Source organism: Planctomycetia bacterium (assembly GCA_021413845.1).
Taxonomy (GTDB): Bacteria; Planctomycetota; Planctomycetia; order Pirellulales; family PNKZ01; genus PNKZ01.
Genome location: JAIOPP010000074.1, coordinates 1 through 86,806, shown reverse-complemented (window position 1 = coordinate 86,806; position 86,806 = coordinate 1). Strand labels below are relative to the sequence as shown.

Annotated in this window: 61 protein-coding genes; 36 read left to right on the top strand and 25 right to left on the bottom strand. The window is 62.3% G+C overall.

Annotation, left to right across the window (positions count from 1 at the left end; translation table 11 throughout):
* Window positions 1–270: 270 nt before the first annotated feature.
* From thyX to K8U03_13350, 4 genes are all read left to right on the top strand, one after another.
* On the top strand, window positions 271–1,170 hold the full coding sequence (gene thyX / locus K8U03_13365) for an FAD-dependent thymidylate synthase (GenBank protein MCE9605879.1): 900 nt from the start codon (window positions 271–273) through the stop codon (window positions 1,168–1,170).
* 69 nt (window positions 1,171–1,239) lie between these two features.
* Window positions 1,240–1,641, top strand: coding sequence for a DUF4440 domain-containing protein (locus tag K8U03_13360; protein MCE9605878.1), 402 nt, complete (start codon window positions 1,240–1,242; stop codon window positions 1,639–1,641).
* 271 nt (window positions 1,642–1,912) lie between these two features.
* Window positions 1,913–5,374 (top strand): PSD1 and planctomycete cytochrome C domain-containing protein, encoded by a 3,462-nt coding sequence (locus K8U03_13355; GenBank protein ID MCE9605877.1) that lies wholly within the window; start codon window positions 1,913–1,915, stop codon window positions 5,372–5,374.
* A 54-nt stretch (window positions 5,375–5,428) separates the two neighbouring features.
* Window positions 5,429–6,880 (top strand): DUF1501 domain-containing protein, encoded by a 1,452-nt coding sequence (locus K8U03_13350; protein MCE9605876.1) that lies wholly within the window; start codon window positions 5,429–5,431, stop codon window positions 6,878–6,880.
* Between the two features lie 80 nt (window positions 6,881–6,960).
* On the opposite strand, the gene K8U03_13345 is transcribed toward K8U03_13350, so the two are convergent.
* On the bottom strand, window positions 6,961–7,683 hold the full coding sequence (locus K8U03_13345; protein ID MCE9605875.1) for an SDR family oxidoreductase: 723 nt from the start codon (window positions 7,681–7,683) through the stop codon (window positions 6,961–6,963).
* 324 nt (window positions 7,684–8,007) lie between these two features.
* Here K8U03_13345 and K8U03_13340 point away from each other — a divergent pair, with 324 nt between their 5' ends.
* From K8U03_13340 to K8U03_13300, 9 genes are all read left to right on the top strand, one after another.
* A complete protein-coding gene (locus tag K8U03_13340) occupies window positions 8,008–9,144 on the top strand; it encodes a Sua5/YciO/YrdC/YwlC family protein (protein ID MCE9605874.1) in 1,137 nt (378 codons plus the stop codon).
* Between the two features lie 238 nt (window positions 9,145–9,382).
* Complete coding sequence (gene rpiB, locus K8U03_13335; protein ID MCE9605873.1) at window positions 9,383–9,835, top strand: ribose 5-phosphate isomerase B; 453 nt, start codon at window positions 9,383–9,385, stop codon at window positions 9,833–9,835.
* Between the two features lie 429 nt (window positions 9,836–10,264).
* Window positions 10,265–10,834: a hypothetical protein gene (locus tag K8U03_13330; protein MCE9605872.1), complete on the top strand. Its 570-nt coding sequence runs from the start codon at window positions 10,265–10,267 to the stop codon at window positions 10,832–10,834.
* Window positions 10,835–11,019: 185 nt separating this feature from the next.
* Window positions 11,020–12,213 carry a sigma-54 dependent transcriptional regulator gene (locus tag K8U03_13325; GenBank protein ID MCE9605871.1) on the top strand — a complete coding sequence of 398 codons (1,194 nt, stop codon included), beginning with the start codon at window positions 11,020–11,022 and terminating at the stop codon, window positions 12,211–12,213.
* Window positions 12,214–12,228: 15 nt separating this feature from the next.
* Window positions 12,229–12,462 carry a hypothetical protein gene (locus K8U03_13320; protein MCE9605870.1) on the top strand — a complete coding sequence of 78 codons (234 nt, stop codon included), beginning with the start codon at window positions 12,229–12,231 and terminating at the stop codon, window positions 12,460–12,462.
* Window positions 12,463–12,913: 451 nt separating this feature from the next.
* Window positions 12,914–13,252 (top strand): P-II family nitrogen regulator, encoded by a 339-nt coding sequence (locus K8U03_13315; GenBank protein ID MCE9605869.1) that lies wholly within the window; start codon window positions 12,914–12,916, stop codon window positions 13,250–13,252.
* A gap of 272 nt (window positions 13,253–13,524) precedes the next feature.
* Window positions 13,525–16,362: a DUF1553 domain-containing protein gene (locus K8U03_13310; protein MCE9605868.1), complete on the top strand. Its 2,838-nt coding sequence runs from the start codon at window positions 13,525–13,527 to the stop codon at window positions 16,360–16,362.
* A 19-nt stretch (window positions 16,363–16,381) separates the two neighbouring features.
* Window positions 16,382–17,851, top strand: coding sequence for a DUF1501 domain-containing protein (locus tag K8U03_13305; protein MCE9605867.1), 1,470 nt, complete (start codon window positions 16,382–16,384; stop codon window positions 17,849–17,851).
* 223 nt (window positions 17,852–18,074) lie between these two features.
* On the top strand, window positions 18,075–19,193 hold the full coding sequence (locus tag K8U03_13300; GenBank protein ID MCE9605866.1) for a flippase-like domain-containing protein: 1,119 nt from the start codon (window positions 18,075–18,077) through the stop codon (window positions 19,191–19,193).
* A gap of 262 nt (window positions 19,194–19,455) precedes the next feature.
* On the opposite strand, the gene K8U03_13295 is transcribed toward K8U03_13300, so the two are convergent.
* Window positions 19,456–20,019 (bottom strand): ferritin-like domain-containing protein, encoded by a 564-nt coding sequence (locus tag K8U03_13295; GenBank protein MCE9605865.1) that lies wholly within the window; start codon window positions 20,017–20,019, stop codon window positions 19,456–19,458.
* Between the two features lie 408 nt (window positions 20,020–20,427).
* On the opposite strand from K8U03_13295, the gene K8U03_13290 reads away from it, so the two are divergent.
* From K8U03_13290 to K8U03_13280, 3 genes are all read left to right on the top strand, one after another.
* Window positions 20,428–23,586 (top strand): DUF2309 domain-containing protein, encoded by a 3,159-nt coding sequence (locus tag K8U03_13290; protein ID MCE9605864.1) that lies wholly within the window; start codon window positions 20,428–20,430, stop codon window positions 23,584–23,586.
* 75 nt (window positions 23,587–23,661) lie between these two features.
* Complete coding sequence (locus K8U03_13285; GenBank protein MCE9605863.1) at window positions 23,662–25,104, top strand: oxidoreductase; 1,443 nt, start codon at window positions 23,662–23,664, stop codon at window positions 25,102–25,104.
* On the top strand, window positions 25,101–26,645 hold the full coding sequence (locus K8U03_13280) for an oxidoreductase (GenBank protein ID MCE9605862.1): 1,545 nt from the start codon (window positions 25,101–25,103) through the stop codon (window positions 26,643–26,645). The genes K8U03_13285 and K8U03_13280 overlap by 4 nt, the downstream gene beginning before the upstream one ends.
* Window positions 26,646–26,676: 31 nt before the next feature.
* Here K8U03_13280 and K8U03_13275 read toward each other — a convergent pair whose 3' ends face one another.
* Window positions 26,677–27,516 carry a DUF3445 domain-containing protein gene (locus K8U03_13275; protein MCE9605861.1) on the bottom strand — a complete coding sequence of 280 codons (840 nt, stop codon included), beginning with the start codon at window positions 27,514–27,516 and terminating at the stop codon, window positions 26,677–26,679.
* A gap of 44 nt (window positions 27,517–27,560) precedes the next feature.
* On the bottom strand, window positions 27,561–28,460 hold the full coding sequence (locus K8U03_13270; GenBank protein MCE9605860.1) for a YihY/virulence factor BrkB family protein: 900 nt from the start codon (window positions 28,458–28,460) through the stop codon (window positions 27,561–27,563).
* Between the two features lie 618 nt (window positions 28,461–29,078).
* Between K8U03_13270 and K8U03_13265 the strand changes: the two genes are divergently transcribed.
* Together K8U03_13265 and K8U03_13260 are read left to right on the top strand one after the other, a co-directional pair.
* Window positions 29,079–30,902: a UbiD family decarboxylase gene (locus K8U03_13265; GenBank protein MCE9605859.1), complete on the top strand. Its 1,824-nt coding sequence runs from the start codon at window positions 29,079–29,081 to the stop codon at window positions 30,900–30,902.
* A gap of 79 nt (window positions 30,903–30,981) precedes the next feature.
* A complete protein-coding gene (locus tag K8U03_13260; protein MCE9605858.1) occupies window positions 30,982–31,329 on the top strand; it encodes a divalent-cation tolerance protein CutA in 348 nt (115 codons plus the stop codon).
* 23 nt (window positions 31,330–31,352) lie between these two features.
* Here the strand turns inward: K8U03_13260 and K8U03_13255 are convergent, their stop codons facing one another.
* Entirely contained in the window at window positions 31,353–32,279 is a 927-nt protein-coding gene (locus K8U03_13255) for a lysophospholipid acyltransferase family protein (protein ID MCE9605857.1), read from the bottom strand.
* A 166-nt stretch (window positions 32,280–32,445) separates the two neighbouring features.
* Here K8U03_13255 and K8U03_13250 point away from each other — a divergent pair, with 166 nt between their 5' ends.
* Window positions 32,446–33,348: a sugar kinase gene (locus K8U03_13250; GenBank protein ID MCE9605856.1), complete on the top strand. Its 903-nt coding sequence runs from the start codon at window positions 32,446–32,448 to the stop codon at window positions 33,346–33,348.
* A 37-nt stretch (window positions 33,349–33,385) separates the two neighbouring features.
* Here K8U03_13250 and K8U03_13245 read toward each other — a convergent pair whose 3' ends face one another.
* Complete coding sequence (locus tag K8U03_13245) at window positions 33,386–34,762, bottom strand: TIGR01777 family oxidoreductase (GenBank protein MCE9605855.1); 1,377 nt, start codon at window positions 34,760–34,762, stop codon at window positions 33,386–33,388.
* A 221-nt stretch (window positions 34,763–34,983) separates the two neighbouring features.
* On the opposite strand from K8U03_13245, the gene serC reads away from it, so the two are divergent.
* The 4 genes from serC to K8U03_13225 all read left to right on the top strand — a co-directional run bounded on the left by serC (window position 34,984) and on the right by K8U03_13225 (window position 41,585).
* Window positions 34,984–36,084: a 3-phosphoserine/phosphohydroxythreonine transaminase gene (serC, locus tag K8U03_13240; protein MCE9605854.1), complete on the top strand. Its 1,101-nt coding sequence runs from the start codon at window positions 34,984–34,986 to the stop codon at window positions 36,082–36,084.
* A 124-nt stretch (window positions 36,085–36,208) separates the two neighbouring features.
* On the top strand, window positions 36,209–37,105 hold the full coding sequence (locus K8U03_13235) for a DUF58 domain-containing protein (GenBank protein ID MCE9605853.1): 897 nt from the start codon (window positions 36,209–36,211) through the stop codon (window positions 37,103–37,105).
* A gap of 7 nt (window positions 37,106–37,112) precedes the next feature.
* Window positions 37,113–39,260 carry a BatA domain-containing protein gene (locus K8U03_13230; GenBank protein MCE9605852.1) on the top strand — a complete coding sequence of 716 codons (2,148 nt, stop codon included), beginning with the start codon at window positions 37,113–37,115 and terminating at the stop codon, window positions 39,258–39,260.
* A gap of 18 nt (window positions 39,261–39,278) precedes the next feature.
* On the top strand, window positions 39,279–41,585 hold the full coding sequence (locus K8U03_13225) for a hypothetical protein (GenBank protein MCE9605851.1): 2,307 nt from the start codon (window positions 39,279–39,281) through the stop codon (window positions 41,583–41,585).
* A 90-nt stretch (window positions 41,586–41,675) separates the two neighbouring features.
* Here the strand turns inward: K8U03_13225 and K8U03_13220 are convergent, their stop codons facing one another.
* The 7 genes from K8U03_13220 to K8U03_13190 all read right to left on the bottom strand — a co-directional run bounded on the left by K8U03_13220 (window position 41,676) and on the right by K8U03_13190 (window position 52,407).
* Window positions 41,676–43,382, bottom strand: coding sequence for a hypothetical protein (locus tag K8U03_13220; GenBank protein MCE9605850.1), 1,707 nt, complete (start codon window positions 43,380–43,382; stop codon window positions 41,676–41,678).
* A 475-nt stretch (window positions 43,383–43,857) separates the two neighbouring features.
* On the bottom strand, window positions 43,858–44,079 hold the full coding sequence (gene infA, locus K8U03_13215) for a translation initiation factor IF-1 (protein ID MCE9605849.1): 222 nt from the start codon (window positions 44,077–44,079) through the stop codon (window positions 43,858–43,860).
* A gap of 1,182 nt (window positions 44,080–45,261) precedes the next feature.
* Window positions 45,262–45,501 (bottom strand): hypothetical protein, encoded by a 240-nt coding sequence (locus K8U03_13210; protein MCE9605848.1) that lies wholly within the window; start codon window positions 45,499–45,501, stop codon window positions 45,262–45,264.
* A 135-nt stretch (window positions 45,502–45,636) separates the two neighbouring features.
* On the bottom strand, window positions 45,637–47,055 hold the full coding sequence (locus K8U03_13205; GenBank protein ID MCE9605847.1) for a neutral/alkaline non-lysosomal ceramidase N-terminal domain-containing protein: 1,419 nt from the start codon (window positions 47,053–47,055) through the stop codon (window positions 45,637–45,639).
* Window positions 47,056–47,152: 97 nt separating this feature from the next.
* Window positions 47,153–50,239, bottom strand: coding sequence for a c-type cytochrome (locus K8U03_13200; protein MCE9605846.1), 3,087 nt, complete (start codon window positions 50,237–50,239; stop codon window positions 47,153–47,155).
* Window positions 50,240–50,409: 170 nt separating this feature from the next.
* Window positions 50,410–50,748 (bottom strand): P-II family nitrogen regulator, encoded by a 339-nt coding sequence (locus tag K8U03_13195; GenBank protein ID MCE9605845.1) that lies wholly within the window; start codon window positions 50,746–50,748, stop codon window positions 50,410–50,412.
* A 201-nt stretch (window positions 50,749–50,949) separates the two neighbouring features.
* Complete coding sequence (locus tag K8U03_13190) at window positions 50,950–52,407, bottom strand: ammonium transporter (GenBank protein ID MCE9605844.1); 1,458 nt, start codon at window positions 52,405–52,407, stop codon at window positions 50,950–50,952.
* A 437-nt stretch (window positions 52,408–52,844) separates the two neighbouring features.
* Between K8U03_13190 and K8U03_13185 the strand changes: the two genes are divergently transcribed.
* The 7 genes from K8U03_13185 (at window position 52,845) to K8U03_13155 (ending at window position 62,926) form a co-directional block, all read left to right on the top strand.
* Complete coding sequence (locus K8U03_13185) at window positions 52,845–54,725, top strand: site-specific DNA-methyltransferase (protein MCE9605843.1); 1,881 nt, start codon at window positions 52,845–52,847, stop codon at window positions 54,723–54,725.
* A 240-nt stretch (window positions 54,726–54,965) separates the two neighbouring features.
* Window positions 54,966–56,417 carry a hypothetical protein gene (locus K8U03_13180; GenBank protein MCE9605842.1) on the top strand — a complete coding sequence of 484 codons (1,452 nt, stop codon included), beginning with the start codon at window positions 54,966–54,968 and terminating at the stop codon, window positions 56,415–56,417.
* A 51-nt stretch (window positions 56,418–56,468) separates the two neighbouring features.
* Window positions 56,469–57,848, top strand: coding sequence for a sigma-54 dependent transcriptional regulator (locus K8U03_13175; protein ID MCE9605841.1), 1,380 nt, complete (start codon window positions 56,469–56,471; stop codon window positions 57,846–57,848).
* 297 nt (window positions 57,849–58,145) lie between these two features.
* On the top strand, window positions 58,146–58,655 hold the full coding sequence (msrA, locus tag K8U03_13170; GenBank protein ID MCE9605840.1) for a peptide-methionine (S)-S-oxide reductase MsrA: 510 nt from the start codon (window positions 58,146–58,148) through the stop codon (window positions 58,653–58,655).
* 125 nt (window positions 58,656–58,780) lie between these two features.
* Window positions 58,781–59,128: a hypothetical protein gene (locus K8U03_13165; GenBank protein ID MCE9605839.1), complete on the top strand. Its 348-nt coding sequence runs from the start codon at window positions 58,781–58,783 to the stop codon at window positions 59,126–59,128.
* A 96-nt stretch (window positions 59,129–59,224) separates the two neighbouring features.
* Window positions 59,225–61,309, top strand: coding sequence for a hypothetical protein (locus K8U03_13160; protein MCE9605838.1), 2,085 nt, complete (start codon window positions 59,225–59,227; stop codon window positions 61,307–61,309).
* A 48-nt stretch (window positions 61,310–61,357) separates the two neighbouring features.
* A complete protein-coding gene (locus K8U03_13155; protein MCE9605837.1) occupies window positions 61,358–62,926 on the top strand; it encodes a D-aminoacylase in 1,569 nt (522 codons plus the stop codon).
* Here K8U03_13155 and K8U03_13150 read toward each other — a convergent pair.
* The 7 genes from K8U03_13150 to K8U03_13120 all read right to left on the bottom strand — a co-directional run bounded on the left by K8U03_13150 (window position 62,923) and on the right by K8U03_13120 (window position 69,646).
* Entirely contained in the window at window positions 62,923–63,819 is an 897-nt protein-coding gene (locus tag K8U03_13150) for a radical SAM protein (GenBank protein ID MCE9605836.1), read from the bottom strand. The genes K8U03_13155 and K8U03_13150 overlap by 4 nt on opposite strands.
* Window positions 63,820–63,861: 42 nt before the next feature.
* Window positions 63,862–64,170, bottom strand: coding sequence for a hypothetical protein (locus K8U03_13145; GenBank protein MCE9605835.1), 309 nt, complete (start codon window positions 64,168–64,170; stop codon window positions 63,862–63,864).
* A 248-nt stretch (window positions 64,171–64,418) separates the two neighbouring features.
* Window positions 64,419–64,889 carry a hypothetical protein gene (locus K8U03_13140; protein MCE9605834.1) on the bottom strand — a complete coding sequence of 157 codons (471 nt, stop codon included), beginning with the start codon at window positions 64,887–64,889 and terminating at the stop codon, window positions 64,419–64,421.
* Window positions 64,890–65,147: 258 nt separating this feature from the next.
* A complete protein-coding gene (ilvC, locus tag K8U03_13135; protein MCE9605833.1) occupies window positions 65,148–66,152 on the bottom strand; it encodes a ketol-acid reductoisomerase in 1,005 nt (334 codons plus the stop codon).
* Window positions 66,153–66,357: 205 nt separating this feature from the next.
* Window positions 66,358–66,858, bottom strand: coding sequence for an acetolactate synthase small subunit (gene ilvN, locus K8U03_13130; protein ID MCE9605832.1), 501 nt, complete (start codon window positions 66,856–66,858; stop codon window positions 66,358–66,360).
* A 169-nt stretch (window positions 66,859–67,027) separates the two neighbouring features.
* On the bottom strand, window positions 67,028–67,975 hold the full coding sequence (locus K8U03_13125; protein ID MCE9605831.1) for an aminotransferase class IV: 948 nt from the start codon (window positions 67,973–67,975) through the stop codon (window positions 67,028–67,030).
* A 6-nt stretch (window positions 67,976–67,981) separates the two neighbouring features.
* Window positions 67,982–69,646 carry a hypothetical protein gene (locus K8U03_13120; GenBank protein ID MCE9605830.1) on the bottom strand — a complete coding sequence of 555 codons (1,665 nt, stop codon included), beginning with the start codon at window positions 69,644–69,646 and terminating at the stop codon, window positions 67,982–67,984.
* Window positions 69,647–69,974: 328 nt separating this feature from the next.
* Here K8U03_13120 and K8U03_13115 point away from each other — a divergent pair, with 328 nt between their 5' ends.
* On the top strand, window positions 69,975–70,619 hold the full coding sequence (locus K8U03_13115; GenBank protein ID MCE9605829.1) for a hypothetical protein: 645 nt from the start codon (window positions 69,975–69,977) through the stop codon (window positions 70,617–70,619).
* 199 nt (window positions 70,620–70,818) lie between these two features.
* On the opposite strand, the gene K8U03_13110 is transcribed toward K8U03_13115, so the two are convergent.
* Window positions 70,819–74,838, bottom strand: coding sequence for a hypothetical protein (locus K8U03_13110; protein MCE9605828.1), 4,020 nt, complete (start codon window positions 74,836–74,838; stop codon window positions 70,819–70,821).
* Window positions 74,839–75,068: 230 nt separating this feature from the next.
* On the opposite strand from K8U03_13110, the gene K8U03_13105 reads away from it, so the two are divergent.
* From K8U03_13105 to K8U03_13090, 4 genes are all read left to right on the top strand, one after another.
* Window positions 75,069–76,331: a PQQ-binding-like beta-propeller repeat protein gene (locus K8U03_13105; GenBank protein MCE9605827.1), complete on the top strand. Its 1,263-nt coding sequence runs from the start codon at window positions 75,069–75,071 to the stop codon at window positions 76,329–76,331.
* A 164-nt stretch (window positions 76,332–76,495) separates the two neighbouring features.
* On the top strand, window positions 76,496–78,073 hold the full coding sequence (purH, locus tag K8U03_13100) for a bifunctional phosphoribosylaminoimidazolecarboxamide formyltransferase/IMP cyclohydrolase (protein ID MCE9605826.1): 1,578 nt from the start codon (window positions 76,496–76,498) through the stop codon (window positions 78,071–78,073).
* 22 nt (window positions 78,074–78,095) lie between these two features.
* Complete coding sequence (trpC, locus tag K8U03_13095; GenBank protein MCE9605825.1) at window positions 78,096–78,881, top strand: indole-3-glycerol phosphate synthase TrpC; 786 nt, start codon at window positions 78,096–78,098, stop codon at window positions 78,879–78,881.
* Window positions 78,882–78,931: 50 nt separating this feature from the next.
* The gene (locus tag K8U03_13090) at window positions 78,932–79,573 is read left to right on the top strand and encodes a Uma2 family endonuclease (GenBank protein ID MCE9605824.1); all 642 of its coding nucleotides are present in this window, start codon (window positions 78,932–78,934) and stop codon (window positions 79,571–79,573) included.
* Between the two features lie 3 nt (window positions 79,574–79,576).
* Here K8U03_13090 and mutY read toward each other — a convergent pair whose 3' ends face one another.
* Genes mutY through K8U03_13070 form a run of 4 tightly spaced genes read right to left on the bottom strand, consistent with a single transcriptional unit; the run spans window position 79,577 to window position 83,858 of the window.
* Window positions 79,577–80,683: an A/G-specific adenine glycosylase gene (gene mutY / locus K8U03_13085; protein MCE9605823.1), complete on the bottom strand. Its 1,107-nt coding sequence runs from the start codon at window positions 80,681–80,683 to the stop codon at window positions 79,577–79,579.
* An 11-nt stretch (window positions 80,684–80,694) separates the two neighbouring features.
* Window positions 80,695–81,741 carry a peptidylprolyl isomerase gene (locus tag K8U03_13080; protein ID MCE9605822.1) on the bottom strand — a complete coding sequence of 349 codons (1,047 nt, stop codon included), beginning with the start codon at window positions 81,739–81,741 and terminating at the stop codon, window positions 80,695–80,697.
* Window positions 81,742–81,752: 11 nt separating this feature from the next.
* On the bottom strand, window positions 81,753–83,081 hold the full coding sequence (locus K8U03_13075) for a hypothetical protein (GenBank protein ID MCE9605821.1): 1,329 nt from the start codon (window positions 83,079–83,081) through the stop codon (window positions 81,753–81,755).
* 48 nt (window positions 83,082–83,129) lie between these two features.
* On the bottom strand, window positions 83,130–83,858 hold the full coding sequence (locus K8U03_13070) for an RraA family protein (protein ID MCE9605820.1): 729 nt from the start codon (window positions 83,856–83,858) through the stop codon (window positions 83,130–83,132).
* A gap of 376 nt (window positions 83,859–84,234) precedes the next feature.
* Between K8U03_13070 and K8U03_13065 the strand changes: the two genes are divergently transcribed.
* The gene (locus K8U03_13065) at window positions 84,235–86,622 is read left to right on the top strand and encodes a DUF11 domain-containing protein (protein MCE9605819.1); all 2,388 of its coding nucleotides are present in this window, start codon (window positions 84,235–84,237) and stop codon (window positions 86,620–86,622) included.
* Window positions 86,623–86,806 lie beyond the last annotated feature (184 nt).

Here is an 86,806-nt window from a genome sequence, read left to right as displayed (position 1 = left end):
GCCCCCCAGACGTCGCCGAAAGGCACGAACGCCCCGACCCGAACGTAACCCCCGAACAAGCCCCTCTCCGACAAGAAGAGAAAAAAGCGGGCCCGCGCCCGCGGTGTATCTTGACCGAGAGCTTCCTATAGGTGCCACCCGAGTGGTTGCTGGTGGCAATTGCGGCAATCGCTCGATTTCAGGACCGTTTCCACGCCCCTGCCGAGCGCTCTCCGGCTTCGCTACAATAGCCCGGTCGAATTCGCACCCCGCTCTCTTCGTGATCTTGCCATGCCTACGAATGCCGCTCAGGTCGAAGAACTCCGTTGGAAGAAAGTCCCTGTGCTCGACGACGGCTTCGTCTGTCTCGTCGATGTGATGGGAGACGATCAGGCCGTCGTGCAGGCGGCGCGGGTGAGCTACGGCGAGGGGACGAAAAAAGTTTCCGACGATCGGGGCCTGATCCGCTATTTGATGCGCCATCGCCATAGCACGCCGTTCGAGATGGTCGAGGTGAAGTTCCTCTGCCGCGTGCCGATGGATACCTGGCGCCAATGGATTCGCCACCGCACGGCGAACGTCAACGAATACTCGACGCGCTACTCGCTCGCCATCGACGCCGCGCAGCACACGCCCGCCGACCAATGGCGCGGGCAGGCCGCGAACAACCGCCAAGGAAGCGCCGACTTCCTTTCGCCGGAGATCGGCGCCGAGCTCACCGCCTCCGAGGCCGAGCTCTTGGATAAGACCCGCGCGCTGTACGAGCGCCGCATCGAGCTCGGAGTCGCTCGCGAGCAAGCTCGCAAAGACTTGCCGCTGTCGACCTACACCGAGGCGTATTGGAAAGTCGATTTGCACAACTTGCTCCATTTCCTTTCGCTGCGGATGGATAGCCACGCGCAGCTGGAGATTCGCGAGTATGCCGCGGCGATGGGGGAGCAGATCATCAAGCCGCTCTTCCCGCTCGTGTGGGAAGCGTTCGTCGACTTTCGACAGCAAGGGATGTTCCTGACCCGGCTCGATGTGGAAGTGATCGGCCGTCTCACGGCCCGCGCCTCGGCTGCCGGCCGCGCAGCCACCGACGAAGACTTTCTCGCCGTCCAAGATCCCACCTGGGCTCCCATTGCCAAGAGCCGCGAGCGCGACGAATGCCGCAGCAAGCTCGTGCGCCTCGGAATCCTGCCGGGCTAGAGCCGCCGCTGCCCTTCGTCTTCGACACGCACTTATTTACATCGCACCCCTTCGGAACCTGTGAGGCCCATGATGCCGGACGCAACGCAAGAACTTCTCGCCGTGAATCAAAAGCTCTTGGTCGCGATCGTCGGCGGCGATTGGAAGACCTATGCCGATCTCTGCGACCCGACGATCACCTGCTTCGAGCCCGAAGCTCGGGGCAACGTGGTCGAGGGGATGCCGTTTCACAAGTTCTATTTCGATCTGCCGAGCGGCCCGAAGCCGGCCGTAGCGACGAACGTGACGATGGCCTCGCCGCATGTGCGGTTGCTCGGCCCGGATGCGGCGGTGCTGAGCTACATTCGGTTGAATCAAAAGCTGAATGCCGCCGGCGACCCGGTGACGGTCGCGGTCGAAGAGACGCGCGTGTGGCACAAGCAAGCGGGGAGCTGGAAGCACGTTCATTTCCATCGCTCGATGCCCGCGTAGAAGCGCGAGCTTAGCATTGCGCCAAGCGTGAACGGCCGCGAAATCGCAAGCGAGCCGCGCCGCTCGTCCGCTTGCGGTTTCGCGGCCGCCGCCGTGTGAATTCACACCGCGTTGGCTCGTCGAGGCAGCACGGCCAATCGCCCGACTACGCGGTTTCGTTCCTCGGCGGCGCGGCCTATAATGGGCCGGTCGGTATTTCTCTGCGCTCAGGTTGCGCAGCCTTCCCGCGCCGACTCCTTCCCCCGCGCTGTTCTGTAAGAGGTCTTCGACGATGGGTTGCCGCACGTCGTTTTCGCTGGTCGCTGCCGTCGGTCTCGTTTTCGTCGCAGTTGCGTGTCGTTCGGCTTCGGCCGATGAAGCCGGCGTCGAGTTCTACGAGAAGAAGGTCCGGCCGATTCTCGTCGAGCATTGTTACGAATGCCACGGACCCGACAAGCAGGAAGCGACTCTGCAGGTCGACACGGTCGGCGGCATGTTGCGCGGGGGCGATCAAGGCCCTGCGATCGTCCCCGGCGATCCCGATGCGAGCCTGCTGATCAAAGGGCTGCGCTACGACGACGTCGATTTCCAGATGCCGCCGAAGGGGAAGCTCGCCGCCGAGAAAATCGCGGCGCTCGAGCAATGGGTGAAGCTGGGTGCTCCGGCGCCGGCCGTCGAGAAGCGCCCCGTCGCGGCGACCGCGAAGAAGAAGTTCGATCTTGCGGAGCGGGCCAAGCATTGGTGCTTTCAGCCGCTCGCGAAGTCTGTGGTTCCGGTAACGAAAAACGCCGCCTGGCCGCGCACCGAGATCGACCGCTACGTGCTCGCGAAGCTCGAGGCCGCGGGCGTTGCGCCTGCCGTAGCCGCCGACAAACGAACGCTCTTGCGCCGCGCCTACTTCGACTTCGTCGGCCTCCCGCCGACCATCGCCGAGGTCGACGCCTTCGTGGCCGACGACTCGCCCGAAGCGTTCGAGAAAGTCGTCGACTGCCTGTTGGCTTCGCCGCACTTCGGCGAACGCTGGGGCCGTCACTGGCTCGATCTCGTCCGCTATGCCGAGACCCGCGGCCACGAGTTCGACTACTTGATCCCGAACGCCTATCAATACCGCGACTACGTGATTCGCTCGTTGAATGCCGATGTGCCGTACGATCGGTTCGTCGTCGAGCACTTGGCGGGCGACCTGATGCCCGAGCCGCGCATGAACCCGAAGACCGGCGCGAACGAATCGATTCTGGCGACCGGCTTTTGGTTTCTCGGCGAAGAGTGCCATTCGCCCGTCGATATTCGCCAAGACGAGACCGACCGGGTCGACAACAAGATCGATGTGATGTCGAAAACCTTTCTCGGACTCACGCTCGCTTGTGCCCGTTGCCACGATCACAAGTTCGACGCCCTTTCGACGAAAGACTACTACGCTCTGTCGGGCTTCGTGCTCGGCATGAGCTATCACCAAGCCCCGTTCGAGGCGACGGACCACAACCGCCGCATCTACGACGAAGTGAAGAAGCTCGAAGCGGAGTATCGCCCGAAGCTACTCGCGGCCCAAGCGGCCGAGATGCAAGCCGTGGTCGAGAAGGCCGATCGTTATCTGCTCGCAGTCGGTGCCGTGCTGACCGAGCTTCGCAAAGCGGGCAAGAGCGCGAACCGCGCGGTAAGCATTGCCGCGGCAGCGAGCCTCTTCGGTGTGGAAGAAGCTCGGCTTACGCACTGGGTCGACTACTTCGAGACGGCGCCGTTCGAGCCGGGGGAGCCTCTGCGTGCTTGGCGACGGATGATTCTGGAAGGCTCTCAGTCGCTCGCCGGATCGGGCCCGCCGCAGCCTCCGGCCGCCGATTCGCTCGTCTCGAACGAGCCGGTGCTCTACGACCCGGCTTCGCTTCCGCTCCGCGATTGGCTCGTCGACGGAGTTTCGTACGGACATCGTCCCGTGCATCCCGGCGACTTGCGGATCGGCACCGATCCGCGTCGGCCGATCGAGCGACTCTACACGGCGAGCGCCGCGACGCGCGATCCTAAGTGGGACTTCTTCCGCATCACCGGCGACACGGAACGAGAAAACACACGCAACCGCTCGGATCAGTCGGGCCGGGTGCTCAAGACACCGACCTCGGTGCTCACGACCGGCAAGGTCTGGTACTTGGTGCGCGGCTCGGGACGCGTTTATGCGGCCGTCGATTCGCATCGGATCAACAACGGCCCTCTGCACGGCCAACTCATGAAGCAATTCGCCGGCGCCGATCAACCGACCTGGGTGTTGCACGACCTCACGGTCTATGCCGGTCATCGCGTCCATTTCGAGTTCACTCCGCTCGACGCCGGCGAATTGAAAGAGAAGCAATCGCCCGAGTTCGCGGTGCTCAAGATCGTCGAAGGTTTGCGCCCGCCGGCGCTCGACGTCGCGTTCTCGGATCTCGACACGTCGAAGCTCGCCGCCGGGCTCAAGAAGCTCGACGACGAAGCGATCGCGAAGCGGGTCGCCGATGAATACGTCGTCGCGTTTCGCGCGGCGCTGGCGCGCATCGCCGCGGATCAGCTGACCGGCCCCGCGAAATCGCCAGAGAATGGCGGTAGTGCCACGAGCAGCGATAGTTCGATTGGGTTGGCTGCCTGGATGATCGGGCATCCCGAGCTTTGGAGCACTTCGACTCCCGCAATTTCGGAAAGCGTCTCGCAATTTATCGCGAAGCAAACCGAGCTGCTCGCGAAACTGCGGCGCACTTCACACACGGCACCGGTCGCATGGGAAGGGTCGGGCGTAAACGAGCATGTGCTGATCCGCGGCAATCATCGAACCACGGGCGAAGTCGTCGAGCGACGGTTTCTCGAAGCAATCGACGGACCGGATGCGCCCCCATATCGCTCGGCGAGCGGACGGCTGGAGCTGGCCGAGCGGTTGCTCGATCGGCGCGATCCGTTGCCGGCCCGTGTAATGGTCAATCGACTGTGGCAACATTTGTTCGGTCGAGGCTTGGTGAAGACCGTCGACAATTTCGGCATCATGGGAGAAGCGCCGACACATCCCGAGCTGCTCGATTATCTCGCCGAGCGCTACATGAGCGAAGGTTGGTCGACGAAGAAGCTGCTCCGCGCGATGGCCCTTTCGACGACGTATCGAATGGCTTCGAGCCCGCACGATTCGACCGCGGCGAAGCTCGCGACGGTCGATCCCGAGAACAATCTGTGGCATCGGGCACTCGTCAAACGACTCGAAGCCGAAGCGATTCGCGACTCGATCTTAGCGGTCTCCGGCAAGCTCGATGAGAAGCAGTTCGGCCCGAGCGTCGAGCTGTTTCTCACGCCGTTTATGGAAGGTCGCGGCCGGCCGTCGTCGGGCCCGCTCGATGGTGCCGGGCGGCGCAGCGTGTACCTGCGCGTCCGGAGAAACTTCTTGAATCCGATGTTTCAAGCGTTCGACTACCCGACGCCGTTTACGAGCGTCGGCCGGCGGGCCAACTCGAACGTGCCGGCTCAGGCGCTCGCGCTGATGAACGGCGAATTCGTCAGGCAGCAAGCCGTGCATTGGGCCGAGCGCAGCAAAGAGACCGGCACGAAAGACGAGGCGGCGCGTATCGAACAGCTTTATCAAACGGCGTTCGCACGCAAGCCGACGGGAGAAGAATCGCTCGCCGCGTTCGAGTTCCTGATGAACCAACGGGAACTCTACAACGTGAAATCGTCCGACGATGTCCGCGCTTGGGCCGATCTATGTCATGTGCTGTTCAACGTGAAAGAGTTTATTTACATCCGTTAAGAAGTAGTCGTAGGAAGCTTGATAACTGCGATAGCTAAGGAATGTTCGATGACGATGCATCCGCCCGCGAATCACGGCGTCCGCACACTCTCGCGGCGCGAAGTTCTCAGCCGCGCCGCCAACGGTTTCGGCGGCGCAGCGCTCGCGGCTTTGTTGAACGATACGGCTTATGGTGCTGCGCCGGCAGCGAACGGCAAGAGCAACGGCAATAGCGGCGGCGCGCTCCCGGCCGCCGCGAAGCATGAAGCCAAGGCGACGAGCGTCATTTTTCTTTACATGGACGGCGGGCCGTCGCAGGTCGACACGTTCGATCCGAAGCCGCTGTTGGATAAAGAGCACGGCAATCCGATCAAGATGAAGACGCCGCCGACGCAGTTCAACAACGTCGGCAAGGTCTTGAAATCGCCGTGGAAGTTTCGCAACTACGGCGAGAGCGGGCTCCCGGTGAGCGACTTGCTGCCGCACACGGCGACCTGCGCCGACGACCTGTGCGTGATCCGTTCGATGACCTCGAACTTCTCCGAGCATACGTTCGCCAACTACTTCCTGCACTCCGGTTCAGGCATGCAAGGCAGACCGAGCATGGGTGCTTGGACGACTTACGGCCTCGGCACCGAATGCCGCGAATTGCCGGGCTTCATCGTGCTCAACGGCGGCCTGATTCCTCCCGGCGGGCTCGACACGTTCGGCTCGGGCTTCTTGCCGGCTTCGTTTCAAGGCTCCGTCTTCAAAGCCGGCAAGATGCCGGTCGCCGACGTCGCACGCGGCGAAGCTTCCGCGGCGCTACAGCAGAACAAGCTCCGCTTGCTCAAACAGCTCGACGGCGCTTCGATGGCGGCCCGAGGAACCGACGACGCGCTCGAATCGGCCGTCGCCAATTACGAGCTTGCATATCGAATGCAAGCCGCCGTCCCGGACTTGATGGACCTCTCGAAGGAATCGCAAGAGACGAAGAAGCTCTACGGACTCGAATCGGACTACGCGCCGACCCGGACCTTCGGCGAGATGTGCCTGGCCGCGCGCCGGCTCGTCGAGCGGGGCGTTCGATTCATCGAAGTCACCTGCCCCGGCGTCGGAACCGATCGCTGGGATCAGCACGGCGGGCTCAAAGACGGACATGAAAAGAATTGCCGCGCCGTCGATCAGCCGACCGCCGGACTGCTCAAAGATCTCAAGGCTCGCGGGCTCTTGGAAAAAACGCTCGTCATCTGGGGAGGCGAATTCGGCCGAACGCCGATGGCGCAAGGCTCCGACGGTCGCGATCACAACCCGTACGGCTTCTCGATGTGGCTCGCCGGCGGCGGCATAAAAGGGGGCACGACCTACGGCCGCACCGACGATTGGGGCTACTTCGCAGTGGAAAATAAAGTCGAGATCCACGACCTCCACGCCACGATGCTGCACCTATTAGGAGTCGATCACACGAAGCTGACATACCGCTTCGGAGGGCGCGATTTCCGTCTCACCGATGTGTTCGGGAAAGTGCTGCGCGAAGTGATCGCGTAGCCGGGAAGTGGTCGGTGGTCAGGTAAGAGACTGACTCTTGTCTTTTCCGACCCCTGACCTCCGACCCCCGACCCCTGCTCCTAAATGTACATCTGCCCGATCGGCTTGATCGTCAGTTCCGGGATGTGGGCTCGTGGCGGGAGTTTGCAGATCATCAGCACTGCGGCGCCGACGTCTTCCGGTTTCAGGATGCGTGCCCGATGTTCGGCCGTGACCGGCTTCGGGCGTTTCTCCAGGATCGGCGTATCGACTTCGCCCGGATACACGTTCGTCACCCGGATGCCGTGCTCGGCCACTTCTTGGGCCGCGGTGATGCCGAGTCCCGTGACGGCGAACTTCGAGGCGTTGTAGCCGATGCCGCCGAGCAAGCCGGCGCGAATGCCCGAGACGCTGTTGATGTTCACGATCAGACCGTCTTTGCGTTTGATCATCTCCGGTACGGCGGCGCGCAGGCAGTAGAACGAACCGTAGCAATTGATCTTCATCATGGCGTCCCAATCTTCGAGCGAGAGCTCGCCGAGGGTTCGCCGTGCCGTGTTCGTGCCCGCGCTGTTGACGAGAATATCGAGCGGGCCGAACTCCTTGTGTACGCTTGCGAACATCGCTTCGACGCTCGGCCAGTCGCCGACATCGACCGTGCGGTAGCTCGCCCCCTGCATCGTCGCGGCGGCCTGCTTAAGCGTTTCTTCGCGACGCCCGGAGACGATGACACGGCACCCTTCGCCGGCGAGGGCCTGCGCAATACCGAGGCCGATGCCCGTGCCGCCGCCGGTGACGAGAGCTGTTTTTCCGGTGAGTGTCATGCTGTGGTTCGTTCCTGAATGTCTTGGGGAGCGCGGCGCGCGAGGCAGCACCGAGCACGAATGAAATGGGGGAAGACTTGCGGTTTTATCGCATGCCGATCCGTTCGCCAAGCGGCGGCGCGGCGACGAGCGCCGGCCTCAGGCAATCCCTCGCAGGGGCGTGTTTGCCGCTCCTTGACCATCCGGCGTGAGCATCCGTATACTGCTTAAGTGTCTATTCTCTTGAGGGTTATGTTCGGCAAGGCAATCGCAAGAATGCGATCGTAGTCTCGGCCGAGGAGGAAGACGCCTCGAATCTCGAAACCCTGGCCGGGCCGGAAGCCAATGCCACCTCGCGTCATCGACCTGCGAAACACGGAAGATACGCGCGACATCGTGCATATCACGGTGCAGGCTCTGGCCGAAGGGCGCATCGTCGCCTTCCCCACCGAATCGGTCTACGTGCTCGCGGCCGGTGCCCTGCACGAAAAGGCCGTCGGGCAGTTGCGTGCCATGTCGGGCTACGACGATAAAACACCACTCACATTAGCGGTGAAAAGCGTCGACGAAGCGCTCGACTTCGTGCCGCTGATGGATCCGCTCGGCAAGCGCCTGGCGCGGCGCTGCTGGCCCGGGCCGGTAACGCTCGTCGTCGACGATCGGCATCCCGAGGGGTTGCTGCGGCAACTCCCGAAGGGCTCGCAACAGGCGATCGCTCCGGAGGGAAAGCTCGGCCTTCGGGTTCCGGCACATCAGCTCATTCAAGACGTGCTCCGACTGCAAGCGGGACCGATCGCGATGGTCGGCGCCGGCGGCAACGAGACGACGCATGCGACCTGCGCCGCCGATGTCATCGAGCGGCATGGCGACCGGGTGTCGCTCGTGCTCGACGACGGCAAGAGCCGCTTCGGCCAGCCTTCGACGGGCGTGCGCTTGCACGACGGCCGGTTCGAGATCGTGCGCCCGGGAGTCGTCTCGCTGCAAACGTTGAAGCGGCTCGCCAGCACGATGGTCTTGTTTATCTGCACCGGCAACACCTGCCGCAGCCCGATGGCCGAGGCGCTCTTTCGTGATCGGTTGGCGAAGAAGCTCGGCTGCGGAATCGACCGCTTGGAAGAAGAAGGCTTCGTCGTCATGTCGGCCGGCATTGCGGCGATGCCGGGCGGGCGTGCCGCGGCCGAAGCGCACAACGTGATGTCGGAGCGCGGCTTGGATTTGCGAAGTCACGAGAGTCAATCGCTCACCGACATGCTCGTGCGCAACGCCGACCTGCTGATCACGATGACGCGCTCGCATCGCCATGCCATCGTCGCCGAATGGCCCGAGGCGGCGGCGAGGGTGAAGCTGCTTTGTCGCTCCGGGAGCGACGTCGCCGATCCGATCGGCGGGCCGGTCGAGGCCTATCGTCGCTGTGCCGATCAGATCGGTTCGGAGTTGGAGCGCTGGGTCGAAGAACTATTGGCGAAGCCTGCCAACGATTAACCAACGGATTGTAAGGATAACCATTTCGACAGGGTTTCGGGGGAATTTCAACAGCGTGAGAAGTTGCGACTGCATTCGCGATTACGGATTTGTGACCGTTTCCCCTGTCCGTCGCCATGCCGGAAGCGACCGGTTAGAGTAAACTGTCGTTCGTCGGGTGCGATGGAGTGAGTGGTTGGTTCGGTGGTCATCTCAGATCAGTCTTCCGTGTTATTTTTAATTAGAAGCAGAGGCTTGGATGCGAATCGCCGTCGGTAGCGACCATCGTGGATTCGACGTTAAGAAACGGATCCTCGATCTGTTGCGCTCGTTGAACCACGAAGCGATCGACGCGGGCCCGATGACGTGCGAGGCGGTCGACTATCCGGACATCGCCGGTGCGGTGGCGTCGATGGTAGCCGACGGTTCCGTCGAGCGCGGGGTTTTGATTTGCGGCACCGGCATCGGCATGGCGATCGCCGCGAATAAATACGCCGGGGTTCGGGCCGCACCGTGCCACGACGACCTTACGGCCGAGATGAGCCGGCGGCATAACGACTTGAACGTGCTATGCCTTTCCGCCGATCTGCTCGGCGAGAAGCTGATCGACCGCATGGTCGAACTTTGGATGAACACGCCGTTCGACGGCGGACGGCACACGCGCCGGATCGAGAAGATCGCGGAACAAGAGAAGCGGCGCACCGGCGGCTGATCGCACCGCTCGGAAACCCCTCTGCGCCGGCGTTGCCCGCGCGCCAGTTCGTGCGAACCGAGGCAAGATCGGTGCGTAGTGTTCAGAAGACCGACGGCGAACGAGACATTCGCGCAACTCGTCGGCGGTAAGCCGCGGCGAGCGTAACTCGACGTGCGCATAATCGCGATTTCAGCGGTTGTACATGCGAAGATTTGACGGTCGTAACGGTTAAACAAGAGCCGGAAAAAAGATTGGAGAATCGACGCAAGTTGCGACTTGAATCGCCATCTCGGCTTGTTAAAGTCGATTCGTGGGATGTGTGAAACACCCCCGAAAATTGCGATTGCGAAGCGACTTCGAGCGGTCGGCTCCCCCGGTTTTCCGCCGCCTCGAATTCCCGACATGTCCGAGCGAAACACTCCCCCGACACGACGGCGTTGATGCACTATGAAAGACTTCGGACCAGCCCCCTCGCACGATCTGAACGCGCTGATGCGCAACGCCGAACTGCGTAACGCGCTCGAGCCGTTTTTCGACGATGCGATCATGCACATCGACTCCGGCGAACTCCCGACCGAAGTCGAAAACGAATATCTCGAGAGCATGCTCGCGTGGGAAAAAGCGCCGGTGCTGCCGATCGCCGAATGGTTCTCGCCGCCGCTCCGTTTAGCGTTGCCGGAAACGCTCGATGACGAAGCGCTGCACGAAACCCTGTGGGATGTCGTGCAGAAGCTTTACGACAAGCGGATCGTGCTCGACTTCACCGACCACTTAAACGATCGCCAGCTCTATTGCCTGATCTATCGCGACATCCTCCCCTCGCCGGAAAAGAAAATCGACTCGTCGCAATCGTATTTGCATTGGGATTGCGCCGATGCCTCGGGCGAGGCCGAGACATGGCTTCGTTACTACGCGACCGAAGAAGATCGCGAACATTGGGCGGCGGAGACCGAAGACGAATTGCCGCCGTCGGAGCCCGCCCCCTATCCGCGCCGCTTGCCGCGCGATCCGGAATAGCGTTCGTCGCGTCGTCGATGACGATGCAAAACGGCAAGTTTCGCCTGACTATCGAACTGTTTCGCGAGAGAGCCTAGCTACGTCGCGCCGTCGCAGGCTAAATTAGGAACCGCGACGGGGCTCGCGCGGCGGAGCGTATCGGCAGCCCGCCGCACGCGAACCGTTTTCCTCGGCGACTCTGCTTCATGGCTTCGGCCCGACTCTTCATCTTCGACGCCGATCGTGCGCGCGCCGCGGCGTATGAGACGGCGCTGGCGAACTTGGAACCGACCGAGTTGGTCGTCGAGGCCGATCTCAAACGAGCCCGCGCTTTACTGACGACCGAGTCGTTCGACGGCGCGATTCTCGCCGTCGCCACCGAGCAGGGCTCGGAGCTCGAATTGCTTACCGCGGCGCGCAGCCTCGATCCGGCCTTCGCGGCCGTCGTCGTCTGTCGCAAGCCGACCGCCGAAAATGCGGTCGCGGCGTTGAAGCTCGGCGTCGTCGAATATCTGACCGAGCCCGTCGACGGTTCTTCTTTAAGCGATGAACAGTTGGCCGGGGCGGTCGAGCGCATGTTGCGCTCGCGCCGGATCGGCGCCGAAAACGCTTTGCTCCGCCGGCAAGTCGAACGCCCTTATGTGTTCGACGATATGATCGGCACCTGTCCTGCGATGCGGAAGGTGTTCGACGTCATTGCGCAAGTCGCCGACTCGGGAGTCGATTGTCTCATCCACGGCGAGACCGGCACCGGCAAGGAGCTCGTGGCCCGCAGCATTCACACGCGCAGCCGCCGCGCGGAGAAGCCGTTCGTGCCGGTCGATTGCGGCGCGATTCCCGAGAACTTGCTCGAAAGCGAATTCTTCGGGCACGAGCGCGGCGCGTATACCGGTGCCGATCGGCGCGAGATCGGCTTGCTCGAGTTCGCCGACGGCGGAACTTTTTTCCTCGACGAACTCGGCGAGTTGCCGCTGCTGCTGCAAGCCAAACTGCTGCGCACTCTGCAAGAGCGGCGCATTCGTCGGGTCGGCGGTCGGGCCGAGATTCCGGTCGACTTGCGCATCGTCGCCGCGACGGCACGCAAACTCGAAGAGATGGTCGACGAAGGAAAATTTCGTCGCGACTTGTACTACCGCATCAATGTCGTCCGCATCGAGCTGCCGCCGCTCCGTAATCGGGGGGACGATCTCGGGCTGCTCGCCGAGCGCTTCGCCGCGAAGTATAGCCGCGAGATGGGGCGCACGATCCACGGGATCTCGCCCGAAGCCTATCAGGTGATGTCGCAATATGCGTGGCCGGGGAATGTGCGGGAGTTGCAGAACGTCGTCCGCCGCGCGATCGCGCTCTCGACCGATACGCTGCTCGGCCCCGACGACTTGCCCGACGCTCTCGTCGCCTAAGCCGGCCGCAACGGCTTGAACACCGGCTCGGAGCAGGGCTCGCAAGACGCCGCGAGCGACTCCGGCGCGCAAGGCTACTTTCAACTGCGCGACGAGCACCTCGCGAAGTTCGAGCGGCAATACTTGGTTGATCTCCTGACGCGCAACCAAGGAGATGTGAAAGCAGCGGCCCGCGAAGCCCAATTGCCGCGCGGCACGCTCTATCGCTTGCTGAAGAATCATCAACTCGACGGCGGCAAGTTCCGCTAGACATCTCCCCGCCCAGCACCGTCGCGCCGAAACGCACAGCGCACCGCTTGCGATTTCGCGACCGCCGCCGCTCTGCCGCCACAGTGCCACCGCCGCGACGACGAGCGAGTTCTCGTTGTCACAAATTTGTGACTCGCGCATCGCCGGCGTGAAACGAAGAAAACGCCCTGTTTCACGACGTTTTCGAGCGTTTCGCCCTCGCCTCTCTAACGTGGATGCGAAATTCCTCCGAGCGGGCGGCGCTCGTTATTGCGCTCGAAAAATAATTCTCGATTTTCGTAAGTCGTGTATCAAGCGAAGGTTTTGCATGTTCGGCGAGTTCGCTACGCGGGCGAGATTCGCTCTCGGCACGGCGAGTGCATTATCTCTTCTCCGTTACCGCAATCCACCAATCGTCGGCAGCCCTAACAACAAGTTGCCGGCTAAACAGTTAGTTTTTTAGGAGCATGCCATGAAGAAGGTAGAAGCCGTCATTCGCCATTTCAAACTCGAAGCAGTGAAGAACGCCTTGAGCGAGAAGGGGATCAAGGGAATGACCGTGACGGAAGTTCGCGGTTTCGGCCGGCAGAAGGGGCACACCGAAACGTACCGAGGTGCCGAGTACGCCGTCGATTTCATTCCGAAAGTGAAGCTCGAAGTCGTCGTGCATAACGAAGACCTCCAGAAGGTGATCGACACGATCGTCAACACGGCCCGCACCGGCCAAGTCGGCGACGGGAAGATCTTCGTCAGCGAACTGGCGAACATCATCCGCATCCGCACCGGCGAACAAGCCGACTCGGCCATCTAAGCTGGGTCGCAGGAAGCCATCACCACCGCGGTAAGAGCAGAGCATCGCATTGCCAATCGCGGGGTGACAACGAACGAGCCTCGAAGACCGCAAGGTCTTCGGGGCTCGCTTTGTTTTAGAGCCGTTCCGCTTATCGTTCCGCTTGCGGTTTCGCTAATTGGTGGCCGAATCCCCCTCCATCCCGGCTCTCGGCGCTTGCTTGCCGCCGGTCGGCACTTCACAATAGATGCTCGCTCCCGCCGCTCCCCCCTGCCTTTGCGAGATCCGCCCTGATGCGTCGTTCTTGCGTTCCGACTCTGTTTGCCGTTGCGCTGGCCTCGCTCGGCTGTTTCGTGCCGGCGCTCGAAGCCGCCGAGCCGAGCGTGGCTTCGTTGCCTGCGAAGATCGACTTCAATCGCGATATCGCGCCGATCCTGTCGAGCAATTGCTTCTATTGCCACGGTCCCGACCCGAAGCATCGCGAAGGAGACCTGCGACTCGATCTGCGCGCCGCCGCTACGGCCGATCACGACGGGCATCGGGCCATCGTGGCCGGCAAGCCTGCCGAGAGCGAGTTGATCCGGCGCGTGAAGTCGACCGACGCCGACGTCGTGATGCCGCCCCCCGACTCGAACAAAAAGCTCACGCCGCGCGAAGTGAAGTTGCTCGAGCAGTGGATCGCGGAAGGGGCCGAGTATCGTTCGCATTGGGCTTATACACCTCTGACGAAGCCCCGCGCGCCGACCCCGGCGAAATCGGCCGTGAGTGAATCCGATTGGGGCTCGGCAGCGGAATCGTTGTCGTCGCCGATCGATGCCTTCCTCCGTGATCGTTGGGAGCGCGAGAAGCTCAAGCCGGTCGACGAGGCCGATCCGATCACGCTCTGCCGCCGGCTCTACTTCGATCTGACGGGCCTCCCGCCGACGCCGGAGGAAGTGGCGAAGTTCGTCGCCGCGTGCGAAGCTCAAGGGAAAGACGCGGCTGCGACGCGCGAGCGTGCCTATCGAGAGTTGGTCGACAAGTTGCTCGCTTCGCAGCGCTACGGCGAACGGATGGCCGCTTGGTGGCTCGACCTCGTGCGCTATGCCGACACGGTCGGTTATCACGGCGATCAGAACGTCACGATCTGGCCGTTTCGCGATTACGTGATCGAAGCGTTTAACAAGAACATGCCGTTCGATCGGTTCACGCGCGAGCAACTCGCCGGCGATCTGTTGCCCGAGCCGACCCGGGCGCAGCGCGTCGCTTCCGGTTACAATCGGCTCGGCATGATGACGGCCGAAGGGGGCGCGCAAGACAAGGAGTATCTCGCGAAGTACGCCGCCGATCGGGTGCGCAACGTCTCGTCCGTCTGGCTCGGGGCGACGCTCGGCTGCGCGGAGTGCCACGATCATAAATTCGATCCTCTCACGGCCCGCGATTTCTACGGCATGGCCGCGTTCTTCGCCGACCTGAAAGAGCAAGGCTTCTACGGCGGCTCGCACGCCAGCGGGAAATGGGGCCCGAACATTCTGCTGACCACGCCCGAGCAAGAGGCCCGCCTCAAGCAACTCGCCGGCGAGATCACGCAGCTGCAAAAAGAGGTCGACGCCAAGCAGCCCGAGGCGAAAAAGAAGCAAGCCGAGTGGGAGAAGAAACTTACCGCCGAGCTCACGATCAAGAAGAAGAGTGACGAACCGAAAATCGACGATGCCGGGAAGGACAAAGCCGGGAAAGATAAACTCGGCAAAGAGAAGTCCGCCGGTAATGAAAAGCTCAGCCAAGAGAAGCCCGGCAAGGATAAGGAAAAACCGGTCATCGAAGTAGCGAAACCGGTCGCGCAGCCGCAGGTCGCGAAATTGCCCGCCGATATCGTGAAAGCGCTCGGAGAAGAAGCCGGCAAACGAACGCCGCAAACGCAAGAACGGCTCTTCGCCTATTACTTAGAGCAAACCGATCCGAAACTCGGCGAACAACTCAAGCTCTTGAAACAGCGCCAGACCGAGCGGACGACGTTTGAAGCGACGATCCCTTCGACGCTCGTGACCGAAGCGGTGGCCCCGCGCACGATGCGTATCTTGGCCCGCGGCAACTGGATGGATGAGTCGGGCCCGACCGTTGAGCCCTCGGTGCCGAGTTTCCTGCCGCAACCGCAACTTGGCAAAGCACGCCGTGCGACGCGCGCCGATCTCGCCGCTTGGATCACCGCCGGCGACAATCCGCTGCCGGCCCGAGTCTTCGTGAATCGTCTTTGGGCGATGTACTTCGGCATCGGGCTCTCGAAGCGTCTCGACGACTTCGGCGCCCAAGGAGAGCCGCCGGTTCATCCGGAACTGCTCGATTGGCTCGCCACGGAATTCCGCGACGGCTCGAATTCTCCGTCGCAAGCCGGCGGACAAAAGAAATGGGACGTCAAGCATCTCGTCCGGCTGATCGTCGGCTCGAAGGCGTATCGTCGTTCATCGGTTGCCGATCGGACCTTGATCGAGCGCGATCCTTACAACCGACTGTATGCCCGACAAGGTCGCTTCCGCATGCCGGCCGAATCGGTGCGCGACGGCGCGCTCGCGGTCTCGGGCCTCCTCTCGACGACGATCGGCGGCCGGAGCGTGCGGCCTTATCAACCCGCCGGCTATTACGCGCAGCTCAACTTCCCGAAGCGAGAATACGAAGAAGACACCGGCGAGAACCTCTGGCGGCGGAGCGTGTATACGCATTGGCAGCGCACGTTCTTGCACCCTGCGATGACCGCTTTCGACGCGCCGAGCCGCGAGGAATGTACCTGCGAGCGGGTTCGCTCGAATACGCCGCTGCAAGCGCTCGTGATGCTGAACGATCCGGAGTTCGTCGAAGCGGCTCGCGCGCTGGCCGAGCGGGTATTGCGTGAAGCGAGCTCGACGTCCGACGAGCGGGCCGCGTCGCTCTATCGCATCGCATTGCAGCGCGCTCCGCAAGCCGACGAACGTAAGCTGATCGTCGAGCTCGTCGACAAACATCGAGCGGAATACAAGGCCGATGTCGCGGCGGCGAAAGTTCTCGTCGATGTCGGCGCGCGACCCGTGGCCGTAGGGCTTGATCCCGCCGAGCTTGCCGCTTGGACCGGTGCGGCCCGCATCGTTTTGAATCTGCACGAATTCATCAATCGCGACTGATCGCCCAACTCTCAACGCTATGACCATCGACATCCACAATCTCTCGACACGTCGCACGTTTCTCGGTCGGGCCGGACTCGGCTCGATGGCGCTCGCTTCGCTCTTAAGCAACGAGGCCCGGCTGCGCGGCGAAACGAATAGTTCCGACACCGGTAGCTCGGGCGAGATCGTCGAGCCCGATAGCGTTCCAGGGCCGTGGCGCGGAGTGGTTCGCGCGCCGCATCATCCGGCGAAGATCAAACGGGTCATCCAACTCTACATGGCCGGCGGGCCGTCGCACTTGGAAACCTTCGACTACAAGCCGGCGCTCGCGAAGCTCGACGGCCAAGCGACTCCCGAAAGCTACACGAAGGGGAAGCCGATCGCGCAGTTGCAAGGGAAGGCTCTCAAGTGTCTCGGGCCGCAAGCGAAGTTTGCGAAGCACGGCAAGTCGGGCGTCGAGATGTCGGAGTTCTTTCCGCACCTCGCCAAGGTCGCCGATGAAATGTGCGTGATCCGTTCGATGCGCACGGAGCAGATCAACCACGATCCGGCGCACACCTTCATGAACACCGGCACCGCGATCTCGGGCCGGCCGTCGATGGGTTCTTGGCTCACCTACGGACTCGGAACCGAGAGCGAAGACTTGCCCGGCTTCGTCGTGATGATCTCGACCGGCAAAGGGGGCCAGATGCAGCCGATCGCGGCGCGCCAATGGCACAGCGGATTCCTGCCGAGCCGGTTTCAAGGGGTCGCGCTCCGTTCGCAGGGAGATCCGGTTTTGTATCTGCGCAGCCCGGAAGGGGTCACGCCGTCGCGTCAGCGCGACGTGGTCGACGCCGTGACGAAGCTCAATCGGCTGCGCAACAACATGGTCGACGATCCGGAAATCGCGGCCCGAGTGACGCAGTATGAGATGGCGTTTCGGATGCAGACCTCGGCGCCGGAGTTGATGGATATCAAAGACGAGCCGCAAGCGATGCTCGATCTCTACGGCGCGAAGGGGCCGGATGGTTCGTTCAACTACAACTGTCTGCTCGCTCGACGGATGGCCGAGCGCGGTGTGCGGATGATTCAGCTCTATCACCGCGATTGGGATCATCACGGCGCGATTCGCCAGAACATGGAGACGACCGCACCGGAAGTCGATCGCGCGATGATGGCCCTCATCACCGACTTAAAACAGCGCGGCATGCTCGACGAGACGCTCATCGTGTGGAACGGCGAATTCGGCCGCACCCCGATGGCGCAGGGCAACGGCCGCGACCACCACATTCAGGGCTTCAGCTCCTGGCTCTGCGGCGGCGGCATCAAGCGCGGCTACACGCACGGCGCAACCGACGAGCTCGGCTATGCCGCGGTGGAGAACATCGTCGAAGTGCATGATCTGCACGCCACGATCCTGCATTTGCTCGGCGTCGATCACAAACGCCTGAGCGTCCGCTTCCAAGGGCTCGACATGCGGCTCACGAACGTGCATGGTCGGGTCGTGAAGGAGATTTTGGCGTAAGATCGGAAATGCGTCATTTGTGCGCGTCGGGCGTCATTGCGGAGAAATAGCGGTTTTCCGTTGTTTCTTTCGCTCGGCGTCGGGTACTTCGTGCTGGTCGCAGGGGGCCGGTTTTGTTAGCGTTGAAGTCCTTGCTGCGCTTTGGCAGTCGCAAGCGTTCGGCTCGCCGAAAAAGACTCGCAGTCAAAGACTCACCCTAAGAATCGTTCCGAGAACCGCAGGCATGCTCCGCGTCGCCGACTCCGCCTCCGTTGATGAGCCGACTCGTCGGCGCAGCCGGCCTGCGGTGCGCGTCTTCTCGACGCTGGCGACTCTCGCGCTCGGGGCGGGGCTGGTTTGGATGGCCGCGCGGAATCTCGATCTCGAGGAACTGCGAGCCGGCTTGCGATCGGTGCGCATGTTGCCGTTCGTGTTCGCGGCGGTCGTCTTGATGGGTGGGCCGCTGGTGTTGGCCGTCGAATGGCGGATCATTCTTCGCGGCGGCGGCGAGCAGGCGCTCGGCCTCCGCACGCTCGCGCCGATGACCATCGTCACGCTCTTCTGGCAAAACATCGCGCACTTCATGCTCGGCTATGGCTATGCCTTGCATCGGTTCGTGCAGCGCGAAGGGGTGCGGCCGGCGAGCGCGCTTGGCGTCGTCTCGATCGATCAACTCGCCGAAGGGATCGCCAAGGCGGCGTTCTCGGGTGCCTTGGTCTTCTACTTCGCCGCACCGGATCGAGCCGCGACGTTGCTACCCGGCCTGTTCGCCGGCGCCATCGTCGGCTATCTCGCCTTGCGGCCGGTTCTGCGCCGCGCCGTTGCGCGGCTCGCGCTCCGGTCGGAACGAAGCCCGACCGGCCGGAAGCGGTTGGTGTCGGGCCCGATGATCGAGCGCTATAGCCGGATGTGGAACGAACGGGCCGTGTGGCTGTGCGTCGGGCTCGCGATGTTTAAGAAGATGTTCAAGGTCGCGGCTGCGGCTGCCGTGCAGTTCGCGCTCGGGCTCGACTTGCCGCCGATCGCGCCGTTCGTGTTCATCGCCGTCCTCGATTGCGCCACGCTCGTACCGCTCATCCCCGGGCATATGGGGGTTTACGAAGCGACCGCCGCAGCGACTTACGTTCGGTTCGGGGCCGGGCAAGAGTCGGCCTTGCTCGTCGGCGTCCTCTATCACGCGGCGTTTTTAGTCGCGGCGATCGTCCCTGCGAGCATCGTCGTCGTGTATCAAACGGCGCGCAAAGCGGCGGGGCAAATCGATTCGCCGGCAGAAGCCGAACCGGAGTTGATGCCGGAAGCTGCCGTGTTCGATCTGCCGAGCGCAGCCGATGATGAAGTCGCGGCCGAAGAGATGGCGGCTTGATACGCCGGCCGCTTAGCGCAAAAAAATCGGCACCGCGACGTTCCGGATTCATCATCCGGAATGCGCCGCAGTGCCTATTTCGGGCAGTGCCCATATCGAACTTATCGCGTTTCGCACGCGGTTGGAAATGCCGGAGCAACGAATAGTCTGCTCGCTCCGGCGTTGATTTCGATTTAAGGAGTGTCCGGAGCACGGATCGCGTGCAGGAAACGACCGGCTCCGAACACCCCCGTTTTTTTAATAACGACTTTTTTACGGAAGCTTACTTTGAGGCCAGGCTCATCTTGCGGCGCTTCCGCGGAGCCTTCGTCTCGGCTGTTTCTTCCTCGGACTCTTCATCCCCTTCCGCATCGACATTGATCTTTTCCGCGAGTTGCGTCAGGGCCTTGTCGGTCTTCCCTTCTTCATCGAGCGTCGCTTGCAGCAGCTTCGCCGCCGCGGTTTCGCCGAGCAGTTGGGCATAGGTGCGCACGCACCCGTAGCCGGCCATTTCATAATGTTCGACGCGCTGCGCCGCCGCGATCAGGCCCGCATCGAGCACCTCCGGCTCGGCGTCTTCCTCAAGCAGTTCCTTCGATTCTTCGACGAGCCCTTCCATCGCTTTGCATTTCTTTCCCTTCGGGCTCTTGCCGAGGGCCTCGAAAATCGTCTCTAGGCGTTCGACCTGCCCCTTGGTTTCTTCGAGGTGCTTCTCGAAGCCCCGTTTCAACGGTTCCGAGGTCGCGGCTTTCGCCATCTTCGGCAGCGCTTTCAACAACTGGTTTTCTGCGCTGTAAAGATCCTTAAGCTCGTCGATATAGAGTTCGCGTAGCGTGGAGAGTTGCATCGTCGTGATCCCGCTGATTGTTTTTTGATTCGTACCGTGTGTCACCGGCGAATCGGATAAAGCAAAGGTCGGGCCAAAAGTCGGAATCTCCGTAAAAATCATCGATCTCCGCAGAATCACTACAATCCCGACACATCGGCGCGAACTTCCCGGATTCGCTCTTGGCTTACGACGCGGGCGATCTACGATCAACGTGTATTCGACGTGCGCAGGAGGCTATTTGGAGGGGTCAGGAAACTATCGACGACACGCAGCCACGGCGTTTCTGCATGTGGTTTAGTGCGTCTATTTGTCGCCCCTTCGAGTGGTCGATCGCGCAGCTAAACGACTTGTAACCTCTGTTCTCTTGGCATGTTGCGCAATTCAGGCGTAGAACGAATATCGCATCGATTGCCTTAGTCCTGGAGCATGCCGATTTCTACTCCGTCGACCAGCGCCAACGTCTCCGCCAGTTCGCCCATTTCTTCGACCAACGCCTTCGCTAAGCTCGAAGAAGTCATCGCTCGGGCCGGCGAGTTGCTCCCCGCTCAAGGACCGATCACCGCGTTCGTGTTTCTCAACACGTTGCAAGCGCTCGAAGATTTACCGTTCGACGAAGGTCTGCAACACGGCGCGCGGTTGTTCGGTTGCCAGCCTTATCTCGCGGAAGATTTCTATCGCGCGAAGTTGGAGCAAGGCCGCATTCGTCCGCGCGACTTGGCCGAAGTTCTGCATGAAGATTTGGGAGCCGGGGCGACATTGCCCGTGTGCGACCACGCGACTCGCTACGATCTTCGCTACGCGATGCTCGAACATACGCTGCGGATGGGGCCGGCCGAAGAGTTGCGCTGGTTCGTCGCCGAGACGGACGCGCTGACTCGCATTCGGGCCGACGTGCCGCGCGAGAAGCGCGATCGATTGCTCGAAGAAACGCGGCATTGGGTCATGCGCGATCTGCGCCGAGGCAATTCGCCGAACAAGGCGCACAGCTGGACCGACCCTAATAGCGGAGTGCTCGGGGCATCCGTGCCGACGCAAGCCCAGGTGCGCAACGAACGCCGCTCGATGGAAGATCTGCTCGAGCGCTTCGGCGAAGCTTCGATCGAACGCTGGAGCCCGACGACGTGGGAAGCGTTCACGCTGGCGGCGTTGTGGCGCGTCTGCCGCGAAGGAGTTCACGGCCTCGAGGTCGTGACGCCGCCGCGCTTCAGCGCCGTTCGTCACCGTGATTATCTGCTCGAAGCCACGGGCATCGATTCCGACGTCGCGGTGGATGAGCTCTTGATTCGCTTTTGCGCCGCGTTCACCGATCAGGGCTTTGCCGATTGGCCGTTGCCGAGTCGGAATCAAGGCTTTTATAAGTCGTTTTGCGTGGTGTACGGCCAGGCAGGCGGACCTCCGAACAGCCGGCTCGCAGGCCTTTCGCAAGAATTGGCGAGGCTGGAAACCGCCGCGATCGGCCCGCGGGAGTCGATCCTCGAATCGTTGGCTATGCTCGGGGTCGGCGAACGGGAATGGTCCGACTATATCATCGCCTCGCTGCTCGCGCTGCGCGGTTGGGCCGGCTTGATTCGGCAGAACGAAGTCCGCGGCGATCGCGTGGCGCTGCCGGTTCCTCAAGGAACGCTCGTCGAATTTCTTGCCGTGCGCTTGATCCTCGAGCGGCTCTCGCTCGCACATATCGCGGAGCAGGAGCTGCATTATCAGGGTCCATTGCACGAGCTCACGGAGACGTCGTTGGCGTTGATCGCCAAGAAGTCGGCCACCGGCGACGACCAACGCGCGTTTCTCTTGTTCCAGCTCGCGCAAGTCTCCGGTTGGAGTCCTGCGGCGCTCCTGCATCTATCGCGAACGCAGTGGGAGACGTTGGTCGCGGAAGTCGAAGGCTTCTCCGGACTCGAACGGCGTAAGATCTTTCATCAAGCGTTCGAGCGAAAGTTTCGCTCGCAAGTGCTCGACGCCTTTTCGACCTACACGAACCAAGAGAAGCGCCGCGTTCCGAACCCGAGATTTCAAGCGGTGTTTTGCATCGATACGCGCGAGGAGTCGTTTCGCAGGCACATCGAAGAAGTCGCACCCGACGCCGAGACGTTTTCCGCCGCTGGTTTCTACGGCGTCGCGATTTACTATAAAGGGGTTGCGGATGCCCACTATTCGACCTTGTGCCCGATCGTCTTGAAGCCGGCGCATTGGGTCGTGGAAGAGGTCGTCTATTCGTTGGAAGAAACGAACCGCCGTCGCGCAAAAACACGCAAGGCCCTCGGCACGGCATCGCATCAGATGCATGTCGGGAGCCGGAGCATCGCGAAGGGAGCCGTGTTGACGGCCGGTCTCGGCGTGCTGGCCTCGGTGCCGCTCGTGGCTCGCGTGTTGTTTCCGCGACTCACGGCCCGGATCCGTCGTGGTGCAGGAAGCTTCGTGCAAGCGCCGGCGATCACCCGTTTGCGCCTCGAGCGCACGCTCGACCCGCCGGGCCCCGACGGAGACCAGATCGGTTTCAGCGTTACCGAAATGGCGGATCGGAGCGAGCGCATGCTGCGCGACCTCGGCCTTCTCGACGGCTTCGCGCGAATCATCTTCTTTTTCGGACACGGTTCGTTCTGTCTGAATAACCCGCACAAGTCGGCTTACGACTGCGGCGCTTGCTCCGGCGGAGCCGGCGGGCCGAACGCTCGGGCCTTGGCGGCGATGTTGAACGATCGCCGCGTGCGCGACATCCTCAAGACGCGCGGCCTCACGGTGCCCGACGACACCGTCTTCGTCGGCGCGTTGCATAACACCTGCGCCGATTCCTTAACATTCTTCGACTTGGACCTGCTCCCCAAATCGCACCGCAACGACTTCGAGAACGCGCTCAACTCGCTGGAGCGCGTCTGCGAGCGCAACGCCCACGAACGCTGCCGCCGCTTCGACTCGGCGCCGCTGAACATCTCATTCGCCGGCGCGCGCCGTCACGTCGAAGGTCGCTCGGAAGATCTCGCGCAGACGAGGCCCGAGTTCGGCAACGCTTCGAATGCGATCTGCTTCGTCGGTCGGCGAGCCCGCGTACGCGGCTTATATTTGGATCGCCGTTCGTTCTTGAACTCCTACGATCCGCTGCAAGACGACGCAGACGGGACGATCTTGGCGCGCATCTTAGCGGCCGCCGTGCCGGTTTGCTCGGGGATCAACCTGCAATACACCCTTTCCTATATCGATAATCCGGGTTGGGGTTGCGGTACGAAGCTCCCTCACAACGTCACATCGCTCCTCGGCGTGATGGACGGCGCGCAGAGCGATCTGCGGACGGGCCTGCCTTGGCAAGGGGTTGAAATTCACGAACCGGTTCGGCTGTTGTTCGTCATCGAAACGACGCCCGAAAAGATTCTCGGCATCATGAAGCGCAACGAAACGGTCGGCCGGATCCTGCGCAACGGTTGGGCGCAGCTCGCATTGCTCGATCCCCTTTCGTCGAAGATACTCACGTATCGCAACGGTTCGTTCGAGGAGTACCGATCCTCGGGGGATGAGCTTCCGACCGCGCCGACTTCGGCCGATTGGTATCGCGGCTGGCGCGATCATCTCGGTTTCGCAGTCATTCAGCCGTAGAATTCGCTCTCTTTCATTCGGCATCCGCCGACCCGACCGCTTGTTTCGCTTCCGCAGTTCCCTACGCCGACGACTATGCCCGACGATACGCTGCTTCTGAAGATCCTCGGCGAAACGATAGTCGGCATCCCGACGTTGCTCGTGCTGCTGCTCGGCGTCACCTCGTTCATCGGCCGCCCGTTCTCCGAGCGCGTGATCGGCGGCTTGGTGCAAGTGGCCGTCGTTGCCGGCTTCGCCGCCGGGGTCGCGATCCTCGGGCTCATGCTCTCGCTCGGCACCCGACAAGTGCCGGTCGAACTCGGCAACTGGGTTCAGCTCGAGCATGGTCACGTGCATTACCATTTCGCCGTGAAGTTCGTCTTCGATCGGCTTTCCGTGCCGTTCGTGATCCTCACGTTCTTGCTTTGCGGCACGATCGGCAAGTTCGCGATTCGCTACATGCATCGCGAACAAGGCTTCAATCGGTTCTTCGCTTTATATGCGATGTTCATGCTCGGCATGATCGTCACGTCGGTCGCCGGCACGATCGAGACCCTCTTCGCCGGTTGGGAACTCGTCGGACTTTCCTCCGCCTTGTTGGTCGCCTTCTATCACGACCGGCCCGGACCCGTGCGCAACGGGCTCCGCGTCTGGTGCGTGTATCGCATCTCCGATGCCGCGCTGTTGTTCGCCTCCGTGGCGCTGCATCACATGAAAGGGGGCGGCGACTTCGCGAAGTTTCTCGGCTCGGCTCCGTGGCCCGAGGGAGATGCCACGTTGAGCGCGAGCCAAGCGTTTCTGGTCGGCTCGTTGTTAGTGATCGCCGCGGCGGGAAAATCGGCGATGGTGCCGTTCTCGGGCTGGTTGCCCCGCGCGATGGAAGGCCCGACTCCGTCGAGTGCCGTGTTCTACGGGGCCTTATCGGTCCACCTGGGTGCTTTCTTATTGTTGCGCGCGAGCCCGCTCTTGGATCTTTCCGTGAGCTTGAGCGTGGCGGTCGTGTTGCTCGGACTGACGTCGTCGATCTTCTCGGCCTTCGCCGGCCGCGTGCAAACGGATATCAAGAGCGCGCTGTCGTTCGCTTCGCTCACCCAGGTCGGCTTCATCACGGCCGAGATCGGGCTTGCGTCGCTCGTCTCGATTTGGTTCGACCCTGCGGCCGGCGAGTTCATTCGTTACTTGGCGCTGATTCATATTCTCGGGCATGGTTGCTTGCGCACGCTTCAATTCGTGCGCGCTCCCTCGCTGTTGCACGACTACCGCATTCTTGAAAACGCGATCGGCGACCACCTGCCGCATAAGTCGGGCATGTGGGAACGCCTGCTGCCGACGAAAGTTCGCATTTGGTTCTATCGCTTAGCGATCGAACGGGGTTATCTCGACGACGCTTTGGAAGCTTATTTCGTAGCGCCGCTTTTGGGAGTGTTCCGGTTCTGCGATCGTGTGGAACGGCGCTGGATCGATCTGTTGGCGGGCTCGACGAAGAACGAGCCGCGCGACTCGGAAGCGGCTTCGGCCGGCCTGGAGGAGATGCAATGAAAGAGCTGCATTTCCCCTTTATCGAGTGCGCGATTCTCGTTCCGCTGCTCGGCGCGCTGTTCGTCGCGCGGATGAAGAATCCGTTCGAAGCTCGGAAATGGTCGGTCGTGTTTACCGGTATCGCGTTTTGTTGCGCCGTCGGCGCTTGGCAAGATTTCGGGTGGCTGCAAGCGGCTCAAGCGGCCGGCCAGGAAGCGATCGACGCCGAAGATCGTTGGCATGTGATGACGGAAATATTCGGTCGCGAAATCTTCGTGATCGACCAATTGAGCGCCCCGCTCTTGCCGCTAGCGGCCTTGCTGTATTTCCTCACGACGTTCGCCACGCTGCGCACCAAGATTCGGCGGTTCTCCTTCTCTTGGATGCTCGTCGGCGAAGCGATTCTACTTGCTACGTTCAGCTGCAAGATTCCGTGGGGGATCGTCGCGCTGCTCATGCTCGGAACCTTGCCGCCGTATATCGAGATCCGGGCGCGCGGAGGCTCCTCGCGTGTCTTTGCGATCCACATGGGTCTGTTCATCGCGCTCTTGTTGTTCGGTTGGTGGCGAATCGAAGCGGAAGGAACTCAGGGCGTGCCGTCGCTCGTCGCCGTGCTGCCGCTGTTGGCCGCGGTGCTGATTCGCAGCGGCGTCGCTCCGTTTCACACCTGGATGGTCGACCTGTTCGATCGAGCGACGTTCGGCTCCGCACTCCTCTTCGTCACGCCGATGGTCGGGGCCTACGCCGCGGTCCGGCTCGTTCTCCCCGTCGCATCCGACGAGGTGTTGCGTGCCATCGGGTTGATCTCGCTCGTCACCGCCGTCTATGCGGCCGGCATGGCGCTTGTGCAGCGTGAAGCTCGGCGTTTCTTTTGCTACTTATTCCTCAGCCACTCCTCGCTCGTCCTCGTCGGCCTCGAGATCGTCACGCCGATCGGCCTCACCGGCGCGCTCTGCGTTTGGCTCTCGATCGGGGTTTCGCTCGGGGGCTTCGGCCTGACTTTGCGGGCGCTCGAATCGCGCCGCGGTCGGCTCTCGCTCGTCGAATTTCAAGGTCTCTACGACCACACGCCCGAGCTCGCCGGTTGCTTCGTGCTTACCGGGCTTGCCAGCGTCGGGTTCCCGGGCACGGCCGGCTTCATCGGCACCGAGCTTTTGGTCGACGGTGCGGTCGGCGTTTATCCGTCGATCGGCTTGGCGGTCGTCGTCGCGGCGGCGTTGAACGGCATCGCGCTCGTCAAAGCGTATTTCGTGCTGTTCACGGGAACGCGTTACGCCTCCAGCGTTTCGCTTGCCATCGGGCCGCGCGAAAAGCTCGCCGTGTTGTCGCTCGCCGCACTCATCATCGTCGGCGGCTTCATTCCGCAATACAACGTTCGCTCTCGGTATCATGCCGCGGAAGATATTCTCACACATCGCAATGCCTTGCTCACCGAACCGCCGCTACCCGAAGCGTGGTACGACGACGTCGACGATGATGATCACGACGACGACGACAAGCACGACGGCGTGCATCGGGGCGATCGCGCCGGCCCGCACGGCACGATACCGAAACGGGATTAAGCATCGTCGCAGCTTCGCTGCGGCGTTTCGTTCAGCGAGCCGCGGCGTCGCGCAAGAATCCGATCAGCCGCGCTCGCATCGCGAGGAAGTTCTTATAGGCCGCCGCCTCGTCGGACATCGTTTCAAGCGTGCGAGCGAAGCGCGCCGACGCCGTCGCATCGAGAAGCAGATCTCCCAGCGGCACCGATTCGATTCGGATTCCGAACAACACCGCGCCGCTCTGCGGCAGACGCAGCAAGATCTGATGTTCGAGCCGAATCCAGACTTCGTCGGCCGGCGTTTCGGCGTCGAGCCGCGGCCAGTTCGATGTTGCGTGCTGGAGAGATGTGTGTTGGTTCCGCGCAGGGGTGCGGCTCAAGCTCCAATTCTCGCGCGTCCAGGAATCGCCGGGCGCAAGTTTTTCGAGAAACCGATCGACCTGCCGGCCGAGCACTTCGTTGAGGCCCGGCACGGGAGCATGTACTTCCGCCATCGGCAGCCCCAGCTTATCGGCCAGGGCCCACGAGCTCGGAAAGCAGACGACACCGCCGACGACCCGATGCGCGCCGCCGGCCGCAGGCAACAGCCAAACGAGATCCGGCTCCCAAGCAGATCCTAGGGCCGTGAGCGCGGTTCGTGGTTCCCGAGAGTGCAGCTCAGGAATCGTGATCCCGAGCGATTGCGCGAGCGCTACCGTTTCCCGCAGAGACGGTTCCCCTTCCGGCAACAACAGCGCGTACTTCTCCGGCTCGTCGGCAAGCAGCCGCGCGCGTTCGGGCAAGAGCGTACCGGTCTCATCGCGCGAGGCGAAGTAGTTCGCCACGTCGCCGGGGCGCACTCCCATCGTCCAGCGATGGTTCGAGTCGGGAAAAATGCGGAGCCAGTCAGGCATGACGACGTCGAATCGCAAAAGAGGAAAGATAACTCGGAGCCCGCTCAGCGGCGCGCTTTCGCCGGCTTCTTTTTGTACGCCACTTCGGTCGGTGGCACTTCCGCGCCGCGGCGCTTCGAGTAAACATGCGTGAGCTCGGCGCCGAAGAAGAGAATCTGCGCCGAGTAATAAATCCAGACGACGAGCACCACGAGCGACCCCGCTGCTCCGTAGGCCGAGCTGAGCCCGCTCTTAACGATATAGAGCCCGATCAAGAACTTGCCGATCGTGAACAGCGAGGCCGTGAGCAAGGCCCCGCTCCAGACATCGCGCCACGGGACTTTAGCGTCGGGCAGGATCTTAAAGATCATCGCGAAGAGCAATGTCGCGAGGACGAACGCCGCGAGCATGGTCAGCCAATGCTCCAGCGGTTGGATGTTCGGCCAAGAATCGTTGACGAAAGTGCCGGCCGCCGTGACGATCGTGCCGATCACCATCGACGTGAGCATGAGAAAGCCGGTGCCGAGCACCAAGCAAAACGAAAGAAAGCGGTAGCGAAGCATCGTCCAGAGCGCGGCGTTCGGCTTGGGCTGCACCCCCCAAATCGTATTCAGCGCGGCTTGCACTTCGCCGAACGCTCCCGACGCGCCGAACAGCAGCGTCCCCAGGCCGAGCAACGTCGCGAGCAAACTTCCTTCGGCCGGGCGGCGTTTCGCGAGCATCGTTTCGACCGCCTTGGCTCCCTCGTTGCCGACGGCCCGTCGCACTTCGTCGACGAGGTACTTGCGCACTTCATCGGCATCGAGAAACGTTTCGCCGATCGCAATGGTGAAGACGAGCAAAGGGGCGAGCGAAAGGATACTGTAAAACGCAAACGAGGCCCCGAGCCGTGTGGAGTTGTGGTCGACGAAATCGACGACCGCTTCCTTCAGCATCGACCATGCGCTATGCAGTTTTCCGTTCATCGCTCACGACCCCTCGCACACGGCTCTCTCGAAATCCGCCCGCTTCCGGCAATCGGATGCCGAAAGATTCAGCATTCCGCGTGCCGGCAGCGGAAAACACCCTGTCGCTTAACTATAGCACGGAATGCGTTTGCCTCTTGGCGTCGGATGAGATGACGCCTGTCGGTTTTTCGGCGTACTGCTAGAATGACGGGCCGCATTTTTTTAAGGAGCGCGTTATCGCAAAGCAACAGAATACCGTAGCGAAGAAGATCCGCGAGCAGGAACAGAAGCGCAAAGCGGACGACAAACGATTGAAACGGGTGAAGCGACAAGAACTAAAAGCCGCACAGTCACCATAAGTACAGTCGCCATAAGCACAGCTGCCGTAAATTTTCTAAGGAGCGATATATCGCGAATCCCAATAAGATGTCGGCGAAGAAGATCGAAGAACAGAAGGCTAAACGCCTCTCGACCCAAAAACGAGGCAAGCTCGAGAAGCGCCAAGACAGACGCGACGCAAAGCACGATTGAGCGATTGCGTGAACACCGCCGTCGCGACAAACGTCGCGTTGGAATCTATAAGCCGGAGAACTGGTTCGTAGCGATCGACTCCACAGAACGGGATCTCCGACCATTATGGGTTACCGCACGCTTCGTGAATGCGTCGACGATCTGGCGACGTCGGGCCGACTAATTCGGATCGACGACGAGATCGATCCGCGCCTCGAAGCGGCCGCGATTCAACGACGGGTCTACCAAGCCGGAGGACCGGCGATTTACTTTTCGCGGCTCAAGGGTTGCCGCTTCCCGGCCGTCTCGAACCTGTTCGGCACCATCGAACGGACGCGCTATCTTTTTCGCGATACGTTGGCGCAAGTCGAGCAGTTGATTCGGCTGAAGATCGATCCCGCGCGCGACATGACACGCCCTTGGCGTTATCTCTCGGCGGTGCCCGCGGCGCTGCGGATGCTGCCGCGTTACGTGCGCACCGGCCCGGCGCTCGCGCACGAAACGACGATCTCCGCGCTGCCGCCGATCGTGAGTTGGCCCGACGATGGCGGCCCGTTCGTGACGCTGCCGCAGGTCTATACGGAACATCCCGAGCGGCGCGGATGGCAACGCTCGAACCTCGGCATGTATCGGATCCAACTTTCCGGCAATCGCTACGAGCGAGACCGCGAAGTCGGGCTGCACTATCAACTGCATCGCGGCATCGGCGTGCATCACACGGCCGCGCGCCGGCGCGGCGAACCGCTGCGCGTCTCGATCTTCGTCGGTGGTCCGCCGGCGATGACCGTCGCGGCGGTGATGCCGCTGCCGGAAGCGATTCCCGAAGTGTCGTTCGCCGGTGCGCTCGGAGGTCGGCGCATTCCGTTGATCCGCCCGGCGCAAGGGCCGGCGATTCACGCCGAGGCCGACTTCGTCATCACCGGCACGATCGACCCGGATCGGACGTTGCCCGAAGGCCCTTTCGGCGACCATCTCGGCTACTACGCGAAGACGCACGACTTTCCGGTCTTGCGTGTCGACAAGGTTTATCATCGCCCGGACCCGATCTGGCCGTTTACGGTCGTCGGCCGGCCGCCGCAAGAAGACACTTCGTTCGGCGCGTTCATTCACGAACTCACCGGGCCGATCATCCCGACCGTCATTCCGGGCGTGCATGGCGTGCATGCGGTCGATGCGGCCGGAGTGCATCCGTTGCTGCTCGCGCTCGGCAGCGAACGGTACATGCCTTACGCCGAGTTGCGCAGGCCGCAAGAATTGCTGACGCAAGCCAACGCGATTCTCGGACAAGGTCAGATGTCGCTCGCGAAGTATTTGATGATCGCCGCGCGCGACGACGCTCCGGCGCTCGAGCTTCACGATATCGCCGGCTTCTTCCGCCACCTGCTGGAGCGGATCGATTGGACGCGCGACCTCCATTTCCAAACCCAAACGACGATCGACACGCTCGACTACAGCGGCACCGGGCTGAACGAAGGATCGAAGGTCGTCCTCGCGGCAGTCGGCCCGAAGCGGCGCACATTGCCGACCGAGCTTCCGAGCGATCCGAGTGAACTAAAGCTCGGCGACGGCTTCGAGAACCCGCGCGTGGCGCTGCCGGGAGTACTGGTCTTGGAAGGCGGAAACACCTCGGCTGAGAAGTTTTGCGGTCGGTTCACGCCCGACGATCCGATCAACCGCTGGCCGCTCGTCGTGATCGTCGACGATGCGGAGTTCGCGGCCCGATCGTTGAATAATTTTCTGTGGACGACGTTCACGCGCTCGAATCCGGCGACCGATACTTACGGTATCGGAGAGTTTACTCGGGATAAACATTGGGGCTGCCGCGGCTCGCTGGTGATCGATGCGCGGATCAAACCGCATCACGCGCCGCCGCTCATTGAAGACGCGGCAGTGACGCGGAAAGTCGATGCATTGGCCGCTCCGGGCGGGCCGTTGCGGGGAATTATCTAGAAAATTCACACGTCGTCTGGTACTTCGGCTTCCTACACAATACATTCGGCCGCATCACGATTCTTATTCGAGAGTAGCCATGATCGAAGCGATTCAGATCGTCACGACGTTTTCCAACCGCACGGCCGGCGAAGAAGTCGGTCTGGAATTGGTACGTCGCGGGCTGGTCGCATGCGCGCAGGTCGGCGGCCCGATCGCGAGCATGTATCGCTGGCACGGCCAAATCGAAACGACGGAAGAGTGGACGCTGACTCTCAAGACGCGCCGCGATCGGTTCGACGCCGTCGCGACGGCGATTCGCGAGTTGCATACCTACGAGATGCCCGAGATCGTGGCGTTCGACATCGTGGCGACCAGCGCCGCCTACCTGCAATGGATCGAAGAAAACGTCGGCAGTGCGGAGCGAATCGTCGGCGAGTCGGCTTGAGAGCGAACTAGCTTGCGGCTGTGTTAGCTTGCGACGTCGACCTTCTTTTTCTTCTTCTCGCGCTTGTCGCGCCAGCGGCGATGGAGCCACCAGTATTGGTCGGGCGTTTCGCGGATGAATTTTTCGAATTCATGCGTGAACCATTGCGTTACCGCTTTGACGTTTTGCATTTCCGGCGGCGCGGTTCGTGGATCGAAGACGGCATGTGCATACTGCGTGAAGTGCATCGGCCCGCCGGTTCGCTTGCAGGAGACGACGACGAGCGGAATGTCGTTGCCGAGCGAGAGGAGCGCGATCGCTTTGTGTGCGCTGGCGGGCCTGCCGAAAAAGTCGACCCAGCAACCCTTCGAGCCGGCGTATTGATCGGCCAAGATGCCGACGATGCCGCCGTCGCCGAGCACTTTCATCAGTCGCTCGGAGCCTCCTTCTTTCGGAATGAGATGTTGTCCCGTCGCGCCGCGAAAGCGGCCGATGAACGCTTCGAGATACGGGTTGTCGAGCGTTCGCGCGACGGAGTACGTCGGGAAGCCGGTCAGGCCGGAGTTGTAGCCGAGCATCTCGAAGACCCCGAAATGCGCGGTGACGAAGATTACGCCGCGCTTGTCGAACATCGTCCGGCCGAACACGTCGCGATTTCTAAAATCGATGAAGTCGCGATAGTTGGTGATGCGGATGCGCCGCGGCGCTTGCGTCACTTCGGCTGCGAAGAGAAACAGATGGACCCACATCCGGCGGCGGCACTTCTGCCGGCGCTCCGCGTTCCACTTGGGAAACGCGAGTCGAAGATTCTCGTCAACCGTCTGACCGCGCACGTTCAGCACGTCGCCGCAGAGCCAAGCGAGCGCGCGCGCCAGCGCATGGCACGTCTCGGGGCGAAGCGTTTGCAAGGCGCAAACGAAGACCCTCGCGACGAAATACTCGACGAGATGGCGAAGTTTCAGCGGGTTCACGAGACCGATCGCGAGAGACGGAGAAGCCGTATGCCGGCATATCTTAGGCGCTTTTCCCGTTCGCGGCCAAGTCGACTCCTTGCACAGACGCCGCCGGGAGAGATAATTTCGCACAATCCGCGATAACTAACTTCGCTTATCCGTTTCAGCTTCGGGAGTGCTCGGTATGTCTCTGCTCGTCGTCGGTTCGGTCGCTTTCGATAGTGTCGAAACTCCTACGGCCAAGCGCGACAACGTCGTCGGCGGTTCGGCGACGTTCTTCTCCTACGCCGCAGGCTACTTCACGCCGGTGAGCCTCGTCGCGGAAGTCGGCGAAGATTGGCCGGAAGAACATACGAAGCTGCTCCGGTCGCAGCAGGTGAACACCGACGGCTTGCGCGTCGTGCCGGGAGCGAAGACGTTTCGCTGGCGCGGGAAGTACATGCCGAACATGAACGACCGTGAGACGCTCGAAGTGCAACTGAACGTCTTCGAGACGTTCAACCCGAAGCTCTCCGACGCCGAAAAGAAAAGCAAGTTCGTGTTCCTCGCAAACGGCTCGCCGATCATGCAGCTCAACACGCTCGAGCAAGTCGAGAAGCCGGCACTGAGCGTTTGCGACACGATGGATTTGTGGATCAATATCCAACGCGAGCCCCTCTTGAAGCTGCTGAAACGCATCGACGGGATCGTGCTCAACGACAGCGAAGCCAAGCTGCTTACCGGCCACGAAAACCTCGTCCGCGCAGGACAAGAAGTCCGCAAGCTCGGGCCGAAGTTCGTCATCGTCAAGAAAGGGGAACACGGCGCGATGTTCTGCGGCGAGAACGAAACGTATGTCTTGCCGGCGTTCCCGACGTCGAACGTCGTCGACCCAACCGGAGCAGGTGACAGCTTCGCAGGAGGAATGATGGGCTACTTGGCAGCGAAGGGAAACTTCGAGCCTCGCACGCTTAAAGAAGCGCTCGCCTACGGCACGATCGTCGCGAGCTACAACGTCGAAGATTTCAGCCTCGACCGGATGAAGCAAATCAAACGTGCAGATCTCGACCAACGGATGACGGAATACAAGCAGATGTTGGCGTTTTAACGAGGCGTTAACGCATACGCATTCGCTAACGAACGCGTTACGCGCGGCCGAGTAAGTGCCGTAGCGCCGGCTCAAGCTCTGCGAATCGAAACGGGTAATCGCTCGCTTGCAACCGGCGCGGCAACACGCGCTGTCCCGCGAGCAGCAGTTCGTCGGCCATCTGTCCTAAGGCGAGCCGTGCGGCAAACGCCGGGAGCGGGAAGATCGTCGGTCGACGCAAAACTCTGCCGAGCACGCGCGTAAACTCTCGGTTCGTGACCGGATGCGGACTCACGACGTTCGTCGGACCCGCGATGCTCTCGGTGAACAGCGCATGATGGATCGCGCCGATGACGTCGTCGAGCGCGATCCAACTCATCCACTGCTTGCCGCTGCCGATGCGTCCCCCTGCGCCGACGAGAAACGGCGGCAGCATCTTCGCCAAGGCTCCGCCGGACCCCGACAAAATCACGCCGAAGCGCAGATTGACCGTGCGAATCCCGGCGTCGCGCGCCGGTTCGGTCGCTGCTTCCCAGGCCGCGCAGACATCGGCGAGAAAGCCCTGGCCGCGCGGCGAGCTTTCGTCGCACTGCTCATCACCGCGGTCGCCGTAAAAACCGACGGCCGAGGCACAGAGGAAAACCTTCGGTGGGTTCTTGAGCTTCGCGAGGGTTTCGGCGAGCAAGCGCGTCCCGAGCGTGCGGCTCTCTAAGATCTTTTTCTTCTGCGCATCGCTCCAGCGACTGCTCGCAATGTTTTCGCCCGCGAGATGCACCACGGCATCGAACCCTTCGAGCGACGAAGGATCGATCTCGCCGGCCTCGGGATCCCAACGAATACCGCCGCGCGAGCTCGCGGCCCGCGCGAGCCGCAAGACGGTGTGGCCGCCGGAGGTGAGCATCGGCAGCAGCGCCGCGCCGACCATTCCGTTCGAGCCGCTGAGCAGCACTCGCAACGGCGCGCGGCCGGCGAAGCGATGATGGGCCGCGATGTCGTCGGACGTAATGCGATGGCGATACTTGAAGTTCCGTCGCAGCTTTCGCTCGACCGCGCGGCCGGCAACGAGGTTGCTCACCGCACCCATCGGCAACGCATACTCGATTCGGTCGACCAGCCGGCAATGGCCGGAACCTTCCGGAGTGAACTGATGCAGATGTTCCCATTCGGCGAACGGTCCGGCGACTTGGCGATCGCAGAACTGCCGGCCTTCGATATAGTCGACGTGCTCGGCGATCCACTGTTGCCACACCGGCCCGATCTTCAAGCGGATCGTGAGGCGATCGCCATCGCGAATGGTTCCTTTTTGGTCGATGGCTTCGACCCGCTCCCAAGGGGGCGTTAGGCGTTGGAAAGCTCCCGGTCGCGCATGCCATGCAAACGTCTCTTCGGCGGAAGCCGCGACTTGGGAAGAATGCGTGAATTGCCGGGTTTTCATGAGAGGGTCTTCGTAGGACTGGTCAACGTCGTGCGAGAAAGTGTATCTTAGGAGGTTTCCGCTGCCGTAAGCGAAAGACGATTGTTTTTCGCGTTGGTCGCCCTACCGTCGTCGAGCCGCGTCGAGGCGTAACAGGTTCCGCCGCCGCCTATCACGACCTGGTAAGACGCCGACCGTAACCTGGCAGCCCGACGCCGCCCATTTCGAGAGTTTTCCGCATCATGGATAAGCGAGTCTACAACTTTTCCCCCGGTCCTGCGACGCTCCCTCTCTCCGTTCTCCAGGAAGCGCAACGCGACCTGCTCAGTCTGCCGGGCCTCGGCGTATCGGCCTTGGAAATCAGCCACCGCTGTCCGTGGTTCGATAAGGTGCTCGAAGAGACGGAAGCGAATTTGCGCGACTTGCTGAAGATTCCCGCGAATTTCAAAGTCTTGTTCATGCAAGGGGGAAGTCGGCTTCAGTTCTCGATGGTGCCGATGAACTTGCTGCCGGAAGGCCAATCGGCCGACTACATCGTCACCGGCGCATGGAGCAAAATGGGGCTCGACGAAGCGAAGAAGTTCGGAACCGTACGGAACGTGTACGACGCGAAAGCGACGAACTACGATCGCCTTCCCGCGGCCGGCGAATCGAAGGTCGACCCGAAAGCCGCGTATGCCTACTTCACGTCGAACGAAACGATCCAAGGCGTGCAGTTTCTCGACGAACCGGAAACCGGCAGCGCCACGCCCGGCGCCATCCCGCTCGTGTGCGATGCGTCGAGCGACTTCCTTTGCCGCCCGTTGCCGATGGACCGCTACGGCTTGATCTATTCGTGCGCTCAGAAGAACTCGGGCCCTGCCGGCGTGACGACCGTGATCGTGCGCGAAGACTTGCTCGCTCGTTCGAGCGAGAAGCTGCCGACGATGATGAACTACGCGCTCTATGCGAAAGAGAAGTCGCTCTTGAACACGCCGCCCGTGTTCGCGATCTACATCATGCTGCTCGTCACGCGCTGGCTGAAGAACGACATCGGCGGGCTCGACAAGATGCTCGCGCACAACAAGAAGAAAGCGAAGCTGCTCTACGACGTGATCGACGCTTCCGAAGGCTTCTATACGGGCCATGCCCAGAAGAACAGCCGCTCGTTGATGAACGTCACCTTCAAGCTTCCCGACGAGGAAACGCAAAAGCGCTTCATCAAGGGAGCCGAAGCTCGCGATCTGCACTACTTGCCGGGCCATCGCTCGGTCGGCGGCATCCGCGCGTCGATCTACAACGCGATGCCGATCGAAGGGGTCGAAGCGCTCGCCGGCTTCATGCAGGAATTCCGGAAGAAATAGCGCAAAAATCAGAAACCAGAAACTAGAAACCAGAAAGTAGGTGCGGACGGTACTCATGTCCTAATGCTCTCCTCTTCTGGTTTCCAAATTCTAGTTTCTGGTTTTTGACTTCTGGTTTTCTCCCATGTCCGCCGCGGAAAAGTATCTTAAGCCGGAAGTCGCGCGACAGATCTCCCGGCTCGATCTTCGCGCGCAGTTCATCGTCAAAGGCTTCTTGCAAGGGCTGCACGCGAGCCCCTTTCAAGGCTTCTCCGTCGAGTTCAGCGAACATCGCAAATATACGGCCGGCGACAATCCGGCCGATATCGATTGGCTCGTCTTCGCGAAGACCGACAAGTATTACGTCAAAAAGTTCGAAGCCGAAACGAACATCACCGGCTACTTGGTGATCGATCTCAGCGGATCGATGGGCTACACCTATCAAGGCGAGACGACGAAGTTCGACTACGCCGTTTGCATCGCCGCCGCGCTGTGCTACCTGATGGTGCATCAGCAAGACCCGGTCGGACTCGTCACGTTCGACGAACGGATTCGCGCGAGCATTCCGCCCCGCTCGAAACGAACGCAGCTCGGCACCGTCCTGTCGATCCTCGCCAACCTCAAGCCGAGCGGCAAGACCGACATTGCGAAGTGTTTGATTCAAGTCGCGGCGATGCTTCGGCACCGCAGCCTCGTCATGATCTTCAGCGACTTGTTGACCGATCCGGAACCGGTCGTGAAGTCGTTGCAACGGCTCCGCCACGGCGGACACGACGTCATCTTGTTCCACATTCTCGATGAAGCGGAAGTGAAGTTTCCGTTCCACGGCATCTGCGAATTCGAGGAACCGGAGTCGCAAGATCGGTTGCTCGTCGATGCCGATTCGTACCGCGTCGACTACCTGCGCGAGATCGACAAGTTTCGCGAAACCTATCGTCGCGAGTGCGCGCAAAGCGGCGTCGACTACGTGCCGATCGATACCGGCATGCAATTCGATAAGGCGCTCACGGGCTATCTCGTCGGCCGGCGAGCACGCGGATAGGCGACCCATGGAATTCATGCATCCCGGAATGTTGTTCGGAGCCTTAGCGGCCGGAATTCCGGTCGTGCTGCATCTAATGATGCGCCAGCGTCCGCGACAGTTGGAGTTTCCTGCGCTCCGTTTCTTGCAAGCGCGGCAAACTTCGAACCGCCGCACGCTTAAGCTGCGGCATCTGTTGTTGTTGTTACTGCGCATGGCGGCGCTCGCGCTCTTGGCCTTTGCGCTGGCACGGCCGAGCGCGAAGCTCTTCGGAATGCTCGGCGATGAAGAAGGCCCGGTTACGGCCGTGCTGGTGTTCGATACTTCGTCGCGCATGAGTTACACGGCGGAGAAGCGCACCCGCCTGGAAGCGGCGCGCGAATTCGCCGACAAGCTGCTCGCTTCGTTGCCGGCCAAGAGCGAGATCGGCATTCTCGATACCTCGACTCCATCGCGTGTGTATGAAGCCGACATGACGATCGCCCGCGAGCGAATCGCGCAGCTGAAAACCGGCGGTCGCGGAGTGCCGCTCGCGGCGACCTGCGAGAGCGCCGCCGAGCTTTTGCGCGAAGCGAAGTACCCGCGCAAGGAGCTCTACGTCTTCACCGACTTCTCCGTCGGTGCGTGGTCGGGCAATCGCGCCGGCGATTGGGCGCAGCGGGCCGTCGACGGCGGAGTCGCGAAGGTCGAGTTCATCGACGTCGGTGCCGAGAAGCCGGTCGATTACGCTTTGGGTAATCTCGCGCTGTCCGATCAGATGCTCGTTCGCAATCGGCCGTTGTTGGTGTCGTCGGCCGTTTCCGCCATCGGCGCAGGAACGAAGCGGATCGTGCGCTTGCTCGTTATCGATCCGCAAACCGGGAAGCTCGCGGAACGAGGTGTGCAAGAAGTCGACCTCGCAGCCGATGAAACGAAGGAAGTGAGCTTCACGATCGGCAGCCTCGACCTCGGCACGCATCAAGGGGAGTTGCGGATCGACGATGCCGATAGTTTGCCCGAGAATAATGTGCGCTACTTCACGGTCAACGTCCGCTCGGCCCCGCGCATTCTCGTCGCCGCGCCGAACCCCGTTGCGACTCGCGCGGCGTACTACACGCAAGCGATCGCCGGCCGCGAGCTGCAGGTGAACGGGATCGCGCCGTACGATGTTTTCTACGGCACTTACGACAAGCTCGCCGAAGAAGACTTCCACAAGTATTCGGCGCTCGTGCTGCTCGATCCGCCGCCCCTGGCCGACACGCTGTGGCAACAGATCGAAGCCTACGCGCGCGGCGGCGGCGGAACGGCCCTCTTTCTCGGGCCCGACGCGCAGCCGTCGAAATTCAACACCGAAATTCCACAGACGGTGCTCGCCGGCAAGCTCGGCATTCAGGCGCGCTATCCGCAGGGGGATCTTTATTTCTGGCCCGACGCCGATCAGCATCCGCTCTTGGCCGATTTCAAACCGGTGAAAAGTTCGACGCCGTGGGAAGACTTTCCGGTCTATCGTTATTGGCAGCTCACCCCTGCCGAAGGAACGACGTTCGTCGCGCCGTATAACAACGATGCGCCGGCGATCGTCGAACGTCCGATCGGACTCGGCCGCGCGCTGACCATCACGACGCCGATCTCGGAGCCGACGGACTTGCCCGAAGATGATCGTTGGAACTTGCTGCCGATCGGTCCGAGGCCTTGGCCGTTCGTGGTGTTGATGAACGGCGTGACGACTTACTTGGTCGGCCGCGACGATCCGGTGAACTATCTCGCGCAGGAAGCGGCGATCGTGCGACTCGATCCGACGAAGCGCTTCGAGACGTATCTCGTCACGCGGCGCAACGCCGATGTGCCGCCGTTGCGCTTGGCCGCCGATTTGAAACGGAACCGGCTCACGGTGCCCATTACCGATGCGGCCGGCAACTACCGCGTGCAAGCCGGCGGTTCGGCCGACGGCGTCGATCTTGGGTTCAGCGTCAATCTCCCTGCCGACGGCGAATCGCTGCGCCGCATCGATGCCGCGCGATTGGAAAAACTGTTCGCCGACGTACCGCATGCGACCGTCAAGAAATTTGCCGAGCTCCGTCGAGAGTCGAATCCCGATCGTGCCGGACGGGAACTGTTTCCGATTTTGATCTGCACCGTGGCCGTCGTGTTGGGGCTCGAGCAAGTGTTGGCGAACCGATTCTACAAGCGCGGATAGCTGCGAACGCGAACGACTATGACCGAAGGAACGATCACGACGCACGCTCCGATTCTCGACCCAGTGGGTGGTTACCCGTTGGTCGTCGGCATGGGCGCGCTGTTGTTGCTGTTGCTTCTGTTGGGGCCGGCGCGCGATCGAACTTCGTCGCGACGGCGACTGACGCTCGTGTTGCTGCGCTTGGGCGTGATCGCGCTGGTGCTCTTGGCGATGCTCCGCCCTTCGCTCTTGGTGCCGAAGATCGAGAAGCGGCCCGACACGGTGCTGCTGATGTTCGACCGTTCGCGCAGCATGGAGACCGACGATCTCGAAGGGAGCAAGTCCCGTTGGCAAGGGGCGGAAGAATTGCTCGCGGAGTTGAACGACGTCGTCGGCGAAACGGAAGAGGATTTGATCTATCAGGTCTACGGCTTCGATGCCGACGCGCGACGCCTGGAACCGAAAGCAGGAAAGTACGCGTTCGAGGGAGTTCCCGCCGGCGAAGAATCGGCGCTGGGCTCGAGCATGGAGCAAGCGTTGCGACCGGAAGCCGGCAAGCGTTTGGGAGCGATGTTTCTCATCACCGATGGCGCACAGCGAACGCTCACCGCCGATCCGCTGTTGCCGGAAGTGCCCGTGAAGCAGTGGCTCGCCGATCGGGGCTTTCCGCTCTTCACGGTTCCGCTCGGCAAGGAGCGCGCGGCGGGCCAAGCGCGCGACATCGAAGTGCGCAACTTGCTGACGAGCGAACCGGTGTTCGTGAAGAATCCGTTGACGGTCGAAGGGACGGCGCTTGTCGAAGGGTTCGAGAATCAACCGGTCGAAGTGCAGTTGCTCGTCGAGACCGCTCCCGGCAGCGGCAAGATGGAAGCGGTCGGAACGAAGCGCATTCAGGGCTCGCGCGAAGCGAGCGAACTCGGCGAGCGCCTCACGTTCGACTACACGCCGACCGTGCCGGGCGAATATAAAGTGACGCTGCGCGCCGCCGTGCAACCGGGCGAGCTGAAGACCACGAACAACGAAGTGACGACGTTCGTCACCGTGTTCGGCGAAGGTTTGAACGTGCTCTATCTCGAAGGGACGGCGCGCGTCGAGCAGACGTTCATTCGCCGTTCGCTCGACGCTTCGCCCGATATTCACGTCGACTACGTGGAGCTGAACGCCGAGCGCCAGGATGCGCGACCGACCGATCTGGCGAAACGTTTTGCGCCGGGCACGTACGACGTTTATATCTTCGGCGACGTCGACTCGACCGCCTTCCGGCCGGAAGAACTTGCGGCGCTCGTCACGGCCGTGCGGCGCGGAGCGGGCTTCGCCATGCTCGGCGGCATTCATAGCTTCGGTGCCGGAGGATACGGCGCGACGCCGCTCGCCGAGATCATGCCGATCAAATTCGACCGCTTGGAGCGCCAGAACTTTCGCGAAGACGTTCGCGGCGACCTGCATCTGACCGGCAAGCTGCGCATCGTGCCGACGCGCGTCGGCCGGACGCAATCGCTGCTGCAGCTCGCGGCCGGCGACTCCGCGAACGAAGAGGCTTGGCGCGCGCTGCCGCCGCTCGAAGGGGCGAACCGTTTCGCGGGCATCGCCGACGGCGCGCTCGTGCTGGCCGTGAGCGACGGACCGGGCGACCCGCAGCCGTTGATCGTGGCGCGAGAGTTCGATCGCGGCCGCGTGGCGGCCATGGCGATCGACTCTACTTGGCGCTGGCGCATGCGTGGCTTCGAGACCGCGCATAAGCGGTTTTGGCGTCGCACGGTGTTGTGGTTGGCGCATAAGGAAGACCAAGCCGGCGAAAACGTTTGGTTGCGGCTCTCACAGCGTTCGTTCAGTCCCGGCGCACAGTTGGAGTTCGCCGTCGGTGCGCAAACGGCCGAAGCGGCACCGATCGCCGATGCGGTCTTCACGCCGATCGTCACGCTGCCCGACGGCACGAAGCTCAAAGCTTCGGTACGGCGTCGCGGAGACGAGACGTTCGGCGAACTGCTGTTGCCCCCCGGCCCGCCGGGAGATTATCTCGTCGAAGTATCGGCGACGGACGCCGCAAAGAAGCCGCTAGGCCGTGCGCAAGCGCGGTTCTATGTCTTCGGTCAGGATCTCGAACTCGACAACCCGAACGCGTATCCCGACATGCTCAAAGCGCTGGCCGAGATGACGCCCGGGGGTCGGTCCATCGGCGTGAAAGACTTCGCCGCAGTGATTCGCGAGTTGCAGAATCGGTCGCTCGATCGCCGGGCGGAAACGCCGGAGTTGCAATCGTTGTGGGACCGGTGGGAGTTTCTGGCGATCTTCGTTTCGTTGCTCGTTGCGGAATGGTTTCTACGGAAGAAGTGGGGCCTAGTTTAACGGCGAAGGTCGCAGCGCGAAAGTGAAAAATAAAGGCCGGCGAGATGCGTATCTCGCCGGCCTTTTCGTTCAACAAACTATCGGCGAACGCTACTTAGCGCCACCCTTTTGACTGGCTTTGACGACCGACTTGCCGAAGGCGGCGATCACACCTTCTTCGATCTCGAAGCGAATCCGCTCGCCGTTCTTAATCAAGAGCGCTTGCAGATTGATGTGGTCGTTCTTCGACTCGGCCAAGGCATCGGCCATGACCTTCACGAGCGGTTGCTCTTCGCCCACTTGTTCGGCCGCCATCTTCATGATCGGGCCGACCTTGAGTTGCAACGTGAGCGGCGTGGTCTTCGACGGCAGGCTCGCCGGTGCGGCCTTCAGCACCAAATCGGTCGCTTCGATCGGATCGTCGCCGATCGCAATCAAGAACGACTTCTTGCCGAACCCGAGCGAGAGCGAAAGCTCATCGGTGCCGAAGAACTTCTCGACGTTCTCGGCCGCTTCTTCGTCTTCGGATTCGGGCAACACGACCGTGTGGAACGAGACGTCTCCCTTTTCTTCGGCGTCGATCTCGACCTTCGGGAAGTTCTCGTCTTTCTTGCCGAGCTCGATCGCTTCCTTCACGATCTTTTCGAGCTTCTTGCCGTCGGCCACGTGAACGCCGAGCACGACCGAAAACGGTCCGTCGCCGGTCACGACGGCGCCGCCGTTGATCTGGCCTTCTTCGATCGTCGCCGCAATGACGTCGATGAAGTCGTTCGCCATCTTCTTCAAGGTCTTTTGTCCTTCTTCGTCCTTCACTTCTTCGGCGATCTTATCCGCGGCCAACTTGCGGCCGTCTTCCAACAGCTTGAGCGTCGTCTTCGCTTCGTCGCCGATGATCGGCGCGTTGATATGGAAGTTGAACACGCGGGCCGCATCGGCCAGGCCCGGTAGCGTGGACGGCTTGGCGCCGTCGGCGGTGCCGTTGAGCTGCTTGGCGAGCGGGCTGCCGTCTTTCATGTCGACTTGAATGTCGAGGTAGGCGCTGCGCGTCTTATCGTCGATCGCGAAGCCGAACGTGTAGCTTTGCAGATCTTGAATCGCTTGCGTCAGGCTCTCGATCGACGATTCGGTAAACGCCTTGCGGAAGGCCTCGGCCGCTTCGTCGTCTTGCGCGGGAGCCTTCTTCATCGCTTGCTCCGCACCGACGCGGATCTGTTGGATCGCCAATTGAATCAGCGGTTCCGGCACGTTGCCGACGTTCAGCTTCACGGCCAAATCGTAGGTCTTCGGCAAGTCGCCGAGCAGCGTCGTCGGATCGGCGGGAACGTCGGTGAGAAAGTCTTTCGAGAGACTCACGAAGACCCAACCTTTGGTCTCGCGCATGGTCAGCGTCGGCCCGCGCTTCGTCTTGAACGAGGAATAGCCTTCGCCCTGGTCTTCGACGTCGGTCACGACGTCTTGCAGTACGTCGAGCAACTTATCGACGTCGTCGACCGGAATGAACAGATAGCCGCTCGGCTTCGACTCTTCGCTGAGGAAGACGGCCGCGCCGATCGGCTTGGTCTTGTCGAGCCCTGCCGCGCCTTGAGCGCGCGTCACGATCGCGAGCAACCCTTCGGCCGCTTGCGCGAGCTCGGGCATGCCTGCGAGTTCGCCGACGAAGCCGACGTCTTTCTTCAGCGCATCGTAGCCGGCGAACGAGACCACCGCGACCGGCTTCGACTCCGCAGCCGTCGCTACGGCCGAAGTTTGCATCGCGCCGAGCGCCAAGAGCGCGAGCGCCGACCACACATACGAGATTCTCTTCACGATTCTCATCACGACGATTCTCCTGGATAAGGTTTCACGGCAACCGATCGGTCCGCGACGAGTATTTCGTCGGCCGGCGGTCGATATTCGCAAGAATTACCGAACTTCGTTTGCACAAGATTTCCGTCGGCAACCATGCCGAGCGAACGCCTGCACACAGCGTCAAGCCGTAAGTCCGTCTTTGTACGAGATTCGCGCGACGTCGACCACTGCAAGTCGCCGCAAAACGGCGCGGAATCGAAGTCGATGCATCGCTCCGGCCGCAACGCTCGCGCAGGCTCGGGCCGGCGTAAATCAAAAGCAAAGAATCAAATCAGTGCCGTACGCAATCGGCAGCGCAGCACGGCGGCGGAAAGAAGTAGCGAAGGCCGCTGCACATCGGCAGCGCGTCTCGTTGCCGACGATCGCATCGGCGAGGTTCGTTGCATGTCGCGCAGCCTTGCGCGAGGAAGAATTCGTTTGTGGGCTCTGAGGTGCGGCGCGCGGCTTAGCGTTCGCGAAACGTAATGCGACCTTTGGTGAGATCGTAGGGGGAAAGTTCGACTTTCACTTTGTCTCCCGGCACGATCCGGATGAAGTTCTTGCGCATCCGGCCGGCGACGTGGGCGATCACTTCGTGGCCCCCTTCGATCGTCACGCGGAAGCGCGTATTGGCGAGGGCCTGCGTGACCACGCCTTCGACTTCCAGACCTTCTTCTTTTTCCGGCATACGAATTCCAATTCCAAGCGCAAGTTTCAAAACATCATTCTAGCGAATCGCCCTAACATGCCGCAAGCAGCCGATTTACCGTTCGCTCGACGATTCCCGCACCTCCTTTTCTCCCCTGCTTCGACGTGGAAAACGGACTAACGGCGCACGAACGAAGCCCCACCGAGCCTCAGGTAATAAGAAAACGGAAAAATCTCGCTAGGCGCAGCGGGGCCCGGCGGCGGCCGGTTTCGGTCGCGAAAAAAGTTCGTGCGTCGTCGCCCGAGTTGGAGCGGGCTTCTTGTCAAACAAGTCTGCGCAGACATTTTCATCCCGCTCCGGCGTGCGAGCCGCTCCGCCCCGCGGCGACGGTCTCGAACCACCCCGGTCGACGACGCACCGGACGACACCCCGCAGCCGTCGCGGCTTCCTCGCCGGCTCGCGCTGGGCGGGATCGCTCCCGCCGTCGTTCGAGCCTTCAAGGAAGTCGCCGCGCATGGTTCGGTCCTTCGCTTTCCCTCTCTCGGTAACGAGAGTGGGTGCCGTCGGCTTCGTCCGAGCCGAGCGGCAGCCAAGGACCGCGACGGAGCGACCGGCGCTCTTCGCGCGCTCGGCGTTCTTCGGGAGCAAGGTCGGACCGTACCTCGCACCCTCGAGCGCCGGCAGATGAAGACCGTTCGTCGCACCCTCGCAGGCCGGGAGAAGACGGACCACCGAGCAAGAGCCCACGCGCCGAGCGATGAGGCTCGGCCCGGTTGCTCCATCTCTGCGGCTCGCAAGCGTCTCCGTTGCACCGACCGGCGCTCGGCGATGAAGCCGAACGCACGACTCGAACCGGCGCGGCCTCGTTGGTCCGCCGCGCCTCGAGCAAAAGTTCCAGCGGTCGATTTCCCTGACCCGTCCGGAGCGACAAGCGGCGCCCGTCGGGCTCGAGTTCACAACGGAGATTCGTCGTCACCGTGAATGATCTTCACGGCGACGTGTCGAAAATCCCCTCGGGATCGGTACGTGTCTCCTCCACGCCCCGCATCATGCCCGGGAGGGAACCGGATTTCAACGGAAGTTCTTGGGCCAGGATTGCGGCTTATTCTTTGCTCCCTTTATACGGGGCGCATAAACTCCGCTGGATTTGCGCGCATCGATCGCCGTGCAAAAGGCCTTGGTTGGTCTTTCGCGGCAATCGCGACATGGCATTTCGGCTATCTAATACCAGGCGCCGCGAATGCATTGTTTCCACCACTCAGGCTTCGCAACGGATTCTTCATGAAAACCGATGTGTTCCGCGGTTACCGCACAACGAACAAAGAATACTCGGTGGTTCGGATGGACGTTGATAACAAGCGGCGAGTTGCATACCGGACATCGCATTTCTGCGAACTCCTCTGCCGAACAACCGGCGATGAGACGTTCACGAATACGATCGATTTCAAAATCGCGATCCATGCTTGCCGTCTTACCACGTGAGGGGGCCAAAATGAACGAATTTATCGGTCTAAGGGAACGCACTCACGTGAAGGGCTTCAAAGCCATTCAGCCCTATAACGTTCGGTAGCGGAGCCAAGCTTACCGCTCGTTCGCCTACCGGCGCTCGCCGCGTACGGCGCGGATGATCGCTTCTTCCAGCATCGGGGCCCAGGGGCTCGGGAGGCCGTAGTAGATCATCGAGGTGGCTCCTTCGTAGCCTCCTTCGGCCAGCACGCGGCGGGAGGGAATGTAGGCCATCACGTCGTTCGAGTAGCCGGCGACCCAGGTGCGCGTCGGGTCGATCGCGGCGGCGCTCGTCTCGGCCGGCGTCCGCTCTTGCTTGATTCGCAGTGCGTAGTCGACGACTACCTCGCCGCCGAGGATCACCCAGCGCGGGCCGTCGCCGAGTTGCCACGTTTCGACTGGGTAGGGATACGTCGGCGCGAGTTTCCCTTCCTTCGCGATGGTCGCCAGCAGGCGCCGCGCGCGGCCTTGCTCGTACTTGTTCCCCTTCGCCGCGGTCGCTTCTAGCTCGGCACTGGTCGGGAGGTGCGCGAGGTCGAGCGAGACTTCTTCGTAGCGCGCGTCGATCGTGCCGGCGATCGGCTTCAACGTGCCCGACGCGAGGACTTTCTCGACCGCTGCCGCGAGTTGCCGGCCGTATTGCTCGGCGTATTCGAGGGTTCGGCGCGGGATCGGGTTTTGATCGGCGCCGCAGCCGGCCCAGAAGAGAGCGACGGTGCCGGGATGCGATGTTTGCAGCGTGCGGTAGGCGTAGCCGGGATAGTCGGCGCACCATTTCTGAAAGCCGAGCGTCGTCGCATGGCAGGCATAGCCGAACACGACGGCCTTCAGCCGGCCGTCGGCTGCGTGCAGCGCGAGGACCGGAACATCGTGATCGATCGGGCCCCGGAGCGTTGCCCCTTGCGCGCGGAGCGCAGGCACTTCCTTCTCTTTGTTCTCGCGGCGGTTGACGGCGAACGTCGCCGTGCCCGAGCCCCAACTGGGGCGCACCGGCGCGAGATCGGCCAGCGCGCGGCCGACGACGTCGACGATCTTATCGAGCAGCACGACTTGGTAATCGGCGACTTGTTTCCATTGCGCGTCGGTCAGGGAATACATCGCCCCGAGGTTCGTGCCGACGACGGGCCCGCAATGCGTGTGCGAGCAGTTGATCGCGATTTGTCGGCGCTCGAGGCCGAACTTCTCGTGCAGTCGGCGGCCGAGCTCGAGCGAGATCGCCCGATCGATGCCGACCAGGTCGAGCGTGATCAAGACGACGCGCGACTTGCGGCCGGCGCTCGAGGCTCCGGCGGCGTCGCTCGACTCCAGCACGACCGCTTTCGCCATCAGCTCGTCTTGCGTCCCTTCGGCCGGCGCGGTGCGAGCGCCGTAGCCCGACATCCACATCGGCTCGGCGGGGGTGATGCTGGTTTCGGCGACTCCGGCCCGCCATGCTTCGGCGGCATTGCCGGAAGCGGCGCTCGCAAAGAGGCTGAAGAACACGAGCGACGTGAGAATCGTGCGATGCATGGCGTCCTCGACAGTGGTGTGAACGATCGAACCGGCAGCGCGAGGCGTATGGCAGCTCCCAACGGGGGCCTGACGGCACCCCGCTCGCCTCGGAGCGTCACTGCAGCTGCATGATGTACGCAATGAGGTCGGCCATCCCTTGCTTGTCGATCTTTTGCTCTAAGCCTTCGGGCATCAGCGAAAGGCCGGTGCCGAGGAGCTCGTCGATGTTCACGCGGAGCACGGTATCGCTCTGGCCTTCGGCCCGTTTGAGCGTCACGGCCGTGGCGCTTTCGGCGGAGATGAGCCCTGTGACGGTTCGGCCGTCGTCGGTGATGAGCATGTAGTTGACGAACTGCGGGTTCACTTCGCGGCTTGGGTCGAGGACGTTCGTGAGGATCGTCTCGGCGCCGCGGGTCTTGATCGTCGAGAGGTTCGGGCCGATTTCGTGGCCGGCCCCTTCGGCCTTATGGCATGCCGTGCAGTTCTTCTTGAAGGTCTCGCGCCCGCGGGCGACGTCGCCCGCAATGGCAAGCGCTTCGCGATACGCGGCGACGACATCAGACCGCCGGCTGGGGCGCATCGCGCCGAGCAATTTCTCGGCGCGAGCCTTGCGCGCGGGGTCGCCGGTGGCGAGCAAGGTTTGCACGCGGGCCGGCGGCAGATCGCCGGCGTTGAACTTGCCGGCCTCGAGCGCGTCGAGCAGCGCGGCGATTCGTTCGGGCCGTGCGAACAGGACTTCGAGTGCGGGCTCTTTGATCGTCGGGCTCAGTTTCGGCCACGCCCCGAGCACGACCTCGGCCACGCCGGCGTCGACGTAGCGACCGAGGACGGCGACCGCACCGAGTTGCACTTCGATCGGTTGGCGGTTGTCGATCAGTTTTATCAGCGTCGGCTGCATTTCGACGAACTTGCCGACGGCGAGTTCGTCGATGGCGGAAATGCGAGCCTTGAGAGGCGCTTCCGAATCGACGGCGATCGCCGAGTTTCGGCTGAGCATCGAGCTTATGATCGTTTTCAGCTTATCGAGTTTTCCGGCGGTCGCCAGTTTGGTGACTTGGCTCGTCGGCTTCTTGAGTCCCGTTATCAGTCCGCGCGCCACGGCGAGCGCCGTATCGGTGCGGCTTGCGGAGATTCCGTTGAATCTTTCGACCACCATCGGTACCGCGATCTCATCGTCTTGCAGTGCGACTTGGGCGACCAGGCGTTCGATCAACGGGCGGATTTGCGGCAGGTCGGCGTAAGCGGCGTTGTCGTCGGAAAGGGTCGCGTCGAGAAAGGCCGGCGCACCGTCACGCATCGAACTGACCAGCGCAAGCGACGCCCATTTGTCGGCGGCGTCGCGTTTCGCAAGCTTGACCGCCGGAAACATGAAAGATACGACCCCTTCGTCGTAACCGCCGAATTCGAAAATCGATCCCAGTGAGAATGCCAGTTGATAGCGAACCTCCGCGTCGCGATCGTCGGCGAGTGCGGCCAAGCGACTCAAAAGTCCGCTCTTAGGCGAGTTGATAAACCGTTCCGCAAGACGCACGGCGTGCTTGCGAACTTGCGGATGCCGATCGTCGAATGCCGCGGCGATCAGCGATTCATTCAGAGCCCGGAGCCCGTCGAGTGCATAGAGTGCGTGCATCCGGCCGAGCGGCGACTTCGATTCGGCCGCGAGTTTCTTCAGCGGCTCGATCGCCGATTTATCTTGCCGCGTGTAGAGCAAGCGGGCGGCTGTTTCGCGGTGCCAGGCGTTGGGGTGTTCCAGTAGGGCGACGAGCTCGGCGGTCGTGGCGCTGCCGAGCTTCGGCGTCGGGCGTTGTTGGAATCCTTTCTCGGGGATCACGCGGTAGAGGCGTCCGCGATCGCGGCCGGCCGTGAGGTCAAGGTGTTGCTTGATCATCGGCGGGATGCTCGCCGGGTGCTCGATCACTTCGCGGTAGACGTCCATGATGTAGAGCGCGCCGTCGGGCCCGTTGGCATACTGCGCCGGGCGAAACCAAACGTCGGTCGAAGCGACGAACTCACTTTTGTCGTCGATGCGGCGGGCGATGAACTCGAGGCCGTTCGGTTCGAGCCGCTTGCGATGAACGAGGTTGCTGCCGACATCGCCGACGATCGCGATCCCCTTCCATTCGTCGGGAAACGCATCGCCGCGATAGATCGTCACGCCGCCGGCGCCGGTGAAGTAGCCCGCCGGCCGACCTCCTCCTTCGACCATGCCTTTCACGGCTCCGGAGACCCGCAACTGGGTGCGAATGATGCGCCACGGCTCCACCGGGCTCTTGCGAAACACTTCGGCTTGCGGGCCATCGGCGGCGATGCTCACGCGCGCATCCGGGGCCGAGAGAAACGGATTGCGCGCGACGTACCGATCTTCGTACATCACTTGCTGAATGTGGTTCGAGTTCGACGAGACGAACTTCCGGCCCCAGTCGTCGAACGACATCCCGTGTTGCGACGCGCCGCTCGTGAGCTCGAAGTCGTAGGTGTTGGGGTTGAACGCGATGTCGCGGCCGCGCACGTTCACGGTCTTCGCCGTCTTGGGGTCGATGCCCGGGCCGGCCTTGCGCACATCGCCGCCGGTGCTGCTCGTCGCCAGATGGATCTTGTTGTCGAGGCCCCAGCGGAAGCAGTTGAGCAGGCCTTGCACGTTGGAGTTGCCGAAGCCGGTGTAGACGTGCTTCTTCACGTCGGCTTTTCCGTCGCCGTCGGTGTCTTTGAAGTAGAAGACGTCGGGAGCATCGCCGACGAAGAGGCCGCCGTCGTAGCAGAAGACCGCGGTCGGCCAGAGGAGCTTATCGGCGAAGACGGTGCTCTTGTCGAACCGGCCGTCGCCGTCGACGTCTTCGAGCATGCTGACCCGGCTCAGGCTCTCGTCGCGGTTCTCGCTGTAGCCGCGCATCTCGCACACGAACAACCGGCCGTTCTCGTCCCATTCCATCGCGACGGGACTATTCACCAGCGGCTCGGCGGCCACCTGCTCGATCTTAAAGCCCGGCGCTACGGTAAACGTTTTCAGCGCGTCGGCCGGCTCGGTCGGAGCGATGCGCGGCAACTGCGACTTGAAATCTTGCTTGAGCAGGTCTTCTTTCGACGGCGTGGCTACGGCGGTCTGCGGCTCAACGGCGTTAAGGCGCACCGTAAGCAAAGCGATTCCGGCGAGAAGTCCGGCGAGCGATACAAACGTATAGACACGGTGAATGCGCAGGGGCATGACGAATCTCTCTGAGGCGAGCGGCCGGTGTAAACCGGCCGTTGGAAGCGCGACATACGCATCGCGGCAGGGCGGCGGGTGGATGCACTTAGCCTAAGCGGCCGCGCAGCCGGTCGCAACGGGTTTTGCCCCGTCGCCGCGAGGAATGTTCGAGCCGATGCGCGCGAGGCTCAGATCGCTTCTTCGCCGGTCTCGCCGGTACGGATGCGGATGACTTCTTCCAGATCGCTGACGAAGATCTTGCCGTCGCCGATCTGGCCCGTCTGTGCGGTGCGCAGGATCGTATCGAGGACCGAGCGCAACTTGTCTTCGGCGACGACGAGCTCGACTTTCACTTTCGGCACGAAGTCGACGGCGTACTCGGTGCCGCGGTACATCTCCGTGTGCCCCTTTTGCCGGCCGAAGCCGCGGACCTCGGTGATCGTCATCCCTTGCACGCCGTCGGCCGTGAGCGCGTTCTTCACTTCTTCCAACCGAAAATGACGAATGATCGCTTCGATTTTCTTCATAGCTGGGTTTCCGTCGACGGTGCGTCCGAGCGAGGTCGGGCCGGTGCTGGAGCCGGTACTAAGACCGGTGGCGAGATCATAAGAAACAGAGGCCCGACCGGTCTACCGAATCTACTCTCAATTCGAGCAGACCGGTCGGGGAATGCAAGCCGGCGGCGCAAGAACACCGACGGCGAAGCTGATTCTGCGGAAGCAGCCGAACTACGAGAGGAACAGGTATCCCTCTTCGCCGTGTTGGCTGTAGTCCAGCCCTTGGCCTTCGTCGACTTGCGTGGCGCGGAGCCCCATCGTGAGGTCGAGCACCTTGAGCAAGACGAACGACACGGCGACCGAATAGACGATCGTCACGCCGGCCGCGGCGATTTGCGGAACCAACAGCGGGCCCCCTTCGAGCAAGCCGAGTTCGCTCCCGCCCGACACGATGGGATCGGTAACGACGCGGGTCGCGAAGACGCCGGTAAGAATGGCTCCGAGCGTGCCGCCGACGCCGTGCACGCCGAACGCGTCGAGCGAGTCGTCGTACTTGAACTTGCGCTTCAACGACGTACAAGCGACGTAGCAGACGCAACCGGCGAGCAGGCCCATGATGATGGCCGACATCGGCTGCACGAAGCCCGCCGCCGGGGTGATGACGACGAGCCCGGCTACGGCACCGGAGCACGCTCCGAGGACGGTGGGCTTGCCGTGGAAGATCCATTCCAAGGTCGGCCAAGCAAGCGTTCCGGCGGCGGCGGCGAAATGCGTGGCGACGAACGCGCTGGCGGCCAAGTCGCCGGCCGAGAGCGCGCTACCGGCATTGAAGCCGAACCACCCGACCCAAAGCATCGCCGCGCCGAGCACGGTGTAAGTAAGGTTGTGCGGAGGCATCGCTTCTTGGCCGTAGCCGAGACGCTTGCCGAGCACGACGGCGCAGAGGAGCGCCGTTATGCCGGAGCTGATATGCACGACCGTTCCGCCGGCGAAGTCGAGCGCGCCGGTTTTGAACGTGCCGAACACCGCATGAGGGCTGCCGAAGGCGAGGATCCCGCCGTCCCACACCCAATGGCAGAGAGGGCAATAGACGAACGTCCCCCAGAGGACGCTGAAGACGACGAACGTGCTGAACTTCATCCGTTCGGCGAACGCTCCGCAAATCAGCGCCGGCGTGATGATGAAGAACATCCCTTGATAAACCATATGGGTCAGGCGCGGGATCGCACCTTCCATCGGATAGCTCGGCTTGCCGTCGGCGCCTAAGGTCGGCTGCACCCCTTTCATCAACAGATACTCGCCGGTGCCGATCCAACGGCTGTAGCCGGTCTTTTCGACATCCTCGGGCGTGCCGCCGCTGCCGCCGAAGCAGAGCGAGTAGCCGTAGGTAGCCCAGATGATCGTCATCAGGCCCATGAGAAACACGCACTGCATCATCACGCCGAGTACGTTCTTCTTACGGACCAAGCCGCTGTAGAACATCGCGAGGCCCGGCGCGGTCATGAAGAGGACGAGCGCTGCGGAAGTGAGCATCCAGGCGTGGTCGCCGTGGTCGAACGAGGCCGCGGCCGGCTCGGCGGCAACGGGTTCGCTTGCCGGAGCGGCCGGCGCTTGCGCCGGTGCCGAGGCCGATAAGCAAGTTGCGAGAAGCAAAGCAGCCCAGGCCGCGGCGCTAAGGAGTCGATTCATGGTCGAAAGGTTCCTGGTAGAATCAAAAGCGAAGAAGAAGTGTTAGGAAAGAGAAGCACTCATCGAGCGCGCCGAGATGAATAAGAAGGCTCCAAGTTAGTCGTTGATTTTGAATCGGTAAAGAGTCGGCCGAGGTAAACGTCGCAAACTGTTTTTCAGCGATGTTTCGCTTGCGCGTCAGCGGAAAACTCGCAAAACACCTCGCACGCATCGGCAGGTGAAACGGGACGCATTCGCGCTCGCTACGAACATTCTTTCCACGACGGCCCGACCTGGGCGAAGGTGCCGGTCGGACGACGAACCGGTTATTTCGGCGGTGCGACGAAGATTCGACCTCGCGGCGCCGTTCCACGTTACGCACCGCTTGCGCTCGCGCTCCGCTTGCGCTAAAATCCTGTGCTTCGCACGTCGACTCCACTTAACCGATAGAAGCCCACATGTCAGCCGATTTCCTCAATCGAATTCATCTCGGCGATTGCGTCGCAGGCCTGAACGCGCTTCCGGCCGAGATCGTCGACTTGGCGTTCGCCGATCCTCCGTTCAACATCGGCTACAAGTACGACGTCTACGACGATCGCCGCGAGCATGAGCACTATTTGGATTGGTCGCGCGGTTGGATCGCGGCCGTGCATCGCGTGCTGAAACCGAACGGCACGTTCTGGCTGGCGATCGGCGACGAGTATGCCGCCGAGCTTAAGCTGATGAGCCAAGAGCTCGGCTTTCATACGCGCAGTTGGGTCGTCTGGTACTACACGTTCGGCGTCAATTGCAAGAACAAGTTCACGCGCTCGCACGCGCACCTGTTCTACTTCGTGAAGAACCCGACCTCGTTTACGTTTCGCGGCGATGCGCCGGAGAATCGGATCCCGTCGGCGCGACAACTGGTTTACAACGATACCCGCGCGAACCCCAAAGGGCGGCTGCCGGACGACACCTGGATTCTGCGTCCGCAGGATCTCACCGATTGCTTTCAAGCCGAAGAAGATACGTGGTACTTCCCGCGCGTCGCCGGCACCTTCAAAGAACGGGCCGGCTTCCACGGTTGCCAAATGCCCGAGCAACTGTTGGGGCGCATCGTGCGGAGTTGCTCGCACGAAGGAGATTTAGTCCTCGATCCCTTCTCGGGGAGCGCGACGACCTTAGTGACGGCGAAGAAACTCGGCCGCGATTTTATCGGCTTCGAGCTCTCGCCCGACTATGCCGAGCGCGGCGGACGACGGGTGGAAGAAGCAGTCGTCGGAGCGCCGCTGGTAGGATCGGCCGACCCGACACGAAGCGCCCCGCGCACCCCGGGGCTGGCGCCGGCGGAAGCTGCTGAGGAAGTCGTCTCGGTAACAGATGAGGCGATCGTCGAAGTCGCACAACCGGTCGAACCCGCTGCGGAAATCGTCGCTCCCGAGATCGCTGCTCCCGAAGTCGCCGAGCCGGAAGCGTTGCCGGTCGTCGTAGCGAACGGGGAAGCGGAGTTGATCGAACACGATCCGCAGCGGAACCTCGTCGAAGCATTTCGTCGCGCTTGCCATGGCTACTCGCCCGATCGGGTCATGGCCGATCCGAAACTACAGGCAGCGTTCGTCGAGCATTGTCGGGCCTTGCATGTGCCGGGCGACGTGCGCTCGTGGAACGCGACATTGTTTCGCTTGCGGAAGGCCGGCAAGCTCAAGGGCGTACCGACGACCATGCCGACGGAGCTGGCTTGGAGCGCGTGCGAGCCGTTTGCCTTCGGTGCTGAGATCGGGGTCGCGAAGATGTCGGCCGCGCATCCGCAGGTCGGCATCGATGAATTGCTCTGCGATCCTGCGCTGGCGGCCGAGTTCGACAACGTCGCCATGAAGTTCGGCGGCAGTAAGAAGGCGTTCGAGTATCGTTGGACCGCGCTCAAGCTTCGCAAAGAAGCAAAGCAGCTGCGCGTGCGGGCCGAGCAATTGAAGAAAACGGAGCCCGAGTTCGCGACCCCGCTGCGCGTGGCAGGCAAGCGCTGGGAGAAAGGGATTCCGGAAGCGCCCGGCTTGTATCTCATTCTGAATGCCGAAGGAGAGCGACTCTATATCGGCGCGACGACCGATCTGCGCGCCCGGCTCGTCAAGCAATTGGCTTCCGCGCGGCTCCGCCTCTACGACCGCTCGGGCGATATTCGAGTCGCCCTGTGGCCGATCGAGCGCCCGTTTACCGACCTCTTAGCGCTGCAATACCGAGTCGTCGGCGAATCGCATGCGAGGCTGAATCGACCATTGCCGAGAGAACCGGAACCGGCTCCGCTCGACGCGACGAAGCCGAGCGCGAAGGCTCGTCCTCGTCGTGAAAAACTGCTGGTTTAAGCCGTCGGTTAGGACGTCTCTCCGATAAGTTCGGTCTCGTAGATTCGGTGCGACAAATTGACGCACTTCGAGCGGTATTGCGCCCATTTCCCCATGTTAGGCGGTACTCCGATTGCGGATCGAGCCGACAATAAAACATAATGCGGTCGACCGCACTTCTTATTCGCAAGCGGGTGCGAGCTTGGTCATGTTCACCGCGATTACGCAGCCGTTGATTAATTCGCATGGGAGAGCTTCGGTATGTCGCATGCGGACGGTTTGCATCGCGATAGCCGGTTTCCCAGCCGCCGCCAGCCGTGGATGCTCGCCGCTTACGCTTCGTTTGGGTTAGCGCTGCTGACGGTGCTGGCGATCGCCGCTTGGGGCGCGAGTGTCGATTTCGAAGAGGCCCGCGTCAGCTTGCTGCAGGAAAAAGTCAACACGCTCCGCACGCATGGCGTCCGCTCGGTCTTAAGAATTCATGAGATCATGAATTCAGAGAATGAACCCGGCAAGCTCGACTCACCGAAGTTGAAGCAGTTTCTCCATGCGCAATGGATCCGCGCGATTCAAGGCGACCCTTCCCGGATCTACGCCGCGTTGACCGATGTCGACGGGCGCATTCTCGTGCATCATCTGCAAAAGCTCGAGGGAGGAAAACTCGACGGCTCTTGGTATCGGCAACGGGTTCCGATCGCCGGCGACGACGTCGTCGAAACGACCGATCCTCGCCTCACGGGGGGCGACACGGCGCTCGATATTATGATTCCGATTTTTCAAGACGCCGCGGAAATCGGGACCTACCATTCCGGTTTCAACTTGAAATGGTTCGAGCAAGAGCTCGCCTTGAAACGCCGCGCCACGACCTATCGCTGGTCTGTCGCGTTTCTCATTATCTCGGCCGTCGTGCTCCTTGCCGGCTTCTCCCTCTTTCAAATCGCGAAGCGCCTTTCCAGCTTGCAAAGTGCGGTCGCGATGGGGCATGTCCGTCGCCTCGCCGATCTGGGCCAACTTGCCGGCGGCATCGCGCATGAAATTCGCAACCCGCTCAATGCGATTCGCTTGAATCTGCATGTGATTCAAAAACTATCCAACGCCGGAAATGCCGGCGATCAAGGGGACCAGCCGGGCGTCATCGAAGAGACCGTTCATGAGATCGATCGAGTCGACGGTCTGCTGCGAACGATGCTGGAATATGCTCGGCCCGAGCAAGCGCACCAGGAGCTCATCGACGTGTCGACGGAGCTCCGCTCGGTCGTCGGCTTTCTCACTCCGCTCTTGCAGCGCGATCGGATCGACTTCTCGCTCGCCGGCGATTCCGATGCCTTCCGCACCAAAATCGATCGGGGTCGCTTTCGCCAAATAGGGCTGAACTTGTTGAAGAACGCGATGGAAGCGGTCGGGCCCGAGGGGCGCATCGCGGTCGACCTGCAGCGCTCCGGCGATTGGCTGACGCTCACTGTGAGCGACACGGGCGTCGGGCTGCCGACGGCCGAAGCCGAGCGCATTTTCGATCCGTTCTTTTCGACCAAGGAACTCGGGACCGGTCTCGGCCTGACGCTGGTCAAACGCTACGTCGAAGAAGCCGGCGGCAAGATCACGGCCCGCCGCGGCAATCCGCGCGGCGCGGTATTTCAAGTCGAGCTGCCGTTGGTGAAGTCCTCGAAACAAGTCGCCGCTTCGGTTTCATCGTCGGCAATGGCATTGTCGTAAACGGCTCTCCCTCCTCGACGCACACCATCGCATTATCATCGAATCGGACGTATGGAAGATCATCACGCGAAGCACCGAATCTTGGTCGTCGAAGATGGGCCGGGCGAGCGCGAAGCGCTGGCCCGCGTGCTCAAGCTCGAAGGCTATGAAGTCCTCACGGCGCACAACCCGGACCACGCGCTGACGTTGCTCGATGAGCCCGTCTCGCTCGTCGTTACCGACCTGAAAATGGGTGCGCGAAACGGTTTGGATCTGATGCGCACGTGGCGCGGCCGCCGTCCCTCGACCCCCTTCATCGTCGTGACCGCCTACGGCGACGTCGACTCCGCCGTGAGCGCCATGAAGCTCGGCGCAACCGATTTTCTGACGAAGCCGATCGACCCTCCGAAGCTGCTCGACCTGATTCGCGAATGCCTCCTCGCGGAAGCCGCCGATAAAAGTTCTTCCACCGCTCGGGCCGTCGACGTCGCCCACGGAGTCGAACGGTTGATCGGCGTGTCGACCGGCATCGAGCGCGTGCGGCAGCAAGTGCGCCGCGTCGCCCCGAGCGATTCGATCGTCCTCATCGTCGGTGAGCCCGGCACCGGCAAGGAATTGGTCGCCGAAGCGCTCCATGCGCATAGCACCCGTGCCGCGAAGCCGTTCGTCGTGATCGATCTCGCCGCCGTGCCCGAGGCGCTCATCGACAGCGAACTTTTCGGGCACGTTCAAGGGGCGTTCCACGGCGCCACGGCCGATCGCATCGGGCGGTTCGAAGCGGCCGACGGCGGCACGTTGTTCATCGACGAAGTCGGCGGCTTCCCGTTGCCGTCGCAGGCCAAGTTGTTGCGCGCTCTCGAAACGCAGATCGTGCAACGGGTCGGCAGCAGCGAAGATCGCATGGTCAACGCCCGGCTCATCGCGGCGTCGAGCAACAACCTGCGCAAGATGGTGCAAGAGAAACGCTTTCGCGAAGAGCTGTTCCAGCGACTGAACGTCGTCACGATCGAGATGCCGCCGCTGCGCGAACGGCGCGAAGACATCCCGCTGCTCGTGCATCACTTGGCGTCCCGCTTCGCGTCGGGCATTCAAAAGCCCCTGCCGAAGCTGACTGCCGAGCTGCACGGCTTTCTCATCAGCTACGATTGGCCCGGAAACGTGCGCGAGCTGCGCAACTGTCTGGAGAGCATGATCGTGCTGTCGGCATCGCAAGAACTGACGCTGCACGACCTGCCGGCGAACATCGCCGGAATACGACCGGAAGGTGCGGTCGCCGAACCGGCCGACGAAAGCTCGGCGGCCGACGATCTGCAACTTTCGCGGCTCGAAAAATCGGTGATTTTGCAGACTCTGAAACGGATGGAAGGGAACCGAACTCGGGCCGCCGAGGCCCTCGGCATCTCCGTCCGCACATTGCAACGCCGCCTGAAAGGGTGGACCGGCGAGGTCTGAGCCTGCCGCGAATTCGATTTTCGACGGCATGGCGATCGACATAGCGACGTCGGCGCCGACCCCGCTATAATAGATTCCGTCGTACGAACGGTTTCTAAGCAGCTTGCGTAGATGGGAAGTGTCGCCATGACGAACCGATTTATCGTCGTCGCCACCGTGCTCGCAATGGGCGTGTTGTCGGCTGTTGCAGCGGGGGCTCTGTACTACGCCGGCAACATTCCTCCGACCGTGTTTGGTGAACCGTGCGCCGAGCCGATCGATTCGATCCAAAAGAACGCCCCGCAGGAGACGAAGAAAATGATTACCTCGAAGATCGCCGAATCGAAGAGCGGCAAAGTCGAACAAGCGACCTTCGGCGCCGGATGTTTCTGGGGTGTTGAGTCGACGTTCCGCGCTCTCCCCGGCGTGTTGAGCACTTCCGTCGGCTACTCCGGCGGGCAGACGGATAACCCGACCTACGAAGACGTTTGCACTTCGGCGACCGGCCACGCCGAGGTGGTACAGGTCGAGTTCGATCCCGAGCAGGTGTCCTACGCGCAATTGCTCGACATCTTCTTTAAGAACCACAACCCGACGACGCTCAATAGCCAAGGCCCCGACTTCGGTACGCAATACCGTTCCGTCGTGTTTGCCCATAGCGACGCGCAACGCCTCGCCGCCGAAGAAGCGAAGCAACGTTTGGACGATAGCAAGCGCTGGGGCCGACCGGTCGTCACGCAGATCGTGCCGTTCGTGAAGTATTACCCGGCCGAAGGCTACCATCAGCAGTACAACGAAAAGCGCGGCAAGACCAGCTGCCACCTGTGATAGCGTCGGTGCGAGCGGCTGATGTTCTTGCACGCTCGCATATGCCTGCCGGCGCGAAGCGACCTTGCTCGCCGCACCCGGCTTAGGTACAAGCCCCGGAAGACTTCGCACTTCCAGGGTGAACCATGTCGACGCGCCGTACCTTCTTCGCTCGTTGCGCCCTGCTGTCGGCGGTCGTCTTATCGGGCTTCGCGCATGCGGCTCGTCTGATTGCCGAGCCCCCGACGCTCGGCAAAGGGCTTTCTCCATCGTTCACGTTCAAGCAACAGCTGGAGAAGGGGCTGAAGGCTCGTCGCCCGAGCGATTTCACGTTCATTCAGACAGTGGTCGCGAACATCGACAACGGTTCGATCCCGCAGAAAATGGTGAACGAGACATTCGACTATGCGCGCTCGCAGAGCTCGCATTATCCGTTCATTTATTTCCAATTCGCGATCCGCAAGCGCGCCGCGAAGCTCGGCGTTACGCTTTAGTCCTCCGTTTTGCTCCGGCCGATTGCTCTGGCCCCCGGTCTGCGGTAGTTTCACGGTCTCGCGCTTTGCCGGAATCGTGAACTGGAGCCTCTGCCGATGTCTCGCCGCTTTCCCTTCGCCGCCGCACCGTTGTCGTCGCTGCTCGGCATTTTCTGCCTGCTGGTTGCCTCGCCGGCGAATGTTCGTGCCGATGGTCCGACCGACAACAAGCCTGCCGATGTGCGGCGCATTCCGAAGCTCGGCGTCGAGTTGCCGGCCGCAACGAAAGCGGAGCTCGAAGCCGGCTTGAAGGAGCTCGACGACGCACTCGCGCCCCTCTTGAAATCGAAAGAACCGCGCGTGCTCGAGCTCTTGCCCGACGTGCGCATCTATCGCGAAGCGGTCGCCGCGGCACTCACCTATCAAGAGTTCTTCGACCTCAAGGAAACCGCCGCGGCGCTCGAACTTCTCGCCGAAGGGAAGCAGCGCGCCACGGACCTCGCCGCAGGGCGCGCTCCGTGGACGACGCAGACCGGCCTCGTCGTTCGCGGCTACGTCTCGAAGATCGATCATTCCGTGCAACCGTACGGCCTAGTGATACCGTCGAGCTACGTGCCGGGCCCTTATCGCTATCGGCTCGACTTCTGGTTCCATGGCCGAGGCGAAACGCTGAGCGAGGTCAACTTCCTCCAAGATCGCCGCAAGAAAGTCGGCACGTTCGCGCCGGAAGATACGATCGTCCTGCATCCTTATGGTCGCTACTCGAACGCCAACAAGTTTGCCGGCGAAACAGACGTCTTCGAAGCGCTCGAGAGCGTGAAGAAGCACTACAAGATCAACGACGACCTGATCAGCGTGCGCGGCTTCTCGATGGGGGGCGCATCGACATGGCATCTCGCCGTCCACTACCCGACGTTATGGGTCGCGGCGAATCCCGGCGCCGGCTTCAGCGAAACGCCTGATTTCTTGGCGAAGTTTCAAAACGAAAAGATCAACCCGACCGTGTATCAGCAAAGCCTGCTGCATCTGTACGACTGTCCCGATTGGGCCGTGAATCTTTATCTTTGCCCGACCGTGGCCTACAGCGGCGAGAACGACAAGCAGAAGCAAGCGGCCGACATCATGGCTGCGGCGCTCGCCGAAGAAGGCTTGGAGCTCACCCACATCATCGGCCCGAAGACCGGCCACTCCTTTGAGCCTAAGGCGCGCGACGAAATCGAACGCCGCATGACGAGCATTCTCAGGAGCCCGAAAGACGCCCTTCCCGTAACCGGCGCGTTCGTCACTTACACGCTCAAATACAACGTCGCCGGACAGTACGCGATCGACGCCGTCGGGCGGCATTGGGAGCCCGCTCGCTTGGAGTGGAACGAGTACACCGTTTCGACGTCGAACGTCACGGCCTTCACGGTCGACTATCCGCCCGGCGCGCTCTTGAGCACGGCCTTCGATCAACCGATCGAGCTCGAAGTCGACGGGCAAACGATCGCCGGGCCGGGCTTGCAGAGCGACCGTGGTTGCCGGATGCAGTTGCACAAGGTCGGAGAAGATTGGAAGCTCGGGCCGGCCCCCGTCGAAGGGCTCGTCAAACGCCACGACCTGCAAGGACCGATCGACGACGCCTTCATGGACTCCTTCATCTTCGTCCGCCCGAGCGGTAAATGCCGGAGCGAGTTGGTCGACGCCTGGAGCAAAGCCGAGCTTGAACGAGCGATCGAACATTGGCGCCGCCACTTTCGCGGACAGGCCCGTGTGAAGCTCGACAAAGAGATCACCGACGCCGACATCGCCGGCGCGAATCTCGTTCTCTGGGGCGACGACCAAGCCAACTCCGTGTGGGCCCGCATCGCCGATAAGTTGCCTCTGAAATACTCCGGCGACTCGCTCGTCGTCGGCTCCGGCGAAGTCGAAAGCAAGTTCGCGGCCGAGCATCACGCGCCGATTCTGATCTACCCGAACCCGTTGAACCCGAACCGTTACGTGGTGACGAACAGCTCGTTCACGTTTCGCGAATACGCTTATTTGAACAATGCCCGCCAGGTGCCGATGCTGCCCGATTGGGCGGTCGTCGATCTTCGTCAGAAGCCCGATCCGGTTCTGCCGGGGAAGATCGCGGCGGCCGATTTCTTCGGCGAGCGGTGGGAAGTCCGCCCGAAAGACGAGCCGCCGGCGGCCCCGGCCAAGACGGCTGCGGCACGATAACACTTCGGCGGAGTCGCTTCGCGCTGCGAGCGAGAAGGTGAGCTTGGAATGTACGATCTCGTGATTCGCGGCGGAACCGTCGTCGATGGTTCCGGCCGGCAGCGCTACGAGGCCGATGTCGCGATCCGCGGCGATCGGATCGCCGTGGTCGGCAAGCTCGATCCGGACGACGCCCTGAACGTGCTCGACGCCCGCGGGCTCGTCGTCGCTCCCGGCTTCATCGACGTCCACAACCACAGCGACGGCTGGCTGCTGCGTCAGCCGAATTTCGCGAGCAAGACGCTGCAAGGGGTGACGACCGAAGTCTTGATGTCGGACGGCATCTCTTATGCCCCGACTTCGGCGGAGCTCCGCCGCGAGTGGATCTACTACCTCCGCTCTCTCAACGGCTTGCAACAAGCCGACGACCGTGGCTGGCGAACGCTCGAAGACTACTATTCTCAGTTCGAGGGCCGCACGGCGCAAAACGTCGTTGCGCAGATTCCGTACGCGAATCTGCGTGTGCTCGCCTCCGGTTGGAACGCGCGCACGCTCGATGACCGTCAGCTTCGTGCGATGCGCGCCATGGTTGAAGAAGGAATGGCGGCCGGAGCCGTCGGCGTGTCGACCGGTCTCGATTACGTGAACCAGTGTCACGCCTCGACCGAGGAGTTGGTGGAAGTCATCGAGGCCGCTGCGCCGTTCGGCGGAATCTACGTGACGCACATTCGCTACAAACGTGGACTCATCCCGGCGTTGTGTGAAGCGGTAGCAATTGCGCAGCGAGCTAATGTAAAATTGCACGTCTCGCACCTGAAGGCCGACACTCCGGAAGAGATCGACGCCGTCTTGGGCTGCATCGACTCGGTGGCGGTGAACGTGGTCGACTTCTCGTTCGACGTCTATCCGTATCTCCCTGGCTCGACGATGCTCAACTCCCTGCTGCCCTACGAAGCATGGGACGACGGGCCGCTCGGCGTGGTTCGAAAACTGGGCCAGCCGGCGATCCGCGAACGCTTCGCTTTCGACTTAGCAACCGTTTATCGCCCGCAACTCGAACGCATCCGCATCGCCTGGGTGCCGAGCAAGGCGAATGCCTGCCATCAAGGGAGCTCGCTGGCTGAATACATTGCCGCGGTGGGCAAGTCGCCGGTCGATGCGCTGTGCGACTTGCTGATCGAAGAGGGGCTCGCAGTGCTCTGCGTGTTTCATCGCGGCGACGATGCGCTCGTCGAGCCGTTCTTGAAACACGAAAAGTTCATGGTCGGCAGCGACGGCATTTTCCAGCCCGACGGGCCGGTCCACCCGCGCCAGTTCGGCAGCTTTCCGCGTCTCATCGGCCCGCTTGTGCGCGACCGCCGTTGGTTCACGCTCGAAGAGGCGGTGCGGAAAGCGACGAGCATCCCGGCCGCGCGGTTCGGGCTGATCGATCGAGGCACGGTCTGCGTCGGAGCGTTCGCCGATCTCGTGCTGTTCGATCCCGCGACCGTCGCCGATCGGGCCACGTTCGACGAGCCGCGGCAAACGCCGATCGGCATCGCGCATGTGTTCGTCGCGGGGCGCCCGATCGTGGCCGAAGGGAAACCGCTGGACCTCGCACCCGACTGGCCGGGCCGCTGGTTGAAGTACAAGCATTAACCGCCGGCGACTGCGCCGTAAAACGCTTGCACGGTCAGCCCGGTTCGCTCGGCGACGAGCTTCACGATCGCGTCGACCTCGGCATCGTCGAGCGGCGCGACGAAGCTCTCGGCCGGGCGTCGGGCTACGGTGTAGATCTGCACCAGCTTGAGCTTTCCGCCGGCTGCGCCGATCTCGTTCAATCGATCGCAAAACGCTGCGAGCTCCACCGCGCTCGGCGCATCGCCGGCGATGCGCATGAAGAGGGCTTGAATCACCAGCGGCCTGGCGCGCGCCGCGGCCGTGATGTTGTCGAGCACTTGGCGAAACGGAATCACGGTTCGTTCGACGAGCTTGTAATACTCCTCGGTGCCGGCTTCGAGCTTCGCCCAAATCTCGCCGTTGTTCGCGTCGAGAATCGCAAGCCCTTGCGCAACGGTCGGACGATGGAGCATGCTCGCGTTGGTGATGAGCACCATTTTCACGGCCTCGCACGCATGCTTCCGCTTCACTTCGGCGCAGGCGGCGATGATCTCGTCAAAATTGCGATACGTGGTCGGCTCGCCGTCGCCGGAGAAGGCGATGTCGTTTAAGCGGCGAAGCTGCGGCGGCGTGGCGGCGAACTTGCCGTGCGCGAACAGTTCGCCGCTTAAGACGATCTCAAGCATGTGGTCGAGTTCGCCGGTGAGCTGCGCCATGTCGACGAACTTCGTTTCCGCCGCGCTCACCCGATCGACCTGACAGTAGATGCAATCGAAGTTGCAAACTTTGTCGGGATTCAGATTCACGCCGATCGAAACGCCTCCCGAGCGCCGGCTGACGACGGGATAGACGAAGCGATTCGTCTCGAACGAACGCGAGTGCGAAGTGAAGAGCGGCGTGGCCGGCGCGGCTTCCGCCGAAGTGCGATCGATAGCAGTCACGGCGACCTCGGCCGCAAGCGGAGCCTGGGCCGACTACAGCTTGCGAATGCGGGAAAACTCGTCGATCGTCAGGGTCGTCAGCGACGAGTCGGGAAGGCGCAGCACGATCAGGTCGGCGAAGGCCTTGTCGTCGTTGTTGCGACGGAAGTGCAAGCCCTGCCGACGACGCTCGATCCGCTCGACCGTGCCGACCGTCGTCGTCATCCAAACCTTGAGCCCGACCTTCACTTCATGCACGACCTCGATCCGCTCGCCGGCTTTCAGGGCGTTGATCTCGGGCCGGGTCGTAATATCGGTATGGTCCGACAGGTCGGGCTTCGTCGCAGCGTTGGGAGTGTTCATGTCGATATTCTTTCCGGTCGGCCGTGAAAGAGCAAGCCGCCGGGCGAAATTCGAGCTCCGGCTCGGGCGCAAGGGAAACTACACGACTTCTCTTGCAGTCGCTCCGAGGCTTGATTCCAATCTCGCCCCCTCAGGCAGGCATTCGAGCTTGCGTTCGCGCAGCGACAAGAGGTGGAAAGCTATCGGGAGGCAAAACCGATTCCTCTTGCGCCTGCGGCGCACGGACATTTGTCCGTGCTACCCCGCGTCTAACGCCACCACTCTGAAGCCATTACGTTTAATTCTTCGAGAATCATTCCGTCAGGCAACTCTGCTATATGGTCCACGTCATCGTACTGCTTTCCTTCATATAAGTCTGGGATACTAAAGCCCGCCCCATAGTCGTCATTAACCATAAGAACCCCGTGCATGATAAGTTGTTTTGACGAGTGCTGACGTATTCTTTTAACGCTCATTCCGGGGAAGAACACGGCTTTGTATTTTCCTAAATAGCCTGGGCGGCAGAAGAGCCGAACGATACGACCCGTATCGTTGGCAATGACCGACACTTTTGCATCAGCAATGTCAAGCTTCTTGAATCCCATTTCGTGGTTTTCAAATGCTGATTCAACAAAAGAGACGTGATCGTCTCTGAGGTTTGACAACACTACGCCAATGTCCTCGCCGATTCCTATACCGGCAATCGACTTTCCAGAAATAATGTCGGCTTTGAGGTCCATTTATGCTTCCAATTTCCCCAGCGACAAAAGGCGGAAAGTGATCGGGACGAAAAACTGATTCCTCTTGCGCCTGCGGCGCACGGACATTTGTCCGTGCCACCCCGCGAAGTCTGACGCCGTGCCTGCGCATAAAAATCCCTCGGTAGAGCAATGAGTTCTACCGAGGGAGATATGTCCATCGCGAAATCGCAAGCGAAGCGGGCGGCCTGAGGTTCGGGACATGATTCCGACCTGCCCGCTCGGCGATTTTCTTCGAGCTTAAACTTCCTTCGCCTTGATCCAGCTCATCAGGCGGCGCAGTTGCTTGCCGACGACTTCGATCGGGTGGTTGCGCTCGCGGCGGCGCGTGGCTTTGAACGCCGGGGCGTTGGCCTTGTTCTCCAAGAGCCAATCCCGAGCGAATTGGCCGCTTTGGATCTCGTGCAGGATCTTCTTCATTTCCTTCTTGGTCTCTTCCGTGACGATCCGCGGGCCGCGCGTGTAGTCGCCGTATTCGGCCGTGTTCGAGATGCTGTAACGCATGTAGTTCAAGCCGCCTTGGTAGAACAAGTCGACGATCAGCTTCAATTCGTGCATGCACTCGAAGTAGGCCATTTCCGGTTGGTAGCCGGCTTCGACGAGCGTCTCGTAGCCCGCCTTCACCAGCGCGCTGACGCCGCCGCAAAGCACGACCTGCTCGCCGAACAAATCGGTTTCGGTCTCTTCGGCGAACGTGGTTTCGATCACGCCGCCGCGCGTGCCGCCGAGTCCCTTGGCGTAGGCCAAGCCGATGCGGCGCGTTTCTTCACTCGCGCCGGCGCTCAAAGCGATGAGGCACGGCACACCGCCGCCGGCTTCAAACTCGCTGCGCACCAAGTGGCCGGGGCCCTTCGGAGCGACGAGCAAGGCGTCGTGCCCGGCCGGCGGCTCGACTTGGCCGAAGTGGATGTTGAAGCCGTGCGAACACATCAAGATCGCGCCCTTTTTCAGGTTCGGCTTGATGTCGTTGCGATACACGTCTCCTTGCACTTCATCGGGGAGCAAGATGTTGACGACGTCGGCGGCCTTCGTCGCTTCGGCGGCCGAAACCGGCTTGAAGCCGTGGCTCACCGCGAGATCGTAGTTCGGGCTTCCCGGACGTTGGCCGATGATGACGTTCAGGCCGGAATCGCGCAGGTTTTGGGCCTGGGCATGACCTTGCGAACCGTAGCCGATGATGGCGATGGTCTTGTTCTTCAGCGCGGCGAGATCGGCGTCTTTGTCGTAAAAAATCGTAGCGGCCATGAAAGGTTTCCGGTGTTTCTAAAGGCGTGATGAGGTGGACGATTGTGCGTGGTAAACGAAGCGACGCCCAGCGCCGAACTTCGCGAGCAACGGGCTCGACGAGAGCGTTGCTTGGTTTGCGGAAACGAATTCCGCGGGTTTCACTTAGGGGGCCGAAGATTACCCGGCCCGGTTTCTCGTTCGCGAGTTTGAGCTCGCAGTTTTTTTATTTAGCGACGTCGGCAGGTTTCGCACAGCGAACCATCGCGATGCGGCCGGTGCGGACCATTTCCTTGATTCCGTACGGACGCATGAGTTCGATAAAGGCCTCGATCTTCCGTTCTTGGCCCGAGATCTCGATCATGACTTCCGCTGCGCCGACGTCGACGATCCGGCCGCGGAAGATGTCGGTTAGTTCCTTCACCGCGGCCCGTTGCGTGCCGGGCTCGCTCGAGACCTTGATCAACATCAGATCGCGCTCGACGAAATCCTTCGAGCTGATGTCGTCGACATGCACGACCGTGACGATCTTCGTGAGCTGCTTCCGGACCTGTTCCAAGACATGGTCGTCGCCGACGACGACGAACGTCATGCGCGAGAACGCGGGGTTCTCCGTCGCACCGACGGCGAGGCTGTCGATGTTGTAACCGCGCGAGGCGAGCATGCCCGAGATGTGGGCCAGCACGCCGGGGAGGTTCTGTACGACTGCCGAGAGCACGTGACGCATGAAGGACTCCGGGAAGATAATAAACCACTATGGTAATCAGCCCTTTTCTCAGCGACAAGGGGCCGAGAAAGGCGATAAAGCGGTGCGATTACGCCGTTTACGACGATTGTAACGGCTCGTCATTCTCTGCTTCGCTTTCGCGACCCGGAGGAGACGCTCCGAGCCCTCGCTAGGTTCGCGCCGGCGGCGCGTATTTCGCCGCATAGGCGCGAGCCTGCGCGGCGAAATCGAGGCCGACTTCCGTCGTCAGCGCGTCGCGCAATCGGAGCGTCGTCGGGCCGATCCGGCCCGTGCCGATCGTGCGTCCTGCGAACGAGCGGGCATGCAGCACGCCGATGCTCGTCGATGTGACGAAGACCTCATCGGCCGCGAGCGCCTCGGCCGGCGTGATGTCCGCTTCGTTCGCCTCGATGCCGAGCCGCGCGGCGAGCCCGAGCACGACGCCGCGCGTGATGCCCGGCAAGATGTTGCGGGCCGTCGGCGTCGAAAGCTTGCCGGCTTGGACGAAGAAAACGTTGCCCGAAGTTCCTTCTGTGATGAACCCATCTGGATCGAGCAGCACGGCGGTCGAGCCGGGGCGCAATGCTTCGGCCTGGAGATTCGCGAGCTGATAATGGGCCCGACTACGGCACTTCACGGCCGGGTCGAACAGCTCGCGCGGCAGCGAGCGCTGCGCCGGAACGACCAACTCGACGCCGGTCTCGTAAGCCGGCGCGAGGGCAGCCATCTTCTCGGCCAACGGAAAGCAAGCGACGACGACCGTCGGCCTCCGGTCTGCCGGGGCGAACGCGCTGCGAAACGCCGAAGCAGGGCCGCGCGAAACGTCGTGGATGATGTTCCAATCGACGTCCGCGGTTTCCGTCGCACGGTTTTGCGCCAAGAGGTCGAGCGTGATTCGCTCAAGCGCGTCGGGGGAGAGGCCCGGCTCGATGCCGAGCGCGGTCATGCTGTTCCAGAGCCGGCGCAGATGGTCGCTGAGGCGATACGGCTCGCCGCGGTAGGTGCGCGTCACCTCGAACGCCATGTCGCCGAGTTGCAGCGCCGAGTCGAAGATCGAAACCTTCGCTTCGCTCTCGGGCACGATGCGGCCGTTGAAGTAGACAACTCGCTGCGACACGGGCCGTTACTCTGGAGAAATGTTCGCGAGTTGCTTCAAGTCGGTCACTTGCTGTTCGAGGCGATCGACCTGACGCTCCAGGTCTTCGCGGGCGATGCGGGCTCGATCTTTGATCTTCTGGCTGGTGCCGATGATGTCTTCGGCGTGCTTGTTGATGAGGTCGAAGTCGTCGTAGCGTTTCTTGATGGCGAGCAATGCTTTGTCGATGAGCGTGAAGTCGACCTTCTGCGCTTCTCGCTCGTCGCGCCGGCGTGTGCAGAGCGCGCGAGCCACGGTGAGGCCGAGGCGCAAGAAAAGATCGGTCGCAGGATCTTCGGCGTCCCAGACGAGGATGACGTCGTCGCCGAAGCGGGTGATCGGCTCGATGCCTGAGGGCGCGGTCTTTTTCGAGTAGACGAACAGGCCGATTTGCGCATCGCGGTTCTTGCGGCCTTCTTCGATTTCGGCGCGCGCTTGGCGCAGATCGAAGCCGACCACTTCCTTCGCTTCCAACACGATCTTCGCGCCGGCCGCCGCGTGCTCGGGCCCGATTTCGACGACGCAATCTCCCTTCTTGCAGTTCTTGATCAAGCCGGTCGAGTTGCCGAGAAACTCGGGCATGTCGCCGGTCTGCTTGCAATAGTCTTGCAGATAGGTGAACAACGCTTGCTCGAAGACGAGGCCGTGCCGCGTCGTTTGGCGTTCGGCTTCTTTCTTCGCCGTGATCGTGGCGACGGCGACTTTCACCTCTTCTTGAAACTCGCGGTTCGTCTTCGCGTGGCCGTCGAGGATCGTGACGAGTTCGCGCTTGAGGCGCGATAGGGCCGAGGCGTCGTTGTCGAGCGTGAGGTTGTCGTGAATCGCGGTGTCGGTCGACTTCAACAGCTTCGTGAGCTTGCACAGAGCCGATTGATCGTTGTCGAGCGAGAACTCGCCCGTAATCATTTGTTGCGCGTGCGTGACTTTCTTCACGAGCACGCTCAGGGCGGAGTTGTCGTCGTTGAGCGAAAACTCTTTCACGACGTTCTCGATCTTGCCTTGCAACGTCGTCGTCAGCTTCCCTTGGTTCTCGGTAAGTTCGCCGACGAGCCGGGCCAGCGCCCCGTCGCGGTTGTTGAGCGAGAATTCCTTAAGCACCGCCTCGCGCTGCGTTTCCAGCTGCTTGCCGAACGTCTCGCGCAGCGCCGCCAGCAGGCCTTCCGCTTCGTTCGGATTCAGCCGTTTCATCAGCGGGCTCTCGACGCCGAAATGCGCGGCGAGGGTCTTACTGAGCAGCGAGTCGTCGTGGCCGACTTGGCGACGCAACACTTGTTCGAGTTCGCCATCGCGCTTGATGAGGCGTTCGACGCGATCGTGGAACCGGCCGTTCTGCGGATCGAAATACTCTTGCAACGATCCGGCGAGCTTCTGTTGTATCGAACGGGCATGTTCGCCGAGTTGGCTTTGCAGCGACACGAGCATCCGTTCGCACTCGCCGCGCACGGCGACCGTGTCGATCTGCCCGCGAGCCTGACCGAGCGCGAGCACGCCGATCCGCAGGGCCTTCAACGCAAACGCCTCGCGCTGCGCCCCCTCGGCGAACTGCGCCAGAGCTGCGATCGTTTCCGGATCGTCGACCTCGAGCCGGAGCGACATCTCGCCCGGCGACTCCATGCGGAACTCAGCGGCTTCGAGCGGCAGGGAAGTGGACATGGGGAAGGGGTCGGGGGTCAGGGGTCGGGGGTCAGTTGGGGAGGGGCCGACTGACCGTCGTGAACGCTTGTTCAATATGCCAAGTTGCGGTCGAAGCTTCAACCCGAAGGCAGAGCGGCCGTGGGATCGCTGCCGAGAGATGTTGCCTAATGCTGCTGCCGGCGCGACGTAAGTTGCCTAGTCGGCGCGATCCGCATAGCCCGCATTTTGCAACCTTCGTCGAGAAGAAACGCGAACTACGTTCGATAACACCTATAAAGTGCGCGGCATTTTGCGAGCCGCGTTCCTGCGCGCAATAATATCCGAGCGACTTGTTTCAGCGACCCGTATGACGATCGGCGCCATCACCGGTAGTTCCTCGCAAGCCGTAGCCGGCGGCGGACGCTTCGTCAAAACGAAGCAAGCGCTCGACGACCTCGAGACGGCGCTGAAGTCGGGCGATCTCGCCGCCGCGAAGCTCGCGTTTGCGCAAGTGAAGTCGAACGGTCCGGCGAAGGCTGCCGCCAACGGACCCGTGACGGAAAAGGTCGAAGCTCTCGGCAAGGCCTTAGACTCCGGTGATCTCGGCGCCGCACGCTCGGCAGCCTCGGATCTGAAGCAAGCCGCGCCGCCACGGCCCGGCCCGGGGAGCGGCCGGCCGGCAGGTGGGCCTCCGCCTGGAGGTGGACCGCGCGGCGCTCAAGGGGGCGGCAAATCGAAAGAGGCGTCGGAGCAGAAGGAAGACTACGACGACGCCGACACGAACAAAGACGGCAAGGTCTCGCTCCAAGAGCAAATCGCCTACGAACAAAAACTGAAAGCGAAAGCCGAAGCGGAGAAGGCCGAAGCCGCGAAGAAAAGGGCGAACGCCGCCGCCGCGAGCGGCGCGGCCACAGCAACACCGACGTCGGGCTACGCTGCATCCGGCTACACAGCCGAGAGCAGCGGGGCGAGCAGCATCGCGACATCCGGTTCGATCGACCTCACAGCGTAGCGATCGTCACTGCGTAGCGGATGTCTTTATCAGCCGGAACACGTTAGCGTCCGGTCCATCGCGACACGGCGCAGTGACGAGTTGCGGAGAGAACAAGTGTTTGCAGCGACGACGACCCGATCGCTGATTAGTGCGTAGGACCGGACGCTAACGCGTTCCGGCTAACTGACCCCCGACCTCTGACCCCCGACCCCTTCTCCTACCCCGCCGTCTCCCACAACTTCACTTGCGCCAGCGCTTCTTCCCACGACAGCGGCACGCGGGGAATCCGTTCGGGCAGGCTCGGTGGAATTGCCGAGTGGCGATCGACCTGGGCCTGCACGCGGCGCGCTTCGTCTTCGAGCGCTAAGAGCCACGCCGGCACGTCGAGGCCCGAGCCGCTCGGGTTGTCGGTGAACTCGTGCAGCTCTTGTTCGAGCAGCGAGAACGCGGTGTGTTGCTCGTCGGTGCGCAGTTCGACGATCGCGGGCCGGATCAGCGCGCGCAACCGATCGACGGCCAACAGCCGGACGAATCGCTCGCCGAGCCGATCGGCGATTGTCGGCAGGCGCACGCCGTATTTCCGATTCAGCTCGCGGAGTTGCGTGAGGTGCCAGTCGGCCGCTTCGCAGGTCCGATCGGTAACGGCGCGGCGCCAGAGCTCGGCGGTCGCCGTTTTCTGCCGGCGTACGAGAACCTCATGCACCATCATCACGGGCCGCAAATTCCAAGCGAAGCGTTCGTAGCCGAGGCGGAGGCGCAGAAAATCGAGGAGCACGTAGAGCATGTCTCCTTGATCCGATTGCGTCGTCGTGCTGTTGTAGTCTTTGAACTCGCCGTAGCTTTCGATCAGAGTTTCGATCGTGATCGTCAGCAGTTCGCAAGCTTCGGCCCGCGGGATGCTCTTGTCGAGCTCGTCGAGCAGCGCCGGGCGTGTTTCGGCATCGTCGTCTTCTTCGAGCCGGCGCAGATAGACGTCGACCTTCTGATGCAAGACGGCCCGCAGATTGCCGAGGTTCAAAAACTTCGGCGTGAAGAGATCGCGTCCGAAGCGCTTGATGAACTCGACGAGCGCTTCCCAGCGTTTCTTATCGGCCGCCTTTTCCAACGACGACAACCGCAGGCTGCGCGAATGGGTGTTCCAGCGCTTGAGCCAGCCTTCGGTGAGCGATTGCAACCCTTCGTACAACTCGGCCGAATGCTCGACGTCTTCCCCGTAGCTCAGGCTCGGCGAGTCGACTTCGACCGCGTCGATCAGCGCTTGCACGGAAGCCTCGAAGCCGACTTGAAACAACCGGTCGAACTCCGTGACCGCACCGTCGCCGGTCGGGCGATGTCGTTCCATCAACTGCACGACCGAGATCACGCGATAGGCCTCGGCTAAGAGGCCGGCGCGCGGCAGCGCCTGCAACAGCAACACGGCCGCGGCCTGCACGCTCTGCGCTTCGACGATCTCGCGGGGCTTTCCTCCCTTGGCTAAGGGAACGTACAGGATCGGCAATTCCAAGAGCGCCGTGCGCAAGCGGGGCATCGTTTCCGCCAAGGCTGTGCGATCGCCGCGCTGCAAGCCACGCACGACTTCGACGAACCTCGCCGACCACTCGGCGAGCGTTTCGCCGGCCGGGGGATGCGTCATCGCTGCCAAGAGCATCCGGCCGGCTTCGATCGTTTCGACCGCCGCGATGATCACCCGGGCTTCGAGATCTTCCTTCACTTGGCGACGTCGATCGTACTCGACGAGCGATGCGTGCGTGCCGCGCGGGGCAGGCAAGTCGTGAGCGTGCAGGTCGTCGAGCAGTTGCAATAGCCCACGCCGATTTTCTTCGGCCTGATGATACCACTGCTCCAAGCGATCGCGATCGGGCGCGGCCGACTCTCCCGCGCCGACGACGGCCGTTTTCCAGAGCCGAGCGGCGGTTTCCGTCAACGCGAGGCGCGTGATGAGACGCTGGGCTTCGGCTTCGAGTTCGTATTCCGTGGTGTGGTCGTCGTCGCCGGAAACGGTGTTCCCTTCGTTGCCGTCGCGCGTGCTGTCGCGATAGACGACGTCTTCGTAAGCCGCGCCGAAGAGCGCTTTGTCTTCGTCCCCGTCGTTCGCATCGGCGTCGGAGTCGTCGACCGCTTCGAGCTCATCGCCGAGCGTTTTCGGCGGTTTGCGAGGTTTCTTGCCGGAGGCGAACTCGAAGCGCGGCACGTTCCAATAGTCGTCGGCATTGGCTTCGAGATAGTCGAAGAACTTCGCGATCAGATCGCGCCGAGGAATCGGAGCCGCGCCGGATGCGGCTCCGGAAATCACGGCCCCGTCCTGCACTTCGTTCAACCAGCGGGAAGCGAGCGCGTGGAACGAGAAATCTCCTTCGACCAGCGCGATCTCGCCGAACCGCCCGAGCCACTGCATCAGCAAGCCCATCGCCGCCACGTAGTCGCGCTTGTCGAGCAGCGTCTCGACGACCAACGCATACGCCTTAGGGCTCGTAAACGGCGCGACATGCTTGCGCCAGAACTGAATGTCGCCGGCTTCCGCACCTCCGGCGTGCCATGCGCCGAGCGCTTCCGAGATTTGCTCGGCTGATTGCACGGCATCGCGACCGCTTACCGGATCGATGCCCGACACTTCGACCGCGGCGAACTGGTCCCACCATTCGGCCATGACGTCGAGCAGACTTTGCAGGCGTAGTTGCAGATCGCGCTCGCCCGAGGCCGCGGCTTCGCCGACGAGCCGAACTAAGAGCGACAAAATCCGTTTGACGAGATGCACGAGCACGTCGACCCGATGATCGCGCACCGTATTCTCGAGCGCCGGGAACAAGCTGAATTGGCCCTGAAAGCCGAGGATGTTCCAAGGATCGACGAGCGCGCCGCATTCGATCGCGCGATGCAATAGCGCCACCGCCTCGGGCACCTCGGCCGAGGCTTGCGGCAACAGTCCTCGATCGACGAGTTGATGGATCGTCGTAATCAGGCCGTTGATCTCGCAGAGCATCCGCGCCGAAGCGACCGGTACGATCTGCGCCTGGCGACGGGCCGCGTCGGCGTAGCCCATCTTGGCGAAGAGTTGTGCGAGGTGGACATGTTGCAACTGCACGGCGCGCAGCCGGGCCAAGCGTTGGTTGAGATGCTGCCGCGCGCCCCCGAACGGCTGACGCAGCGTCTCCGCTTCGGCCCGCAAGCGGTCTCCCTGCTCGCCCGGCACGCGCTTCAGCAAACGCGAGTAGAACTCTTCGCGGCAGCGGACGATGCGCGGCAGCAATGTGGAAAGAGTGACGCTCGAATCATGCGCGTCGGGCCCGTTTCCGCTGATCGTCGAGGCCATCAGCATCGTGCCGGCGAGCACGGCGCCGGCCTCGAACAAGAGTTCGGCGCGGGGGACTTCCTGTTGCTCTTTCGTGCGCTGCCAGATGGCATGCAGCGTCACTTCTTGCAGCACGAACCTGCGGTAGCGGCCGCGCTGGTCGATGTGCTGCGGATCCCATTGCCCGAAGTGGTAGTTGGGGCGCTTGTTCACGGGATGATCGAAGTCGTAGGCGCGCGGGTCGACGGCTAGTTCTTGCAGCAGCGCGGGATCGAAGTAGGCAAGCGTTTGCACGTCGGGCTCGACGTCGCGCAGGATCGCCAGGGCTTGTTCCAACAACGGTCGGTAGCGATCTTCGGCGAAGCCCGCTCCGGCGAGATACACCGGAATCGGCGCGACCCACTCATGCTCGTAGGGCTCGTGCTTCCGATCGTTTTGCAAGACCGCGGTCGGGCGATGGCCGATGAAGTCGTTCAGCTTTTCCAGCGCGTGCGGGACCAGTTCCGCATCTTCGACCCCGGCGATTCGCAAGCGAAGCACGGATTGCAGGACGCGCGCGAGAAAAAAAGGGCGAAACAGTTCGTCGTCGTTGTGATGAAACAGCAGATCTCGATGGAACTCGAGATACGCCGGCAGCACCGCCTGGAATGTGCCGACGAACACAGCCTGCGCCTGATCGAGGGTCTTAAACGCCGCTTCGTCGCGCTGGAGGCGCTGCATTTCGCTTTCGAGCCAAGCCGCAAATCGCTTCCATGTCGGAAGTTGCGAGGAGGCTGCCGGGTCGCTTGGGCGCAGCTTACGGCCGTCTTCCGACTCCTCGAAACGACGGTAGGCCTCGTTCACCGCGCGGTAGAATCGCGGATCTTCCGGCCCCTCCGAAAAGTTGAGATAGCCGACGATCTCATGACTCGGCGAACGCTCGGGCGGCGTTACATTCGCTACATCCATGATCTTGCCGTCGTCTGAGCGCGCGGAATTCGCCGGAACCGGACCAAATTACGTTACCATCGCCATCGCGGGGATTATCATAAAGGGGGCGACCCGGATACGCTACGGCCCCCCGTCATTACGGGGCGGCCTCGGTTCCGGATTTCATGATTCCCAAGTCGCTTGCCGATATTCGTTGCGCCGGTTTTTTTACGCCTTTGTCCCTACGCCTTTGCCGACGAGTGAGCTCGATGCCGATTTCGAATCGCTTGATTCCAGGTTTCTGCGCCGCTATGGCGATGTTGTTTGCCGCACAAGTCGGCCGAGCCCAAAACGCGGGCGAGCTGATTTCGAGCACGGCGGCCCATCAAGTCGGCTTGGAGCGCATGTGGTCGACGGCCTTGCGCGTCGATCCGGCTCGCGGCCGAGTGCAGAGCATTCGCTTTCACGCGAACTTGGTCTTAGCGCAAACGAGCCTCGGCATCGTGCAGGCGATCGATGCCGAAACCGGGCGCACCTATTGGTCGACGGAAGTCGGCAGCGCGAACCTCGAGACGACCCCGCCGGGCATCAACGATAAGTATGTGTCCGTCACGAACGGCTCGACGTTGTACGTCTTGGCCCGCCCGACCGGAGCCATTCTTTTTCAACAGCGGCTCGGCGGAGCTCCCAGCGCGGGCTCGGCTACCAGCGATCACGACGCCCTCGTGCCGCTAAGCAACGGCATCCTCGAGGCTTACAAGCTCGACCGCACCCGGCCCGTCGATCAGATTCCGCAGCGCTATAGCGGCACCGGGGCTGCCACCACGGCGCCGATCATCGTCGGCAACCGCGCCTTGTGGTCGTCGCACCAAGGTTACATCTACTCGCGCGAGATCGCGAAAACGATTCTGCAATTCCGCTTTAGCCTCGACGATAAGGTCGACGCGGCGCCGGCCTTTCTTTCGCCGTTCGTCTACGGGGCTTCGCGCGGCGGTCGGGTCTACGCCGTCGACGATGCCCGCGGAGTCGAAGTGTGGCAGTTCCCCACCGAGAATTCGATCTCGGAGCCGATCATCACGATCGACGGCAAATTGCTCGTCATCACCGAGGCGGCGCAGATGTTCCGGCTCGATCCGCGCGTCGGAACGCAAATCTGGTTTGCCCCGAACGTGTCGAAGTTTCTATCTGCCAGTGCCGGCCGGCTCTATGTGCTCGATCCGCAAGGGCGCGTGAACGTGCTCGACGCCGCTTCCGGTTCGCGCTTGGCCGTGCTCAGCAGTCGCGGCACGTTCGACGTGCCGACCGTGAACATGGAGACCGACCGCATCTATCTGTGCGACTCGACCGGCTTGATTCAGTGCCTGCGCGAGTTGCAACAAGTGCAGCCGCTCCGGCACGTGCGGGGCTATGCGATTCCGCCGGTGAAAAAGCCGGGGGAAGCCCCGGCCGCCGAAGGGGCTGCGCCGGCCGAGGGTGCCGCACCCGCCGCGCCTGCCGCGCCGGGCGCTGCGGCGAATCCGTTCGGGTCGTAACGGCGGCAGCAACGCCGTTCGGCCTGCGATCGCACAATCGCCGCTTGCCGGCCTCGTCGCCCCTTCCACGTCTGCCGGGTTTGTTATAAACCAGGGGTTTGCCTCGGCCCTGATCAGCCGAGGCCGATTTCGGTAAGGCATCCGTCAGGCATTCGGATACGGCAATGAATCCTCCCATTCGTCGGGCACTCCTCAGCGTCAGCGATAAGTCGGGCCTCGATACGTTCGCCCGCGGGCTCGTCTCCAAGGGGGTCGAGCTCTTCAGCACCGGCGGCACGCGCAAGTATCTCGAAGGGCTCGGGCTCGCCGTGCGCGACGTCGCCGAATACACCGGCTTTCCGGAAATGATGGACGGCCGCGTGAAGACGCTGCACCCGAAGATTCACGGCGGCATTCTTTGCCGCCACGACCATCCGGAAGACATGCGGCTGCTCAAGGAAAACGGCATCCTCACGTTCGAGCTGGTTGTCGTGAATCTGTATCCGTTCGAGGCGACGATTGCGCGAGCCGGTGTGACGGACGAAGAAGCGATCGAGAACATCGATATCGGCGGGCCGTCGCTGGTGCGCGGCGCCGCGAAGAACCACGCCTTCACGACGATCGTGACCGCGCCCGACCAATACGCGGAAGTCCTCGCCGAGTTTCTGGCCGACGGCTGCACGAGCTTCGCCACGCGTCGCAAATGCGCCGGCCGAGCCTATGCGCAAACCGGAGCCTACGACACGGCGATCGCCGCCTACTTCGCGCGCGAAACGGCCGGCGCTGCGGAAGGGGAGAAGTACCCGAGCCGGCTCTCGATCGGGCTGCGCCGCGTCGAGACGCTGCGCTACGGCGAGAACCCGCACCAAACCGCGGCCCTGTATGCCGAAGCGGCGCCACCGTCGGGCACGCTCGTCGATGCGAAGAAGCTGAGCGGCAAGGAACTGTCGTACAACAATCTGCTCGATCTCGATGGTGCGCTCGCCGTCGTACGAGGCTTGCCGCTGCCGGCCGCTTCGGTCGTGAAACACAACAACCCTTGTGGAGCGGCGGCGGCCGAGACGCTGGTGGAAGCTTGTAAGCGGGCGCTGGCCGGCGACCCGCAGAGTGCGTTCGGTGGCATCATCGGCTTCAATCGCAACGTCGATGCCGCGACGGCCGAAGTCCTCTGCGAGCCGGGCCTGTTCATCGAAGCGATCGCCGCGCCGAGTTTCGATCCCGGCGCGTTCGAGCTACTGACGACCAAGCCGAAGTGGAAGGCCAACGTCCGGCTCCTAGCGACGGGCCCTTTCGCCGCCGCCGCGGAGTGGACCGAATATCGACGGATCGCCGGCGGCATGCTCGTGCAAACGGCCGACTCGCTGCCGGATCCGGAAGCGGAATGGAAGATCGTGACGAAGGCTCAGCCGACGCCGGAACAACTGGCCGATCTCCGGTTCGGTTGGTCGGTCGTGCGGCATGTGAAATCGAACGCGATCGTCGCCGCGAAGGAGATGATGCTGCTCGGAGCCGGGGCGGGGCAGATGAGCCGGGTCGACTCCGTGCAGATCGCGCTGCAAAAAGCCGGTGACCGAATCGCAGGGGCCGTGATCGCGAGCGACGCGTTCTTCCCGTTTCCCGACTCGATTCAACTGCTGGCCGAAGCCGGTGTGAAGGCCGTGATTCAGCCGGGGGGCTCGCGCAACGACCCGGATGTGATCGCCGCTTGCGACGAGCACGGACTGGCGATGATCTTCACCGGCCGACGACACTTCAAGCACTAGTAGCAGAGGCGCAGCATCCCGCGTGGCGACGATTCTCGATAAGATCACGAAGGTGAAGCGAGGCGAGATCGCGCAGGCCCAAGCCGTGCGACCGCTGAGCGAAGTCGAGCGTGCGGCCGCCGCTGCTCCGCCGCCGCGCGACTTCTTCGGCGCGCTCGCCGCCGCAGGGCCGATTCGCTTGATCGCCGAAGTGAAGAAGGCGAGCCCTTCGAAGGGGGTGATCCGAGCCGACTTCGACCCGGTCGCCATTGCCCGCATCTACGAGAGTCATGGTGCCACGTGCTTAAGCGTGCTCACCGACGAGCAGTTCTTTCAAGGGAGCCTCGACTATCTGCGCGCCGTGCGCGCGGCCGTGGCGTTGCCGGTGTTGCGCAAGGATTTCATTCTTGATCCTTATCAGGTGTATGAAGCGCGCGCCGCGGGAGCCGACGCCGTGCTGCTGATCGCCGAGTGTCTCGACGATTGCGGCCTCCGCAGCCTGCATCGTTTGATCGTCGAGCTAGGGATGACGCCGCTCGTCGAGTTCTACGAGCCGGCGAACTTGTCGCGCGTCGTCGAAGCCGGTGCGACGCTCATCGGCGTGAACAACCGCAACCTGCACACCTTTGAGGTCGACCTCGAGCACTCGATGCGGATGCACGAACTGGTGCCCGACGATTGCGTATTCGTGAGCGAAAGCGGGATCGCGGGACGGGCCGAGGCCGAGCGCTTGCAGCAGGCGGGAATCGATGCGATGCTCGTCGGCGAAAGCTTGATGCGCCACGCGGATATCGGCGCGGCGGTGGATGAGTTGCTGGGGCGGATATAGAGCGAATCCCCCTTGTTTTCCGGGCAGTTTTCATGGGGTATAATTGCGACATGGCTATCGCAGATATTACTCCCGCCGCTCCTCCCGAAGTCGCCTTACCGACCGTGCCGGCCGCACCTGTAGCGCAGGCCGTGTCTTCGACAGGCCCGACTCAGCGACGGTTTGATGTCGATGAGTATTACAAGATGGCGGAAGCCGGCATTCTCTCGCAACTCGAACGGGTCGAACTCATCGACGGAGTAATCATAGAGATGAACCCGATCGGGAATCGACATGCGGAATGCGTGGATCGACTGACCGAACTATTAGTTCTTGCCTTTACCAAGAAGGCGACGACTCGCATTCAAGGCCCGGTTCGATTGGGCCGTCAATCGGAGCCGCAACCGGATTGCCTGATCTTTAAGCTGAGACAAAAAGGGGCTGAAGCGCACCCGGGACCTGATGAGGTCTTACTGGCGATCGAGGTCTCCGATACATCGCTCGCTTACGACCGAGGCTTGAAGGCACAACTTTACGCCGCGGCAGGTATCCTGGAATATTGGCTTGTCGATTTACACGCGGAGACGATCGAAGTGCGCCGCAAGCCGAACGGCGCCGCTTACGAAGAGCTGCACACGCTCCGGCGCGGCGAGCCGCTGCATTGCCTGGCTTTTCCGGAAGCCGCGTTCGAAGTCGCCGCGATCTTGGGCTGAGCTTTACTCGCTGAAACCGAGGCGCTGCTGTTTCACATCCAGCAGCTTCGTGAGTTTTCTCGCGGTCACGTTCAGCGGATATTCCGCGAGTTCGCTCGGCTTTACCCAGCGGGCCGCGGCGAAGCCCTCGGGCTTGAGTTTGCCGCGGACGTATTCGCCGGCGTAGGCTTCGAGCGTGATGCGGAAGCGCGTAACGCCGTGTTTGAGCGTATGCAGCCGTTCGCCGACGGCGACTTCGATGCCGAGCGTGGCGAGCATCTCGGCTTGTAGTCCTACGCGAATGTTCTCGGGCTGCTCCGCGACGACGCTATAGCGAGGGAAGTCCCAGAGCCCTCCCCAACGTTCGCCGGCGGCTCGTTCGACGAGGAGCACTTTGTTGCGCTGCCGCACCAGCACCGCCGCTTCGCGCACCGCTTCGATTTCCTTCTTCGCTTTCGGCTGCGGAATCTCGCGCTCCAGGCCGAGCTTGCGCGCAGCGCAAAGGCCCGCGACGGGACACTCTACGCAGCGCGGTTCGCGCGGCGTGCAGACGAGCGCGCCGAGCTCCATCAGCGCTTGATTGAAGAGGCCGGGCTCTTCCCGAGGGACGATCGCCCCGGCCCAGGCCCAAAGATGATCTTGGCCGGCTTTCGCGAGCGGGTCGTCGCGATAGGCCGAGAGCCGGCTTAAGAGCCGGACCGTGTTCGCTTCCAAGATCGGCTCGGGCAGATCGTAGGCGATCGAGCAGACTGCGCCGGCCGTGTAGCGTCCGATGCCCGGCAACGCACGCACCGCGACGGGATCGCGAGGAAAAGCGCCGCCGTGCTCGCCGACGATCTGCTGTGCCGCGAGATGCAATTGCCGCGCGCGGCGATAATAGCCGAGCCCTTCCCAGAGCCTAAGCACCTCGCGCTCCGGCGCGGCGGCCAACTCGGCGACCGTCGGGAAGGCCGCCAGGAAGCGATTGAAATAATCGATGACCGCTGCAACTTGCGTTTGCTGCAGCATGATCTCGCTGATCCAGATGCGGTAGGGATCGCGCGAGCGGCGCCAGGGAAGATCGCGCTTCGCCTCGTCGAACCACGCTCGCAGCTTGCGCGTAAACGCTTTCTTCCAGCGCGCGTCGGGCATCGGCAGCGCCATTACTTACCCGCGACGATCTTGCCGGTCGTGGGATCGAAATGCGGGATCGCACCGGTGAATTCGATCTTCGCCGTCCCCTTGAGTTCGGCTCCGAGCGATTGAAATAGGCTGAGCCGCGCGGCGGCGACCAGTGGTTCACGCACCTTGCGCCAGTCGGTGTCGCCGGGTTTTTCTTCCGTCACGGTAATCAGATGCACGCCGAACGGCGATACGACCGGTTCGCTGAGCTCGTCTTTCTTGAGCGCGAAGGCGGCTTTGGAAAACGCTTCCACCATCCGCCCTTGTCGCGGAATGAAGCCGAGGTCGCCGGCTTGCTCGCGGCTCGGGCCGGCCGAATACTTCTTCGCGGCCTCGGCGAACGTGGTCTGCTTGCCGAGAATCTCGCTCCGGATCGTGCCGGCCTTTTGCAGGGCCGCGGCAACCGTCGCTTGATCTTGTTGCCCTTCGATCCGCAAGAGGATGTGACTGACGCGCACTTCGGTGCCGTCGAAGTCGCGGCGGTGCGCTGCGAAATACTTTTCCAGCGCCGCGTCGGTCAGTTGCTCGGCGACGTAACGGTGCCAGCAAATGTCCCAATAGCGAATCTCGGCGATATCGCCGGCGGTGAAGCCGGTCTGGCGGAAATAGGCTTCGGGCGTTTTGTCGCGGGCTTTCAAGCCGGCTTGAAAGACCGCTTCGGCTTGCGCGAGTTCTTCCGGCGTCGGCTCGAACTTCAAGGCCTTGAGCTTCGCGGCGATCAAACGCCGTTGCACGATCTGGTCGAGGCTTTGCGCATAGACCAGCGGCATCGCTTGCGATGGAATCTTCCGCCCTTCCAACGAGCCGAGTATCTGCCGCCGCACGTCGACGAACCTGATCGGGGCGCCGTCGACCGTCGCTACGACGGTGTCGTCGGGCACTTTCGTCAACTCCGGCGGAAGCCCGCCCGGCGACGACTGCGCATGCGCCGCGCCGGCGGCGGCGAGCAACAAGCCGATCGCGGAGCAACAGGCGAGCCAAGCGAAGTTGCGCCGGGGGGAGCGTGCGAAACGAATGCGATGCGGCAAGGGAACCTCGATTACGGCAGTGGTAGATCGGAGAATTCGTAGACGACCGGCAGCACGACGATATCGGCCGGCGTTTGATAGACGAACGTCTGTCGCGTCCAATCGCCGTCGGGGGCGAATAGTAAATTGAGCATCAGCTCATCGTTCGATTGGCGCGTCAATTCGATCGTGCCGGGCGGGGTCTTCGTGCCGTCGGCCGCTTCAAGATAACAGGGGTTCTTGTAGAACCAGGCCCGATGCGACTCCAGGGCGTTCGCCGGATTCTCGTACTTCAACGCGAGCGCGATCTGCACGAGGTCGTTGTTTTTGCGCGGCTCTTCGATCGCGACCGTCACGGCCGCGGCGCGCTGCTCTTGTCGGCCGGCGTCGTTGAGTTTCGTGAAGCGGAACGTGTGCAACTCGGCGGGGAGCAAGACATCGAGCGTGCCGCGCAGCGTTTTGATCGCCTGCGCCGAGCGCGGGGGAGACTTGAAGCTTAAGGCGATCTCGGCGCGGCAGGCTTTCCCTTGCGGAGGAATCTCGGTCGCGAGTTCGGCATTGCCCGGCGCGATGGGCTCGCCCCGGTCGTCAATCGCGGCGACCTTGCTCATCTTCGACGTGAGAAACAGCGGCTTCAGCCGCGGCTCCCAAGCGACTTCGAGCTCGACCCGAAGCTCGCCCCCGTCGGCGACGGCGGGGTTGCGCGAAGCGGTGACGCGGCGCGCCTCGATGCGAAACGCTTCGCTATAGCTCACAGTGTGCGGTGAGACGCGCGGCTTGGCTTTATCTTGCGGTGCGGCAACCAAGGCCAAGCCGTCTTCGCCGGCGAAGTGATACACTTCCATGCCGGCTTGTTCGGCGACGGCGTCGAGCGCTTTCCAAAACGGCTGCTTCGCCATGTCGAGCGTCAGTCGGAGGTCGGCCGCTTGCTGACCGAACTGCCGGCGGAAATCGACGAGATGATTGCCGGTTTGTTTCTCGATCTCCGCGAAGACTTGCGCGAGCGAGGCGTCTTTCACGGCGAGCGTGATCGTCGACGCGTGGACGCTCGCTTCGGCGCGGGCTCGATAGAGGGCCGCCCGGACGCGGTTCAAACGTCCGACGACCTCGGCCGAGACGCTCGGGCCCGGCTTCGGCAATCGCTCGACGACGCTCGGCCCGATCGCGATGAGCTTCCGCTCCGCTTCCTCGCGACGGGCCTTCTGTGGAGCATCGAGCTCGCGCACGAGCTCCGCGATCGTTTCGTCGGTTTCTACGACCTCGGCCCCGCGCGCTCGCTGCGCGAACGACACGGCTTGAAGCGATAGAATCGCGACGAGCGAGAGACCGACGAACGAGCGTAGGCGTCCGGCGTGCCGCATCGACGAGAACTCCTCTCCACGCGCCGGTGGCCCGGCAGCGGCGAAAACTTAACGCGAGTTCTTGGCCTTCTCGGTGATCTTCGCCACGACGGCGGAGAACTCCTTACGCTTGGCGGCGAACGTGGCGACGCTCTTCGGGCCGGTCTCGCGCACATAGTCGAGCACGATCTTTTCCGCGTCGACGAACTCGTCGGCGATCTGGAGCATCGCCGGAACGATCTCGACCGGGATCCGCGCCACGCCGTTGACGTCGCCGTGCAGCAAGTCCCCTTGGTTGACTGTGATGCCGCCGATGCGGACCGGCAAGCCGAGGTGCAGCATGTGGCAATAGCCGTGCGAGGCGATCGAGCCGTTGGTGAAGACGGGATACTTGATCGCGCGGACTTGGTCGATGTCGCGCCCTGCGCCCGACGTGATGAGGCCGCTCGAGCCGAAGCCTTGATACGTGGAGCACATCACTTCGCCGAAGGTCGCCGCCACGGCCGGATCGTCGAGATCTTGAAACACGACGACGGCGGGGCCGGGCAACGACGCGAACTGGTCGAGCTGCTTATCGATCGAGCCGTAGGCATCGCCCCCCTTCGGCGGCGCGTCGCTGCGGAAAGCGGCCGTGCAAGCGTAGCCGACCATCGGAGGAAGCTCCGGGAAGTTGCAACGGATGCGAGCGTCCATGTAGCCGCGGTTGCGCGGCACGACATCGAACAACTCGATGATGTTGCAGATCGTCGGGGTATCGTATTTGGCGAGTTGGTTGAGCTGAGCTGGAGTGAGAGCCATGAGCGGTGAAGGGTCTTTGACGCAAAAGGGGAGGGAAAACAAAGATCAACGGCCGGCGATCGGACCGGTAGCAACCTACCAAGCACGGGCGTCGAGTTCAAGGAAGTGCGTGTGCGAACGCGTGGCCCGCCGTTTATCCCCCGATTGTGCGGCTCGTAGCGATCGCACGATGCGCGGAAGCGTTTTAACGACGAGGTGGGGCGCAGATTTTCACCATGTTGCCAAAACGCATGCTACGTTTCCATGAGAGATTTCTGCGCATTGCGAACTTCCCCCGTTCGCGCTCTGAAAACCTCTCACGCACCTTCCCCGGTGCGGCACATGGAAGTATCACGGACCCTGAGGCGTTCCCGATTCCCCCGGGAACACGACGACGATGTTCGTTTCCCGAACAACCCGCTCCTGCACGACGACGGCGCTGCTGCTCGTCGCGAGCGTCGCGTTGTCGGCCGGCTGTGCGAAACATACGTCGCATATCGACCCGACGGGGAAGCGGATCTTTACGACGGACACCCCCTACCACCAGCGGCCGGGCCCGCCGTCGAAGCACGACACGACCGCCGTAATGGTGACTCCGGCGAAGATCATCGCGCCGGTCGGCAGCGAAGTGGTCGTGCAAGCGGCGGTGTGCGGCGAGGGGAAAGCTCTCATCGCCAACGAGCCGGTCGAATGGTCGATCGCGCCGAACTCGGTCGGCTACTTCGTGCAAGCCGGCGAGACGGGCCCGCTCGAATGGTTGCACCACGTCGGTCGGACGACGCGGAAGATCGACAACACGTTCGCCGTGAGCTCGACGTCGCCGAAGTTCATCATGCTCAATCGAGGAACGCCCGAGTCGACCGACGACGTGCCGGTGCTGCGCGGTCAGGCTTGGGTGACGATGTCGTCGCCGACGGAAGGAACATCGTTCGTGTCGGCCGTGGCGCCGAGCGTGCGCGGTTGGAATGCGCATAAGCAAACAGCGACCGTCTATTGGGTCGATTGCCAATGGACGTTTCCGCCGCCGGCGATCAACCCCGCCGGCTCGCGGCATACCTTCACGACCATGCTGGTGAAGCACTCGAACCATTGTCCGCTCGCCGGATACCGGGTGCGCTACGAGATCGCCGGCGGTCCGCCTGCCGGCTTTGCGCCCAGCGGCTCGCAGATCATCGAAGTCACGACCAACGCGCTCGGCCAAGCACCGGTCGAGATCTTTCAACAACAGCCGGGCGCGGGCACGAACACGGTCAATATCCAAGTGATTCGTCCGGCGGATTGGCCGGGGGGCGACGGGACGCAGCTCGCCGTCGGCACCGGATCGACACAGATGACTTGGAGCACGACGGCTTCAGGGCTGTCGATCGATAAGAGCGGCCCGGCCGAAGTCGCCGTCGGCGGCACGGTAACGTACCGCATCGACGTGCGCAACCCGAGCGATCTTTCGGCGCGGCTGCTGACCGTGACCGATGCGATCCCGAACACGTTGACGTTGATCGGCAGCAACCCGCCGGCCTTGGTTACCGGGAGCACGGTGACCTGGCAACTCGGCGACTTGCCGGCCGGGCAGTCGCGCTCGTTGGAGCTCAGTTTCCGCACGTCGCAAGCCGGCATCATCAACAACTGCGCGACGGTCCGCTCGGCCGACGGCGTCTCGGCTCAAGACTGCGCCGCGACGACGGTGACGAGCCCTTCGGTCGAGATCACGATGGTCGCGCCGCAGCAGGCAGCCGTCGGGGAAGACATTACGTTCGTCACGACGGTCACGAACCGGGGGAGCACGAAAGCGACCGGCATCGTGTTGATCGACCGCTTCGACGACGGCTTGAAGCACGAGTTTGCCGCGAGCCCGATCGAGAATCGTGAGCTTGGCGACTTGGCACCGGGCGAATCGCGGAAGGTGAACGTGCGGCTCAAGGCCGTGCAACCGGGACGCTGGTGCAACACGATGGAGCTTACCGGCAACAACGGCAACCGAGGCAGTGCGCAAGCGTGCGTGACGGCCGTCGCGGCGACGGTGCAGGCCGTGCCGCCGGTGGTAACGCCGCCTCCGTCGGCCCCGAGCACCGCGACTCTGCCGCAACTCACCGTTCGCAAAACGGTAGCCACGACGCGGGCCATGGTCGGCGACGCCGTGATGTTTACGATCGAGATCGCGAACGTTGGTCAGACCACGGCGACGAACGTCCGCCTCGACGACACGTACGATCTCGGGATCGCGCCGATGCAAGCGACCGACGGTTGGAAATCGAACGGCAATAACTTGTTTTGGACGTTGCCGACGCTCGCCCCGGGACAAGCGTTTCGGTACCAAGTCGAAAGCGTGGCCCAAGCGGCCGGGCAACGGATCTGCAACCGAGCCACGTTGATTTGCCAAGAAGGAGCCCGAGCCGATTCGGAAGCTTGCTTGGAGATCACGGCCCGACAGACGACGCTGGCGCTGAATATCGAAGACGAGCGCGACCCAAGACCGGTCGGCGAGGAACAGATCTACGATGTGCGCGTTCGCAACTTAGGCAACGTGCCGGATCGGCAAGTGGCCGTGAGCGTGTTGCTGCCGGAGCAGATGACGCCGTCGGCCGGGCACCAGGGCCCGACGCCGTTCTCGGTAGAAGGTCGGATCATTCGGTTTCAACCGATCGCCGAATTGCGACCGGGCGAAGAGCAGATCTTTAAGGTTCACGGCATCGCCCGACAACCCGGCACCGCAACGGCGCAAGCCACGGTGGTGAGCCAACTGCAACCAACGCCGATCACGGCCACGACCTCGACGACGCAGTTTTAGAGAATCGTTTCAAGATTCCGCGCCACCCAGGACCCGCAAGTCGCGGGTGGCACCTATAGGAAGCTCTCGGTCAAGATACACCGCGGGCGCGGGCCCGCTTTTTTCTCTTCTTGTCGGAGAGGGGCTTGTTCGGGGGTTACGTTCGGGTCGGGGCGTTCGTGCCTTTCGGCGACGTCTGGGGGGC

Coding starts and splice junctions, on each gene's coding strand:
- thyX (MCE9605879.1), top strand. CDS start 271: ATGCCTACGAATGCCGCTCAGGTCGAAGAACTCCGTTGGAAGAAAGTC.
- K8U03_13360 (MCE9605878.1), top strand. CDS start 1,240: ATGATGCCGGACGCAACGCAAGAACTTCTCGCCGTGAATCAAAAGCTC.
- K8U03_13355 (MCE9605877.1), top strand. CDS start 1,913: ATGGGTTGCCGCACGTCGTTTTCGCTGGTCGCTGCCGTCGGTCTCGTT.
- K8U03_13350 (MCE9605876.1), top strand. CDS start 5,429: ATGCATCCGCCCGCGAATCACGGCGTCCGCACACTCTCGCGGCGCGAA.
- K8U03_13345 (MCE9605875.1), bottom strand. CDS start 7,683: ATGACACTCACCGGAAAAACAGCTCTCGTCACCGGCGGCGGCACGGGC.
- K8U03_13340 (MCE9605874.1), top strand. CDS start 8,008: ATGCCACCTCGCGTCATCGACCTGCGAAACACGGAAGATACGCGCGAC.
- rpiB (MCE9605873.1), top strand. CDS start 9,383: ATGCGAATCGCCGTCGGTAGCGACCATCGTGGATTCGACGTTAAGAAA.
- K8U03_13330 (MCE9605872.1), top strand. CDS start 10,265: ATGAAAGACTTCGGACCAGCCCCCTCGCACGATCTGAACGCGCTGATG.
- K8U03_13325 (MCE9605871.1), top strand. CDS start 11,020: ATGGCTTCGGCCCGACTCTTCATCTTCGACGCCGATCGTGCGCGCGCC.
- K8U03_13315 (MCE9605869.1), top strand. CDS start 12,914: ATGAAGAAGGTAGAAGCCGTCATTCGCCATTTCAAACTCGAAGCAGTG.
- K8U03_13310 (MCE9605868.1), top strand. CDS start 13,525: ATGCGTCGTTCTTGCGTTCCGACTCTGTTTGCCGTTGCGCTGGCCTCG.
- K8U03_13305 (MCE9605867.1), top strand. CDS start 16,382: ATGACCATCGACATCCACAATCTCTCGACACGTCGCACGTTTCTCGGT.
- K8U03_13300 (MCE9605866.1), top strand. CDS start 18,075: ATGCTCCGCGTCGCCGACTCCGCCTCCGTTGATGAGCCGACTCGTCGG.
- K8U03_13295 (MCE9605865.1), bottom strand. CDS start 20,019: ATGCAACTCTCCACGCTACGCGAACTCTATATCGACGAGCTTAAGGAT.
- K8U03_13290 (MCE9605864.1), top strand. CDS start 20,428: ATGCCGATTTCTACTCCGTCGACCAGCGCCAACGTCTCCGCCAGTTCG.
- K8U03_13285 (MCE9605863.1), top strand. CDS start 23,662: ATGCCCGACGATACGCTGCTTCTGAAGATCCTCGGCGAAACGATAGTC.
- K8U03_13280 (MCE9605862.1), top strand. CDS start 25,101: ATGAAAGAGCTGCATTTCCCCTTTATCGAGTGCGCGATTCTCGTTCCG.
- K8U03_13275 (MCE9605861.1), bottom strand. CDS start 27,516: ATGCCTGACTGGCTCCGCATTTTTCCCGACTCGAACCATCGCTGGACG.
- K8U03_13270 (MCE9605860.1), bottom strand. CDS start 28,460: ATGAACGGAAAACTGCATAGCGCATGGTCGATGCTGAAGGAAGCGGTC.
- K8U03_13265 (MCE9605859.1), top strand. CDS start 29,079: ATGGGTTACCGCACGCTTCGTGAATGCGTCGACGATCTGGCGACGTCG.
- K8U03_13260 (MCE9605858.1), top strand. CDS start 30,982: ATGATCGAAGCGATTCAGATCGTCACGACGTTTTCCAACCGCACGGCC.
- K8U03_13250 (MCE9605856.1), top strand. CDS start 32,446: ATGTCTCTGCTCGTCGTCGGTTCGGTCGCTTTCGATAGTGTCGAAACT.
- K8U03_13245 (MCE9605855.1), bottom strand. CDS start 34,762: ATGAAAACCCGGCAATTCACGCATTCTTCCCAAGTCGCGGCTTCCGCC.
- serC (MCE9605854.1), top strand. CDS start 34,984: ATGGATAAGCGAGTCTACAACTTTTCCCCCGGTCCTGCGACGCTCCCT.
- K8U03_13235 (MCE9605853.1), top strand. CDS start 36,209: ATGTCCGCCGCGGAAAAGTATCTTAAGCCGGAAGTCGCGCGACAGATC.
- K8U03_13230 (MCE9605852.1), top strand. CDS start 37,113: ATGGAATTCATGCATCCCGGAATGTTGTTCGGAGCCTTAGCGGCCGGA.
- K8U03_13225 (MCE9605851.1), top strand. CDS start 39,279: ATGACCGAAGGAACGATCACGACGCACGCTCCGATTCTCGACCCAGTG.
- infA (MCE9605849.1), bottom strand. CDS start 44,079: ATGCCGGAAAAAGAAGAAGGTCTGGAAGTCGAAGGCGTGGTCACGCAG.
- K8U03_13210 (MCE9605848.1), bottom strand. CDS start 45,501: ATGGATCGCGATTTTGAAATCGATCGTATTCGTGAACGTCTCATCGCC.
- K8U03_13205 (MCE9605847.1), bottom strand. CDS start 47,055: ATGCATCGCACGATTCTCACGTCGCTCGTGTTCTTCAGCCTCTTTGCG.
- K8U03_13200 (MCE9605846.1), bottom strand. CDS start 50,239: ATGCCCCTGCGCATTCACCGTGTCTATACGTTTGTATCGCTCGCCGGA.
- K8U03_13195 (MCE9605845.1), bottom strand. CDS start 50,748: ATGAAGAAAATCGAAGCGATCATTCGTCATTTTCGGTTGGAAGAAGTG.
- K8U03_13190 (MCE9605844.1), bottom strand. CDS start 52,407: ATGAATCGACTCCTTAGCGCCGCGGCCTGGGCTGCTTTGCTTCTCGCA.
- K8U03_13185 (MCE9605843.1), top strand. CDS start 52,845: ATGTCAGCCGATTTCCTCAATCGAATTCATCTCGGCGATTGCGTCGCA.
- K8U03_13180 (MCE9605842.1), top strand. CDS start 54,966: ATGTCGCATGCGGACGGTTTGCATCGCGATAGCCGGTTTCCCAGCCGC.
- K8U03_13175 (MCE9605841.1), top strand. CDS start 56,469: ATGGAAGATCATCACGCGAAGCACCGAATCTTGGTCGTCGAAGATGGG.
- msrA (MCE9605840.1), top strand. CDS start 58,146: ATGATTACCTCGAAGATCGCCGAATCGAAGAGCGGCAAAGTCGAACAA.
- K8U03_13165 (MCE9605839.1), top strand. CDS start 58,781: ATGTCGACGCGCCGTACCTTCTTCGCTCGTTGCGCCCTGCTGTCGGCG.
- K8U03_13160 (MCE9605838.1), top strand. CDS start 59,225: ATGTCTCGCCGCTTTCCCTTCGCCGCCGCACCGTTGTCGTCGCTGCTC.
- K8U03_13155 (MCE9605837.1), top strand. CDS start 61,358: ATGTACGATCTCGTGATTCGCGGCGGAACCGTCGTCGATGGTTCCGGC.
- K8U03_13145 (MCE9605835.1), bottom strand. CDS start 64,170: ATGAACACTCCCAACGCTGCGACGAAGCCCGACCTGTCGGACCATACC.
- K8U03_13140 (MCE9605834.1), bottom strand. CDS start 64,889: ATGGACCTCAAAGCCGACATTATTTCTGGAAAGTCGATTGCCGGTATA.
- ilvC (MCE9605833.1), bottom strand. CDS start 66,152: ATGGCCGCTACGATTTTTTACGACAAAGACGCCGATCTCGCCGCGCTG.
- ilvN (MCE9605832.1), bottom strand. CDS start 66,858: ATGCGTCACGTGCTCTCGGCAGTCGTACAGAACCTCCCCGGCGTGCTG.
- K8U03_13120 (MCE9605830.1), bottom strand. CDS start 69,646: ATGTCCACTTCCCTGCCGCTCGAAGCCGCTGAGTTCCGCATGGAGTCG.
- K8U03_13115 (MCE9605829.1), top strand. CDS start 69,975: ATGACGATCGGCGCCATCACCGGTAGTTCCTCGCAAGCCGTAGCCGGC.
- K8U03_13110 (MCE9605828.1), bottom strand. CDS start 74,838: ATGGATGTAGCGAATGTAACGCCGCCCGAGCGTTCGCCGAGTCATGAG.
- K8U03_13105 (MCE9605827.1), top strand. CDS start 75,069: ATGCCGATTTCGAATCGCTTGATTCCAGGTTTCTGCGCCGCTATGGCG.
- purH (MCE9605826.1), top strand. CDS start 76,496: ATGAATCCTCCCATTCGTCGGGCACTCCTCAGCGTCAGCGATAAGTCG.
- K8U03_13090 (MCE9605824.1), top strand. CDS start 78,932: ATGGCTATCGCAGATATTACTCCCGCCGCTCCTCCCGAAGTCGCCTTA.
- mutY (MCE9605823.1), bottom strand. CDS start 80,683: ATGCCCGACGCGCGCTGGAAGAAAGCGTTTACGCGCAAGCTGCGAGCG.
- K8U03_13075 (MCE9605821.1), bottom strand. CDS start 83,081: ATGCGGCACGCCGGACGCCTACGCTCGTTCGTCGGTCTCTCGCTCGTC.
- K8U03_13070 (MCE9605820.1), bottom strand. CDS start 83,858: ATGGCTCTCACTCCAGCTCAGCTCAACCAACTCGCCAAATACGATACC.
- K8U03_13065 (MCE9605819.1), top strand. CDS start 84,235: ATGTTCGTTTCCCGAACAACCCGCTCCTGCACGACGACGGCGCTGCTG.